Here is a 110,797-nt window from a genome sequence, read left to right on the forward strand (position 1 = left end):
GAACCATGCGTCCCGCCAGGCGTGCGTGCGGCGTCTGCCCCTGGGCGGTGGCCGATGCCGCGACGGCCACAAGGACCAGTCCCGCGGCTCCAAAAGCCGTGGACCACTTCGTTGCTCCCATGATTTCCTCTCCTCGCACCCGCCCGACAGGCGGTCTCCGGAAGCGGCGAACGTGCCGCCCAGCGGCACAACGTGGCGGAGGAGGACGGGTCACAGACAACCACCCGTTCGTGCGGACCTGTGCCGCGACTATGCGTGTGTAATGAATCTTCACGCGCGACCGATATGACAAGACGATAGACAACCGTTCGACCGGCCCCACGGGTGAGGACCGGTCGGGGTCGCCGATGCCGGGGTCCGCTCCCCGGGCTGCGGTGATCTTCCTTCCCAGGAGGACCTCCCGCATGTTTCGACGTATTGGCAGTGGAGTCGTCAGACATCCCGTCTGGACGATCGTGGCCTGGCTGATCGCGGCGGTGGCGATCGTCGCCACCGCTCCCGGCCTGCCCTCCAACAGTGACGAGAGCAGTTTCCTGCCCAAGAGTTACGAGTCCATCAAGGCCGCGGATCTGCAGGTGAAGGCGTTCCCCAGCGCCTTCACGCCGTCCGCGATCGCGCTGTACCAGCGCACCGACGGCGGCAAGCTCACCGCCGCCGACCAGAAGGACGTCGCCCGGATCACGACCGAGCTGGGCAAGAAGCACATCGACCAGGTGCAGAAGGTGGTCCCCGGCCAGCCGTCGAAGGACGGCAGGTACACCATGACGCTGGTTCAGATGGACAGCAAGAACGCCGGCCAGCCCGTCCAGGCGGATGCCGCGAAGGTGTTGCGCGACGACGTCAAGCAACTGGCCAAGGGCACGGACCTTGAGGTGAAGCTGGGCGGTTCCGCCGCGCAGGCCCTCGACCAGCAGGACTCCTCGAAGCGCGGCGAGGCGCTGATCGGCATCGGGACCTTCCTCATCATCCTGGTGACCCTGCTGATCATCTTCCGCGCGCCGATCCTCGCCGTGCTCCCGCTGGTCCTGATCGGCGTGGTGGCGTCCATCGCCAACGGGCTGATCGCGTACGCCACCAAGCTGTTCGGACTGCAGGCCAACAGTTCCGTGTCGTCGATCCTGATCGTCGTGCTGTTCGGCGTGGGCACGGACTACTTCCTGTTCCTGATGTTCCGTTACCGGGAACGGCTGCGGGCGGGTGACGAGCCGAAGCAGGCCATGGTCAACGCGGTCGCCCGGGTCGGCGAGGCCATCGCCTCGGCCGCCGGCGCGGTCATCATCGCGTTCCTCGCGCTGGTGCTGTCCACGCTGGGCTTCCTCAAGCAGATGGGTCCGGCGCTGGCCATCTCGGTCACCGTCACCCTGATCGCGGGCCTGACCCTCATCCCGGCCGTGGTGTCGCTGATCGGGCCGAAGGTCTTCTGGCCGTCGAAGTCGTGGCAACGGGAGCCGGAGAACGCCCGGTTCGCGGCCCTCGGGCGCGGTGTGCAGCGCCGGCCCGCGCTGACCGCCGCGCTCTCGGGCCTCGTTCTCATCGCCCTGTCGCTGGGCACCCTCGGCTACAAGGCCACCTTCGACCTGGCCTCGGGTTCCATGCCCAAGACCAAGGAGTCGATGGTCGTCCAGGACGAGATGCAGAAGGCGTACTCGGCGGGTGCCGCGGCCCCCACCGACGTCTACCTCTCCAGCAGCGACGGCAAGCCGCTCGACAAGAGCTCCTTCACCGCGTACGCCGAGAAGCTCGGGGCCGTCGACGGTGTCGCGAGCGCCCGGATGAGCCAGCTCAACCCGGGCGGTACGACGGCGGACTTCACGGTCACGCTGAAGTACGAGGCGTCCACGGAGAACGCGATCGACACCGTGGGCCGGGTGCGCGACGTCGCACACTCCGCCGCGCCCGACGGCACCGAGGCGCTGGTCGGCGGTATGTCCTCGATCTACAAGGACATCAACGCGGCGGTCAACCACGACTACCGGACCGTGTTCCCCGTCGCCGCCCTGCTGATCATGCTGATCCTGGGACTGCTCCTGCGCAGTGTGGTCGCGCCGTGGTACCTCATCGCCTCGGTGGGCCTCGGCTTCGGTGCCACGCTCGGCGCGACCGTCTGGATCTTCCAGGACGCGCAGGGACACCCGGGGCTGATGTTCATGCTCCCGGTGATCATGTATCTCTTCGTGGTCGCCATCGGCACCGACTACAACATCCTCATGATCGCCCGGCTCCGCGAGGAGGCCCGCGAGGGCCGCGATCCGCGCGAGGCAGCGGGCATGGCGCTACGGCACGCGGGACCGACCGTGGCCGCCGCCGGTTTCATCCTCGCGGCGACGTTCGCCACGATGATGCTGGCGGGCAACGCGCTGCTCACGGAGATGGGCTTCGCCGTCTCCTTCGGCATCGCCGTCGCCGCCTTCGTGATGGCGATGTTCTTCACGCCGAGCCTGACCGCCCTGATCGGCCACGCCGCCTGGTGGCCCGGCCACGCCGACCGCACCCAGGAGAGCCCGGCAGGCACGGATTCCGACACCCCCGGGCCGGCCTCCGGCACAGGGGACCAGGACTCGGTCAGCCAGGGTCCGGCGGGCCGTCGCAACTAGCAACTAGCAACTAGCAACTAGCAACAATGCGGGGCCTGTTCGCCGATCCGTACGACCGGCGGACAGGCCCCGCACCCGTGTCAGCGGTCGGCGTGCCCGCGCAGGCCGCTCTGAACGGCGGCGAGCAGCGCGAGGGCGAAGCGGTCGGGGTCGATGCGGTCGGGCAGTTCGCCGCGTGCCCGCATCGCGCGCAGGCCGTCGCGCAGCGCCCCCGCCCGACGGCTGAACCCGGCCAGCAGATCCGCCCGCGCCTCCGGGGTGGACCGGGACAGTTCGCTGCTCAACCTGCCTATGGGACAGCCCTGTTGGTTGCGTCCGTCCAGTTTCGAGCAACGCGCCGAAGACGACTGGCCGTTGGCACGCACCGAGTGGACGCGGTTCTCTCTGCACGCCGGTGACGGCTCGCTGTCCACCGAAGCCCCCGTCGATCGCCGTACGGCCGAATTCGCGGCCCTGGGCGAGGGGTTGACCTTCATCACCGGCCCGGCCGCGGCACGGCTCGTGGTGGCGTCCAGCACCGCCGAGGCGACCTGTTCCTCACCGTGCGCGTCCTCGACACCGAGCGGAGTCTGCCGCACCGCCCCTGGCATCCGCACGAGCGCCTCGACCCGCTGACCCCGGGGAGGGCCGTCCCGCTCGACATCGAGATCTGGTCGGCCTCGGTGCTCCTCCCGGCGGGCTACCGCCTCGCGGTGACCGTCCAGGAGCGTGACTTCGCGTTCCCCCGCGACGGTCCCTGGCCCCGGTCGTTCGGAGTGGAGGTGAAGGGGCACGCCATCTTTCTGCACGACGATCCCGAGGACCGTCCGGCCGACCTCTTCGGAGGTGTGACGACCCTGGTCTCGGGCGGCGACGAGCTCTCCTATCTGTTCCTTCCGGTGGCCCCGCCGAGCCCGCAACGCATCAAGGGCGTGCGGCGCGGGCGGGATCTGTTTCGGACCGGACGGACGGGGCACTAGCGAGCGCAGTCCAGTGCTTCGGTCAGCAGGCACGTGTTCTTCCCGTGCGAGGAGTGTCATCGTGCCCCTTCCCTCTGGTCGCGACCGCGTGTCGACGAGTCCTGGTTCCGTCGAGAACGGGGAGGCCTGACGTGATCGTGCCGAACCTCGCCGTACTGCGACAGGCGGTCGACCGTTATCTGGCGCTCGCGGCGGACGGGGACATGGCCGTCGACGTCCCCCTGCAGAACGCCGCCTACACGCTGTGCGTGCTGACCGGCACCCGCACCGTGGAGGAGGCCATGGCCGCCGTACGCCTGCTGACGGTGCCCGGCCCTTCGCACCGGCGGCAGACGTTCACCGCCTCTTCGGGTGAACGCGCGCCGGACGAGCGGGAGTTGGTGTCGTGACGGAGCGCACGGGCGGCGTTCCGCTGGAGGTCGGCACGACCGGTTTCGTGGCGTTGGCGGACGACGAAGGGGCCATCGTGGCCGCGGAGTTGGTGTACCGGCCGGACGACTGCCTGGCGGTGTGGCTGGTGTTGCACGGGCCCGACGGCGTGGACGTCACCTGGATCTTCGCCTGGGAACTGCTCGCGCTGGGCCTGATGTTCCCGGCCGGCGACGGAGACATCACCGTACGGCCCGCGCCGGGCCCGGTCACCGGTGTCGAGGTGGCCCTCGTCTCCCCGTCCGCCGCACGCGTATGGCTGCCCGCGAGGACCACCGCGGACTTCGTGCGCAAGGTACGGAAAAGAGCCGACCGTGACATTCACGGCATCGCTCCGGCGCTCGACCGGGAACTGGCCGCGATCACCAGCGGGACGTAGGAGGCGGCCCGACCGGGATACGGCCGTAGAGGACCAGGAAGAGCTCGGCGGCCGTGCCCCGGAAGGTGGCGCCGGCCGCGTCCGGGGCCTCGCCGGTGCCGGTGGCCCGTGCGTCGGCGGCGGAGAGCGAGAGGCGCCAGGAACGGCCCTCGGGCGCGTGGTGTTCGACGGTGGCGGGCTCGTGCGGCCAGGGGTCCGTGCCGGCGCAGCGGCTCGACAGGAACTCGTCGACACCGTCGAGCGCCGCCTCGTCCGGCAGCGGCTGCGGGGCGCCCACGGTGACCTCGGCGTCGTAGGTGTGCACCTTGGCCTCCTGGACCTGGTGCCGGGCCACGGCGCCGGAGGTCGGCACCTGTACGTCGAGACTCGGCGCGGAGGCGACCGCGGCCCGGAACGCGGCCGACCGTTCGCCGATCAGCCGCAGCAGGACGGGGAACTCCAAGATCTCAGTCACGCGGACTGTCCATCGCCCTGCTCCGACAACCCGACAGCAGATCTCCCCGCCGCCCCAACGGTCAGCTATCGAGGGCCTGTTGGACCGTCGGGTGGCAGACGATGAAGCCGTCGATGCCGACGAGCTGGATGATGCGCAGCACGGGCGGGGCGGCCCCGGCCAGGCGTAGCCAACCGCCCGCCTGCGCGAGAGCGGTGTGCACGGCGATGAGGATGTTGATGCCGCTGGAGTCCATGAAGGTGACGTGGCTCAGGTCGATGACGACGCGAGGCGCGGCGCCTTCCGGCGGGACCAGCGCCTTCCGCAGTGAGCCGCCCGTCTCCTGGTCGATCTCTCCGGCAACAGCCACGACCAAGGTGCCGTCGACGATGTCGGTCCTGACCGACAACCGCCCCGGCTGCCCCGCGTGTTCGGTGTCCACCATCTGTCCTCATACACAAGTCGGCGAGCGCTACGGATCAGGATTTTCATCCGAAGTGCTGCCCCGCATCGTACGGTTGATGCTTGTGTCCGGTGGAGCCGATGAAGATTGCCGGAGTGCGCGTTCCTTCACGGGGTATGCGCGGGGAACGCGGAAGGCGGTGAAACGATCCGGATGGAACCAGATTCATCGGAGGACGACGACGCAGCGCCGCAGGCCCGGGCCCTGCGGTCCACCGTGGCGCTGGACGGGGACGGCTCATGCATCGCCGAGGCCCGCCGGCTGGCCGCGACATTCCTCACCCGGGCCCAGACCGAGTACGGATTGCCGGTGTCGGCCCGCGCCATGGATCTCACGCAGCTGGTCGTCAGCGAGTTGGTCACCAATGCCCGTAAGTACGCGCCCGGTCCGGTGCTGATGGATCTGCGGATCGTCGATTCCCTGGTCGAGGTGGAGGTGTGGGACTCCGACCCGGTCCTGCCGGTCGCCCGCGCCGCCGACGCCCAACGGGTGGGACAGCACGGTCTGGAGATCGTCCGGGCCGTGGCGTGGGGCTTCGAGGCGCAGCGCGAGCCCGTCGGCAAACGCATCACCGCCCGCATCCCTTTGACGGACGCCCCGGACGGCGCCGTCGCCGGTGACGGCGCGCAGCAGGCATGAGCCGCAGCAGGACCCAAGTGTCGTAGGAAGTCGCCGAGTTGAGGCGGCTACGGCATCGTCGGGATCCGGTAGACGGAGACGTGATCGTGCGACTCGGCGGTGAATTCGGCGCCGGACCAGTCCGCGTGCCTGCTCTCCAGCTCGAACCCGGCCAGCTGGGCCATGAGGTCGAGCTCGGCCGGCCAGATGTACCGGTGAGGGCTGCGGTACAGGCGAGCCTGCTCGGTCTCGTCGATCCGGAAGTGGTGCGACACGGCGTGCTGGCGCAGGACGTCGTAGGTGTCCAGGCCGATGTAGTCGGCGTCGGTCCGCCAGACGGTCGCCGTCCGGCCCGGCGGAAGTCTGCGCAACTCCGGTACCCAGAGCTCGATCACGAACCGTCCGCCGGGCGCGAGATGCCGCGCGGCGTTGCGGAAGCACTCGACCTGCTCGGCCTGGGTGAGCAGGTTCGAGATCGTGTTGTAGACGAGGTAGACCAGACTGAACGTCCCGGGTGCGACGGTCGTCGCCATGTCACCGATGATCACGGGGATCGTCGCTTCGTCGGCCTTGGTGCGCAGTTGCTCCACCATCGGCTCCGACAACTCGATCCCGGTGACCGGCACTCCACGCCCGGCGAGCGGCACGGCGACCCGCCCGGTCCCGATGGCGAACTCCAACGCAGCCCCGTCGCCGGCGAGATGCGCGAGGCGGTCGACGGTCGGCCCCAGAGTGTCCGGCGCGAACATGCCGGTGCCGGGCGTGTCATAGCGCTGGGCGGCGTCGGCGTCCCAGATCTTCTCCTGTCCCATTCCGCCCACGCTCGCCGCCGGTCGCCGGGTTGTCCACCGAATTTCCCCACCGTGTGTCGCGGTCCGCCGCCGCAACTACGTTGTCTGGAGCGCCAGTTGAAGAGACATCCCGTCGGCGACCGTGATCATCCTCCGTTGCATACTGACGCCCATGCGGACGACGGAGCAGACCCTCAAACAGGCGTGGCACACCATAGCGGCGGGTTCCGACCTGCTGGACGACGCCATGTTCCCGCCCACCGGCGCCTCACCGGACCAGTACACGCAGCGGGTGAGCCACACCGGTGACCTCTTCCTTGTGCTGGACGAGGACGGCACCGTGCGCGGTTACCGCGGTTCCGGCTGGGAGGACTTCGCCACCCGGGACCACGACCAGGTGCTGTACTTCGTCGCGGAGCAGGCGGTCCATGATCTCGCCGAACACATCGTGGCCCACTCCCCCGGCCGCGGGCCCGCCGTCAATCTGGTCAGCGGGCAGGCCGAGTTGCTGGACCGGATCAACCCCGCATGGGGAAGCAGATACCGCGACGGCGGGATCAACGACATCGAGGGTGCGCGGACGGCGCGGCCGTGTGGACGTGACCCGTTGGAGCGCTTCGCCTGGGTCGCCCGTGAATGGCGCGACCAGGACCCCTACACCGTCCTCGCCTTCTTCCGCGGCGAGAACGTCAGTGCCGAACAGATCGCCCTGCTCCACGGAGCCGACCCTGATCAAGTCGCCACCGGGACCCGCCTGTTGGACCTGCGCGACAGGGACGACCACGGCCGCGAACACGGGGACACCGCCTGGGAGACCTTCTGCTTCGGGGAGGCGGGCGGTTGGGCGTTTCTGCTGTACAACGACACACCGGACGGCGTTCTGGCCGACAGTGCGGCTCTCGCCCGACTCGGAGTCACCGAGACCGTGCGGTTGACCGCCACCTCCGCGAAGGCCATCTACACCTTCGACTACGAACGCGACGGCCGCCGCGTCGACGACAACCGGGGCATGCTGGAGTTGATCTGGTACAAGCGGGGCCGGGCCCCCTACTACCGGGGTGGCCAACTCGACTTCCTCAACCGGGCGTTGCGCCGCGCCGAACTGGATCACCCCGAGCTGCTCCACGACTTCGAGCTGTACTTCCATGCGTTGGAGGTGTCACTCGGCCTGCAACTCCCCCGGCGGGACATCAAAGAGGGGACGGTCCGGGCCGCGCAGTGGGCACGCGGTGACGCGGACCGGATTTGACGGTCAGGCTGTCACGGTCTCGACGTGGTGGACGAACTCGCTGATGCGGTCGGTGAGTTCGGGCCACAGTTCCCGTGGAATGCTGTGGCCCATTCCGCCCAGGATCAGGAGTTCGGCGCCGGGGACGGCGGCGGCCGTGGCGCGACCGCCGCTGACGTCGCACACGATGTCGTCGGCGCCGTGCACCACCAGGGTGGGCACCCGCAGTGACCGCAGCCGTTCGGTACGGTCGCCGGTGGCCACCACCGCGAGGCCCTGGCGCTGGATGCCGAGGGGGTCGTAGCCCCGGTCGAAGACGCGTCCGGCTCGCTCGGCCGCGGCGGTCGCGTCGAACGGGAAGCCCGGGGACGCGGCGAGCCGCAGGGCGCGCACCTGCCACTCGACGAAGGGCTCCCTCTCCTGCGGCGGTGCGCCCAGTCCGGCGAACACGGAGAAGTCCGCCTCGCCGACGCCGGGCTCACCGGTCGTGGACATCATCGAGGTGAGCGAGCGGACCCGCTCCGGGTACTCGATCGCGGTCATCTGGGCGATCATCCCGCCCATCGAGGAGCCGACGAGGTGCACGCCCGTGAGTCCGAGTACGTCGAGCAGGCCCACGGTGTCGGCCGCCAGGTCGGAAAGCGTGTAAGACGCCGTGGAGAGGTCACCGGCCAGGGCCGCCGGAAAGTCCGGTACGGGTGCGTCGGGGAAATGGGTCGAGCGGCCGGTGTCGCGGGTGTCGAAGCGGATGACATGCAGGCCCCGGTCGACCAGTGCCTGGCAGAATTCCTCCGGCCAATTGATCATCTGGGCGCCCGCTCCCATGATCAGCAGAACCGGCGACGCCTCGGGGGCACCGAAACGTTCGTAGGCGATCTCGATTCCGGACGGGCCGACGTTCCGTGCTTTCAGCTCTGGCATGGCCGAAACGGTAGCCATCGCACGGGCGTGAGAGATCGAACTGCGGTCTGACGTTTTTCGCCCGCCTCCCGGGTTACGGTGGAAGCGGCCGGGGATTCGCTCGACACGCGGAAGTGCCTCGCCTCACCTAGAGTGTTGTGGTCGACGTGCTCATTCCGGTCGCCTCTCATCGCTGGCCCTTTGCCGTTGATTCTCCGTATGACGTACTCAAACAGTCCGATCATTTCGGGAGGAAAACACCATGCCCTTCGCCACCAGCACGGACGGCACGCAGATCTTCTACAAGGACTGGGGGTCGGGGCAGCCGGTCGTGTTCTCCCACGGCTGGCCGCTGACCGCCGACGCGTGGGATCCCCAGCTGAAGGTGATGGCCGACAACGGCTTCCGGGCCGTGGCCCACGACCGGCGCGGGGGCGGTCGTTCCGGCCAGCCCTGGGACGGCAACAACCTCGACACGTACGCCGACGATCTCGCGTCGGTCATCGAGGCCCTGGACCTCCACGACGTGATCCTGGTCGGGCACTCGACCGGCGGCGGCGAGGTCACCCGCTACCTCGGCCGGCACGGCTCCGCCCGGGTCGCCAAGGCCGTCCTGCTCGGCGCGATACCGCCGCTCATGCTCAAGACGGACGCGAACCCGGAGGGGCTGCCGATCGACGTCTTCGACGACATCCGCAAGGGCGTGGAGACGGACCGCTCGCAGTTCTACAAAGATCTCAGTGCCGCGTTCTACGGCGCCAACCGCGACGACTCGACCGTCACCCAGGGAACCCGGGACGAGTTCTGGCTGTGGAGCATGACCGTGGGAATCAAGGGCGCTTATGACTGCGTCAAGGCATTCTCCGAGACCGATCTCACCGAAGATCTCAAGCAGATCGACGTCCCCACATTGATCGTCCACGGCGACGACGACCAGATCGTTCCCATCGTGGCCTCCGGCGACAAATCGTCGAAGCTCGTCAAGGACGCGATCTACAAGGTCTATCCGGGAGCTCCGCACGGCTTGGCGATGGTGCCGAAATTCGCCGAGCGGTTCAACGCCGATCTCCTTGAATTCGCCCGGAGTTGATCGCACGGTCCCGGCCACGGGTCCACCCGGCGGAGTTTGAGTCCGTGCCCGGCGGGGACCCGAACGGTTGGCTCAAGGGACCGCACATTCCACACAGAGAGAGAAGTTGAAGCGCCGTGACCGCGCGCACCGCGAAGAAGGAAGACCTGCATCTGCCGCCCGAGACCGGTTGGGCGAAGGCCCGTCGCCGGAGTGGAAAGGCCGTACGCACCTGCATTCCGCCCGTCGACGACAACAGCGTGACACCGCCTCCGCAGACACTCACCGAGGGCAACATCGTCAGAGGTGACGACTGACGAGTCGGAGGGACAGGGGCCGGACAACGGGCCGGAGGCCGAGGCTTCCGGCCCTCGGCATGTCGCGGGGGCGACTTCCGGGGTACCCGAAGGTCCGTACCGGACGGACACCCCCCATCGGAAGGACCCCGCCCATGGCCACCAAGGTCTCCGACCACCTCCTCCAGCGCTTGCGCGAGTGGGACGTCACCCACGTCTTCGCCTACCCGGGCGACGGCATCAACGGACTGCTCGCCGCCTGGGGCCGCGCGGACGACAACCCCCGCTTCGTCCAGGCCCGGCACGAGGAGATGTCCGCGTTCGAGGCAGTCGGTTACGCCAAGTTCTCCGGCAAGGTCGGTGTCTGCGCGGCGACTTCGGGCCCCGGCGCGATCCATCTCCTCAACGGTCTCTACGACGCGAAGCTCGACCACGTGCCCGTCGTGGCGATCGTCGGGCAGACCAACCGCAGTGCCATGGGCGGGAGTTACCAGCATGAGGTCGATCTGCTGAGTCTCTACAAGGACGTGGCCTCCGACTTCTGCGAGATGGTCACCGTCCCGGAGCAGTTGCCGAACGTCATCGACCGCGCCATGCGCACCGCCATGGCGCGCCGCTCGGTGACCGCGGTGATCATCCCGTTGGACGTCCAGGAACTCGACTACACCCCGCCCGAGCACGCCTTCAAGATGGTGCCGTCCAGTCTGGGCATGCCGCACTACACGGCGGTACCGGACGACGACGATCTACGGCGGGCCGCCGATGTGCTCAACTCCGGTGGAAAGACCGCCATCCTGATCGGGCAGGGTGCGCGGGGTGCCCGTGCGGAGGTGACGGCGGTCGCCGACCGGCTCGGTGCCGGGGTCGCCAAAGCCCTGCTGGGCAAGGACGCGTTGGACGACGACCTGCCCTATGTCACCGGCTCCATCGGGCTGTTGGGCACGAAACCGTCGTACGAGATGATGCGGGAGTGCGACTCGCTGCTGGTAATCGGGTCGTCGTTCCCCTACTCGCAGTTCCTGCCGAAGTTCGGGAAGGCGCGGGGCGTGCAGATCGACATCGATCCGCACATGGTGGGGCTGCGCTATCCCTTCGAGGTGAATCTCGTCGGTGACGCCGCCGCGACGCTGCGCCGGCTGCTGCCGTTGCTGGAGCAGATGGACGACCCGTCGTGGCGGATCAAGATCGAGGCCAACGTGGCCCGTTGGTGGGAGGTCATGGAGCGGCGGGCCGCCGTCGAGGCCGATCCGGTCAACCCCGAGCACGTCGTGCACGCGCTCGGCGGGCTGCTCCCGGACAACGTGATCCTCTCCGCCGACTCCGGTTCGGCCGCCAACTGGTATGCCCGGCACCTGAAGTTGAGGGGTGCGATGCGCGGCTCGCTGTCGGGGACGCTCGCCACGATGGGTGCCGGGGTGCCGTATGCCATCGGTGCGAAGTTCGCGCACGGTGACCGGCCGGCCATCGCGCTGGTCGGGGACGGGGCGATGCAGATGAACGGCATGGCCGAGCTGATCACGGTCGCCAAGTACTGGCAGGAATGGGCGGATCCGCGGCTGATCGTCGCCGTGCTCAACAACCGGGATCTGAATCAGGTGACGTGGGAGATGCGGGCCATGGAGGGCGCCCCGCAGTTTCTGCCCTCGCAGTCGATCCCGGACGTCGCCTACGCCGACTTCGCGCGCTCCCTGGGGCTGACCGGCATCCGGGTGGAGAAGCCGGACGAGGTGACCGGCGCTTGGGAGAGCGCGCTCGCGGCCGACCGGCCGTGCGTGCTGGACTTCGTGACCGACCCCGCCGTACCGCCCATCCCGCCGCACTCCTCCCTGGAGCAGATCGAGGCCGCCGCGTCCTCCGCCCTCAAGGGCGACAGCGATCGCGCCGCCATGGTCAGGCAGGGGTTCAAGGCGAAGATCCAGGATCTGCTGCCCGGCGGGCGGCACTCGGGCCATTCGTGACGTATCGCTCACGGACGGGATGTCTGAGCTCGCCGGACAGGGGCACCCGTGAGCAGGTAAGGAACCGCACGCTCCACCCAATGACCAGAGGTGAACCATGACCAAGGAGATCAAGGACCTGACCCCGAAGTACACCGTTCCCGGGATCCAGCGCGAGGCCGCGGGCCGGCTGATCGGTGTGCTGCGGCAGCGGCTCCACTCGCTGAACGATCTCCACCTGACGTTGAAGCACGTGCACTGGAACGTCGTCGGGCCGCACTTCATCGCCGTGCACGAGATGATCGACCCGCAGGTCGACCAGGTGCGCGAGATGGCCGACGACGTGGCCGAGCGCATCGCCGCACTCGGCGGCATCGCGCCGGGCACGCCGGGCACGCTGGTGGCCGAGCGCACCTGGGACGACTACTCCATCGGCCGGGCCGACGCCATCGCCCACCTCGGCGCGCTCAACCTCGTCTACACGGGGCTGATCGAGGACGTCCGGGCCGCGGTCAAGGAGGCGGGCGACATCGATCCCGCGACCGAGGACCTGCTGATCGGGCAGCTGCGCGACCTGGAGCAGTTCCAGTGGTTCGTGCGGGCGCACTTGGAGAGCGCGGGCGGCACGCTCGCCACCGGTGACGCGCACTCCGAGTCGGAGGCGGCCGCGAAGGGCGCCGAACTCGGCTGACCGGCCCGCAACCTGCACCGAACTTCCCCCGCTCGACCACATGTCGGCACCGACACCCGTGAAACTTGCCGTTTGACAACTATGGCCATGAGGCAAGAAAGTAGCGGGTGTTGTCACAGCAGGGGGAAGGATCTGGGATGTCCCGGTCGGCGGGGGCCACTCCGTGCACCGGCCACGAACAGCAGACAGCCGCCGCGTGGGCGGCTGTCGGGCGGCTCGGTCAGGCAGTACGGCTGCCGGACGAGTCGTCGTGGTCGTGTATCTGCGCCGCGGCCACCGCACAGAACGCCTCAAGACCGGTGAGAAGCGCGCTGCGCCCGGCGGCCGGCATCTGCTCCAGCACCGCCCCGAGCGCCTCCTCGCGCCGGGCCCGCAGGTCCGACAGGAAGGACCGCCCCAGGCTGCTGAGGTACAGGCGCACCTCGCGCCGGTCCGTGGGGCTCACCTCGCGGTCGACGAATCCGGCGGCCTGCAGACGGTCGCACAGCCGGCTGGTCGACGGGGGTGTCGAGGCGAGGTGGTCGGCGAGGGTGCGCAGGTTGATGCCCTCGTGGTGCTCCAGGATGAACAGGACCCGCAGCTGGGAGGCGGACGCGGGCGCCGTCGAGGCGCGTCCCCACAGGACTTCCAGGAGTTCCGCGGCCGTGGACGTGACGCGCGCGACCTCGTCGGGTTCGGGGCGGGGGTGGAAGGACGTCACAGTCACACTCTCGCAGGCACAGGGACGAGCCCCAGCCTACTAGGCACGCGCAACAGACACGGATGGACGAGACGACACGCGTCGCCGGGGCCGTACGGCCCACCGCAGAGCGGGCGACGCGTGCCTCGGGTGAGAGATTGGCATACCTACGATCGTGAACAGATTCCTGGCTGTCGAGCGCGCCCTGCGCACGGCGGCCCCCCATGAGCTGCCCGACGTCGTCGGCCGCGAACTGGGCAGGCTGTACGAAGCGGACTCCGTGGACCTGCTCATGGCCGACTACGGCCTGACCGTGCTCCAGCCGGTGACCGACCTGCCGCACACCCTGCCACCGGTCTCCGTGCACAACACCCCGGCAGGCCGGGCCTTCGGCGCCCAAGAAGCCTTCGTGGAGGGCAACTTGGGCGACGGCAGCGTGCGCGTGCACCTGCCGATCAGCGTGCGCGGGGACCGTCTCGGCGTGCTCTCGGTGACACTGCCCGGCGGCGACCACGCACGCGAATGCCTGCCCGAACTGACCGAGCTGGCCGAGGTGTTGGGCCACGAGGTGCTGGTCGCCGAGCGCGACACGGACCTGTATCTGCGGGCCCGGCGCAAGGACCGGCTCACACTGGCGGCGGAGATGCAGTGGCAGCTGCTGCCCGGCCGCTCGTGCTCGCGCTCCGAGTTCGACCTCGGCGCGCAACTGGAGCCGGCGTACGCGATCCACGGCGACAACTTCGACTGGTCCGCCACGGCCGACCACCTCACGCTCTACGCCTCCAACGGCATGGGCGAGGGCATAGAGGCATCCCTCCTGACGAACCTGACGGTCAACGCCCTGCGCAACGCGCGCCGGGCGGGCATCCCGCTCGCCGACCAGGCGGCCCTCGCGGACCAGGCCGTGTACGCCCACTACCAGGGCCGTAGCCACATGTCGGTGTTGATGTTCGACTTCGACCTCACCACCGGGCGGGCGCGGGTGGTGGACGCCGGCTCGCCGCAGACGATGCGGCTGCGGGACGGCGTGGTGGAGCGGATCGAGTTCGACGCGCAGCTGCCGCTGGGCATGTTCGAGGAAACCGACTACATCGAGCAGGACTTCCTGATCGAGCCCGGGGACCGGCTCCTCTTCGTCAGCGACGGGGTCTACGCGGTCGCCTCGCCGAAGGGTGAGGCCTACGGCGACGCGGCGCTGGCACGGGCGATCCAGCACACGCGGCTGCTGCCCGCCGCCGAGGTGCCGAGAGCCGTACTGCGCGAGCTGACCGGCCACCGCGGCACACCGACTCCGGACGACGACGCCTTGGTGGTGTGCCTGGACTGGCGGGGGCGGTGAGGTGCGCCCAGTCGTAACCCGCACCCACCGGCGTGGCGCTAGTGTGAAGACACTGAGCCGGAAGGGTGAACACCGTGAGCACCTCTGAGTCGCTCCCGTCCATGGAGAGCGAGTTGCGATCGGCCCCGCCCAACGCTCTCGTGGAGACGGCCCGCCGCCTGCTGGGCGACCGGGCCGGAGCCCGTGACGTCACCCTCCTCCTCGCCGACTACGGCCTGCGCGTGCTGCGCCCGGTCGCCCCGCCGCCGGACACCGCCGAACCGCTGTCCGCCTACGACGGTCCGGCGGGCCGGGCGTTCACCCTGCAGACGCCCGCCGTCGAACCGGGCGAGGACGCGACGGCCACCGTGTACGTCCCCGTCACCGTGCGCGGCGACCGGCTCGGCGTCCTCGCCGCCCGGCTGCCCGCCGCCGGTGCCAACACCGCCGGAGTGCGCGGGCTCGCCGAGTTCGCGACCGCACTGGGCCACGAGATCGCCACGGCGGAGCGCGACACCGACCTGTACCTCCTGGCCCGCCGTACGCGACGCCTCACGCTCGCCGCCGAGATGCAGTGGCAGCTTCTTCCGGGGCGCGGCTGCGGTCGCCCGGAGTTCGTGATCGGCGCCCATCTGGAGCCCGCGTACACCGTCGGCGGCGACAACTTCGACTGGAGCACCGACGGCAGCCGGCTCACCGTGACGGTCACCGACGGCATGGGCCGCGGCATCGACGCCTCGCTGCTGACCAGCGTCACGGTGGGCGCCCTGCGCAACGCCCGCCGGGCCGGCGTGAGCCTCTCCGACCAGGCCCGCCTGGCCGACCAGGCGGTCTACGCCCAGTTCGGCGGCAAGGTCTACGCCTCGACCCTGCTGCTCCGCTTCGACCTCGCGACGGGCACGGTCCAGGCCGTGGACGCGGGCTCGCCCCGGCTCTACCGCCGACGCGGCGACACGGTGACGCAGATCGAACTGGAGGCCCAGCTCCCCCTCGGCATGTTCGAGGAGACCGCCTACGAGGAGCAGATCTTCACCGTACGACCCGGGGACCGGCTGGTGGCGGTGAGCACCGGCGTCCACGGAGCCCGTTCCCCGGAGGGCGCTTTGTTCGGCGAGGACTCCCTGCGCCGGGCCCTGGACTCGGCACCGACGCAGGCCCCACAGGAAGTCGCGCGCTCCGTGGTGGCGAGCCTGGCCGAGCACTTCGGCAGCACGGAACTGACCGCCGACGCGGCCGTGGTCTGCCTGGACTGGAACGGACGCGGCACCGACGCACCGTGAGGCGTGGGTTCACCCGTCCTCCGTGGGCGGCGGCTCGCGGAGCGTCGCGACGAACGCCCGCAGGCCCTGCTCCAGGGCCGCCCGGTCGTCCGGTTCCATGCCGCGTACGACCTCGGACAGCGCCCGGGACCTGAGCTCGGCCACCTCGGCGAGCACCTCACGGCCGTGCGCGGTGAGCCACAGCTGTATCTCCCTGCGGTTGTGCGCCGCGGCCTCCCTGAGCAGCAGCCCGGCCGCCTCCAGCCGGTCGCAGAGTCTGCTCACCGTGGGCAGCCCGGCGTCGAGCCGGTCCGCCAGCATGGTCAGGTTCGCGCCCGGTGTGGCCTCCAGGGCGTGCAGGGCGCGCAGTTGATGCGGGGAGAGCCGTACCGACGCCTCCGTCGCCGCCGTGGTCCACAGCTCGGCCAGGCCGTCCACGGCATCGGCGACCCGGCCCGCGACGGCGTCCGTGACGTCCGCCCGCATCGATGTCCGGTCCGCTTCCCCGTGCGCTGCCAAGAGCTCGACACCTCAGGGAAGTCGGCAGTGTGGTGATTCGCCGCTCATGGGGTTGGCCTACCCGAGATTCCCACCCCCAAGCGGCCCCGTTCCCGGGAGCTGCGACGCCCGCTCAGTCGCGGTCGGGATACAGCACGGACGAGATCCGCTGGTGCAGGTCGTGCTGGGGGCGGCCGGGTGCGGTGGGCGCGGCCTCGCGCACGGACTGCGCCAGTGCGCGGAGTTTGACGTTGGCGTACTGGGAGTGGCGGCGCAGGACGCGCATCGCGACGTCCGCGTCGATGCCGTAGAGGGCCATGAGGACGCCGCGCGCGAGGTCGATGTCCTCCTGCGAGACGCGGGCCCGCTCGATGTCGGAGTCGGCGGTGCGCCGGGCCTCCTGCCGTACCGATGTCGTCACGTCGACGGCGAATCCGCGCAGCACGACCACCTCGCCGTCGTCGCCGGTGCGGCCGTCGCCGACCAGGACGACGCTGCGTTCCTCGTCCGGCGTGCCTACCACGCGGAGGTAGCAGCTGAAGGGCAGTCCGGTGGTCCTGCCGTGTTCCAGGGCGCTGTCGAGGCGGGCCTGGTCCTCGCTGTGGACGTGGCCGCGCAGCAGCTTGGCGGTGGGCGTGACGGCGTCGGCCTCGTAGCCGAGCAGCCGAAACATCTCGTCCGACCACCACCAGGTGTCCTCCGGCAGCCGATGCAGGAACACCCCGGTGACGTCGTCGGCACGGTCGTCCTCCGACACCATGGCCCTCACCAACTCGACGCCCGGTCCATCACCTCGTACGAAAACCCTAGCGCCTCAGCCGAAGCGGTGGGGCAGCCGGACGACCTGCACGAAGAAGTCGTCGATCTGCCGGACCGCCGCGATGAACTGGTCGAGGTCCACCGGCTTGGTGACATAGGCGTTGGCATGCAGTTTGTAGCTCCGCAGGATGTCCTCCTCGGCCGAGGAGGTGGTCAGGACGACGACGGGAATGTGCGCCAGTTCCGGGTCGGACTTGATCTTCTCCAGGACCTGACGGCCGTCGTACTTGGGGAGATTGAGGTCCAGGAGGATGAGGTCGGGCTGCGGGGCGTCGGTGTGCTCGCCGCGCTTGTAGAGGAAGTCGAGGGCCTCCTCGCCGTCCCGGACGACGTGGAGGGTGTTGCCGATCTTGTTGTCCTCGAAGGCTTCGCGGGTCATCAGTTCGTCGCCGGGGTCGTCCTCGACGAGGAGGACGTCGATCGGGGTCGCGCCAGGGAGGGTCATGTCAGGGCCTTCTCGTCCGTGGTGGTGTCGGCGGTGGCATCGGGGCTGCCGGTGGCTTCACCGGTCTCCTCGCCGTTGGGGAGCGTGAAGCAGAAGCTGGTGCCCTCGCCGACGCGGGATTCGATCCAGATACGGCCGCCGTGGTGTTCGACGATCTTCTTGCACAGGGCGAGTCCGATGCCCGTGCCGCCGTACGCGTCGCGGCTGTGCAGCCGCTGGAAGATGACGAAGACCTTGTCGGCGAACTCCTCGGGGATACCGATTCCGTTGTCGGTGACGCACAGGCGCCACATGCCGGGGTTCTCGGGGTCGGGGTCGCAGGTGACGGTCACGTGCGGGGCGCGGTCCGGGGCGCGGAACTTCAGGGCGTTGCCCACGAGGTTCTGCCAGAGCATGGTCAGCAGGGTCGGGTCGCCGACGATCTCCGGCATGGTCTCGGGCCGGTCGATCCGGGCGTCCGCCTCCTCGACGGCCGTCGCGAGGTTCCTGAGCGCCTTGTCCAGGGCCGGACCGAGGCCGACCTCCTCCCGGGTGTCGTCGAGGCGCCCGACGCGGGAGAAGGTGAGGAGGTCGTTGATGAGGACCTGCATGCGTTTGGCGCCGTCGACGGCGAAGTCGATGTACTGCAGCCCGCGTTCGTCGAGCTTGTCCCCGTACCGTTTCTCCAGCAGCTGGCAGAACGAGGCGACCTTGCGCAGCGGCTCCTGCAGATCGTGCGAGGCGACGTAGGCAAACTGCTCCAACTCGGCGTTGGACCGGCGCAGTTCGACGGCCTGGGCGTCCAGTTCCGCGGCCTGTCGGCTGAGGATCTCCTCCTGGCCCCGGGAGGCGTCGAGTTCGGCGACGATCCGTCTGCGCATGCCCTCGACGGCTCCGGCCACCGTGGTGAGGTCGACCGGGCCGTCCCCGGTGATGTGGTGCGCGAAGTCGCCGCCCGCGACCTGTTCCGTCGCTCTGCTGAGCGCCTCCAGGGGGCGGGTCACCAGGAGGCGCACGAGGACGGCGAGGACGACGCCGGTCAGCAGGAAGGCGGCGACCATGGCGCTGAGGACGGAGTTGCGCACCGTCCGCTGGTGGGCGAGGTGGGCGCGGCCCTCCTTCACGGCCTGCGCGAGGTCGGCGTTCTGCTTGGCCCAGAGGGTGCGCAGGTGGTCGAACTCGTGCTTGCCGCTGTCCACGGTGGTCTGGTCGACGGCTCCCGGCCTGCCGGGGGTGACTGCGGCGGCGAGGGGCTCGGCGTAGTCCTGCCGCCAGGCGGCCGCCCCGCTCTCCACGGCCCGCAGATCGGCGAGCAGTGCGGGCCGGTCATGGAGTTGTGCGCGCAGCCGCGCGGCCGAGCGGGCCTCGTCCTGCTTGCCGTTGGTGTACGGGGTGAGGAACCGCTTGTCGGCGGCGATCGCGTAGCCGCGGATTCCGGTCTCCTGGTTGACCAGGGCGGCCTGGAGTCGGTACGCCTCGGTCTGGGCGGGCTGGACCCGCAGCAGCAGATCGTCGGTGACCCGGGCGGTCTGGCTCAGGAGGTTGGCGCCGATCGCGGTGCCGATCACCACCAGCAGCACCATGAGCGACAGCGCCAGGAAGAACCACCCCTGTACCGTCAGCCGGCGCCCGATCCCTGTTCCGCCCGTCATGTCCCTCACCGTTCGTCTCGTGCCGACTCCCTCTCGTCCCACCTGCTCACTTCCGGCGCAGTGAATCACGTCCGGAGCAGGAGCTTCATGTCCAGTGCAGGTGCATCACGGCCACGTCGTCCGCCAGACCGCCCTGTGCCTCGGCCAAGGTCTCGGCGCAGGCGATGAGTTCGTCGACGAAGGGTTCCGGTGCCAGTCCGGCCCGTTCCCGTGCGAGCCGGAGCAGCCCGTCCTCCCCCAGCCGTTCCGAGCCGCGCCCGACGTGCCCCTCGAAGAGGCCGTCGGTGAAGAGCACCACGGAGGCGTCCGTCGGTACGGCGAGTTCCTCGACCGGCCAGTCCGCGTGGCCGGGGACCACGCCCAGCGCCGGGCCGCCGGGCACCTCGACCCACTCCACGCGGCCGCCGTCCCGCATCAGCAGTCCGTGGTGCCCGGCGCGCACGACGCGGGCCGTGCGGGCGCCGGGGGCGACAACGAGACTGACGAGGGTGGCGAAGACCTCGCTGCGGGCGCGCTCGGCGACCAGGAGTTCCTCCAGGCGGGCCACCTGTTCGGCGCCCGTGACCCCGCTGAGGACCAGCGTGCGCCAGGCGATCCGCAGGGCCACCCCGAGGGCGGCCTCGTCGGGCCCGTGCCCGGAGACGTCACCGACGACCGCGTGGACGGTGCCGTCGACGCTCTGCACGATGTCGTAGAAGTCGCCGCCGAGCAGCGCCTGCGCGCGGCCGGGGCGGTAGCGGGCCACCGCTTCGACGCCCTCGCCGCGCAGCAGGGGCCGGGGCAGCAGGCCCCGTTCCAGGCGGGCGTTCTCCTGTGCCTGCATGCGGCTGGCCTGCAGCGCGACGGCCGCGCGCTCGGCCTGTTTGCGCTGGATCGCGTAGCGCACGGCCCGTCCGAACAGTCCCGGCTCGACCCGGCCCTTGACCAGGTAGTCCTGCGCGCCGGCGGCGACGGCGGCCAGTCCGGTCTCCTCCTCGGCGAGGCCGGTGAGGACGACGACAGCCGCCCGCTCGGCATTCGCCCGGACCCTGGACAGTGCCTCAAGGCCCTGCGCGTCCGGCAGATGCAGGTCGAGCAGCACACAGTCCGGCACATCGGCCGCGAGCGCCTCGGCGGCCTCGGCCATCGACCGCACCCATTGCAGCCGTATCTTCAGCGCGCTGTCGGCGACCAGTTCCTCCACCAGCAGCGCGTCACCGGCGTCGTCCTCGACCAGCAGGACGGCGGGCTCCCAGGACACCCAGGCTTCCGGGCCGATCCCTTCGCTCCCCACCGACAGCAGGTCGTCGGCCCGCGGCTGTGGCACCACCATCGACCTGCCCTCCCCACCGCACGATGTCCCGCGACCATAGTTGCCGTCAGACAACAGTCGAGAGCATACCGGTCCGCCGGGACGTCCCGTACGCACCCGACCCGACTACGGCCGGAACTGCCCAACACGCCCTGCGTTCCGCGCTGTTGAGGGTACGACGGTCGCCTGGAGGACGGCGAGGAACCCTCATTCTCACCACCCTGTGACCGCGTGAACACAGCGGGCGGGGAGCGGCCGCCGATCCGTGCGACGGGTCACCCAGTGGGCCGGTTGTTGTTTGAACCGGCCCCAGCCCGGTAGTCCGAAGAGGGCGACAAGCTGCCCAACCGCTCCCGGGAGGGTTCGGCAGTGAGCCCGCCACCGGCCGCCCCAGGAGCGACATCGCGGGGCGGCCGGCCTCCCCTTCCCAACAGGGCTAGGCGGCGTCGGCCAGGACGCGTTCGCGCACCGTGGCGCAGGAGTGGGTGATCAGCCGGGAGATGTGCATCTGGGAGACGCCGAGCTGTTCGGCTATGCGGCTCTGGGTCATCCCCCGGAAGAAACGGAGGTACAGGATGGTGCGCTCGCGATCAGAGAGCGTCCGCAGGGCGGGCTTGACCGCCTCGCGGTCGACGACCAGGTCGAATCCGGCGTCCCACTCCCCCAGCAGACCGACGAGCGTCATACCGGAGTCCTCCCCCGGCGTCTCGGCGTCCAGCGACAGCGCGGTGAAGCTGTCCAGCGCCTCCAGACCGGCCTGCACGTCCTCCTCGCTCAGCTGCGCGTACTCGGCGATCTCGGCGACGCTCGGGCGCCGGTCCGACCCCGTCGCGGACAGGTCCCGCAGGGCGACGCGCACCCTGTTGCGGAGTTCCTGGATGCGCCGGGGCACGTGCAGGGCCCACATGTGGTCGCGGAAGTGCCGCTTGATCTCACCGGTGACGGTCGGGACGGCGTAGCTCTCGAAGGCGTGGCCGCGCTCGGGGTCGTAGCCGTCGACGGCCTTGACGAGGCCCAGGGCCGCGACCTGACGCAGATCCTCGTAGGGCTCGCCCTTTCCCCGATAGCGGCCGGCGATGCGCTCGGACATGGGGAGCCAGACGCGGACGAGTTCGTCGCGCAGGGCGGCCCGCTCCGGCCCGGCGGGCAGGTGCGAGAGGCGAGAGAAGGCGGCGGCGGTGCGCGGGGCATCGTCGTGCGGGTGGCGCTTCCGGGTGGTGACTGTGTCCATGGCGGTGCTCACAACTCCCTCAAGGGGTTGTCGAAGGACGGTCCCCATGGGAGCGGGCACGGACCGAGCAGGCAGAACACACCCGTAATCCGGCATACGCCGTCTCCCACGGACGTGCCTCCTGTCCGAAGCACTCACCCTGCGCCTTCCCGCGCCAAGAGCCCTGAAACAATTGTCCGAAGACAATGACTCCCGGCCGTCAGAGCGTGACGAAAGGTGATGAATCAGACGAGCGGGCAAGGGGACGCGTCGGCCCCTCACCGCACCCGGGCGGGTCACTCGGCGGGTTCGGAGTCCCGCCCGTCGCCCGGCGCCGTGGACGAGTGCTCGCGCCGGTCGTCGTGCTGGGCAAGGGTGGACAACAGCGCCTCGACGGTCATCCCGGCCTCGGCCGGATGCCGGAGGATGGTTCCCGGCTGGATGCGGTACGCGTTGGTCCGGCCCTCCCGTGTGTGCGTGAGATAGCCGTCCTGCTCCAGATCGGAAATGATCTTCTGAACCGCTCTCTCGGTGAGCCTGCACCGCAGGGCGATGTCACGGATACGGGTGCGGTGGTCCTCGGCGATCGCGGCCAGCACTCGGGCGTGGCTGGTGAGGAACGTCCATCCTGTGTGCGTCTCGGCTACTCCGTCCATGCCCCCAGCATAGGGCCCGGCATTCACGTATCCCGAGACACGAAACAAATTTCGTGTATATCTTGACGCACTAAATGCGGCGGGCAAGACTTGACCGGGCAGAAAACAGGGTGGATGCCTCGGGAGCGGCTGCCATGCAAGAACACGAACGTAGCGCTCCTCTCAGGAGCGGGGTCCGGACGATCTGTGCCGTGTCACCCGTCCCTGCAGTGGAACCCTTGTCGGTTTCCGCCTCCTTGAAGATCGTGACGCGGCCGGCCGGTGTCCGGACGGTCGTCGTGGTCTCCGGGGAGATCGACATCGACACGGAACAGACGGTGCGGCACGCCCTGCGGCAGGCACTCGCCCGGTCGCCGGGAGGGCTGGACCTCGACCTGGCCGGAGTCGGTTTCTGTGACTGCGCCGGGCTCAACGTCCTGCTGTCCGTCCGCCGGCTGGCCCTGGCGGACGGCAAGACCGTCGGCGTCCGGGCCGTCAGCGCCGAGGTCGAGCGGCTGTTCGCGCTCACCGACACGTCGTCACTGTTTTGTCCCGTGCCGGAGTCCGCGCCCGCCGACGGGGTGGTCAACGCCTGGCACGAACCGTCCCCCACGACGCACGACCTGATGGAGGAGAACGGCGTGTCCGACGAGGCCGAGGAGCTGCGCGTCGAAGTCGTGCAGCTCAAGCGCGCGATGCTGACCCGGCCGGTCATCGACCTGGCCCGCGGAGTCCTGATGGCCTCCTTCAGCCTCAGCCCCGAGGACGCCTGGAGCGTTCTGGTCGACGTCTCCCAGCACACGAACACCAAACTCCATCAACTGGCCGAGGACCTCGTCGGCTCGGTCAACGGAGCGCCCCTGCCCGAGCCCCTGCAACAGCGGATCTCGACGGCGGTCGCCGAGATCCGCCGCCCGGCGTAGGCCGGTGCGGCACGGACCTCCACTAGCCGCCGACGGGCGTCTGCTCCGGCACCGGCGCGATGCGGAGGGGGGCCACGGCCCCCGCGGTCTCCTGGTCGTCGCTGCGCCGCGTCATCTCCGTCCACCAGGACCCGCCGTCCTCGATGTAGCGCAGCAGCACTCCTTCACGGATGCCCCAGGGGCAGACGGTGACGGTCTTGATGCCGGTGAGCTTCATGGCCGTGTGTCCGACGACGGCTCCGGCCAGGCTCTGCGCGGAGCGCGGTGCCGAGACACCGGGGAGCAGGGCCCGGTCGGGGGCGGGGAGACCGGCCAGCCGGTCGAGGCCCACGCGCAGGTCCGCCCGCGCCAACCGCCGTTCCACAAAGGGACCTTGACGTCCGGGGGCGGCGCCGCAGAGCCGGGCCAGCTGCTGGAAGGTGCGGGACGTCACGACGGTGGTGCGCGGCCCTTCCCAGCGGATCCGGGCGGCCACGTCCCGCAGTTGGTGCCGTACCTCGCGCCGCAGCGCCTTCACCGCGTGCTCGGGCGGCGGGTCCTGGCCGGAGAGGAAGTCCCGGGTCAGCCGGCCCGCGCCGAGTGGCAGGGAGGCGACGAAGTCGGGCAGCCGGCCGCGCCCGAAGGCGACTTCGAAGGATCCGCCGCCGATGTCGAACAGGGCGAGCGGTCCGGCACGCCAGCCCATCCAGCGCCGGGCGCCGAGGAACGTCAGCTCGCCCTCGACCTCTCCCGGCAGCGTGCACAGTCGTACGCCGGTCTCGGTGCGCACCGCGCGGAGGACGTCGTGCCGGTTCGGCGCGCCGCGGACCACCGCTGTGGCGAAGGCGAGCGGCCCCGCCGCGCCCCAGCTCCGGGCGGTCTCGGCGGCGGCCGACACCGCCTTCACGAGGTGGCGTACGGAGTCCTCGGGGATCTCACCGTACGGTTGCCCGACGCGCTCGGAGAGCCGTAGCTTCCACTTGGCCGTGTGCACGGGCAGGGGTACGCCGTCCTGCAAGTCCGCCACCACGAGCCGTACCGTGTTCGATCCCACGTCCACCACGCTCATTCGCATGAACCGGTGAGTACCCAGAGGCCGATCCCTCAGTCGTCCAGGTTGATCTTCGTTTCGAGGCGTTGGTCACTCAGCCGCGCAGGGCGTCGAGCCGTCGACCGGGCGGAGTGAGCGAACGTCCCCGACTCGCCAGTCCCGCCCAGGGGTTGGTGCCGGCCTGGTGCACGGCGTCGGCCATGGTCCAGCGGCGCGCGTCGAGATCCGGGTCGTCGAGTTGGTCCCAGCTGACGGGGACGGCGACCGGGGCACCGGGCAGGGCACGGACGGCGTAGGGGGCGACGGCGGTCTGCGCGTAGCCGTTGCGCTGGACGTCGAGGTAGAGACGCTCCCCGCGGTCCTTCTTCCGTGCGGCCGTGGTGAGTCGATCGGGGTGCGCCTCGGCGAGATGGTCGGCGACGTCCTTGGCGAAGGCGCGGACCGCGTCGAAGTCCTGCTGTCCGTCGAGCGGCACGACCAGGTGCAGTCCGCGCGAGCCGGTGGTCATCGGCGCGGACGGCAGCCGCAGTTCGTCGAGCAACTCCCGCAGCAGCAGGGCGGCTTGGCGTACGGCGGCGAAGTCGTCCCCGGTCGACGGGTCGAGGTCGAAGACCAGGCGGTCGGGCCGGTGCGGCCGGTCGGCGCGGGACAGCCAGCGGTGCGGGGTGAGGCAGGCCTGATCGGCGAGGTACACGAGGGTGGCGGTGTCGTCGCACACGAGGTGCGTGACCGTGCCGCCCTCCTTGGCCACCTCGACGCGTTTGATCCAGTCCGGATAGTGCTCAGGGACGTTCTTCTGCATGAACCGGGGGCCGTCGATGCCGTCCGGGTGCCGTTCGAGCATCAACGGGCGTCCGCGCAGGTGCGGCAGCATGGAGGGGGCGACGGCCGCGTAGTAGGCGACGAGGTCGCCCTTCGTGTACTCCTTGGCGTTCCCGTCGGCGGGGAACAGCACCTTGTCGGGCCGATGGACGTCGAGGCTGCGCCGACCGGCCCGCACGGCCTGTGTCCCGGCCATCAGGAACCGCCGGACCCCGTGTCCCAGCGCGGACGCTCCTGGTTGTCGCTGCGCCTGCTTCCGGAGCCGTGGAGGTCGTGCGGCCGCAACCGCTCGCCACCGTCGCCGGTGCGCGGCACCTCGTCCGACTCCCGCTGCTCCCGGACCTCCCCGACGGCGCCGGACTCCGGCAGCCGGGGCTGCTCGTCGGGCCGCGGCGGCGCCGATTCCCGCTGCCGGACATTGATACCCAGCCGGACGGCCCACACGAGCAGCGCGACGATGACGAGACCACCCGCCGCGGCCACCACCATGCCCATGGCGGCACCGGACGCGGCAAGCTCTACGTGTTCTTTCTGGGCGATCATCATGTCGGCCGGGTACCCCCGCGCGGGGTGACCAATCGGACTCCCGCACGCAGTGCCCGGCCCCGGTGTCACATCCCCGGGCCGGCCGGTGTCTTCATGTCGAACCGCCGACCAGGCACACGTACAAGGAGGACACCGTGACGCTTCGCGTTCCGAGGGCCGAGCTTCCCGCCGAGCTCCGCGAGACCATGATCAAGCAGCTCGGGGCCGTGCCCGAGCCCGTCGAAGTGCTGTGGAACCAGCCCCAACTCGCCGCCGCCAACCAGGAGTTCGCGGCCAAGGTGGGCACATGGGACGCGGCCGACGCGGGGCTCAAGACGTTCGCGCACATGGCCGTCGCCGCCCAGGTCGGCTGCGGCTGGTGCCTCGACGTCAACTACTTCCAGGCCCTGAACCAGAACCTGGACCTGGCCAAGGCGAGCCAGGTGCCGCGCTGGCGGCAGTCGGAGGTGTTCACCCCGCTGGAGCGGGACGTGCTCGCGTACGCGGAGGCCATGACCAACACACCACCGACCGTCACCGACGAGCTGTCCAAGAGCCTCCTCGACCGCCTCGGCCCGGCCGCCCTCGTCGAACTCACCGTGTTCATCGGCTTCGCCAACTTCGCGGCCCGCTGCAACACCGCGCACGGGATCACCTCGCAGGGCTACTCGGACGCGTGCGGGATTCCGCTGGCCTCGCGGGCGGGCAACGCCGGCGCCGACGTAGCGTCGACGGCATGACCCAGGACCCCTTCGTCGTCCACCGCAGCCTCCTGTTCACGGTCGCCTACGAGATGCTCGGGTCGGCGGCCGACGCGGAGGACGTGCTCCAGGAGTCCTGGCTGCGGTGGGCCGACGTCGACCGGTCACAGGTGCGGGACCCGCGGTCCTACCTCGTCCGGCTCGTCACCCGGCAGGCGCTCAACCGGCTGCGCACGGTGTCGCGCCGCCGTGAGGAGTACGTCGGCGAATGGCTGCCGGAGCCACTGCTGACCAGTCCTGATGTCGCCGAGGACGTCGAGCTCGCGGAGAGCGTCTCGATCGCGATGCTGACCGTGCTGGAGACGCTCGGGCCCACCGAGCGGGCGGTGTTCGTGCTGCGCGAGGTCTTCGAGCTGCCGTACGGGGAGATCGCCGAGGCGATCGGGAAGTCCGGGGCCACGGTACGGCAGGTCGCGCGACGGGCCCGGGAACATGTGGCGGCCCGGCGGCCGCGGGTACGGGTGAGCCGCTCGGAGCAACAGGCCGTGGTGGAACGGTTCTTGAGCGCCCTGCGCACCGGTCAGTTGCAGGACCTGATGGAGGTGATGGCACCGGACGTGGTGCTCGTGACCGACGGCGGCGGAGTGGTCCCCGCCGCACTCGCCCCCATCCACGGCGTCGAGCTGGTGGCGCCGATCCTCGCCCGCGCGCACACGCTGGTGGCCGCGTTCGACACCACGCCCGTGTGGCTCAACGGCGAACCGGCGGGCCGGATCGAGATCGACGGCGAACCGTCCGCGGTGAGTATCGTCGTGGAGGACGGCCGGGTCACCCTGATCCATGTGGTGCGCAATCCCCGGAAGTTGACGCGCTTGGACGAGCCCGCGGAGCTGGCCAGGTGAGTCCATCGCCGTACCGACTCCTCTAACTTCCGTATGTGCAGCGGAAGTTGAAGCGATCACCTCTACGATCGTCTCGACTGTGCGCATCCTGTGCGGCGCCGGAAATCGAAGCGGAAGCCGGGGAACCGTCCCGTGCCCGAGCGCATCGCTATGGGCATGGGGTGGCCGCATGGCAGGCCGTAGAGGGGGCGACGTCGTGGCGTATGCGAGAGCACTGCGTGTCAGCGCGGTGGTGGCGGCCTGCGGGGCCCTGGTGCTGGGGTGCACGGGGGGTGGTGGCGGTTCCGCGTCGCCGCCGACGACGTCGTCCGGGACGGCTCGGAGCGCTACGACCGACTCGCAGCCGTCGGCATCGGCGACCCCCGAGACGAATGCGGGCAAGGAACCGAAGACGACGACGCAGGCTCGGTCGCTGATCCAACGGGTCATCTCTGGCCCGGAGTTGTTCGGGACGGGGGTGGTCCGGGCGACACCGTACGAGAGTGACCCGGCGCAGTGGGCGGTGCTGGGCGACGACTGTCTGTGGCGGCTGCGCCCGTTACCGGCCGACGCGCTGGCCACGCTGACCCGGCACTTCGAGGTGCCCGCGTCCGGTGCGAAGGGAGCGGTGCGGCTGTCGGCCACGGTCACCGTGCACCGCACGGCGTTGGACGCGTCGTGGGAACAGGCCAGGATGCTGGAGGAGGACCTCGACTGCACGCAGCAGACCCAGCGGCCGGGTGAACGCCTCACGGGGCTGCAGTCGTTGTCGTTCGCCCGGGGCGAGGGCGGCAACACCAGCGGCGACGATCTGCTGCTGGAGACCGGGCAGTGCGTCAGCGACACGCGTGGCAGACCGTACCCGTACTGGTGGCAACAGGCCGTGCTGGGTTCGGTGGTGGCCGGTACATCCGTGTGCGGCGGGCGCGGCCGGAGCGAGCAGGAGCTCAACTCCCTTGTGGCGGAGGTGCTTCCGAGGATGCTGCTGCGGGTGCAGCAGGAGATCGGCGGCACTTCCGGGACCGGGTCCAGCGGGGCGACCGCCTCCGCGTCGGGCACGAAGGGCGGTTCGTGATGGAGCGGTTGCTTCCCTCCGATCCGTCGCGGCTCGGCGGATACCGGCTGTTGGGGCGGCTGGGCGCGGGCGGCATGGGGGTGGTCTACCTGGCGCGCGGTGCGGGCGGGGAGCTCGCCGCGGTGAAGGTGATCCAGCCCGAGTTCGCCCAACAGGCGGAATTCCGGGCGCGGTTCCGGCGGGAGGCGGAGTCCGCGCGCGGGGTGGAAAGCCCGTGGGTGGTGCCGGTGCTGGGCGCGGACACGGAGGGACCGGCGCCCTGGCTGGCGACCGCGTTCGTGCCGGGCCCGTCGCTGGCCGAGGCGGTGGCGGAGTGCGGGCCGTTGCCCGCGCGGGTGGTGCGGGTGCTGGGCAAGGTGTTGGCGCGGGCGCTGGACGCCGTGCACCGGGCGGGACTTGTGCACCGGGACGTCAAACCGGGCAATGTGCTGCTCGCGCTGGACGGGCCCCGGCTGATCGACTTCGGGATCGCCCGGCCCACGGCGGCCGAGGAGACGGAGCTGACCTCGGACAGCATGGTCGTGGGCACCCCCGGGTTCCTCTCGCCGGAGCAGGCGCGGGCACTGCCGGTGGGTCCGGCGAGCGATGTGTTCTCGCTGGGCTGTGTGCTGGCGTACACGGCGACCGGGCGGCTGCCGTTCGGGAGCGGCGCGGCGGACGCGCTGTTGTACCGGACCGTGCACGACACGCCGGATCTGGACGGGGTCGAGGACGTCGAGCTGCGGGCGCTGCTGGAGCGGTGCCTCGCCAAGGAGCCCGAGGACCGGCCCCAAGTCGCCGAGGTGGACGCTGAGTTGGTGGAGGACGCACCGGCCGGCTCGATCGGCTGGCTGCCGGACGCGGTGGTCCGGATGGTCGCCGACCGGTCGGCGGAGATGCTGGCCCTGCCCGGTGTCGAGCCGACCGAGATCTCCGGCGAGCCGGAACCCCGAGGCCCGAGCAGGCGCCGGGTGTTGGCCCTCGCCGCGGGCGGTACGGCGCTGTTCGCGGGCGGTGGCGGCGTGGCGCTGTGGGCGGTCCTGCGGAACAACGACGAGAAGAAACCGGCGAGTTCGGCCGCCGGACGCGCCTGGACCATCGGTGTCCAGGCCGATCTGAGCGGCCCGCTGAAGGCGGCGGGGACGGCGCAGGAGCGGGCCGCACGGCTGGCCGTGGAGCAGTTCAACGCGCGCGAGGACAAGCCGTTCCCGCTCACCCTGCGGGTGCTGGACGACCGGGGCGAGCCGACCCGGGCCCAAGCGGTGGCCCGTCAACTCACCCGGGACCGCGCTGTGTTCGCCGTGCTCGGCCCCACCGGTTACGCCTCGGCGCAGAGTGCCGTGGAGGTGTACGAGAGCGCCGGGCTGCCCTTGGTGACGGTGTCCGAACTCTCGGTCTCCGCCGTCCAGTCGACCCTTCTCGCCAAGCCGCGAAGATACTTCCGGGCCGCTCCGCTGGCCGCGTACTCGGCGTTCGCCACCGTCTCCGCGCTGACCGTGCAGGGGTCGCGCCGTCCGGGGCTGCTCGTCGATCGCGCGGGCGGGATCACCGGCATGGAGTCCGTCAACGTCGTTCACAGCGCGACCGGCGCGAGCAGTCTGGCCCTGTACGCCCGGGTCGTCCCCGCCCTCGCGCCCGACGTGTCGACGGTCGTCGCCGACATGCTCGCCCACGGCGTCGACAGCTTCTACTACACCGGCACCGCCGGACGTGCCGCCCCGCTCGCCCGCGCCCTGGCCGCACGGAACTTCACCGGCCCACGCTTCCTGGACATTCCGTCGGCCACCCCCGCGTTCGTCGCGGCGGCGGGCCCGGCGAGCGAGGGCTGGCAGGTCCTGGCCCCGTACATCGACCCGGCCGCCGCGGCCGTACGACCGTTCGCGACCGCCTATCGCAAGCGGTACGGCAGTGCGCCGGGCGACTGGGCGGCCGAGGCGTACGACCTCACGCGTCTGCTGGCCGACCGGCTCACCGCGCTCGCCGGGAGCGCCAAGAAGCGCCCCTCGCGCACGCAGGTCGCCGACGCGCTGGCCAAGGCCCGGTTCAAGGGGCTGGTCACCACGTACGCGTTCGACGCCGACCATCAGCTCATCACCCGGCAGGTGCAGCACTACCAGGTCAAGGGTGGTCGCTTCGTGTACAGCGGCCCGGTCGGCCTGTCCGCGTCCTGACACACGGCACGGGAGCAGCGGGATGCAGGCATTGCGGGCCGAGGACCCGGAGGAACTGGGCGGGCACCGGTTGCTCGCCCGGCTCGGCGCGGGCGGCATGGGCGTGGTCTATCTGGCCCGTACCGCCGACGGTTCGCTGGTCGCGCTGAAGGTGATCCGCGCCGAGTACGCGGCCGACCCCGGTTTCCGTGCCCGATTCCGGCGCGAGGTGCGACTGGCCGGCGGGCTCACCGGCCGTTGGGTCGTCGCGGTGACGGCCTCGGACACGGAGGCGCGTGAGCCGTGGCTGGCCACCGCGTTCGTGCCCGGTCCGTCGCTGGCCGAGGCGGTGGACGGACTCGGACCGTTGCCGGCGGACACGGTCGTCACGCTCGGCGCCCAACTGGCCGAGGCGCTCGGCGAGTTGCACGCGGTGGGCCTGGTACACCGGGACGTCAAACCCGGCAACATCCTGCTGGTCCCCGACGGCCCCCGGCTCATCGACTTCGGCATCGCCAAGGGCGTCGGCACGACCGCGCTCACCGCTCCGGACGCGGTCGTCGGCACCCCCGGCTACCTCTCCCCCGAGCAGACCCGCAGTCGCGGCGGCGAAGTCGGCCCGGCGAGCGACCTGTTCTCCCTCGGCTGCGTGCTGGCGTACGCGGCGACGGGCCGGCGTCCGTTCGGCACCGGCGAGGCGCCCGCCGTCCTGTACCGCACCGTCCACGAACCCCACGACCCCACCGGCCTCGCCCAACTGCCGCCGCCTCTGCGCTCGGTGATCGACGGCTGCCTCGCCAAGGATCCCGCGCTACGGCCGACCGCCGCACAGGTCCACTCCGCGCTGACGGAGAACGGCCCGTCCGCGGCGCCCGACTGGCTGCCGCCCGCTGTCCTGCGCCTGGTCGCCGAACGCTCGGCCGGCGCCCTCGACCCGCCACCCCGCACGACGGGACCGCGCGTACCCGATCCGCTCAACGCACCTGTGGCGCAAGGCGTTTCACGCCGCCGCATCCTGGCCATCGGCGGCTCGGCAGCCGCCGCACTCGCCGCGTCCGGCACGGGCGCGGCCGTCCTGCTCGCCAGGGGGCACGCAGCGACGAGCGGTTCGCACCACGACGTACCCACTCACACCATCGCCCTCCACGCCGACCTGACAGGCACTCAGAAAGCCGTGGGAAAAGCGCAGATGCGGGGAGCACTCCTCGCGGTCGCCGCCCACAACGCCCGCAAGAACGTCGGCTACCGCCTCGCCCTCACTTCCTACGACGACGGGGGCAACGCGACCCGAGCGCGCGAGACGGCCCGCCGTGTGCTCGCCCAACCGTCCGTCAGCGCGGTGATCGGCCCCAGCACGACAGCGGGTGCCCGCGCCGCCGCCCCGCTCTACGCCGCCGCGTCCATGCCAGTGGTCCTGGTGTCGGCCGCCGACGACGCGGCCGGGCTGTCCACCACGACCCTGCGCACCCTGTGCGTGACCAGGGCGTCCGACAGCTCGCGCACGCTGCCGATCCTCTTCTACCTGACCAGGACCCGCCCGAGCCGTCGCACGGCGGTCATCGAGGACGGCGCGGGAGGCGAGACGGCCGTCGACATCACCCGGAACCTGGTCGAGACACCACCCAGCGGCGGCACCGTCACCGTCCACCAAGTGGCCGCCGGAACAAGCGACTTCGGCCCGGCCGTCGCCCGGGCACTGGCCACCCGTCCGCAGGCGGTCGTCTACGGCGGCACGTCCCCGCGCCGGGCGGCGGCCTGCGCCCGCGCTCTGGCCGCGGCACGGTTCACGGGGTCGGTGACCGGCTTCGACCCCGTCCTGAACGCCGACTTCCTGAGCGCGGCGGGGCAGGCGGCCGAGGGCTGGGTCCTCCAAGCGCCGTACACCGAGGCGCAGTCGGCCGGCACCCCGGCCGCGAAGGCGTTCACGGCGGCCTACCGGGCGCGGTACGGCGAACCGCCCGGCCGCTGGTCCGTCGAGGCGTACGACGCCGTCGGTCTGATCGCCCGCGCGATCGACGCGCTGGGGACCACCACCACGATCGAGCCCGCGCAGGTCGCCGAGCGCATCTTCCACACCGCGTACGACGGGGTGGCCAAGCCGATCCGTTTCGTACAGGGCACCACCCACACGCTGGAACCGGAGAACACCGGCTTCCTGTACCAGGTCAGGGACGGCGCGTTCCGCTTCATGGGCCGTTACGACCAAGTGCGCGCGGTTCAGCCGTAGGCCGCCGGGGAACGTGTCGTGGCCAACCCCCTTGACTCTCAGGTCACTTGAGATCCCATAGTGACGGGTGTGAACGAACCGGAGCTCTATTCCATCGGAGACGTCGCCCGCCGCACGGGCCTGAGCGTGAGCGCGATCAGGTTCTACGCCGACGAGGGTGTCGTCACCCCCACCGGTGTCACCGGGGGCGGCTTCCGGCGGTACGACGTGCATGCCATCGCCCGGCTCGAACTCGTGCGCACGCTGCGGGACTTGGGGGCCGGGCTGGACGACATCCGCCGGGTGCTGGGCGCGGAGACGACCCTGCACGACCTGGCGGTCACGCATCTGCGGCTGGTCGAGGACCAGTTGCGGCAGTTCCGGGCCCGCCGTGCGGTGCTGCGGACCATCACGCGGCAGCACAGCACGGCGGAACAGGTGAGCCTGATGCACAAGCTCGTGTCGATGTCCGACGACGACCGTGACCAACTCGTCGACGAGTTCTGGGACTTCGTGACCGACGGACTGGACGTCGACCCCGGCTATGTCGAGCGGTTGTACCGTCTGCGGCCGCAGCTGCCCGAGGAGGCGTCCACCGAGCAGGTGGAGGCCTGGATCGAACTCGCCGAGATCGTGCGCGACGAGGAGTTCCGCTCGGCGCTCCGGGACTTCTTCCACCGCACATTCGCCACCCCGCAGGGCAAGTTGATGGCCTCACCGGAGATGATGGCCCGCGTCGAGAGACACCGGAAGCTCGTCCTGGAGGCACGGACCGCCCAGGAGTCCGGACTCCCGGCGGATTCGCCACGCGCCCGGGAGCTCGCCGAGCGGGTGGCCGCCGGCAACGCCGAGATGGTCGCCGCCATGACCGGGGAGCACGACGTCGACAAGGCCCGGCGCGGCATCGTCGAGTTCGACCCCAACGGCAAGGCGGCACAGCGGCTGTCCAAGGCGCCCGGCCTGCAACTGCTCACCAGGTACCACTCCCTGGTGGCGACGATCAACGGCACGCCCAAGCCGGCCCCCGACTCGGACCGCGACCGGGCGACGGCCGTCCGGGAGTGGATGGCCGCCGCCCTGCGCCAGTTGCCCTGACCCGCGCCCTAGTTGGTCTCCTTCGCCGCCGCCACCGTCCGCAGATACGCGCCGAGACGGGCGATGGCCGACGGGTTGCGGGGGCTCTCCACGAGGTCGACGTAGTCGAGGACGAAGATCCGCCGGTGCTTGACGGCGGAGACGTTGCGCAGCGGAGCGTAGGAGAGGAGGAACTTCTTCTTCTGTTCGGCGCTCACGTCGCCGTAGTCGCAGATCACGATGACGTCCGGGTCGCGCTGCACGACGCTCTCCCAACCGACCGTGGTCCACGAGTCGTTGACGTCGTGCATGACGTTCGTGCCGCCGGCCTCGCTGATGATCTGGTCGGGGGCGGCGTAACGGCCGGAGGTGAACGGGGAGTCCTGGCCGCTGTCGTAGAGGAAGACCTTGGGACTCTTCGCCGGGGCCTTGGCGTGCACGGCGGCGATCTGCTGCTTGAAGTCGGCGATCAGGGTGGCCGCGCGCTTCTCGACACCGAAGAGCTTTCCGAGGTTGGTGAGGTCGGCGTACAGGGCGCTCAGGGGCGCCATGATGCCGCGCGAGGTGTCCGTGCGGCCGTTGCGGCAGGATTCGGTGAGGATGTACGAGGGGATGCCGAGCTTCTTCAGGGCGTCGGGGGTGAAGCCGCTGTCGTCGCGGAAGCCGTAGTTCCAGCCCGCGAAGACGAGGTCGGCGCGGGCGTCGAGGACGTTCTCCTTGGTGAGTTGGTCCTTGGACAGCCACTTGACCTTCTGGTAGCCGTCCTTCCAGGGCACGTCGGTGAGGTCGCCCTTGTCGTCGGGCATGGCGAACCCGGCCATGCGGTCCTCCAGGCCGAGGGCGAACATCAGCTCGGTGATGCCGACGTCGTTGGTGACGACCCGCTTGGGGACCGTCTTGTACGTCACCTTCTGGCCGCAGTTGGTGAGGGTGACGGCGGAGGATATGGCGTTCTGCGGCGTGGGCTCGACCGTGGCACCGCAACCGGCGGTGGCTGTCGCGGCGAGACAGAGTGCGGCGGCAAGCAACTTGCGCATGCGAGGAGTTGTCCTTCAGGAGGTGGGCGGGAGCAGGTCGAACAGGAGCTGGACGGCACCGGTCTCCGGGTGCCGCACGGGATGTGCGCGGACCCCGAACACCTCGGCCAGCAGGGCGGGTTGGAGGACCTCGTGCGGCGTGCCGGAGGCGACAATCCGGCCGTTCGCGATCACGTACAGCAGGTCGCAGTGGGCGGCGGCGAGGTTGAGGTCGTGCAGGGCCGCCAGTACGGTCAGGCCACTACCGCGGACCAGGGACAGCACGTCCAACTGGTGGGCGATGTCGAGGTGGTTGGTGGGTTCGTCGAGGACCAGGACGCGGGGCCGCTGGGCGAGCGCGCGGGCGATCAGGACGCGTTGCTTCTCGCCGCCGGACAGGGCGAGGAAGCCGCGGTCGGCGAGGTGGGCGACGCCGGTGCGTTCCATGGCTCCGGCGCAGATCTCCCGGTCCGACGCGGCCGTCCGCTCCTGGTGCGGCATCCGTCCCATGGCGACCACTTCGGCGACGGTGAAGTCGAACTCCGCCGACGACTCCTGCGGCAGCGCGGCCAACTTCCGGGCTACGGCGCGCGGTTCCATGGCGTGGACGTCGTCGCCGTCGAGCCGGATCGCGCCGTCGGCCGGTCGCAGCGCCCGGTACACGCACCTCAACAGGGTTGATTTTCCACTGCCGTTGGGGCCGACGAGCCCGACGAAGGCCCCGCTGTCCACGCCGAGCCGAATGTCGTCGACCAGCCGTACCGCGCCCGCGTCGACTGACAGCCCCTCGATGTCGAGCCTCATCAACGCCCCCCGAACGCATAGCCACCACGCCGCATGAGCAGTAGGAAGGCGGGCACTCCGACGACCGCGGTGATCACGCCGACCGGCAGTTCGGTGGGCGCCAGCAGCAGCCGGGACAGCACGTCCGCCCAGACCAGCAGCACGGCTCCGGCCAGGGGCGCGACCGCGAGGACCTTGCGGTGATCGGCGCCGACGAGCATCCGCACGAGATGCGGCACCATGAGCCCGACAAAGCCGATGGCCCCGCTGACCGCGACCACGGTCCCGGTGACGGCGGCGGTCACGAGGAACAACTCCCGGCGCAGTCGGCCCGGTTGGACGCCGAGCGCGGCGGAGGTCTCGTCCCCCATCGCGAGGGCGTTCAGCGACTCGGCCCGGCGACGCAGCCACGCCCAGCCTGCCGCCACGGTCACGGCGGCCAGGGGCACCTGCGCCCAGGTCGCCCCGCCCAGGCTCCCCAGCAGCCACATCATCGCCGAGCGGGCCGCCTCGCCCCGGGCCGCGCCGAACACCATCACGGTGGTGACGGCTTCGAAGCCGTACGCCAGCGCGGTGCCCGTCAGGATCAGCCGCAGCGGGGTGAGGCCGTGCGGTGAGCGGGCCACGGCGTAGACCAGGACCATGGCCGCGAGGGCCGAGGCGAACGCCGAGACCGACAGCGCCCACACCCCGAGGCCCGCGAACGCGCCCAGCAGGATGACGGCGTTGGCGCCGACCGCCGCGCCCGAGGAGATGCCCAGCACGAACGGATCGGCGAGCGCGTTGCGGACCATGGCCTGCACTGCCAGACCGACGGCCGAGAGCCCGGCGCCGACGACGGCCGCAAGGACGACCCGGGGCAGCCGGATCTCCCAGACGATGGTGTACGCGGCGGCGTCGGAGGCGTGCACGGTCCCGCCGGTGATCCCCGCCCACAGGAACCGGAACATGTCCGCCGTACCGATTCCGGCCGCGCCGAGCCCGACCCCGCAGACGAGGGAAACGAAGAGGAGGACCAACAACCCGAACAGCAGCAGGTGTTGGGGCATTCGGCGAGGATCTCGCCCTGGACTCTGGCCACGGCCGGAGCCGGTCTTCGGTCGACGGAACACGAGCGGCGGTCCTTCACCTGGGGCCGCCTGGTGAGCCTTGAGCGAGGAGACAGCCCCGTACGACCCTGCCGGCCGCTCGGTCCCCTCTCGCAGTCCACGGCGAGCAGTCAACGGGTCGCACCACCCACGGGCGATCGGACTCGCGCGACGACCAGGGGTCGCCACGCACACCGTTGCGGGTCAGCGCCGGACTCTCACCGGACTTCCCCCGCGGGAGGCCTGGGGAGCGTAACAAACGGGATCGACCGGGCCGACGGCGCCCGAGCCGACCTTGGGCACGGCGAAGAGGCTCATGGTTCGCTTCAGCGCCGGAGAACACCGGAGAGTGCCCAACGAACGGACCAGCCAATGGCAGAGTCACCCACGCCCGCCGAAGGCGGCGAAGTCCCCCTGCCCGGAGGCCGTATCACCCCGGGCGTCGTACGGGTCGGCGACACGGTCCGCCGCCCCACGACACAAGCCTCGCCCTTCGTCGCGCGCCTCCTCGGCCACCTCGCACAACGCGGCTTCACCGGGGCGCCCCGCCATCTCGGGCTCGACGAGACGGGACGGGACACGTTCAGCTACCTGCCCGGCCACGTACCCGCACGCTTCCGACACTGGACCGACGAGCAGATCACCGCGGCCGGCGCGCTGCTCCGCTCGTTCCACGACGCCACGCGAGGCAGCGCCCTCGCCGAGCCGTGCGCCGTCGTCTGCCACCACGACCCCGGGCCGAACAACACCGTGTTCCGCGACGAACTGCCCGTCGCCTTCATCGACTTCGACACCGCCGCGCCCGGCGACCCCCTGGAGGACGTCGGCTACGCGGCCTGGACCTGGTGCGTCTCCTCCCGCCCGACCGCTCCGCCCGTGTCGGTACAGGCAGCCCAGGTACGACTCCTCGCCGATGCCTACGGACTCGTCGCGTCCGACCGCGGCAAGCTCGTCGACGCGATGCTCAACCGACAGACACGCAATGCAAGTTGGTGGCTAGCACGGCTCGGCGGACCCGAACACACCGTCGGCGAGGACGAGTTGATCGGCGCCCGCATCGCCTGGTCCGAGCGGGAACACGCCCACACCTCCGCCCATCGATCCGCGTTCGACAGCGCGCTGCACGAGTCCTCCCCGGCCCACCGGAGGAATCCGGACTCCGCCACCACCTCATCGCCGTAAACCCGATAAACCCCCGCCCCGACCGCACCCGCCATCTACCGTACGAACACGCGGAGTTACCCACCGCAGCCACCCGAGGAGGATTCCCGTGTCATCGCCCTGCGATCCCGCGCACGCTCCCGTCGGTGATGTCGGTGCGGCGATCATGATGATCGACTCCCGCCTGATCACCGACGCCCTGTCCGTCGCGGACGGGGACCAGGAGGACTGACGGGCCGCGGCCCTCGTCCTCAACTCGGGCCGCCGGGGCCCGACATGGCGTGGGCCGGGCCCCGGTCCGGCTCCGGACAGGTGGTGCGCAGGGCGTCCAGTTTCTCCGCGTCGGTCGTCCCGACCGGCGCCGTGTACGTGACGATCCTGAGGTCGGTGCCCGCGGCCATCACGATGTCGAGGTCGAGGTGGATGTCTCCCACCCGGGGGTGCTCGACGGTCTTGCGGTCGCCGACGTTGGTGCGGGCGGTGCCGTTGGACCAGAGGCGGGCGAAGCGCGGGCTGTCGTGCAGCATGCGGTCGACGAAGGCGGCGAGCCGCGCGTCGTGGGGATGGGCGGCGGCCGTCACGCGCAGGTCGGCGACGAGGTCCTCCTCCTCGACCTCGTCGCCCGCCCAGGACCGCACCGGCCAGGCCGCGATCGGTTCCCGCCGCCCACCGTTGGACCGGAACATGCCGGCCACGAGGTTGAGTTCGCTCCAGCCGTACGTCCGGGGGTCGCCGACGACCTCGTTCCACATCCCGTTCCAGCTGATGAGGGTCCAGTCGGCGGCGAACACCGCGGTGGGGTTGTCCGCCAGCTGCCCGACCAGCCGGTGCACCCTCGCGGGGACGTGCCGGGACACGTTCCCGGTCGAGGGCGGTGCGAGGTGGGCGCAGCGGAACAGATGCTCACGCTCGGACGGTTCGAGCCGCAGCGCCCTGGCCAGCGCGGTGACCACCTGGACCGAGGGGTTGCGGGCGCGTCCCTGCTCCAGCCGGACCACGTAGTCGACGGACAGGCCCGCCAGCCGCGCCAGTTCCTCCCGGCGCAGCCCGGGGATGCGCCGGTCCCCGCCCGCCTCCAGCCCGCTGTCCTGCGGTGACACCCTCTCGCGCCACCCCCGTAGAGCGATGCCGAAGTGGTTCGTCGTAGCCATGCGGAACATTCTTGTTCAACTGGCTTGCCGCACACGGATGTTCGACCCCCGCACGGCGGAGTCTTTACTCGCCGCGGGTCCGTGCCGTCGTCCCTCGTCCGCCTACGACGATGCCCCGGCCGACAGCGTCTCGTCCGGCTTGTCGGCGTCGGCGCCGTCGGCCCACCGGGCCCGGATGAACGCTCCGGCGGCGTCGAGCGCGGCGGCACCCTCGTCGAGCATGGCGGCGAACGCCTGGAAGACGTGCGGGACTTCGGGCCAGACCTGCAGTTCGACGTGGACGTCGTGCGCGGCGGCGCGCGCGGCCAGCCGTACGGCGTCGTCCAGGAGGATCTCGTACGAACCGACCTGGATGAACAGCGGCGCCAGGCCGGTCAGATCGGCGAAGACGGGGCTGACGTGCGGGGTGGTCGGGTCCGTGGTGCCGAGGTAGTCGCGGGCGCGGGTGCGCAGGCCTTCCGGGGTGAGTGAGGCGTCGACCGCGGCCTTGGTCACCGCGCTGTCGCCGGACACGGTCAGGTCGGCCCACGGGGAGAAGACCGCGGCCGAGGAGGGCTGGGGCAGCCCGGCGTCCTTGACGGCGACCAGCGTCGCGGCGACGAGACCGCCGCCCGCGGACTCGCCGACGAAGGCGATGGCGGAACTGGGGATTCCGTCGTCGAGCAGCGCCCGGTACACGGCCAGGGCGTCGTCGACGGCCGCGGGGAAGGGGTGCTCGGGGGCCAGCCGGTAGTCGACGCAGACGGCGCGGGCACCGGTGCGCCGGGAGACCTCGGCGGCCAGGCCCGCGGCGTCGGCCGCCGAGCCGATGACGTACGCGCCGCCGTGCAGATACAGCAGGACGCTCGCCGGGTCGTTCGCCGGTGTCCCGACGGTGACGACCGGGACGCCGCCCAGTTCGCCCTCGGTGGTGGAGACGTCGGGCGGCAACGGGATGGACGTCATCATCTCGTGGAAGAGGGCGCGCTGTTGGGCGACGTCCCCTCCGAGGTCGAGCGGGCCGTGCCGCAGCATCTCGTCGAGAGCCTGGCGCTGTTGCCGGGACATGGCTGTGCCTTTCGTGGTTCCGGTCGGTGCGGTGGTGCGGTGGAACTGTGCGGGTCAGCGCGGCGGGCCGACGATGATCTGGCCGTACATGTCGGCGGCCTCGGCCATGATGTCCCGCGAGATCTCGAAGCCCTCGGGGCGCGGGGTCGTGAGGTCACGTCCCGCGTGCCGGAACATGCCCTCGATGCCGCCGGGCGTGCAGATCATCAGCAGGTCGGCCGTGTCCGAGGTGATCCGGTAGCCGTGCGGGACATTGCGCGGCAGGAAGACGATCCCGCCCTCCGACAGCTCCATCTCCTCGTCGTCGCACCACAGCAGCGCACTCCCCTTGATGAGCATGAAGACCTCGTCCTCACGGGTGTGCTTGTGGTACGGCGGCGCCTCGCCCTTGGCGACGGAGAACCGTCCCACGGTCAGCTGTCCGCCGGTGGCCGCGGCGTCCAGGAGGACGGCGAACTCACCGCCGTCGAGCCATTCGAGCCTCTGCTGCTGCTCGGGCTGTGCGAGGTAGGCCATGGTCATGTGGCTGTCCGTTCTGCGCGATCAGCCGGCTCCGGTCGGGGCCGTGCCCTGCCCGTCCGATGATCCTCTTCCGCACGCGCCGGCCGCCAGCCGTCCGGGTAGGACCAGCAGTACCACTCCCCCGGCCCGGCCCCCGGTGCCGGGCGCGTCCGGAGCGTCCTTCGGCTTGTGGCATTCTCTGCTGCCATGGACGTCTCGACTGATCAAGAACTGCCGCCCGGGGACGAGGACATGGAGGCCCGCGCGGTCTCCGGCGACCGCCTCACCTTCTTCGGGGACGCGGTGGTCGCCATCGCGCTCACCCTGCTCGCTCTGGAACTGCCGGTGCCGGAGGGAACGACCAACTCCGAGCTGTGGCACTCGGCCACGTCACACCGTGAGAGCTACCTGGCGTTCATGATCAGTTTCGTCGTGATCGCCGCGCACTGGCGCTCCCACCACCGGGTGTTCCGCTATGTCACGGCGACCAACAGCCGGCTGACGGCCCTCACCATGTACTGGCTGCTCATGCTGGTGGTCACCCCGTTCGCGACCGACGTGATCGGCGGCGAGGGAGCGTTCCAGGCGCGGTTCGTCTTCTACGCCACCGTGCAGTTCCTGGCCTGTCTCCTGTTCATACTGATGGTCCGCGAGGTCCCCCGCGACGGCCTCCAGCGCCCCGGCACCCCGCCCGAGCTCTTCGCCCGCGCCATCCGCCGTCTCGGCATGGTGGCCGTGGGCTTCCTGGTCTCGATCCCGGTCTCGCTCTTCACCCACTGGGCCTACCTCTGCTGGATCGTGGTCCCGCTCGTCGACTCGGTCGTCGACAAGCGCAGGGACCGTACCGGCCAGCAGGCCCTGGAGGATTGAGCCGGACCCCGTCAACACCCTTGGCGTGCAAGGGTGTTCGGGCGTCACCGCGCCGGCGTCGTCACCGCCGCGCGAGCCGTGCGGACAGGAACGCACCGGCCCGGTCCAGCGCCACGGCCGCTTCGTCGAGGAGCGGGAGATAGGCCTGGAAGACGTGCGGGACCCGGGGCGTGATCTCCAGCGTCACCTCGACCTCCGCGGTGCCGGCCCGCTGGGCGAGGCGTACGGCATCGTCGAGGAGGACCTCGTGGCTGCCGACCTGGATGAGCAGGGGCGGCAGCCCGGACAGGTCGGCGAAGATCGGACTGATCAGACCGAGTGCGGGGTCCTGTCCCGCCGTGTAGTCGGTGACCCGGGGTTCGAGGAGTTCCCGGCTGAGCAGCGGGTCGGCGTCCCGCTTGGTCTCGATGCTCGCCCCGGCCAGGGTGAGGTCGGTGTACGGCGACATGACGTAGGCCGCGGCAGGCAGGGGCAGTCCGCGGTCGCGGGCGCCGACCAGGGTGGCGACGACAAGGCCGCCGCCCGCGGACTCACCCGCGAGGACGATGTCCGAGGGGGCGGTGCCGTCCTTCAGGAGGGCTTCGTAGGTCGCCAGCGCGTCGTCCACGGCGGCCGGGTACGGGTGCTCGGGGGCGAGCCGGTAGTCGACGGAGTAGACCTTGGCGCCGGTGCGCCGGCCGACCTGTGAGGCCAGACCGGCGGCGCTCTCGGCGTCCCCCAGGACGTAGACGCCGCCGTGAAAGTACAGGACGACGTGCCGGGGTGCGACTCCGTCGACCGTGATCGCGGCGACGGGGACACCGCCCAGCGTGGTCGACGTCATGGTCACCTCGGGGGGCAGCGGCTGCCGTGACGTCAACTCATGGAGCAGGCGCCGTTGTTCGGCGACGTCACTGCCGACGGGAAGGGCCGACTGACGCAGGATCGCGTCGAGAGTGTCCTGCTGCTCGGTGCTCACGGAACGTTCTCCCTTCGGTGGGGGCTGGTCCGGTCGCACGATCGGCCGGACCGGGAGGTCGTGCGGGGGCCGGACTTTGCGTACTTCGAGGAGGTCGAGGCCGAGTGCCTCCACCTCGGCGAGGACGCCGTAGAGCGCCGCGGTGTCCGGCAGCAGCCCGGTGAGCACGGTTTCGGTGCCCTGCTGCTCGGGCGCGAACGCCGGGAACGCCATCAGCAGGGTGGGACCGAGATGGCCGTAGACCCGGATCTGGTACAGGACGGGGTCATCACCCATGGCCCCATCGTCGTGGGCGGACGGGTGAGCGCGCGTCGCCGGAATCCGGTGATCGTACGGTCCTCAGCCGCGGCCGTTCGACAGGAGCCGCAGCTCACGGCCGCGCTGCACCGCCGAGGAGCGGTCGCCGGCGCCGAGCTTGGCGTAGATCCGGCGGATGTGGGTGTTGACGGTGTTGAGCGAGACCGAGAGTTCGGTGGCGATCTCGGGGCGGGTGAGGTTCGTCGGCAGGTAGCGCAGGACGCGCAGTTCGCTGGGGCTGAGGTGCTCGGCCGGTCCCGAGGAGTGCCGGTCCGGTCCGGCCGGAGTGTTGTCGCGGACGACGTCGAGGATGTCGGAGACCAACGCGGCGTGCGATGTCCTCAGTTGGAGGGTCTCCAGCAGCGTCCAGGCACCGGTCATCGCGAAGGGCAGGATCATCCGGTCCGGTTCGGCGAGGTGCAGCGCCTGTTCTACGGCGGCACCCGCCTCCTGCTCGTCGCCGAGGTCGCGGCACGCGAGCGCATCCAGCAGGTGGGCCTCGATCGGGGTGAGGAAGGAGGTGACGGGAGCGGTGCCGTCGAGGACCGGCCGGAGTTCGCGCCGGGCACCCGCGGGGTCCTGCTCGGCGAGGCGGATCACCGCCGCAGCGGTACGGATCTCGCCGGTGGCGGCCCGCCGGTCGTCGAGGGCGGCGAGGGTGGCCCGCGCCTGGTCGACCCTGCCGAGGCGGGCCTGGGTGGCGACCGTCCAGGCGGTCACCCGGGTCCAGAGTCCGTGCTCGCCCCGCATGTGGGCCTGCACCCGCTGGGCGGCGCTCAACTCGGCCAGAGTCTCGTGGAGTTGGCCGCGCGCCGCCGGAAGCATCGCGGAGATCAGATGCACCAGCAGCCGCACACCGGGCTCGCCCTCGGACCGCGTGGCGCGCCGGGCCCGGTCCAGCCACTGCTGCCCGCGATCGAACTCGCCCGTGCAGATCAGCGTCCCGGCGAAGGACACCTGCGCGGGGGCGATGACCGGCTCGGCGCCCCAGCCGTAGCGGTCGGCCAGCGCCAGGGCCTGCTCGCAGCGGCGTCTGACCAGGGTGAGGGAACGGTTGCCGGAGGCGAATCCCAGATGGGCGAGGCAGGCCACCTCCAGATAGGGGCGGCCGATGTCGTGGGCGAGCGCGGCGCCCTCCAGAAGGTGCCGTTCGCTGTCGTCGAGCCGTAGCGACCAGGCCTCGGTGACGCCCAGGTTGAGGAGGGCGAGGGTTCGCAGGTCGCCGGCGAGCGCGATCTCGGTGGTGGACTGGCCGGTGGTGGGCGACGGCAGTGCGTCGGCCTGCTCGAAGACGGCGTCGAAGTGCCCGCGCAGCCGGGCCAGTAACAGGTCCAGGGAGGCGATCGCCACCCCCAGCCGATGCCGGCGGTCGGGTGCAGTCGTGGCGGCGTACGACCTGGCGATCTCCAGGTGCGCCTCAGCCTCGTCGAGGCGGTGCTGGTGCAGGTCGGCGTTGGCGTGCACGAGGGCCAACTCCGGGCGTTCTTCGCCGGTGCGGGCCGGGAAGCCGCCGAGCAGCGCCACCACGGTCCCGCCCTGTCCGTCGAGGGTGAGGCTGACCGTGTGGTCGGTGAGCAGACGCGCCGCCTCGTCCCAGTCGCCGGCGGCCTGCAGGTGCCGGACGGCATCGGCGGCCTGGCCGTGTTCGGCGAACCAGCGCGCGGCCGGCCGGTGCAGTTCCGGGATCTCCTCGGGGAGCGTGCGGCGCAGTTCGAGCCGCAGCAGACCGCCGAACATGTGGTGGTAGCGGAACCAGGTCCGGCCGGGATCGAGCGCCACGACGAACGCGTTGGCGTCCTCCAGATCCAGCAGGATGCGCTCCGACCCGGTCGCGCCCGTGAGCAGATCCGCCAGCTCGCCGTTGACCCGGTCGAGCAGCGAGGTGCGCAGCAACAGCCGCTGTACGTCCGGCGGTTGGCGCTCCAGCATCTCGGCCAACAGATACTCGGCGACCGTACGGTGACTGCCCGAGAACTCGGCGACGAACCTCTCGGGATCCGGGTGCCCGGCCAGGGACAGCACGGCGAGCCGCAGCCCGGCCGCCCAGCCCTCGGTGCGCTGGTGCAGCAGTCCGGCCACGTGGTCGGGCAGCACGATGTGGGTGGCGGCCAGGAGCTCGCGGGTCTCGGCCTCGGTGAAGCGGAGCTGCGCGGCACGGATCTCGGCGAGTTCGCCGGCCAGGCGCAGTTTGTGCAGGCGCAGCGAGGGGTCACGGCGGGTGGCCACGATCGCGTGGACGCCCTCGGGAAGGCTCGTCAGCAGCGTGCCCAACTGCTCGGCCGCGGCCACGGAACCGAGCTCGTGCAGGTCGTCGATGACCAGGTAGAAGGGCTTCCGGGACGCCGTGATCTCGGACAGGACCTTGTCCATGATGATGCCGCCGTCGACGCCGGGCGTCACGGCCGGCGGCTCCGCGACCCCCTCGGTGCCGGCCGCGGTACGGACCGCGTCCAGCAGGGCGAGCCAGAAGTGCTGCGCATCCTGCTGGCCCGGTTGTACGGACAGGAAGGCGATACGGCGGTCCGGGCCCGGCCGGTCGGCCCACGTGCGCAGCAGCGACGTCTTCCCGCTGCCGGCGGGAGCGGAGACCAGCGTCACCTGTTTCTCGGCCGCACGGTCCAGGGCGGCGACCAGGTCGCGGCGGCCGATGAGCCCGGGGCGTCCGCGGCCCGCCGCACGGCCCGGACCCGCCGCGGCCCGCAGGTCGGGGGTCGCGCGATGTCCTTCAGCCACGCGGTCAGCGTAGTCGATACGTGTCAGGGCATCCCGGCGATGATCAGTCTTCTCGGGCTGTCCCTCGCGGTCAGCGGGCCGGTCGCATCCGGATCACCGGAATCCGGTGACGACCGCTCACCTGCCCGGCCGGGAGCCTGGCGGTAAGCATCAGAGGCCGTAGGAGGAACCGCCATGGACAACGAACAGATCGTCCGGAAGGCATACCAGACAGCCGAGGACAAGGACATCGAGGGCTGGCTCGCCGCGTTCACCGAGGAAGGGACCTTCACCGACGAGTCGATCGGCGTCACCTACCGAGGCCGGGACCGCGCCTTCCCCGTGGAGAACTACGGGCGCGCCTTCCCCGACATGCACCGCGAGCTGTACCAGCTCTACGTGAGCGGCGACATCGTCGTCGTACAACTGGCGCTGCAGGGCACCCACAACGGCCCCCTGAGCCTGGGGGACGGAACGCTCGAACCGACGGGCAAACGGATGGACGCGCCCTGCTGCGACGTCTTCGAGCTGGCGGACGGAAAGATCAAACGCTTCGACTGCTACCCGTCCGGGAGCGTGATCCTCGCCCAACTCGGCGTCCTCGGCGCACTCGACGCCGCGCTGCACCCGGACAACTGACCGCAGAGATCGACCACTTGAGCACTCGGTCTCTCGGTCTCTCGGTCTCTCGGTCTCTCGGTCTCTCGGTCTCTCGGTCTCTCGGTCTCTCAGGGAATCGGGAACATGCGGCCGACCTTCGGCACCGGTGACGGCGCACAAAGTCGTTCACATAGCCTCGCGGACATGTCAGATGAATTCGCGGGCGTCCGTCTGCTCGGCCCGCCGGAGACCGACGGCGAGTACATCGCGCTGAGTGAGCACGAACTGGTGCACCTGCACGAGTACACGCGGATCTACGCCGTGCCCGGCCTCTACGAGCATGTCGTCCAGGACCAGCTTCAGTGCACATCGCCGCAGGTCGCGGCGGCGGGTTTCCTTCGCGCCGCCGCGCGTCTCGGATCGGACCCGGACTCGCTGACCGTCCTCGACGTCGGCGCCGGAACCGGATCGGTCGGCGAACTCGTCCGTCGTGGTGGCGTGGCCCGGGTGATCGGGGTCGACTCGCTGCCGGCGGCGCGCGCGGCGAGTCTGCGCGACCGTCCGGGGGTCTACGCCGACTACGTGGTCGGCGACTTCCTGCGCCCCGACACACTCCGTGAGGCGCTACGCCCGTACGCGCTCGGGGGATTGGTGTCGGCAGGCGCGTTCGGCGGCACGCACGCCACACCGCAGGCGCTCGACAACGCGCTCGCGCTCCTGCCACCCGGCGCGCCCGTGGCCTTCACGATCCATGAGCAGTGGATGGACGAGACGGATCCGGACGGCTTCGGCGCCGCGATCGAGCGGCTGGTGGCCGACGGACGCCTCACGGTGCTGGAACGAACCCGGTTCCAGCACCGGGTGACGACGACCGGCGAACCGATCTTCTACCAGCTTCTCGTGGGCGAGACCGGGTGAGGTGAACGACCGTGCGGGATGGGCGAGTTGGCGGTGCGGCGGCGCCTCGGTACCTATGACGGGATTCCGGTGAGCTGCGTGGGCTGATTGATCTGGGTGGGCTGAGTGATCTGATGGAGTGCGCACTCTCTTTCATTTGAATGCGCACTCGCTCATGTCACGTTCGGCTTCACTTCATGCTCGGCGCAGGCCGCCCCCGGGTGGCCGCCAACAGCTTCCTGGCCCCCACCAGGCACTTCGCCGGGTCCACCGGCGCCGCCTGAAACCCCGGCAGCAGCATCATCCACAGGTCGCTCACCGCATCCTCGATGTTGCGGCGGTCGTCCAGCGCGTCGGAGACGGTGTGCACGCCGAAGAAGCTGGAGACGAGGACCCGTGCGGCGCGGTCCACATCGACGCCGGGGGCGAGTTCGCCGGCTTGGGTGGCGGCGGTCAGCATGCGGGCGGTCGCGTCGATCCACCCCACGAAGGGCCGGGGCAGGGAAACGGGGATGGTTCTGCGCTCGCTCCAAAGCCTGTTGCCGGCACGGACGATCACGTTGTCCCGGAATTCCCGGGCCACGGCGAGGCTCAAGCCCACCAACCGGTCGAGAACCGGGGCGTCTTGAGACTCCCAGTGTTCGACATAGCGCGGCCATTCGGCGAAATGGGCTTCCAGAACACCCCGGGCCAGCCCTTCCTTGCTGCCGAAATGGAAATAGATCGCCCCGCTGGTGTACCCGCTCGTACGCGCCACGTCGCTGATGCTCGTACCGACGTACCCATGCTGTTCGAACAGCACCGCGGCCGTCGCCAGAACAGCCCTTCGGGTGACTTCCGCACGTTCCTGCATATTCTCGGTCGCCCCTGTCCTGCGTGCCGGATCGTCTTTTCCGGTGAATCTAGCCGACAGGCCGCCGTTCGCCGTACGCATGCCGGAGAACCATAGCTTCTATTATTTTATGACTGAATCACGCTCGCTCGCGTCACCCGAAGCGGACCCGGAAGACCCGGAACAACTCACGCTGAGCTGGGACAGTTGCGTGTCCCGCGCCCTCGTCCACCGGAATGCGGTCGCCGAGGTCCTGCTCACCGACGCCCGAGCGCTACCCGACGGCCGTTTCCTCCTCGCGGCACAGTGGCCGCGCTCGTATGCCACGTCCGCCACGTCCATTTCCGGCCCTGGCACTGCTCTCGGTGCTGGTTCTGATCCCGGTGCTGGTTCTGCTTCCGCCGAGCGGCACGATCCGATGCTGGCCGCCGAGACCATCCGCCAGGTCGGCCTGTACATCTGCCAGCGCTTCCTCGGCGCACCGAGCACGAGCAAGCCCATCATCAGAAGCGTCGGCTTCCAACTCGACAACAGCGCGGAGCCGGTGGTCGGTTACGGCGCCACGGATGTGCTGTGCCGGGCAGAGGTGCACGACGTACGTCACGTCGACGACGTTCCGTGGCCGGTCGCGCTGAGCGTACGGATCCAATTCTCCGCCGCCGGGCGGGAGTTCGGCTCGGCCCTCGGACGCGTCCGCGTCCTCTCCGAGGAGGAGTACGAGACCTTCCGCGGCCCGAACGCCGCCGCCGACCCCGTACCGGACACGGTGCACGGGCGCCCCTCACCCACCGAGGTCTCGGTCCCCTCCCCCGGCGACGTGATGCTGGTCCGCGACCCGGCAGGGGCTCTGATGGTGGCACCCGCCGACCTCCGCCACCCACGCTTCTTCGACCATCCCAGCGACCACGTACCCGGCATGGTCCTCCTGGAGGCGGCCCGACAGGCAGCCTGCCTCGCGGGCGCCACCCCCGGCCGCCTGAACGGCTGCCACATGCAAGCCCTGCGCTTCACCGAATGGAACGCCCCGGTCCACGTCGAATGCGCGCCGGCCGAGGACGGCTGGACCTTCCAGGTAACCCAGAGCGGCGATACGACCGCCTCCGGCACCCTGTCGTTCGCGAGGAACAGGTAACTCCCCTCGCACGTCCGGGACTTGACATCCACCCCCTTTGAACGGACCCGCACTCCCCCACCCGTTGCCGACCCGCGATGGACGCCTGCCCGCTCGACAGGCCGGGCGCCCATCGCGCCAGGCACCACGCGATCCAGGCCTACCGCTTCCACATGGACAACCTGCATCTGAACGTCACAGGTCCGGACCGAAGGGGGAAGCGGACCGTGGAGATCGCCCATGGTCGCCCCGGAGCCCCGGGCGCCAGTCTCACCTGGCACCTCACGGCCGCGGAATGGGAACAGTCCCCCGACCTGGTCGCACTGCTCGAAGCGGTACAGGCGAGCATCGACGCCACCACGGGGCCTCGCCCGGCGTGACAAGCGTCAACTCTCCGGCTCCGTACGGCGGTCACACTCGCGCACCGCGCCGGAATCAAGACGAACGCACCCACGACGATTCCGCTGGGTGCCCGACACGGGCCGCGCACCCAGCACCCTACGAATGCGCTCGCGATCAGACCAGAACCGTCTGCACATTCGACGGAATCGCACTCAACGCCTTGCTGACGGGACAGCGTTGCTCGGCGGTCGCGGCGGCGCGGCGGAGTTCCTCCTCGGTGATTCCAGGTACGGCGGCCTGGACCCTGATGGTGATGAGTGTGAATCCGGTGCCAACTTTCAGGGTCGCGTCGCATTCCGTGGTCACGCTGCTCGGCGGGGTCCCGGCCTCTGTGAGGACGTGGGACAGCATCATCGTGAAGGCGGACGAACAAAGGCAGTTGCGGGATTTTCCCGCGCCCATCGTGAACATAACGATCGTTTCGGTCAAGTCCCCGAATTGATTACTTTAAGCAGCCGAGGACCGGGGAATTCAGGGTGTGAGAATCCAAGAAGGGATCATCGTGAGTGAACGGACCGTCGACGACGGCACCCAGCCCACCGCCCCGACCGCCACCAGCCTCGGGACCCGCGCCGCCCGCTCCATCGCGACCACCACCAAGACCCCGGCGCAGCTCGCGCTCACCACACCGCGCTGGCTGCTCAGGCTGCTCCCCTGGGTCGAAGTGGAAGCCGGTACCTACCGGGTCAACCGCTGTGTCGCCTACGCCGTGGGCAACGGGAGGATCACGCTGCTTCCGGGCGCCGACGGCAGCCGGATCATGGCCGAGGAGGAAGTTCTTCGACGAGGAGGCGGCACTCCGCGGCGGCGACTGGCCGTACACGGTTATGTACAGCCGCTACGGCGGACCGGACGTCCTCGAACTCACCGAGCTGCCCGAGCCGAAGACTCACGTGGACTCGATGCTGATCCGAGTCAGGGCCGCCGGGCTGAACCGCGCCGACGCCGCCATCCAAGCCGGGGCGCTGGACAGCGCCGTAGAGACGTATTTCCCGGTGGTGCCCGGCTGGGACGTCGCTGGTGTGGTGGAGCGGGCCGGGCCCGGGGCGCCGGAGTTCGCGCCGGGCGACGAGGTGATCGCGTATGTGCGCGGTGACGTGCAGCGGGCGCACGGCGGGTTCGCCGAACTGGTCTCCGCGGATGTGCGGGGCGTGGTGCGCAAGCCGAGCACCTCTCTTTCACCGAGGCTGCGGGACTGCCGTTGGCGGGGCTCACCGCCTACCAGGGCGTGGTGCACGCGCTCGCGGTACGGCAGGGCGAGAGCCTCCGCGTGCACGGGGCCGCCGGGGGCGTGGGTTCCGTCGCCGTGCAGGTCGCCCTGGCCGGGGGCGCCCGCGTCATCGGCGTGGGATCGCTGGAGATCGGCTGAGTCATCGGTCCCGTTCCTGTGCCGATCGCGAGGCTCGCCGCGATGTGTGGAGGGAGGCTCGCCGGCGTTGACGTCCTCCGCCGCGCTGTCGTATTCGACGGCGTCCGACCTGCCTCCGTCGGAAGGTCGGTTCGGATTCCGCTGAACGATCTTGGAATTGCGTCTGCCGCGTGGTCACGGCGTCGGCCGGACCCGGCCTGGCGTCCTCGTCGGCCGTACAGGGCTTGCTGCGCAAGGGAGTTGGACGCGGGCTAGGCGGAATCAGTGTGGGGTGGCGGGCGGCGGCAAATAGCCCAAAGCCTCCTCGCCAGGTCGGAGAGACGGGTGGTTCGGGCAGTGCGGAGACCGTATCGGCCCTGCCGCCCCGTACTCTTCGTGGTGTCCACGGCGTCACATAGCGGGCGCCAAACCACTGGAGGCAACACCGCATGCTGATCGCTCAGCGCCCCTCGTTGACCGAAGAGGTCGTCGACGAGTTCCGTTCCCGGTTCGTGATCGAGCCGCTGGAGCCGGGCTTCGGCTACACCCTCGGCAACTCCCTGCGTCGTACGCTCCTCTCCTCGATCCCGGGTGCGGCGGTCACGTCCATCCGGATCGACGGTGTGCTGCACGAGTTCACCACCGTGCCGGGCGTCAAGGAGGACGTCACCGACCTGATCCTCAACATCAAGCAGCTCGTCGTCAGCAGCGAGCAGGACGAGCCGGTCGTGATGTACCTGCGCAAGCAGGGCCCGGGTCTGGTCACCGCCGCCGACATCGCGCCCCCGGCCGGTGTCGAGGTGCACAACCCCGATCTCGTCCTCGCCACGCTCAACGGCAAGGGCAAGCTGGAGATGGAGCTGACCGTCGAGCGCGGTCGCGGCTACGTCTCCGCCGTGCAGAACAAGCAGGTGGGCCAGGAGATCGGCCGTATCCCGGTCGACTCCATCTACTCGCCCGTTCTCAAGGTCACGTACAAGGTCGAGGCGACCCGTGTCGAGCAGCGCACCGACTTCGACAAGCTCATCGTCGACGTCGAGACGAAGCAGGCCATGCGTCCCCGTGACGCCATGGCTTCTGCCGGTAAGACCCTGGTCGAGCTGTTCGGTCTCGCCCGCGAGCTGAACATCGACGCCGAGGGCATCGACATGGGCCCGTCCCCCACGGACGCCGCCCTTGCCGCTGATCTCGCCCTGCCGATCGAGGAGTTGGAGCTCACGGTCCGCTCCTACAACTGCCTCAAGCGCGAGGGTGTTCACTCGGTGGGTGAGCTCCTGGCGCGTTCCGAGGCCGACCTGATGGACATCCGCAACTTCGGTGCGAAGTCCATCGACGAGGTCAAGGAGAAGCTGGCCGGTATGGGCCTCGGCCTCAAGGACAGCCCTCCCGGAATGAACCTCACGGCCGCTGCCGAGACCTACGGCGTCGACGACGACGTGGACGCCGGTTTCGTGGAGACCGAGCAGTACTGAGTTCTGCGCCGCACCGGCCTTGGTGACACTCCGCGGACGGGGACAGGGAAACCTCCACACTGTTCCCCGCCCGGAGGGAAACCTCGGCCGGGCTCGCGGCCTAGCACAATTCCCGGCGCGGGCAGCAACGGGCACCTACGGCTTTTGACGTACGCCCTGCTGCTCCGCCGGCCGGGGCCGCCCGTCTCGGGCGCCGCTTCCGACGTCCCGCTCAGAGTTCGGTCCGTCCGTCGTGGTACGTCACCGTCCAACTATTTCCGAGCTCTTGAGCGAGCTGAACAGCCAGCTCCTCGCCCACCCGATAAAAGGTCAGCTCCACTTCACGCGACGAGAATCCAGACGATTTCGGATCGTCCGCGCAGAGAGTTCCGTCGTATTCATCGGCCCAGTCGCTCAAGCGCTGTGCCAATGTCGACGACAGTGCGAGGCGTGGATCGTCGGGCGCGATGTCACCGGCTTGTGGGCCGCTCAGCCAGAGAGGGTGGCATTCGTAGTCCGCCATGAGGCGTATCGTGCGCGACTCGGGCCGGCTGTTCATGAAGTACCTCGCAGGTTCGCCTCGCCTCCACGTTATGCCTTGCCCGCGGCGCGGGCGGAGTCGCATGCCCGGTCGGCGACGTCCGCCCCGGGCTCTCGGATCGCCGAGAGCCTCCAGCCGCCGCAGATCAGGCGGTTGGGCACCCGTCGCCGGAGCGCAGCGCGCCCCAGGTGCGTGGGTCGACGGTTCCGTTGGCCTTGAGGGGGACGGCGCAGCCTCGGAGGGTGTCCCAGGACTGGAACTCGCGTACGGCCAGATAGACGCTGTATCCGTAGCGGTCGTTCGTGAATACGCCGGCCCAGCCCCGGTACGCCAGAAGGCACTGCACCTCACGCACGCGAGCCCCCGAGTCGCCCCTCCGGGTGAGCGCCGTACCGCTGTAGTCGCCGCACGACACCGTCACGTTCGGCCCGGCGGACGCGGCGGCGGGGGCCGAGCCGGTCGTGGTCGAGTCGGCGCCGTTGACGTGAAGTCCCGCGACGATGAACGCGGCTGTGACGCTTGCCGCCACTTGCGTCCTGAAAGACATCCTTCATCCCCCTGTTCAACAGTCCGTTTAAGACTGATGACGCAACCGTGCCATCGACACGCATTCGGAGCTACACTTTTAAGCGGTGCCTTAACAGGATGCCAATCAGGGGAAATTAAGTGGGGGGGTGAATGCCGTGCTCCGCATTCATTTCACAGATGCCGATCTGGTCCGGACCAAGATGGCCACAGTGTCCGATCCACTGTGGGAGATCGCACTCAGCCTGCACCGTTTCCAGGCGCAGGAAGGGCGCTGGGCGTACGCCGGTTGGTTCCGTGACACACAAAAACGGCTGATCGACAAAGACCTGGACCGAGTGGTCACGGAACTTCTGCTGCCCCTTTTCCCGAAGGGAATCTACTACCCCGACTTCTTGAATCCAGCCGAGGCACAGGGCGGGTTGACCGCTGGAATTGACACAATCGTCGGGACACCACCCGAGCGGATACGGGAAGAGGTCCGGCGTTTCGCGACGCAGGCGGCCGCCCCGGCGTGGGCACCGCGCCTCGTCGAACGCGGGATGCGCGAGAACGTGGCGGACGGTCTGCGCCAGTACTACGACACCGCCGTCGCGCCGTACAACGACTACTCCCGCGCCTGCCTGGACAACGAGCGCGCCACCCTGGGCCGGGCCATGCTGCACGGCGGCCCGGACGGGCTGTTGGCCAACCTCGGGCCGCACATGCGGTGGGTGCCGCCCGTTCTGCACGTGACGTATCCGGCCGAGGACCGGGACCTGCGGTTGGACGGGCGAGGGCTGCTGCTGGTGCCGTCCTACTTCTGCTGGGGTGCGCCGGTGGCCCAGGGCGACCCGACGCTCCCGCAGGTTCTGGTCTACTCGCCGCACCGGGAAACGCTCGACTCCCCCGGCCTGTTCTCCTCCACCGCCCCGCTCAGTGCCCTGTTGGGCCGCACCCGGGCGCTGATCCTGCGGGTCACCGGGGGCGGGGCCACCACAGGCGAACTGGCCCGCGCCGCCGGTGTTTCCGACGCGGCGGCGAGCCAGCACACCGTGGCGCTGCGGAACGCGGGACTGATCCTGAGCCACCGCCGCGGCCCTCGGGTCGTGCACACCATCACCCCCCTGGGATCAGCGCTGCTGCACGGCCCGCACCAGGCCGGGTGACACCGTGCGGTTCAGGTCGAAGTCGCCGGTGTGGCCCATGAAGTGGGCCCAGATCCGCGGCGGAAAGCTGTTGCCGCGTAGGGAATCCGCACCGCCGACGCCCGTGAGCGGGAGGAGTTGGGCCTGGCCGGGCTTGTTGCGGAACAGGGTGATCGCGGTGGACCGGTCCTTCGTGTAGCCCACGAACCAGGCCGACTTCGTCAGGTCGTCGGCACCGGTGGCGACGGACGCGGAGTCGGGGACGATCGCCTGCGTACCGTTCTGGAAGGCCACAGAGCGCAGCACCCTGTCGATGGTCACGGCCACCCCCGCGCTGAACGCGGCGTGTGCGTGCGGGTGTTGGAGACCGCCGACCGGCTTGCCGTGCCGGAGCATCCCGGTCACCGAGTAAGGGTCGTTCTGCCGGCCCTCGTTGGCGAAGGTCGCGTAGGCGTCGGCGGTGCGGATGGCGCTGGGCGTCGACGTGCCGATCGGGAAGGTCTGCTCCAGCGGGGCCATGCTGCTGCGCAGCAGCCCGGCGTCGACGGCCGTGTTCCGGATGGCAACCCACCCTATGGACTTGCCCAGTTGGACGAAGGGCGCGTGGGCCGAGGTCACCAGCGCGCTCTGCATGTCCGCGATCGACGGCGGGGGCGAGGACACCGACCAGCGGATGGGCCGCTCGCGCCGCTCGCCGTCGATGAGGGCGGCGAGCGCGAAGGGCTTGAACACCGACCCGGCCGGCACGCCGGAGGTGTCCGCGTTGTCGGTGAAGTGCCGGGTGGCGTCCGAGCCGCCGTAGAGAGCGAGTACGGCACCGTCCCGGGGCCGGATGGTGGCGGCGCCGATCTGGACGTCGCGGTCGGTGGAGCGGTGCTTCGGGTCGAGGCCCTTGGCGGTGACGTCGTTGACGGCCTGCTCCAGCCGCCGCACCGTGTCCTTCTCGAAGGTGGTGTGGATCCGGTAGCCGCCGCGCGCGAGATCCTTGTCGGCCAGCCCGGTGCGCTTGGTGATGTACGCGTCGGCGACATGCACGAGATAGCCGATCTGCCCGGCCATGCTCGTCGCCACCGACTCCTTCTTCGGCTCCGGGAACGTCCGGTACGTGTTCCGCTCGGCCGACGTCATCAGTCCGCTCGCGACCTCGCGGTCCAGGATCCAGCTCCAACGCGCCACCGCACGGGCGTGGTTGGCGGCGCCGAGCGAGGGGTCGTAGTCCTCCGCGCCCTTCAGTGTCGACGCCAGCAGCGCGGCCTGGCTCGGGTCGAGGTCCTTGGCCGGGATGCCGTAGTACGCGTAGGCCGCGGCCTGGATGCCGTATGCCTGCCGGCCGAACCAGCCGCTGTTCAGATAGCCCTGGAGGATCAGGTCCTTGCTCTTCGTCCGGCTCAGCTTGAGGGAGATGAAGAACTCCTTGACCTTGCGGGTGTAGGTCTGATCCTGCGACAGATAGGTGTTCTTCACATACTGCTGGGTGATGGTCGAACCGCCCTGGACGTCTTCGCCCTTGGCCATGTTGACGATCGCGCGTAACTCGCCCGTGAAGGAGACGCCGGGGTCGCTGTAGAAACTCGCGTTCTCCGCCGCCACCACCGCGCTCCGCATCGAGGCGGGGATCTGGGAGAGCGGCACGATCTGCCGGTTCACCGCTCCCACGGCGGTCATCTGGCTGCCGTCGGCCCAGTAGTAGACGTTGGCCTCCTGCCGTGCCGCCGCGTTCTCGTCCGGTATGGAGACCTGCGCGTACGCGTAGGCGAAGAGCCCGCACAGGCTGCCGACGAACAGCAGGAAACCCCCGAGCAGCAGCCGCCACGACGGCAGCCAGCGACGAACGCCCTTTCTGCCACGGCGCGGATAGTCGATCGGACGCCTGCGGCCGGAGCCGGCGGCACGGTGCGTCCGCACCGGGAGCGAGGACGGTTCCTGCGACGAGGGCCTGCGCATCGTAGGGGGAACTCCTTGTTCGGCGGGAACGCGAATGGCCGGCTCGGCTCGGCTGGGCTCGACTCGTTTTCCTTGTCCGGTGGGCCCGTTGGGGCGGGGCAAGGTCCGGCGTGATGTCCGTAGACGCTGGACGCGCCATGTGATCGAACCTGGTTCGCCATGTCACGGGACCGCAACGGCCCCTCGGCCGCGAGGGCGCCGTTACGGAACCGAGACGATACGAACCAGGGGCCGTCTTGAGCTGTTGGTCGCATGAACGCCGTACGGGACGGACCGGGACGGCACAGAGCCGCCGGACCGGCAGAGCGAAGGAGACACCCTGTGGGTAGGCATGCGCTTCCGCGTGGCAGGAACGGGCAACACGCCAAGAACGGCCGGCGTGTGGCCGCGATCGCGGTTCCGGTGGTGGCCGCGATGGCCGTGACCGCCACGTCCGCATCGGCGACGAGCGCACTGACGACGGCCGACAAGACGATGGCCGGGAAGCTCGACCAGCGGGTGGGCACCGCCCACTTGGGCACCAATGTGGCGGGTGAGGTCCGGGACGTCGCCTCGGGGCAGAAGGTGTGGTCCAAGAACCCCGCAAAGGCATTGATGCCCGCGTCCACCAACAAGGTGGCGACCGCGGTCGCCGCACTCACCGTGCTGGGTCCCGACCACACCGTGCAGACCAAGGCCGTCTACCGTTCCGGCACGGTGTACCTGGTCGGCGGCGGCGACCAGCAGCTCAGCTCCGCGGACCTGAAGAGCCTCGCCACCGCCACCGCCAAGGCCCTGAAGTCCAAGAGCCTGCAATCGGTACAGCTGAAGTTCGACGACCACCTCTTCGCCGTCCCCAGCCTCGCCACCGGCTGGAACAGCGGCTACTACTCCGACACCGTCGCGCCCGTCCGGGCCCTGCGGATCGAGGGGAACAACACCCTGGACACCGCGCTCACCGCCACGAAGTACTTCGCCCAGCAACTCACCGCCGCAGGCATCACGGTGGGCACACCGGCGCGCGCCACGACACCGTCGGGCACCACGGCCCTGGCCACCCACACGTCCAAGCCGCTGTCGACGACCGTGGAATACATGCTCAAACACAGCGACAACGACATCGCCGAGGGCCTCCTACGGCTCACCGCGCTCGGCCAGGGCCGCGCCGCCACCTTCGCCGGCGGCACCGCCGCGGTACACGCCGTCCTCGTCCAGTACGGCATCCCGCTCACCGGCGTGAAGGAGTACGACGGCAGCGGCCTGTCCCGCAGCGACCGGATGACCGCCGACGCGCTCTCCGCCATCGCCGGACTGGCCGTCGACACCCACCACCAGACCAAACTCTGGCCCATCCTCAAGGGCCTGCCGATCGCGGGAGTCGACGGCACCCTTGCCACGTCCTACGGCCGTTTCACCACCGCACCCGCCTCCTGCGCCGCAGGAAAGGTCGATGCCAAGACCGGCTCCCTGAACGATGTGTCCGCCCTCGCCGGGGTCACCAAGGGCAAGGACGGCCGCTGGAAGAGCTTCGCGTTCGTGGAGAACGGCACGGCCCCCACCGCCACCGTCACCCACGGCCTGGACGGCCTCGCCGCCACGGTCGAGGGGTGCTGGTAGCGCTGACCGTCGTATCGCTGGCGTAGGGGGCAGGTCTGGTCGGTGCGCGTTCGTCCTGATGGACCTGATGTGTGAACAGATCCGTCGGGATGCGCCTCAGAGATGGCGCTTCGATGCTTTCACCAGTCGGCTGACGTCGTCGCGGGTGGCGACTCTGCGTCGGTCGAGTTCGGCTCTGGTGTCCGACTTGGACAGGGCCGTAATGTCCGTGAGTACGGTCTCCGCTGTCTGCGCCAGCGTTTCGTCATCCGTCAGCATCTGCACCCGGAACAGCGCCTCTTGAGCGTTGGAACGCAGATCGTAGGCACGAATCCGCACCGGGTCGGGGTTCTCCGGCGGTGGCTGTTCGTGCTCGCAGAACCAGAGGTGCACCAGGCAGCGCCGGTAGTTGATGAGCGTGCCGGCGTAGGCGGAGTAGGCGTCCAGTCGCTCCTGTCGGAGTTTCTCCCGACGGGTGAACTCGTGCCCCTTGTCGGTGGTGCGCTGCTGAAACGCCAGGGTGAGCCCCGAACCGAGCAGAGTTCCGAGAACGGCTATGGCACTGGCGATGATGGTCTCCACGTCTCCAGCTGATCATGTGTCGTGGATCCGGGTGGGACGCATGGCCAACTCACGCCTCAATGAGACAGGTCAGCGGGTGAGCCCAGGGTCCAGGACGGGCACGCTCGTCGCTGGCACGGGCGCCCAGGCGCACGGGGGAGGGGCCGCGCGGAATCACGTACGGCGCGGGGCCGTCAGCTCCTGACGATGGGATCCGCTCGGCAGTCGTCCCAATCCGGCACGCGCACAGGCGTCGCGAAGCGCACCGGCGCCCGGAAGCGGGCCTCGCGGGCGGCGCGGCGGAAGGTGGTCAGAACCGCTGGGTCGGCCAGCAGGATGCAGACGAAGTTGGTGATCGCGCGGCCGGTGTCCCGGCCCAGAGACGTGGCGAGGTCGAAGTCGAGATAGCGGTGCCACTGCTCGGTGAACGGGAGGCCGGGCAGGTAGGCGATGGAACTGTTCGGGTCGAGGGAGAACGGCCAGAAGGAGAGGTTGAGCAGAAAGCCGAAGAGATAGCCGGCCACCGATCCGTAGCCGGCCAACATCAGCACCTCGTACCGGCACCGCGTCCGGGGCAGGAACCGGGCGAGCATCCCGACGAAGGCACACCCGAACATCTGGTACGGCATCCAGGGCCCGACCCCACCCGTGATCAGCACGGAGGCGAACAGCGAGGTGCAGCCGAGGACGAAGAAGACCGTCCCGAAGAGGACGACGCACAGGACGAGCACCAGGAGCACGCCGAAGATGAGCAGGGCCGCGTAGTTGGAGCCGAACGTGCCCGGTACGACGACGAACGACCAGAAGAACGCAACCAGTCCGAGGAACGCGGAGAGCGCCATCACGATGCCGACGCGTGGGGTGAGCCGGATAGCCGGGGCGGTCATGAGCGGGAGTCCTCGTCCAACAGCGACCGTACCTGATTGTCCGTCAAGAAAGGTTGTGGCACGAGGATCTTCGCCGTCTGCGGGGCGAACACCGGTGACGCGACTATGACTTCGGCGCTCGGGCCGTCGGTGACTATGCCTCCCTCGGCCATGACGACAGCCCGGCCCTCGGCGACCAGCACGTCGACGATTGCGACGAGTTCCGTCTTGGCGCGGTAGTCGAGACCGCAGTTCGGTTCACCGAGGAGCAACACCCTTGATGCAGCTCCGAGTTGGATGGCCAGGACGAGCGCCAGTTTCTGTCTCTCGGACAGGTCGCGCGGGTGGGCGTCGTTGGGGATGCCGGGCACTGGGTTCCCGTACAGATCACGTAGGCCGGAGGCGAGCGGCTCCTGGCCGCAACCGGCGAGCACACCCAATCCCATGACATGGGAGGCCGTGCGAGAGGCTCGACCGGATGCCGTCCTCGTCCTGCCGTGCGGCTTTCCGCCCGAACGGACCTTGCGGGAAGGGGAGTTGCTCACCCGCTTGCCGGGCTGGGCGGAGCTGCCCGCCGTGCCTGCGGGGCGGGTGTGGGCGATCACCTCAGGTGAGGCGCGTCCGTTGCGGGGCTTCGGCGAGTAGGGAAGAGCAGGCGGCATGACCAACTGCGCGCCCACCAACACTGCTTACCCAGGCCGGCCACTCAGGGTTCGATGACGAGGCGTTCGATGAAGCCGTCGCCGAGCGTGAACTGGTACCGCAGGTCGACGGTTCCGCCGGGGAAGTTGCCTTCGAGGTGGTTGGTGGCGGTGTAGTGGGTCGCGTCGGTCTGCTCGGCGGCGGTGAGGGTGACGGTGTAGGTGTATTCGCCGGCCGCACGGTCGAGCCAGTCCCTGATCGCGTCGGTGCCTTCGTAGGTCTTGCCGTCGTCGATCACCGCGGCTTCGCGGGTGAACGCGGCGATCGCGGTCGCGGTGTCGTGGGCGCGGTGCGCGGTCAGGTAGCGGGTGATCACCTCGGGCAGGGTGTCCGGGGTGATGGTTCGGGGCTCGTTGTCGGGCATGACGCTCCCTGGGGCAGTTACTGCTAAAATAGAAGCTATTAACTTCGACTTTAGCAGTAACCGAGGGGATGGCCGCCATGGCAAGCCGGATCAGGCTGGAAGACCGGGAGTGCCCGCTGTCCACGACGGTGCAGCACGTGGGCGAGTGGTGGACGCTGCTGCTCCTGCACGACGCCTTTGACGGCTACACGCGGTTCGACCAGTTCCAGGAGAGCCTGGGCATCTCCTCCAGCATGCTCACCACCCGGCTGAAGACGCTCGTCGCCGACGGGTTGCTGGAGCGCCGGCCCTACCAGACCTCCCCCGTGCGTCACGAGTACGTCCTCACCGACCTCGGGCGCTCGCTCCGCCCGGTGGTCGTCGCGCTGGCCGCATGGGGCAACTCCCGCCTCGCACCGGCCGAACGCAGCATGATCCTCATCGACGCGCAGAGCGGCGAGGAGGTCGATCCCGTCGTCGTCGACGCCGGGACCGGCCGTCGACTCGACGACAGTGACGCCTACGTCTTCGCCGCGGGTCCTGCGGCCGGCGACGCGATGCGCGCGCGGTACGCGAATCGGACGACCGCCCCTTCGGAGGCGTAGGGCTGCTCCGAACCAGGTCAGGTCGGAGAGGTCGGAGCCGCCGGCTTAGCTCTAGAAGGCCGTCCAGGTTAAGGCCACTTTGTCGCCGGCGGGGTTCAGCTTGAACTGGCAGCCGCCGACCGGGGTCGCGGTGCCGTTGACAGAGATGTTCCAGTATGCGATCCCGCAGCCGGAGACGTTCTTGACGGTGTCGACCGAGTAGTCGTCGGACGAGGCGTACCAGGCGCCGTCCCACGTGAAGTGCCCGGTGCGGGCCGCGTCGTCGAGGGCGGCGGTCGGGGTCGGGACGGCGCCGGGGTTGGCGCCGGCGTTCGTGCCGTCGCACGGGTGGGTACCGCCGGTCGCGGTCGTCACCTCGTGGCCCCGGGTCCTGACCTTCCCCTTGAAGAGGAGCCCGTCCGGCCCCCGCACGGGCAGGGTCACTCGGATCGGGGTGTTCGTGCCGGGCGCCCCCTGGGTCGCGGCGACGGCCGGTGCGGAGGTGAGGGCGAGGCCGAGGACGGTGGTGGCGAGCAGTTCACGGCGTGCGGACGTCCGGCGCAAGGGGGTGCCTTCCTGGCGTGGGCGGCCTGCAGGACGGCACCGAGCGACCCGCGCGAACACCATGACGACCGTGCCGGCGGACCAGGACTCTCGGCTTCGCGCTGCGGACCATGACAGTGGGAAGCGGTACGGATCGCCACGCACGCCGGGTTCCTCGCCTCACGGCCCTGCCGGGCCGCACACGGTTGCAGGTCAGCGCCGGATTCCCACCGGCTTCCCCCGGTCGTACGCCCATGTGGTGCTGTGCGGTGCTGAGCTGTTGGTGCCTTGCTGCGCTCAAACCCCGGCCGCTTAGGGGCAGTTGGGGTGCGGAGGCCAGCGCTCCGCGACCTCGTGGGCGTCGAACGCGGCTTCCCCGGGCGCGCCGTCGGCTGAACCTCCGGAGCTGTCCCTGCGTATGAATTCCGCAGAGACAGCCCTGGTCTCCGCCACGGGACGGAAGGAGAGCACCGTGCCCACACCGCCCGCCTCCGACGCACCGGACGACCGAGCCGCGCTGGAGCCCATCCGCGTGCTGCGCCCGCGCCGCACCGACGCGCTGGCCCAACTGCTCGACGACATACGCCAGGACAAGGACTACCGCGGCCGGACCACTGTGACCGCACCCGTCGGCCCACACACCCCGACCGATGGCGAGACCGAGGAGCTCCCGCCCGTCCACGGCGGCGCGACGGAGAAACTCCCCGTACCCGACGGCAACGCCCGCGCGCCGCGTTCCGTGAGGCGCCCGCGCCTGGGGCCCGGGCAGCGCAGGGCGGCCGTGGTGATCGCCCTCGCCGCGGCGGCCGTCGCCGGCTTCGGCTGCTCGCTCCTGATCCCCAATCCCACCGCGGCCACCCCGGCCACGCCCGCCGCACCCCCGGCAAGCGCGTCGGCCGCCCCGACGTCGGCGGCCCCGAGCGCGGCCGGGGACGCCGGTGTCCTGGCCAACCCCGGCTTCGAGTCGGGCAGCATCTCGCCGTGGAGCTGCGCCGGCAACCCGGGGTCGATCGTCTCCTCGCCCGTCCACGCGGGCTCCAAAGCCCTTCAGGGGACGGTGAGTTCGAGCGACACCGCGCAATGCGACCAGACCGTCGCGGTACGGCCGAACACCACCTACGCACTCAGCGGCTGGGTCCGCGGCTCCTACGTCTACCTGGGCGTGGACGGCGGAACCTCCACCTGGACCACGTCCCCCTCCGGCTACAGCCATCTGACCGTCTCCTTCACCACCAGTGCATCCCAGACCACCGCGACCATCTACGTGCACGGCTGGTACGCACAGGGCACGTACTACGCCGACGACATCACCCTGAACTGAGGCGCCGGGTCAGGGCGTCGCGGAGACCGGTGACTGCTGTGCGGCCCTTGGGTGTCATCGCGAGCAGGGTGGCTCGGCGGTCGGAGGGGTCGGGACTGCGCTCGATCAGACCCGCGGCTTCGAGCCGGTCGGCATGGCGGCTCACGCCCGCGGAGCGCCTGCCCGCCGACAAGATCCGGCTGCTTGACCAGACCGACGGCGACGACCTCTCGTCGTAGAAAAACCTGGTCAGAGCCCCATCCCCAGCAAGTTCCGCCCTACAGAAAGTAATGCCCAGTATGTACAAGGGAAAATCCAGTTCATCAGTCCGCAAATCGATCACTGGATCGGTGTAATCGGCACATACGCCGCGCCGCTCGGCGATCTAGCGTCGGAGTGCACGGGGCCGCACGGACCAGAAAGGCATCCAGACACTCATGCCCATCCCGCATACCGACGTCATGCCCGAAGCCGAGTTCGACACCCTGACCGTTGCTCGCGGTGGCGGTCTCCCGCCGGCCGCCGACCTCCTCCAACCCGTCGACGAGCTGCCCGAGTTCGCGTCGGAGCCCGACCTGGTCTGCCGTCGCGTACGCGACGAGTTGATGCTCGACGGCAACGCCCGCTTGAACCTCGCCACCTTCGTGACGACCTGGATGGAGCCGCAGGCAAGGGAGTTGATGGCGGAGACCGCCGAGAAGAACCTCGCCGACCGCGCCGAGTACCCGCAGATCACGGCCATGGAAGAACGCTGCGTACGGATGCTCGCCCGGCTCTGGCACGCGCCGCAGCCGGAGCAGGTGCGCGGCTGCTCGACCACCGGCTCCAGCGAGGCCGCGATGCTCGGCGGGCTCGCGCTCAAGCGCCGCTGGCAGGAACGGCGCCGCGCCCAGGGCAAGGACACCGCGCGCCCGAACATCGTGATGGGCGCGAACGTCCAGGTGTGCTGGAAGAAGTTCGCCAACTACTTCGAGGTGGAGCCGCGTTACGTCCCGATGGAACCGGGCCGCTACCACCTCACGCCCGACACCCTCACCGCCTACTGCGACGACAACACCATCGGCGTCGTGACGATCCTCGGGTCCACGTTCGACGGTTCCTACGAGCCCGTCGCGGACATCTGCATGGCTCTGGACGGCTATCAGGCCGCCACCGGTACCGACATCCCCGTGCATGTCGACGGCGCGTCCGGCGCGATGGTCGCCCCGTTCCTCGACCCGGGCCTGATGTGGGACTTCCAACTCGAACGCGTCGCCTCCATCAACACCTCGGGCCACAAGTACGGGCACGTCTTCCCCGGCCTGGGCTGGGCGCTGTGGCGCGACGCCGAAGCCCTCCCGGACGACCTGGTGTTCGAGGTCGACTACCTCGGCGGCAGCTCCCCCAGCTTCACCCTCAACTTCTCCCGCCCGGGCGCGCATGTCGTCGCGCAGTACTACAGCTTCCTGCGCTACGGCGTCGAAGGGCTGCGCAATCTCGCGGCCCAGAGCCGGACCACGGCCCGCGCTCTCGCCGCGCGCATCCGCACCATCGCCCCCTACGAGTTGATCACGGACGGCTCCGAACTCCCGGCGTTCGCCTTCCGGTTGACGCCCGGCACTCAGGGCTTCACGGTGTTCGACGTCTCCCACGCGATGCGGGCCCGCGGCTGGCACCTGCCCGCGTACGACTTCCCCGCCCCCTGCCAGGACGTCTCCGTCCTGCGCCTGGTGGTGCGCACCGGGTTCACCGCCGAACTCGCGGGCATGTTCATCGCCGACCTGACCGAGGTCACCAGGAACCTCCACGTCACCCGGCCGACGCTCGCGCCGCCGCACCAGCCGCTCGTCACCGCCTGACGACGACGTCCGGCGACACTCCCCCGCCTTCCCGCGCATCTTAGTGGACGCCAAGTCCCCTTCCTCGGCGCCTCGTTGAGCGGGGGCCCGGACGCGGTCCGCAGCGACACCCGTCAGTGGGTGTGGCGGCGGACCGCGTCCAGCAGTTGGTCGATGTCGTCGGCACTGTGCGAGAACGCGGTGACGAAGCGGACGATGCCCGGCTCCCACCGGTCGTGGTAGAAGGCGTAGCCCTCGGCGAGAAGTCCTTCGGTGGCCGGCTGGGGCAGGCGGCAGAAGAGGATGTTGGCCTGGGGAGTCGCCAACAGGCCTGCCCCGCCGATGGACTTGAGGCCGTCGCCTAGGCGGGTGGCCATCGCGTTGGCCTGGCGGGCGTTGCGCAGCCACAGGTCGTCGGTGAGGTAGGCGTCGATCTGGGCCGTGTTGAAGCGCATCTTGGAGGCGAGTTGACCGGCGCGCTTGGCGCGGAAGGCGAGTTCGCCGGCGAGCGCCGGGTCGAAGCAGACGATCGCGTCGGCGGTCATCGCCCCGTTCTTGGTGGCGCCGAAGGACAGCACGTCGACGCCCGCCTTCCACGTCATCTCGGCTGCGGTGGCGCCGAGTTGGACCAGCGCGTTGGCGAACCGCGCCCCGTCCATGTGGACGCGCAGCCCGGCGTCCTTGGCGATGGCGGACAGTTCGCGGATCTCCGCCAGGGTGTAGACGCTGCCGCTCTCGGTGGCCTGGCTGATGCTCACCGCGGACGGCTGCACGCTGTGCACGTCACCGGCCCGCCGCCGCACCGCCGCCCGCAGCGCGTCGGGGTCGATCTTGCTGTCGGCGCCCGGAACACCGACGAGCTTGGCCCCGTTGGTGAAGAACTCCGGCGCGCCGCACTCGTCGGTGTTGATGTGGCTGCCGGGGTGGGACAGCACGCTCCCCCACGGCGGGGTGAGGGCTGCCAGGCTCAGACCGTTGGCCGCGGACCCGGTGGAGACGGGGAAGACATCGACGTCCCGCTCGAAGATCTCGCCGAGCCTGCGGCGGGCGCTGTCGGTGAAGGGGTCGTTGCCGTACGGCAGGACCTGCCCGGCGGCCGCGTCGGCGACGGCACGGGCTATCTCCGGGGACGCTCCGGCCATGTTGTCGCTGATGAAGGCGCGGCCGGAGGGCGTGGTGGCGAGGGTGGGGGTGCTCATGAGCGGGGTTCCTCGGTCTCAAGTACTGGCGAACTCTTGGCTGTTGATCGGGCTCCAACTGTCAAGGGAGCCCTGGGTATTGACGGTGCCTCAGGTGCTGATGGGTGAGGCGAAGACGACGGTGATGTCGACCTCCTCGGACCCGGTCCGGTAGAAGTGCGGGGCGTCTCCGGCGAAGGCGAGCATGTCGCCGGGGCCCAGGTCCTGCGGGGCGTCGACGGGGCCGGCGGTGACGTGCCCGGTGGCGATCAGCAGGTGCTCGATCGTGCCGGTGGCGTGCGGGACGCCGGCCAGTTCCGTCTCCGGCGGAATGCGCAGCCGCCAGATCTCCAGGCTGTTGCCGCTGCTGATCCGGCGCAGCAACTCCCGTGATACTTCGCCGGGTTCGATGTCCGTGCCCGGGCGGAAGACCGGTCCGGTGTCGGCGTCGCGGGCCAGCAGGTCGGCGATCGGGATGCGCAGGGCGATCGCGATCGCGTCCAGGGTGTCGATCGTGGGGTTGCCGTTCCCGGCCTCCAACTGCGACAGGGTGGCCTTGCTCAGCCCGGCGCGCCGGGCCATCTCGGCGGCGCTCATCCCGCGCTGCTGACGGCGCAGCCGGATCTTCGCGCCGACGGCGGCCGCGGTACTGCTCACCGGCCGGCGGCCGGACGGCGGGGGCGTCATCAACGGCTCCGGTGGGTCGCGGAGTAGGACACGCGGATACGGCCCTTCTTGACCTTCAGCGTCGGCAGCACCACGTCGGCCAGGTCCCCGAGGCTGCGCACATGCGTGCCGCCGCACGGCGCGGAGTGCAGCGCGTCGAGATGCACCACCCGCCGCCCGTCGTCCAAGTACCGCGCGGAGACCGGCAGTTCATCGGCGACGGCGGCCGCCACCGCAGCCCTCAGTACGGCGGTCACTTCCTCCCGCCCGTCCGGATCGGCCAGCCGCGCGTCCGCGTCCGGCGCCCGGAACTCGATCCGCGCCTGACCGGGAAAGTGGATGCTCCCGGCCATCTCCCACCCCTGCGCCCGCCCGACCGCCTCCACGAGATGCCCGGCCGTGTGCAGCGCGGCATGCAACATCCGGACCTGCAGATCGATCCGGGCCCGCACCGACTCCCCCACGGCGAGATCCGGAAGCCCCCCGCCTCCGGCCGCCGTAGCCACCACAAGCCCCGACTCCCGCTGCCGGACCGGAACGACCTCCGCATCCTCCAACCACCCCCGGTCGGCGGGCTGTCCCCCGCCCTGCGGATGAAACAGACAGTGCTCTACGGCCGCCCAGGGCGCCCCGTCCGTCTCGCCGACCGCGATCACGCGCGTGTCGACCTGCTCCAGGTACGTGTCGTCGAGGTAGGCGCCGATCTGTGCGCCGACCCGAGAATCCGCGATCAAATGAACCATGCGTTCACTATACCGAACCATGGCAAGAATGGTGAACACATCGTTCATTTTAATCAACGCTCCCGCCCGCCGGGCCAGAAATCGTCGAATGCCCGAGAACACCCGCACCACAAGGTCCGTCCTGGCATCCGACGCATCAGGAATCACGCCAATGTCGGCGTCCGCCGCCGCACATCGGGCAGGCGCGCCACCGCCCCCGCGAGCCCCGCGCACCCGCCCGATGCCGTGCACGTATGCGCCGCGAGCGTTCACTTCACACACCCGCCGCACTGCTGTCACACAAGAAACACATCCAGCCGATCCGCGATCCCGGCCCTCTTCGAGGGGCAGACGGCTCACGCGCGGCCCGCCTAGCCTCCCGGCCCATGCGATCACCACGTATGAGACGCCTGGGTCTCGCCACCGTCCTCGGTTTCCTTCTCGCCGTCTTCGGCCTGAGCACGAGTGCGAGCGCGGCGGACGCCGACCTGACCTTCGCCACCGACTCCGCCACCACGACGCCCGGCGGCACGGTGAAGCTCTCGATGACGCTGACCAACAACAAGACCTACGACATCCTCTTCGTCTACCAGACGCTTGAGCCCACCTGGCTGACCACCCAGCGGCCCGACCTCAAGTACAGCTTCACCGACTGCGCCCTGACCACCGACACCGGCAGCACCCCCTGCACCGGCGTCGGCCCCACCGACCTCGGCCCGGACTACGGCGCCACCATCCCGCCCGGCCAGAGCCGCACCGTGACGCTGACCCTCCAGGTCGCCGCCGACTCCGGCTGCAACGGCAACATCGGCTTCTACTCGTACTACTACTCCGAGTTCAGCGACACGACGAACGTCAGCGCCGGCCCGGTCTACACCCCGGAGACCCGCGTCCTCTGCGCCACCTGACCCCGTCGGTCCACCGAGAACCGAGTCCACAGCCCCTCGCCCCGCCGGTCGCCCGACCGGCGGGGCGACAGCATGTTCCGGAACGCAATCGAACGGCTCGATCGGCACGAAAGGCGCGAACGGCAGGCGGGTTACGCTCGATTCGTACGTAGGCACTCTCGGGTGCGTTGCACTCCTGGCAGGAGAACCGGATGGCCACGAAGGCGAAGAATGCACAGGCGCGCGGGATCGAGCCCGGCACTTACGAGGCGTACATGCACGACTGCCCCGCCGTGGCCCTGCTCTCCACGATCAGCAACCGGTGGGTCAGCCTCACGATGTGCACCCTCGGGTCCTACGGCGACCCGATGCGCTACAGCCACATCAGCCGCGAGATCCCGGGCGTCAGCCAGAAGATGCTCACCCAGACACTGCGCATGCTCGAACGCGACGGCATGGTCATCCGGACGGTCACACCGACCGTGCCGGTACGTGTCGACTACGAGTTGACCCCGCTCGGACAGGGTCTCTACGGCCTGCTGTCCCAAGTGCGCGACTGGGCCGCCGAGAAGACCGACGAGGTCGACGAGGCGCGGGAACGCTACGACGCCCGGCAGGCCGACCAGTGACGACAGGGAGCAGTCCCCGCCCCTTCCCGGCCTTCCCGGCCGCCCAACGGACCGTAACGCACTTAAAAGTGCCTACTTACTAATCGATCGTTACCCGCCTAGCGTTTGTGGTGTTCCACTCCGCAAACGGAAGGGCGGACGTCATGCGCGCCGCAGTCGTCAGGAAGATCGGTGGACCCGAGGCCGTCGAGGTCCTGGAGGTCCCTCTCCCGGAACCGGGCCCCTTCGAGATCCGCGTCAAGGTCGCGGCCGCCGCACTCAATCCCGCCGACGCCGCGGTGTGGGGCGGATTCTTCGGGCCGTTGGACGAGCTTGAACACACGGGTCTCGGTCTGGACGCCGCCGGGACGATCGACGCGGTCGGCACGGGGGTTCTCCTCGATGTCGGAACGCCGGTCATCGTGTTCCACTCCCCCGTACTGCGGCCCACCAAGGCCCAGGCCGAGTACCTGGTGACCGACCTCAACTCCATCGCCCCCGCCCCCGAGGGCATGGACCTGACGCTCGCGGCGACGATCCCTCTCAACGCGATGACCGCCTCGATGGCACTGGACCACCTCCCGCTGCGCCCTCGCGACACCTTGCTCGTCACGGGCGCCGCCGGTGCCGTGGGCGCCTACGCCGTCGAATTGGCGCGGATCCGCGGCGTGCGGATCATTGCGCAGGGGCGGCCCGAGGACGAGGAGTTCCTCCGTGACCGCGGCGCCACCTGGTTCGTGTCGCGCGACGAGCAACTGAGCGACGCGGTACGGCGGTTCGTGCCGGACGGTGCGGACGGCGTCCTCGACGCGGCGGCCCTGGGCGCACCCGCGCTGGCGGCCGTCCGCGACGGCGGCACCTTCGTGAGTGTGCGCCTCGACGTACTGCCGACACCGGAGCGGGGCGTGACCGTACACAACACCACCGCCGGCCCCGAACCCACCCGCCTCGCCCACCTCTCCGCCCTCGCCGAGGTAGGCGTCCTGACGCCACGCGTGGCTCAGACCTGCCCCCTCTCTCGGGCGTCCGAAGCCCACGCCCAGCTCGCCCGGGGCGGACAGCGCGGCCGGATCGTGCTGGTGCCGTAGCCCTCGGGACCGCCCTGCGGCAACGGAAAGAGCCGATCACATTCGGTGCGGCGACGGCTTCCTCCGCAGAAGTGGAGGAAGCTCCTCCGTGTCCATTGACGTTTTTTTACGACGGTGACAGGATCGCTATATGGAACCTGAGATCCCGTTCGTTCCCAAGCTCCCTGTGCCCACCGCGCGCACCATCGCCCCGCCCGACCTCGCCGACAGCACCCTGCTGAAGGTCGGCCCGAATCCGCAGATGACCCTTGGCGACGTCGAGATCGAAAGCCGTCCCGACGTCGCCTTCAGCACTGTGAAGCTGCCGAACGGGGAGTCCCGCGATCTGAAGGCCGACATTCTGCGGCCCGCGACGGAAGACCGGCTTCCGCTGGTCCTCTTCCTCCCCGGTGGTGCGTTCCTTCGCTGCAACAAGGCGATGGCGTTCGACCTGCGCCGGCATGTCGCCGAGTCGGGCTTTGTCGTCGCCAGCGTCGAATACCGCGTCACACCCGACGGTGGCACCTACGTGGATTCCGTCCACGATGCGCGAGCCGCCCTCGTCCATCTGCGGCAGCATGCGGACGACTTCGGCATCGACCCGCGTGCGGTCGCCCTCTGGGGAGAGTCGGCCGGCGGTCATGTGGCGGCGCTGACGGGTGTCACGCATGAACTGCCAGAATTTTCCGGCGACTTGGGCACCCTGCCCCTGGGGACCGTGCAAGCCGTGGTGGACGCCTTCGGCACCTCCCTGCTCTCGGCGATCGCCGACGACTTCGACGAGGAGGCACGGCTCCATTACGAGCGCACAGCCACACATTTCTCGGCCTATGTCGGCAAGCCGGGCGCACTGTTCTCGGAGATTCCCGAAGCGGTCGGTGCCGCGGATCCGGCGACCCATGTGACGGCTTCGGCGCCGCCGTTCCTGCTCCTCCACGGCAGCGACGACATGCTCGTCTCCCCTTCCCAGACGCAGCACGTGCACCAGGCTCTCCGCGCCGCCGGCGTGGACAGCACGCGCTATGTCGTGGCCGGGGCGAATCACGGTGATTTCGGAGTCCTCGCGGATTCGGATGCCGCACTCGCCTGGTCTTCCGCGACCGTCACGAACGTCATCACCGAGTTCCTGCACCGCCATCTGGACAGCGCCGACCTGCCGAAGTGAGTGAGCCTCTTCCCTGGCCAACAGGTGGCCCCACGAAGCGAGTTGTTCAGTGGGGCTGCTCGCTTCCGGTGAACATGTCGAGCAAACTGCCCGGCGTATCGTCCCCGAACAACGCCTCGTTGAGGTCGGCGCCATCGGCCGCGGCTGCGGCGCTGCGGGCGAAGAGGGGCTCCTCGTATACGGCGAGGGCGGCTTCGGGGTCGTCGGGGTGGGCGGCGAGGGCCTTGCCGAGTTCGGTGCCGTCGTACATGGCCAGGTTGGCGCCTTCGCCGTTCGGGGCCGAGAGGTGGGCGGCGTCGCCGAGCAGGGTGACGCCGGGCACGCGGTCCCAACGGTGCTCAACAGGCAGTGCGTTGAGGGTTCTCAGGACCAGCGGGGTGTCGCTGTCGGTGATCAGGGTGGTGAGTTCGGGGGCCCAGCCGTCGAACTCCCCCGCGATCCTCTTGGCCGCCGTAGCGGAATCGGTGAAGTCGATGTCGGCGAACCAGTCCTGCGGCCTGGACAGCGCCACGTAGGTGTGGAGGATGCCGCCGTTCTCGCGGTGTGCCTGGATGCCCTTGCCCGGGGCGAGCGCGAAGAGGGATCCGCCGCCGACTGCTTTCGCGGTGGCGGGGTGGCGGGTGTCGGCGTCGTAGAGGTAGGTCTCGACGTATGACGTGCCGGTGTATTCGGGTGTCGCGGCGGACAGCAGCGGTCGGACCCGTGACCATGCGCCGTCCGCGCCGACCAGGAGGTTCGTGGTGACGATGGTGGCGTCGGCGAAGGTCACCTCGTGGCGGGACTTGCCGAGGGCGCGGACGCCGGTGACCTTGTGTCCCCATCGGACGGTGTCGGCCGGGAGCGAGTCGAGCAGGATGCGTCGCAGTTCGCCGCGCAGGACCTCGGGGCGTCCACGCGTGCTGTCGTCGTCGAACAGGACGGTCCCGTCGGGGGCGAGAACCCGTGTCGCCTCGCGGCCCTCCAGGACGAGACCCCGGAATTCCTCGGTCAGGCCTGCCGCATCGAGGGCCGGTTGGCCGTTGTCCTCGTGGATGTCGAGCATCCCGCCCTGGGCACGTGCGGTCGGGGCGGGCTCCGCTTCGTAGACGGTGGCGGGGATGCCGTGGACGTGCAGGACGCGGGCGAGGGTGAGGCCGCCGAGTCCGGCGCCGATGATCGTGACGTGCGTGTACATGGCGGTCTCCTTCAGGATCCGGGCCGCCGGGTGAGTTCCGGCCGACCTCTCTGGAATGCCGTTCCATTGTTGGAACGCCGCTCCAGTTATGTCAAGATGGCCGCATGGCAACACGGACGGGCCGGTCACAGCGGCGTACGGGGGCGCTCTCCCGCGAGCGCATCGTCGAGGCCGCCGTGGCGCTGCTCGACGAGGTCGGCGAGAGCGGGCTGACGTTCCGGGCACTCACCGAGCGCCTGGCCACCGGGCCCGGGGCGATCTACTGGCATGTGGCGAACAAGGACGAGCTGCTCGGCGCCGCCACCGACGCCGTCGTCGCCGCGGCCCTGGCCGTCGAGCCCGCCGGCACTGTCGAGCCCGCCGGCGCTCCGGACTCGCCGCAGGACGGGATCCGTGCCGTCGCACTCGGCCTGTTCGACGCGATCGGGGGACACCCGTGGCTGGCCACACAGCTCGCGACGCAGATCTCCCACAGCCCCTGGGGGCCGGTGGCACCGAGGATCTTCGAGCACATCGGCCGGCAGATCCGCGCGCTGGGCGTACCCGAGGGCAGCTGGTTCACCGCGACCTCGGCATTGATGCACTACGTCCTCGGCGCCGCCGGCCAGAACGCGGCGAACACTGTGAGCACCGGCATGCTCGGGCCCGACGTGGACCGCGCCCAGTTCCTCGACGCCGTATCGACGGCGTGGGAGGAACTCGACCCCGACGACTACCCGTTCACCCGCGCCGTCGCGAACCAGGTACGCGGGCACGACGACCGCGAGCAGTTCCTCGCCGGGCTCGACCTCGTCCTCGCGGGCGTCACCGCTCTCCACCCGATGAACGGTTAGATCTACCGACAGCCTCGGCCATCACCGCCCAGGACGGGATCGTCATGTCGCCTACCTGAGGGCTCCTACTCCACCGCAGCGACCGCGCCCCGCCCGAGCACCGCCCGCCGAACTGTCGCCCTGAAAAAAGTCCCCGTTCATCCGGTTGTTCCCGAACTCCACCGGCACCCCTGCCTATCGTGCGCCGGAACAAAGCGTTCCGCCCCCGAACCAGAATGCCCGGAGCAACCACCATGCCCAGCCGGACCTTTGGCCGTTCCCCCGCCGCCTCGCCCCCGTCCACGCGACTTCCCAGGTCCACCCGGAGCGCCGCCGCGCTGCTGTGTGCCGCCACCCTCACCATGGCCGCCTCCGCCTGCTCCTCGTCGTCCTCCTCGTCCACCTCCGTGAGCGGAGCCGCGGCCCATCACCTCACCGCCTACGTCAGCGGTGACACGAACATCCAGAAGTTGTGGGACGACATCGTTGTCCCGGCCTTCGAGAAGGCCAACCCCGGTTACCAGGTCAAGGTCGTCTTCTCCGCGCACGGCACCGCCGACGCGACCACGCTCGCCAAGCTCCAGGCCGCCGCGAAGACCGGCCGCGACCCCGGCTACGACCTCATGGAGTCGTCCGTCACCCTGAACGCGGCCACCGCCGGTCTGCTCACCAAGGTGTCGACGAAGAACGTGCCGGGCCTCACGGACGTCGACCCCGCGCTGCTCGGCCCGGTGGCCAACTCGGCGGTGCCGTACCGAGGTTCGTCGGTGGTGCTGGCGTACGACGCGACGAAGGTGAAGACGCCGCCGAAGACGTACGACAGCCTGATCTCCTGGATCAAGGCCAACCCGGGCAAGTTCGCCTACAACAGCCCGGCCAGCGGCGGCTCCGGCGGCTCGTTCGTCGAGACGACGCTCGACCGGCACCTCGACGCGAAGACGCTGAAGACCTTCCAGAGCGGCTACGACGCCTCCCTCGAATCCAAGTGGGACCCGGGCTTCAAGGAGCTGAAGGCCCTGAACAAGGACGTCTACGGCAAGGGCGTCTACCCGAACGGCAACCAGGCTGTGCTCGACCTGCTCGCCAAGGGCCAGATCGAGGTGGCCCCGGTCTGGTCGGACCAGTACCTGTCGGGCATCCAGAACCACACCCTGAACTCCGACATCAAGTTCACCCAGATATCGGACCCGACGTTCACCGGCGGCGCCTCCTACCTCGGCATCCTCAAGGCGAGCAAGAAGCAGCAAGCCGCCCTGAAACTCGCCGACTTCTTCCTTCAGGCGCAGCAACAGGACGCGATCGTGAAGCAGTTGGGCGCCTACCCGGTGATCCCGGCGAGCAAGCTGCCCGCGGCAACAGCCGCCCGCTTCAACGGTGTCGACGTCGGCAACCTGCGGGCCGGTTACTCCGGCCAGACCAACAGCGACATGAACAACCTGTGGCAGCAGAAGGTGCCCGGTCAGTGAGCGTGACGAGTACTACGGGTACTACGGGCGTCTCGGGTACTACGGGTACTACGGCGGGGGCGACCAGAACCGGAGCCGTCGGCACCCTCATGGTGCTGCCGCCCCTCCTGGTCGTCACCCTCTTCGTCGGCATCCCGGTGATCTCCGGAGTCCTGTACACCCTCGGCCACTTCGGCGGCCTGAACTCCGTCATCGCCTCGATCGGCCTGCACCAGCACCCCGCCGACCACTGGTGGGGCACCCTGGCCGCCTACCGCGAGGTCCTCACCAGCGACACCTTCCTGCGCAGCCTGACCGTCACGGTCGAGGTGACGCTGGTGAGCGTGGTCGTCGTCTTCGCTCTCGGGCTGGCGGTGGCGCTGTACGCCCGGCTGTCCGGCGGCCGAACTGCCCGCTTGGTCACCGCACTTGCGGTGACTCCGCTCTTCTTGCCGGCAGTCATCGGCTCGTACGCGATCCTGACCTTCTACGCCGGTGACGGCGCCCTCACCACCCTGGCGCACGCGCTGGGCTGGTCCTCCGCGCCCCGGCTGAGTTACACGACCTGGGGCGTGATCGTCGGCCAGGTGTGGACCAACCTCCCTTTCGCCGTACTGGTGTTGACCTCGGGTCTGGCCGCCGTGCCGGACGCGCTGATCGAGGCAGCCCGTGACGCCGGGGCCCGCCCCGCGCAGGTCGTGCTGCGTGTCCTGCTCCCGATGACGAGCGTGCCCGCGGTCATCACGGCCACGTTCACCACCATCGCGGTGCTCGGCAGTCTCACCGTCCCGTATCTGGTCGGGCCGACCGCGCCGACCATGCTCGGGGTCCAACTCGCCAACGCCTTCCAGTCGTTCAACCAACCGCAGCAGTCCCTGGTGACGGCCGTCGTCGTCTTCGCCCTCGCCTCGCTGGTGGGCGTGGCGTACGTCCGGTCCAACGTCCGCGAGGCCCGGCGTGCCGCGTCGGTGACCCGGTGAAGGGGCAGCGCATGAGCATCGCGACCCTCACACGTCGCGCGGGCGGTGCCGTACTGGCCGCGCTGCTCGCCCTGTTCATCCTGGGCCCGCTGCTGTGGCTGCTCCCCCACGCCTTCGCGGACACCTGGCGCTATCCCGACCTGCTCCCACAGGGCTGGACCCTGCGCTGGTGGTCGACGGTCGCGGACAATCCGGACCTGGTGGCGGCGGTGCGCTGGAGTTTCGTGTTCGCGCCGGTGGTGACGCTGCTCTCGGCGGTGATCTGTCTGCCCGCCGCGTACGCGTTCGCCCGTCGCGACTTCCCCGGGCGCCGCTTCTTCCTGGTGGCGCTGTTCTCCGTCAACGCGTTCCCGAAGATCGGTCTCTACGCGGCGATGGCCTCCCTCTTCTACACGCTGAACCTGATGACGACGTTCTGGGGCGTGGTCATCGTGCAGTTGCTCGGCACGGTCGTCTTCATGACCTGGCTGCCGGCGGCGGCGTTCGCCGCGGTACCGCGCAGCCTGGAGGAGGCCGCCCGGGACGCGGGCGCCGGTCCGCTGACCGTCTTCTGGCGGGTCACCCTGCCGCTCGCCCGCCCCGGCATCCTGGTGGCGCTGATCATGTCGTTCCTGGCCGCGTTCGACGAGGCCCAGGGCACCCTGCTGGTCGGCGCGCCCACCTACACCACCATGCCCACCGCGATGTACAGCATGGTCACCAACTACCCCGAGGGCGTCGCCGCGGTCTTCTCCCTCCTGCTGTCCGTGCCGTCCGTCCTGCTGATGCTCGGCGTACGGCGGCACATCATGGGCGGCCATCTCGCGGAAGGGTTCCAACTGCGGTGACCAGTACCACTGTTCACACGGCCACCGCCGGACTCGTGCTGTCCGGCCTCACCAAGACACTCGGGGGCAGGACGGTCGTGTCCAGCCTGGACCTGCGGGTCGAACCCGGCGAGATGGTCTGCCTGTTGGGCCCCTCGGGCTGCGGCAAGACCACCACCCTGCGGATGGCCGCCGGGTTCCTGACCCCGGACTCCGGCCGGGTCGAGATCGGCGGCACGGACTACGCCGCCGTTCCGCCCGAGCGCCGCCCCACCGCGATGGTGTTCCAGAACTACGCCCTGTGGCCGCACATGACGGTGCGTCAGAACATCGGCTTCGGCCTGAAGATGCACAAGGTCCCGCGCGCCGAGGCCGATCGCCGGGTCGCGGAAGCGCTGGAACTGGTCGGCCTCACCCACCACGCCGACAGCCGCCCCGCCCACGTCTCGGGCGGCGAACAGCAACGCACCGCGCTGGCACGGGCGTTGGCCCTGCGCCCCCAACTCCTTCTCCTGGACGAGCCGTTGTCCAACCTGGACGCCAAGCTCCGCGAACGGGTCCGCGAGGAGATCCGGGACATCCAGCAACGCCTGGGCATTACCACCCTGTTCGTCACCCACGACCAGGACGAGGCCCTCAGCGTCGCCGACCGCATCGCCGTCATGAACGGCGGCCGCATCGAGCAGTACGCGTCCCCGGACGAGCTGTACCGCAGGCCGGCCACGCTGTTCACCGCCGAGTTCGTCGGCAGCCTCAACCGTCTCGACGACGCGTTCGCCGCGCCGGGCACGGTACGGCTCGGCCATGTCATCCTGCCGTGCGCGGAGTTGACCGGCCCGGCGGGATCGGGCCTGACGGTCGGCATCCGCCCGGAGGAGGTACGCCTCGACAGCACCTCGGAAGGCGCCTCCGCCCGGGTCGAGAAGGTCCTCCCGCGCGGCCACTTCACCGAGGTGGTCGTGGAGTTGGAGGGCGGCCCACGTCTGCGGTCGTACGTCTCCGGCGCCACGGCACCCGCGCGCGGCGAGGTCGTACGGGTGAGAGTCGGCCAGGCCCTGTCGTACGCGACCGACCCAGTCGTAGCAGCAGAAGCGGAGGCAGCATGAGGGCGGGACGTCCGCTGGCCGTGGCGCACCGGGGTGACCCCCGGGCCGCTGTGGAGAACACCCTGGAGGCCGTACGGCTGGCGGCGGGCGCGGGTGCGTCCGCGATCGAGGTGGATCTGCGGTGCACGGCGGACGGTGTCGTCGTACTGCATCACGACGACGACCTGCGGCGCGTGTGGGGCCGTCCGGAGTCGGTCGCGGCCCTGACGCGGGCCGAGTTGAGGGAACTCGCTCCGGCCGTCCCGACCTTGCGGGAGGCGCTGGAAGCCGCCGCCGGGGTGCCGCTCCTGCTGGACACCGGGGACCCGATCGTCGCGACGGCGGCGCACGCGGAACTCGAAGGCCTCGGAGCGGTCGCCATGTTCTGCGGTGCGGCGGAGGCGATGGCGGCGGTTCGGGCGCGCGACGAGCGGATCACGCTGTTCCTCAGTTGGTACGGCGAACTTCCGCCTTCCGAGGGCGTGTTGGCGGCCGTACGCCCGCAGTATTTCAATCCCGAGCACCGGTTCCTGGACGAGGAGTCGGTGGCTCACTGGCATGCGCGGGACGTGCTGGTGAGTTGCTGGACGGTGGACGACGCGGACCGGCGCGGCGAACTGCTCGGCTGGGGCGTGGACGCGATCATTAGCAACGACGTGAACGGGGTGGTGAAGAGCTGTGACGGTCAACCATGACCTGGACGGTGCTCTGCGGGTGGCCGTGGAGTTGGCCGAGTGGGCGACGGAGGCGATCCGCAACGGGAACCGGGGAGGTGCGGGGCCGGTCCGGGAGAAGGCGAGCCCGGCCGACATCGTCACGGATACCGACGAGGCGGTGGAGCGGCACGTACGGGCGGTGCTGCGGCGGGAGTTCCCCGACTGGGGCATCGACGGCGAGGAGTACGGCGCCGAGCAGGGCTCGTCGGACGGCGCACCGCACTGGGTGATCGACCCGGTGGACGGAACGACCAACTACGCCCACGGGCTTGGCTGGTGCTCCTTCTCCCTGGGCCTCGCGGAACCGGACGGCAGTCCGCTGCTCGGCCTGGTGGCGGACCCTTGGCGGAGCGAGGTCTTCACGGCGGTGCGGGGCAAGGGCGCACACCTGAACGGCACCCCGATCCACGCGGCGGACCACACCACGCTCACCGGCCACGCGTTCTTGACGGAGTGGGCGGCCCACGCGCACTGGCCCGGCCTGGACGCGCTCCTCGCGAAACTGGCCGAACGGCACTGCACCGCACGGGTCATGGGCTCGACCGCGCTGTCGTTGGTCCAGGTCGCGGCGGGCCGGGCGACAGCCGCGGCGATCGGCGAGTTCCACCCGGTGGACGGCCTGCCCGCGCTCCTCATCGCGACCGAGGCGGGTGCGGTGGCCATGCCTCAACTCCCGTCATACGGCGAGCCGTTGCTGCTCATGGCGCCGCAAGCGGCGGCGGAGACCGGGGAGTTGTGGCGTACGACGGTAGGCGCCGCGTAGCGAGTCGGACGGCGGCCGTGGGTGTCCCTACGACAGGGGCATCACCTTGCGGTAGGTGACCACGGCGGCCGCCGCGACCGTCACGTGCATCAGGAGCAGCGCGCCGACACCGGTCGCGCCGCCGTCGCCGTAGAGCAGGAAGTCGGGGACGAAGGACACCACGACGAGGGTCGGTACCAGCCAACGGACCAGCACCTGGGGGGACTTCGAGACCTTGCGCAGGATGGTCCAGCCGATGGCGCCGGCGACTATGCCGACCGTCGTCAGGAAGATGTACGACGGTGCCTTGAGGGGCTGGAAGTCGTCGGGGGCGCCTGCGGCCAGGGCGAGTTGGGCGATGACGGTGTCCGCCGCGGAGGCCAGCACGATCGCCGCGAGGACACCTCCCGCGACGACGAGCGGACCACGGCGGACGGCGACGGCATCAGAGGCAAGTGACATGACAACTCCAGGGAGGGAGATTCCGGGCAGAGCCCAAGCCGCCCCGAGACGGTTCGTTTGAACTCTAAAACGAGAGTCTGACCGACTCCGTTTGAAACTTCAAGCTCGCTTGCCCGGTGGTGCCCGTCACGGCACTCCCGGTGTTCAGGTCGATCATGTCCACGGGTGAACGCCCGCCGCCCGGCTCGCGGGGCCGGGCCGGGATCCGTCATCGTTCAGTGAAGCGAACCGCAGTGGCACAGGGACGGAGTGACCGGCATGTACAACCTGCGCCGCCTGGAGGTGCTGCGGGAGTTGAAGTACCGCGGCACGCTGGCCGCCGTCGCGACGGCGATGTCGTACAGCCCCTCGGCCGTCTCCCAGCAGCTGACGCTCCTGGAGTCGGAGGTCGGCGCGCCCCTGCTGGAGCGGGAGGGGCGTGGGGTCCGGCTGACACCGCAGGCCGAGATCCTCGTCGCCCGTACGGAGAAGGCCCTACGGGAACTGGAGCGCGCCGAGACGGAGATCGCGGCCTCGCTCCGGGAGGTGTCGGGGACGCTCAGGGTCGCGGCCTTCCAGACGGCGATGCTCGCGCTGCTGCCCGCCGCGCTGACCTGGCTGCGCGAGCACCATCCCCGGGTGCGGGTGGAGGCCACGCAGGCGGAGCCCGACACCTCGTTGCCCGGTCTGCTCACCCGGGACTTCGACCTCGTGATCGACGAAACGTTCCCCGGTCACCCGCGACCGGCCCGCGCTGCGGAGGTCGAGCATCATCACCTGTACGAGGACGCCATGCGGCTCGCCACCCCTACGCCCGTGGCGGCCGTGGTCGAACTGGCCAAGCACCCCTGGGTGATGGAGCCCGCCGGCACGCCCGCCCGCGCATGGGCGACCTCCGTGTGCCACGCGGCGGGCTTCGAGCCGGACGTCGCCTACGTCTCCGCGGACATGCTGGCCCACGCACGGCTGGTCGAGCAGGGCCATGCGGTGGCCTTCCTGCCCGACATGCTGTGGTTCGACCGCACCCCCCGACTGGCGCTCGACACCTCCGCCGTCCACGTCCGCACCGTGCTCGCGACCGTGCGCGCCGGTGCCGGGGAGCATCCCCTGATCCGGGCGTTCCTCGCCGCGCTCGGACACGCGGTCGGCAGGCTGCCCGCGCGCACGGGGTGACCGCTCCGGACGCTGCCGGACGGCTCCATCCATCAGATTTCTTGGCCTTTCACATCCAGAAACATTCACTTTACTGAATGGGCACGAGTTGAGAACGTGAAGGAACGGGTTCTTCGGACAGATGGGAAGCAGAGGACATGGACATCGACGCGCTCCGCCAGGACACCCCGGGCACCGCGAACCGGGTGCACCTCAACAACGCGGGAGCCGGTCTGCTGTCCCGTCGGACGCTCAAGACCATGACCTCCCACCTGGAGCTGGAGGCGGCGATCGGCGGTTACGAAGCCGCCAACCAGGAGCGCGACCGTATCGACGCCACCCACGCGAACATCGCCCGGCTGGTGGGCGGGCAGCCGGACGAGATCGCGCTGTTCGACAACTCCACCCACGCGTGGAACGCGGCCTTCTACTCCATGACGTTCAAGCCCGGCGACCGCATCCTCACCGGCCGGGACGAGTACGGCAGCAGCGTGCTCGCCTATCTGCAGACCGCCCGGCGCCACGGAGCCGAGGTCGTCGTCGTACCCGACGACGAGCACGGGCAGCTCGACACCGCGGCCCTGGCCGATCTGATCGACGAGCGCACCAAGCTCGTCGGCGTCACCCACATCCCCACCAGTGGCGGCCTGGTCAACCCGGCGGCGGAGATCGGCAGGATCACCCGCGCGGCCGGCGTTCCCTTCCTGCTGGACGCCACCCAGTCCGTGGGCCAGTTCCCGGTCGACGTCGCCGAGATCGGCTGCGACCTGCTCACCGCGACCGGCCGCAAGTTCCTGCGGGGCCCGCGCGGCACGGGCTTTCTGTGGGTGCGTCCCGAGGCCCTGGAATACCTGGACCCGAACGTCGTCGAGATCGAGGCCGCGACCTGGGACGGCAAGCGGGGCTTCACCTGGCACGACGGCGCGCGGCGCTTCGCGACGTGGGAGATGAGCTACTCCAACGTCCTCGGTCTGAGCGAGGCCGTCCAACAGGCCCTGGAACTCGGCATGGACGCGATCGGCCGACGCTCCATCGCCCTCGGCGCACACCTGCGTGACCACCTCGACGCGCTGCCCGGTGTCACCACCTACGACCTCGGCCGCGACCGGTGCGCCATCGTCACCGCGAAGATCGACGCCCTCCCCACGGCCGATGTCGCCGCGGCGCTCGCGAAGCAGGGGATCAACGTCAGCACGACCTTCGCCGAGCACACCCAGTTCGACACCGAGAACCGAGGCGTCCACCCCTTGGTGCGGCTGTCCCCGCACTACTACAACACCGAGGCCGAACTCGACCAGGCCGTCGAAGCCGTAGCCGAACTGGCCCGCACCGCGGGCTGAGGCGCCGAGACCGCCCGAGGTTCACCTCACGGCAACCGGATCGCGACCGGCGGCCAGCCCGGGGCGGCGTAGGGACGCCGGAACGTATGGCGTCCCGAGCCGACCTCGAACGCGGCGCTGCCGTCCGGCAGTTGGACCTCGGCCCGGGCGTTCGGTGGCACCAGCGTCTCGACGACGAGGACGTCCCTCATACGGCCGCCCTTCACACGCTCGATGCGCCAGCCCGCCTCGGCCCTGCCGTACGGGGTGTCGTGGGCCGCCTTCGCCCACGTCAGGTCGCCGCCCGGGACCGGGGCGATGCGCAGTCGCCGCCAGCCGGGTTCGGCGGTGGCGAGACCCGCGACCGTACGGTGCAGCCAGTCGGCTACGGCGCCGAGCGCGTAGTGGTTGAAGGAGGTCATCTCCCCGGGGTTGACCGTGCCGTCGGGCAGCATCGAGTCCCAGCGCTCCCAGACGGTGGTGGCCCCCATGGTCACCGGGTAGAGCCACGACGGGCACTCCCTCTCCAGGAGCATGCGGTAGGCGAGTTGAGGCTCGCCCGCCGCGCAGAGGGCGTCGCAGATCAGTGGCGTGCCCGTGAAACCGGTGGCGATACGGAAGGACGCGCGGCGCACGACGCGTGCCAACTGCTGAGCCGCGCCCCGCCGTTGGCGTTCCGACGGCAGGAGCGAGAAGGCGAGCGCCAGGGCGTACGCGGTCTGCGTGTCCGAGGCGAGTCGGCCGTCCGGCGTGACGAACTGGTCGGCGAACCGCTCGCGTACGGCCTGTGCGTGCGCACGGAACCGGGCTGCGTCCTCCTTGCCGTCGTCCAACTGACCGGCCCCGTCCAGGAGTTCGGCGACCTCGGCGAGGACCTCGGCGGAGCGGATGACGTACGCGTTGGCGACGAGGTCGCCGTCGGTCCGCGCCTCCCCCGGACGGTCCGGCGGGGCCTGCGGGTCGAGCCAGTCCCCGAGTTGGAAGTCCTGGCGCCACAGCCCGTCCCCCTCGGCGGTAAGCCGGATCGTGGCCTCGCCCCACGCCCGCATGCTCGGGTACTGGGCGCGCAGCACCTCCAGGTCCCCGAACCGCCGGTACAGAGTCCACGGCAGAAGCACCGCGACATCCGCCCACACCGCCTGAGCCCCTACGCCCTCGAAGGCATCCGGCAGCACATCGGGGACCACGAGGGGCGGTACGCCGTCCGGCCGCGCCAGTTGCTCCGCCGCCAGGTCACGCAACCAGCCGGTCAGCATGCCGGAGCAGTCGTACAGGAAGGAGGCGGTGGGCGCGAAGACCTGGATGTCACCGGTCCAGCCCATGCGTTCGTCGCGCTGCGGGCAGTCCGTGGGGACGTCCAGGAAGTTACCGCGCATGCCCTGCACGACGTTCTCGTGCAACCGGTTCACCAGCGGGTCGGAGCACTCGAACCAGCCGGTGCGGGCCATGTCCGTGTGGAGTACGACCGCTTGGATGTCGGCGGGGTCGAGCGGGCCGGGCCAGTTCCCTATCTCGGCGTATCTGAAGCCGTGGAAGGTGAAGTGTGGTTCGTAGGTCTCCACGCCCTCGTCGGCCTCCGCACTTTCGCCTGCCTCCATCTCCTCGCCGCGCAGGATGTAGGTGTCCGTGGCTGCGGCGAACCGCAGTGGCCGGATGCACAGTTCGCCGTGCTCCAGCACCTCCGCGTGGCGCAGGGTGACCTCGTGGCCGGCGGGGCCCTTGACGCGGATGCGTAGTCGGCCGACCAGGTTCTGCCCGAAATCCAGGACGGTCTTCCCGGACGGCGTCGTGATGACGTCGACCGGGGCGACGGTCTGGGTGCGTCGCACGGGCGGACCCGTCGGGGCCACCAACTCAACACGAGGGAGCGGCAGTTCACGCACCGGGGTCCAGTCGGACAACTCATGTCCCGGCGCGGACCACCCCGGCCGTTCCCGCCGCGCGTCGTAGGCCTCGCCGTCGTAGATCTCCGAACGCAGCACGGGACCGGTCGTCGTACGCCAGTATTCGTCGGTGCGGACGATCTGCGTCGTGCCGTCGGCGTACGCGATCTCCAACTGGGCGAGGAGGGCGCGGCGTTCGCCGTAGATGTTGCGTTTGCCGCCGTGGAAGCCGAGGCGTCCGGTGTACCAACCCTCGCCCAGCAGGGCTCCGATGGTGTTCTCGCCGGTTCGCAGCAGTGGTGTCACGTCGAACGTCTGGTAGCGCAGGCGGTGTTGGTAGGAGGTCCAGCCGGGGGCCAGGACGTGGTCGCCGACGGGCTCGCCGTTGATCTCGGCCGCGTAGACGCCGTACGCGGTGATGTACAGCCGGGCGGAGGCGACGGGAGCGGCGAGGGTGAAGTCGCGGCGGAGCAGTGCCGCGGGCAGTGACTCCTCGACAGGGGCGCTGTCCGGAGTGATGGGGCGGGCCGTCCAGTCGGCCGGTTCCAGGAGTCCCGTCTCGGCGTACGCGGGATCCGACCAGGGCGACGGCTCGTCCTCGTCCTCACCCCAGACGCGTACGCGTACGCCGACGCGTTCCCGGGAGCCGAGGCGTGGGCCGGGCCAGGGGACGAGGACGGACTCGGCGGACTCCACGCGCCCGGTGTCGGCGAGGACCGTGCCGTCGGCGGCGGTGATCGATACCTGGTGCGCGGCCTGTCGCCAGTCCCCGGTGTCGGTGATCGTGCGCCAGCTGAGGCGGGGAACGGACTCGCCGATGCCGAAGGGTTCGCGGTGGTGCTCGAAGGTGGGTGGTGTTACGTGCACGGAGCTCAACTCCCCCTCGGGTCATGGCAGATGTACACCCTCGGCGCACCACCCTCGTCGGGTACAGGTTCCCCGGCGGTCGCGCGTACGCCCTCGCGGACGGTCTCGCCGGACCGGGGGTCGACCACGCGGTACGGGAGCGGGACGATCTCCGGGTCGGTGATGATCAGCGGGCCACCCTCCTCCGCGTAGCAGAGGTACAGCACGCCGGGGACGGACAGGCCCCGGGGCGCCAGGGCCGATCGCCAGTCGGGCCGCATGTCCGTGAGGGGAAGGCCGTCGAGGATGCGGGAGATCAGCCCTACGGCGCGCGAGCCCTCGAAGTCCAGTGCCTCGCGCCAGCCGGCGCCCTCGGCCAGGAAGAACTCCTCGTGGCCCGGTTCGCCGGCGTGCAGCCGCCACTGCCACAGGCTCGCCGCCCCGTAGACCACGCCCATCGTGCCGCCAGCGCAGAGGTTGCTCCAGGCCTCGTGCCCCTGCCACCAGCCCGCGGCGCGGCCGGGTCGGCCGGTGTTCTCGTACGTCGGCTCGGCGTTGGCGACCGCCTTGACGGGGGTGTTGCGCCACATGTCGGCGACCCGTTCCTGGACGTGCCCGCCCATGTGCCCGGTCTGGCACCACTGGAAGTGCAGCCAACTCTCGCTCTGGTGGGCGAAGTTGTCGGTGTGGGGCCGGTAGTGGATGCCGCAGGGCTGGCCGTAGGCGTCCCAACGGCCCACCTCCGCGCCGCCCGCCGCGATCTGCGGTTCGTGACCCTCGCCGTCGGCGCCGACCAGGTAGACGACCGGGCCGGCGCCGTACCGAGCCACGAGATAACGGCAGTAGCGCGCGTACTCCTGCGGCGGGACCACCGGACCCGCCACCCGCAGGCCCTTCCATCCGAACCCGTGGAAGATCGGCTGGAGCACGGGGACGATTCCGTGCTCGCGCAGAATCCCGATCAGCCGGTCCAAGTACTGGAAATACGCCGGGTTCAGCACATTGACGTGCCCGGTGGGCAGGTCCTCGAAGCCGACGTCGAAGCCCTCGTCGGCGGTGCGGTCACGAGGTCCGCGCGCGTCCATGTCCGGCTGGACGCTCATCAACAGGGCCGCGTTGAAACCCTTGGCCCGCCGATCGGCGGCGTACTCCGTGACCTGCTCCTCGGTGGCCCGCCAGGGCAGGGCCCAGGCGGTGTCGCCGACCAGCAGCGCGGGCGTCCCGTCGGCGTGCACCAGGCTGCGTCCGCCGGGCGACATCCGCCAAAAGCCGTGCTGATGAAAGGAGTTGGCGTCGTCGGTGGCGGGGCGGACGATGAGCGATCCACCCCGCCCGGACAGACCTTCGTCCGCTACGGAACTGCCGCTGCGCCAGGTCCAACGGCCGTCCGCGTGCGGGGAGGCGAACCGGATCCTCCAACTCCGGCCGCCGTCCCAGAAAGCGGGGCGGCGCAGGACGGTCCCGGACTCGTGCGTGAACTCCGCCCATACGTCGATGTCGGTGTAAGGGTTCGCGTAGTCACGAGTCCCGGTCAGGAGGATCTCGATCTGCCGCCAAGGGCCGACTGCCGTCTGCGTGCCGGTCGTCACTGGCCTACGGCGATGTCGGCGGCCAGCGGCAGGGTCGTCGACGACGGTCCCGCTTCCAGCCTGAACGTGCCCGACTCGACTGCCCAGCCGCCCACTTCGGCGTCCCAGTGCTCGAACGCCCGGGCGTCCACGGTGACCGTCGCGACGACCTCCTCGCCCGGCGCCGCCTCGACCGCGGCGAACCCGGCGAGCCAGCGGAGAGGGCGCACCACGGCACCGCCGGGGCGGCCGGCGTAGATCTGCACGACCTCCTTGCCGTGCCGGGTGCCGCTGTTGCGGATCCGTACTTCCACGGTCAGTTCGGCGCCGGGGGCCACCTCGCTCGGGGTGTCGAGCGAGACGAACTCCCAGGTGGTGTAGCCGAGTCCGTGGCCGAAGGCGTAGCGGGGCTGTTGCCATCCGGTGCGGCCGTCGCCCCGGTAGCCGATGAACAGCCCCTCGTCGTAGGCGAGTACGCCGTCGACCGGTTCGGTGGCGGGCAGTCCCTCCTCGGACACGGGCCAGCCGGTCGGCAGTCGGCCGCCCGGTTCCGCGACGCCCAGCAGTACGTCGGCGAGGGCGTTGCCGAACTCCTGCCCGGGGAACCAGGCGAGCAGCACCGCCGCCACCTCCTCGGACCACGGAAGCAGCACCGGGGCTCCGGAGTTGACCACCACGACGGTACGGGGGTTGGCCTCGGCGACCCGGCGGACGAGTTCGTCCTGTCGGCCGGGCAGGGCCAGGCTGTCGCGGTCAAAGCCCTCGCTCTCGACCTCTTCGGTGGTGCCGACCACGACCACGGCGACATCGGCTTCGCGGGCGAGCGCCACGGCCCGCTCGATCTCCTCGTCGTCGTTGCCGTGCGGCGGCTGGAGGTTGAGCTGGAACATGGTGACGGCGTCGCCGAGGGCGTCGTCCGTCGAGACGTCGTCGTCGTGAGTGGCCACCTCCTGGGCGGCGGCGATGTCATGGATGAGGACGACCTCGGTCTCCTCGCCCTCCGCCAGCTCGACGGTGTGCAGACGTTGCGGCGGAGTCATCAGACCCTCCACCAGGTCGGCGCCCGGCGGGAGTTGGAGGCGTACGTCGAACACCTCGCTCCCTGCGACGGACAACCGGAAGCGTCCGATGCCCGAGCCGCCGATGGCGTACCGGCCGGCGTCGGTCGCACGGATCAGGGTGCGCACCTCCACCCGGGCGACCTGGCCGATGGGGACGTCGGGGCCGTAGGAGCCCATCCAGGTGTAGGCGCTCCCGGCGCGGCGCTCGGTGCCGAGCAGGGTTCCGTCCTCGGCGCGGAAGCTCACCTCGACGCCCTCGCCGGAGCCGTCGGGGTGGCGGAGGTACGTCAGGGCCGCCGCCGGAGTGCGCGTCTGCGGGGTCACGCCGACGCCGTGGGTGACCTCGACGTCGTCGCCCAGGGCGGCGCGGATGCCGTCGAGCGGGGAGACGGTGTAGGGCGGGAAGACGGTGGCGCTGCCGCCGCCGAGGGTGCGGGCCACGGCGGCGTTGGGGCCGAGGACGGCGACCCGGGTCAATGACGCCCCGTCCAGGGGAAGTTGGGCATTCTCGTTGCGGGCCAGTACGAATCCGGCGGCGGCGGTCTCGCGCAGTCGGACCGCCACGGACTCGGCGTCGTGGTGGGGCGGAAGGGCGGGGGCGGGCACATCGCTCAGCGCGCCGACCCGGGCGGCGAGGCGCAGGAGGCGTAGCACCTTGTCGTCGACGCGGGCCTCGTCGACCTTGCCCTTGCGTACGGCGGCGACCAGGGCGTCGCCCCATGGGCCGATCGGGCCGGGCATCACCAGGTCGAGGGCGGCGCGTGCAGAGGGTTCGGTGGTGCGGGCGGCGAACCAGTCCGACATCACGAGTCCGTCGAAGTCCCAGTCGTCGTGCAGCACTTGGCGCAGCAGCGGGCTCTCGGTCATCGGGTGTCCGTTGACCCCGTTGTAGGCGGCCATGACGGCCCAGACCCCGCCCTCGCCGACGATCCGCTCGAACGGCACCAAGTACAGCTCCCGCAGGGCGCGTTCACCGATCCGCGCGTCGAGCGTCATGCGCTGGGTCTCGGAGTCGTTGCCGACGAAGTGCTTGACGGTGGCCGCGACTCCGCCGCCCTGGACGCCCTGGACATAGGCGATGCCGATGCGGGCGGTGAGCAGCGGGTCCTCGCTGAAGCACTCGAAGTGCCGTCCGCCGTAAGGGGTTCGGTGCAGGTTCACGGTGGGGGCGAGGAGGACGTCGACGCCCTTGGCGCGTGCCTCGTGGGCGAGCAGGCCGCCGAGTCGTTCGACGAGGGGTTCGTCCCAGGTGGCGGCCAGTGCGGTGGGCGAGGGGACGTTGGCGGAGGGGCTGCGTTCGTCCCAGAGCTCGCCGCGGACTCCGGCGGGTCCGTCCGAGACGACCAACCGCCGTAGCCCAACGGCGGGTTCGGGGTGGAGGGACCAGAAGTCGGCGCCGGTCAGCAGCCTCACCTTCTGCTCCAGGGTGAGCGCGCCGAGACGCCTGGCGAGCTCGACTTCATCGGTGGCGGAGGGGGTGGAGGGGGCGTCGGTGGTGGGCTGCCGGGTCACGGCGTCCTCCTCGGTGAGGGTGAAGTGGGGGTGACGGGAGTGGCGCGGGCCGGGTCTGTGTGGATCCCGCCTGGGGTCTCGACGCCGTGCTCGACGAGCAACCGGACGTCCCAGGGACCGAGTTCGAGCGCGGTGCCGGCGGCGAGGGACTCACCGGTGAACAGGTCGCGGACGTCACCGGGCAGGCGGTAATCGACCGGATCCCAGGCCCAGTTGTGGACGAAGCGCAGGACGGCGCCGTCGGCGGCGGTGGCCGAGGTGCAGGTGACGGTCGGCGGCCGGTCCTCGCGCCAGGCGTCGGCGGGGAGCGAGACCCCGGCGAGCCAGTCCGCGAGGCTGTGCGAGAGTTCGCGGTCCGGGACGGTCCCGATGTAGGTCACGCGGCCGTCGCCGTACTCGTGGGTGGTGATGGCGGCGAACTGACCCAGGTGCGGATGGTCGTACCCGGCGAGGACGGTGGCACCCTCCGCGATCAGGCCATCGGCCCACGCGGTGGCGTGTCCGTGCGGGGCGGGGCCGTTCGCGTCCCCCTGGGTGATCACGACCGGGGTCAGCGCATTGGTGAACTCCTGATAGCGCGCGCCCACGGCAGCGCGCAGCACACCAGGCATGACCGTGTGCCGGGCGACGGCCTCCTCGTCGGCGTAGCCGGTGCGCGGAGTGAGGACGAGATGGCCGCCGGCTTCGGCGTACCGGCGCAGCAGATCCAGTGTCGCGTCGTCCGCGATGTACAGCGCCGGGACGACGAGCACCGGCCAGCGGTCCGCCAACTCCTCCGGACTGAAGGGCAGTTGCTCCGGGGAAACGATGTCGACGGACAGCCCGGCGTCGAACAGCCCCCGGTAGAAGGCGGCGACGATGCGCTCGTAGGACTGCGGATCGCCGAACCAGGCAGGGGAGTTCCCCCGGAGCGGCCCCATGAACTCCATCGCCCAACGGCTGTCGGCGGACAGCAGCATCGCTACGTCACTGCGGGGTCGTAGCCCCTCGATCGCGTCGCCCGCTTGCTTGAACTCCCCAGCAATCGCGGCGAGTTCGTCGTACGTCCGGCCGGGTTCCAGGCTGTGGCCGAGGATGCCGCCCCAGTAGGTCTCGGCGCCGTAGTGGAGGGAGTGCCAGTGCCAGTACTCGATCATCCGGGCGCCGCGCGCGACCATGCTCCACACGGCCTGGCGGGCCTGGCCCTTGTAGAGGGGGAAGTTGTCGGCGGAGCCGCCGATCGAGGTGGCGTTGGTCTCCATGACGAGGAAGGGTTCCTGGCGGATGCCGCGTGCCATGTCGTTCTGGAGGTAGAGCCAGGCGGGCCCTGACCAGGAGACGAAGAACGGGTACAGCCCGCCGTCCGGCTCGTCGGAGCCGGGCAGGGCCAGCCCGTCCTGGGTCGCGTAGTAGATGTTCGCCCCGGCGACGTCGAGGGGGCGGCCGATGGCCGAGATGTCGAGGCCCTGTTGGCCGAGGGCGACGCAGGTGGTGACGAACTGGTCCTCCGGCACCAGGCCGCGCACCAACTCGGCGTGCCACGTGATGTATTCCTGGGTCAGCCACGACTGGTAGCGGCGCCAGGCCAGGTCGTAGGACGGGGTGGTGTTGCCGTCGGGGGTCCAGAGGTCCGCCCAGTCCTGCAACCGGTGGGACCAATAGGTCAGCCCCCAGCGGCGGTTGAGGGTCTCGACGTCGCCGTAGCGGTCGCGGAGGTGGTCGAGGAAACCCTGGAACACCGAGTCGTTGTGGAAGATCCGCAGCCCGGGTTCGTTGTCGACCTGCCAGCCGATGACCGCCGGGTGGTCGGCGTAGCGCGCCACGATGTTGCGGACGAGTCGCTCGGCGAGATGCCGGAAGGCGGGGTGCGAGTAGTCCGCGTCCTGCCGCATGCCGTACGGGATGGGCTGTCCGGTGCCCGAACGGGCCGCCGTTTCCGGGTACTTGCGGCGCAGCCACGGCGGGACGGCGTAGGTCGGCGTGCCCACAATGGCCTTGATGCCTCGGGCGTGGGCGGCGTCGAGCACCGGTTGCAGCCAGTCGAGTTCGAAGTGGCCCTCGCGGGGTTCCCAGGTCGACCAGACCGACTCGCCGACCCGGATGACGCTGAACCCGGCCTCGGCCATGAGATCCAGGTCCTGCGCGAGCCGCTCGTACGGCTGGTACTCGGTGTAGTACGCGGCTCCGAAGAGCATGCGTGAGGAGGAAGTGCCCATACGGTGCTGGTGACTTTCTCTCAGGTATCAGTCGGCTGTCGTGGACGGGGCGGAGGCGTCAGTCCTCGCCCCGGTACCTGAACTGACCGAAGGCGACGGCCCCTTCAGCGGCGTACATGCCGACGACTCGGCCGGTGAAGGACGCGGCGGTCTCCGCGGAGACGTAGCGCCCGTCCACGACGGCGAGTTCGATCGACCCGGTGTCGGCGCCGGTCTCGACGGACAGCCTCACCATGTCCGGGCCGAGGGCATCGAGCCCCATGCCCCTGACCGGCTCGGTCTCGATCCGCACGGTCGCCGGTCCCTGTGGAATCGCCTGCTCCCAGGTCTGGCAGAGTCCGCCCACCCGGGCACGGGCACGGGCGACACCGGCGCCCACTTCGATGTCGTAGTGATGGCGTTCGTCGATCCGCAGGCTGAGGCCGCCGACTCCCCCACCAGCATCCACGCGGACCGAGAAGACGGCCGCCTGGTGCTCCTGCCGGCGGCCGACGAAGCGTGGCCGCGGGTCGTCCATGGTGGAGCCGTCTCCCTGCACGACGAGGTGGCCCGGACGTTCGGTGAGTGAGGACCAGTCGGCGGCCGGGGTCCGTATGGAGAGCCATTCCAGGCCGAGTTGGGTGCCCGTGAAGTCGTCGTGGTGCTCAACTGGTGCGGTGGGTGGCGTCAGTTGGACCGGCTGCACGATCGGCCAGCCGTCGACCCAGTCCAGCGAGGTGCTGAACGTCTCCCGGCCCATGGGGGAAAAGGCCCTCGTCAGACCGCCGGGTCGCATGCCCAGCAGGAACAGCGCCCAGCCGTCGTCGGGAGTGCGTACGAGGTCGGCGTGGCCGGTGTTCTGGATCGGGCGGTCGGTGCTGCGGGCGCTGAGCACCGGGTTGGCCGGGCAGCCCTCGAAGGGGCCGTCGGGACGGGTGCCGCGGGCGATGCTCACGGAGTGCCCGCGCTCGGTGCCGCCCTCGGCGATCAGGAGGTACCAGGTGCCGTCGATCTCGTAGAGGTGCGGCGCCTCGGGGAACATCAGGCCGGTGCCGGACCACAACGAGCGGGGTTCTTCGAGGGCTTGGCCGGTGTCGAGGTCCATGCGGACCTGCTGGATGCCGAGGTGTTCGCCGGCGTGGTCTCCGTCGAGTTGGAGACCCGAGTAGGTGACGAAGCAGGTGCCCTCGCTGTCCCAGGCGAGGTCCGGGTCGATGCCGTTCATGCCCTGCATGACGATGCCGTCGGACCACGGTCCCTCGGCCCGTTCGGCGCTGAAGATCAGACTCCCGCGCCCCATCGCGTCGGTGACGACCAGCCAGAAACGGCCGTCGTGGAACCGGATGGTGGGCGCCCAGGCACCGCCGAGCGTGGGGACCTTCTCCACCGCCAACTGCCCCGGCCGGGTTACCACGTTGCCGATCTGCTCCCAGTGCACCAGGTCGCGGCTGTGGAACAGCGGTACGCCGGGGAGGTACTCGAAGCTGGAACACGCGAGGTAGTAGTCGTCGCCGACGCGGGTGATGCTGGGGTCCGGGTGGAAGCCGGGGAGGGTGGGGTTGGGCAGGGTCATGCTCGGTCTCCCGACGTGGAGGCGGTCGTGGATACGGCGGTGGTGGCGCCCGGGGACGCGGCGGTGGCCTCGGCCAACCGGCGCCGCTCGGCCCGGCGTTCCGCCTGCCGCTGTGGGTCCGGCACGGGCGCGGCGAGCAACAGGCGTTGGGTGTACGGGTGTTGGGGTGCGGTGGTGACGGTCGCCGCGTCCCCGGTCTCGACGATTTCTCCGCCCTGCATGACCGCCACCCGGTGGCTGATGTGCCGGACCACGGACAGGTCGTGGGTGACGAAGAGGTAGGCGACGCCGGTGCGTTCCTGGATCTCGACGAACAGGTCCAGTACCCGGGCCTGGGTCGAGAGGTCCAGTGCGCTGACCGGCTCGTCGCAGACGATGACCCTCGGGTCCCGGGACAACGCCCTTGCGATGGCGATGCGTTGGCGCTGTCCGCCGGAGAACTCGCGTGGCAGCCGCTCCCCCGCGTCGGCGGGCAGCCGTACGTGGTCGAGCAGGTCCCGCACCCGCTTCTCGGCCTTCGTCCGAGGGGTTCCCGCGACGCGCAGCGGTTCGCTGAGGATGTCGTTCACGGTCATCGCCGGGTTGAGGGAGGTGTACGGGTCCTGGAACACCACCTGGATGTCGCTGCTCAGCGCCCGGCGTTCCTTCGCGGCCAGGCCGGAGATGACCTTGCCGTCGTAGCGGACGGTCCCGGAGGTGACCGGGGCCAGTCCGAGGACGGCTCGGCCCAGGGTGGTCTTGCCCGATCCGGACTCGCCGACCAGCCCGAGGGTCTCGCCCGCGCCGATGCCGATCGACACGCCCTTCAGCACCCGGAACGGCGGCTTGCGCCAGCCCTTCGTCGGGTACTCCACGACCAACTCGTCCACGACCAACAGGGGTTCGGCCGGGAGCTTCTCGTTCGGTGTCCCGTTCATGGTCGCGGTCATGCCGGACCCTCCTGACGTCCGGTGTGCGTGATGCCTTCGCTGTTCGTGACACCCGCGCCGCTCACCGCTCCCGCCACGCTCGCCGGCACCGTGCGGCTCAGGCTCAGCGCGGTCCGCGGCTCGGCGTCCTCCAACGTGGACGCCAGGAGCATGCGCGTGTACGGGTGTTGGGGATCCGCGAACAGCTGCGCCACGGGTGCGGATTCGACGACGGTGCCGGTCTGCATCACCGTCACGCGGTCGCAGATGTCGGCGACCACACCGAAGTCGTGGGTCACCAGGATCATGCCCATGTTCCGTTCGCGCTGAAGGGACCGCATCAGGTCGAGGACCTCGGCCTGCACGGTCACGTCGAGGGCGGTGGTCGGTTCGTCGGCGATCAGCAGGTCCGGTTCGCAGGAGACGGCGCCGGCGATGAGGACGCGTTGTGCCATGCCGCCGGAGATCTGGTGCGGGTAGGCCCGGAAGACCCGTTCGGGGTCGGAGATGCCGACCCGCTCCAGCAGTCCGAGCGTTTTCGCCTTCGCGTCGGCCGCCGACAGTCCGAGGTGTCGGCGTACCGGTTCGACGAGTTGGGCGCCGATGCGGAAGGAGGGGTCGAGGTTGGACATGGGTTCCTGCGGGACGTAGGCGATCCGGTGGCCGCGGTAGCGGTTCATCGCCGCGCGGCCGAGTCGTCCCAGTTCCGTGCCGTCGAACAGAAGGCGGGCGGTGGTGACTTGGGCCTCGCGGGGCAGCAACCCGAGGACGGCGAAGGCGGTTTGGCTCTTGCCCGAGCCCGACTCCCCGACCAGTCCGAGGACTTCGCCCCGGCGGACGGTCAGGGAGACGCCGTCGACGACGGTCTTCTCGCCCTGGGCCGTCGGATAGGAGACCGTCAGGCCGTCGAGGACGAGCAGGGCGTCGTCCGACTCCCCCGCCTCGGGCGTGACGGGCGGTGCCTTCTTGTCGGCGACCGGCCTACGGGCCGTAGCGCCGCGCGACGACCTTCGACCGGCGGTCGCGCTCCCGTCCAGCGCGTCCCGCAGGGCGTTGCCCAGCAGGCCGAACGAGGCGACGGTCACCGCGAGTGCCACGCCAGGCCAGAGCATCAACTCCGGCTTGGTGTAGATGTTCCCGAAGGCGTCGTTGAGCATGGAGCCCCAGCTCGCCTGGGTCGCCGAGCCCAGGCCGAGGAATTCGAGCCCGGACTGGATGACGATGCCGAGGCCGAGCATCTGGGCGGCCTGGATGATGGTCGGCGCCTGCACGACGGGCAGGATGTGCCGGCGGATGATCCGGGCATCCGTCAGGCCTGACACCCGTGCCGCGTCGACGTACAGCTCCTCGCGTACGGAGATCACAGAGGCGCGGATCAGCCGGAAGACGCCCGGTGACATCAGCACGCCGAAGACGGCCATGGCGAGGTAGGTGTTCTGGCCCACCGCGGACATCACGACGAGGAGCACGATGATCGCCGGTACGGCCATCAGCAGGTTGGACACCCAACTGCTCACGGCGTCGAACCACTTGCGGTAGTAGCCGGCCACCAGACCGGCCGGAACGCCGATCACCAGCGCGACGGCGACGGCGAGCAGGGCGCCGAGCAGACTGGTGCGGCCGCCGTAGAGGAGTCGGGCCAGGACGTCACGGCCGACGCCGTCGCCGCCCAGGGGGTGTGTGCCGCTGGGTGGGGCGAGGCTGTCGGTCAGTGAGGTGTGGGCCGGGTCCTGGCTGGTGAGAAGCGGTGCGAAGAGGCTGGCCAGGGAGATGAGGGCGAGGAGTACCAGGCAGGTCACGGCCACCGGGTCGCGCAGCAGTCGGCGCAGGAGTCCGGCGCGTCCCTGCGCGGCGACGGCCGTGGCGACCGTGCCCGCCGGCTCTTCGGACTGGGGAAGCGTCATCCGACACGCACCTTCGGGTTGAGCCAGCCGTATGCCAGGTCCATGAGGATGTTGACCACCACGACGAGGGCGACCATGACCACGACGACGCCCATGACCACGGGGGTGTCACCCTGGGAACCGGCGGTGGTCGCCTGGCTGCCGATGCCGTTGAGGCCGAAGACCTTCTCGACGACCACCGCGCCACCGACCAGGCCGATGAACTGCAGGGCCAGCACGGTCAGCGCGGCCGGGGCGGCGTTGCGCAGGGCGTGCCGGAACAGCAGGCTCCGCTCGCTGATGCCTCGGCTGCGGAGGGTGCGTACGTAGTCGGCGCGCAGGACGTCGACCATGGAGCCGCGCACCTGTTGGGCGGTGGCGGCGATCGCTCCGACGGAGAGCGACAGCGCGGGGAGGGTGATCGACCGGAGCCAGCCGCCCGCCGAGTCCGCCAGTGGCACGTAACCGGTCGCGGGCAGCCAGCCCAGGTCGACGCCGATCACGACGGCGAACACCAGCGCCACCAGGAAGCTGGGTACGGCGAAGCCCAACACCGCGAGCAGTTGCACCAGTTGGTCCAGGGCGCCCCGGCGGACCGCGGCGGCCACGCCCAGCACCGTGCTCAGTACGGCCGACACCAGGAGCGCGGCCAGCACGATGGACAGGGTGACCGGGAGTTTGTTCTCCAGCGAACTCGTCACGGACTCGTCGCTGAACCACGAGCTGCCGAGGTTGCCGTGCGCCGCGTCGGCGAGCCAGTGGCCGTAGCGGACCACGAAGGGCTGGTCGAGGCCGAGTTCGGCGGACTTGGCGGACACCTGCTGCTGGGTGGCGGTCTGCCCGACGATCTGGCGGACCGGGTCGGAGCCGGTGAGGCCCATCAGCGCGAAGGTCGTGGTCGCGATGACCAGGACCAGGACCAGCCCGGCGACGACGCGCCGGACCAAGAAAACGATCATCTGTCTCTCCACCTTGCCTCTCCCTGACCGGAGTTCATCGGCGGACAGGCGGGGCGGTGCCATCTCTCGATGTCACCGCACCCGTCCGGTCCGACGCCCGGTCAGCCAGCGGGCTTGAAGTTGTAGATCGGCGGGACGGCGGCGAACGCCTGCGGGGTGAAGGTGACGCCCTTGGTCGTCGCGTAGGTGGCCTCCACGGAGTCCCAGGGCGCGTTCCACGCCTGGTCGACGAGGTAGGTGTTGAGCTGCTTGAACAGGGCGTCCTGGGTGGCACCGGTCGCGGACTGCGCCTTGGTGATGAGGTCGGTGACCTTCGGGTCCGAACTGTGCAGCGGGTTCCACAGCGCGCTCTTCGCGACCTCGATCTGGATGGTGTCCCAGGGCCGGAAGGACGCCAACGTCATGTACGACAGCGGGTACTTGCCCGCGAGCAGGGCGCTGATGAACTGGGTGACGGGGATCTTGTCGACCTTGACCTTGATCCCGATGTCCTCCAACTGCTGGACCATGGCGGCCTGTTGGTCGGGGAAGACCGACGACACATCCGGGACGGTGACCGAGAAGCCGTGCGGATAGCCGGCCTCGGCGAGCAACTGCTTGGCCTTCGCGGGGTCGTAGGAGTACTTCGAGTTCAGCGAGCTGTCGAAGGCCGAACCCGCCGGGTTGAAGATCTGGGTGGTCGCCCTGCCCAGTCCCTGCTTCGCCGTCTTGACGATGGTGGAGCGGTCGAAGGCGTAGTTGAGTGCCTGGCGGACCCGGACGTCGCCGAGCGCCTTGACGATCTTTCCTTCGCGGTCCCAGATGTAGACGCCCTCGACGTCACCGGAGGTGTACTTGGTGACGTTCAGCCCGCTGCTCTTGGCCGGCGCGACGTTCTTGGCGCTGGCCAGCAGCGCGCCGTTGACCTGCCCCGAGCGCAGCGCGTTGAGGACGGCGGTCGGGTCGGTCAGCGGCTTGAGGACGATCTTGTCGAAGGGGAAGGCGGCCTTGTTCCAGTAGTCCGGGTTGCGCACGAAGGTGTACGTACTGCCCGCCGTGGTCGCGGACTTGTCCAGCGTGTACGGCCCTGAGCCCACCGGCGTGGTCTTGATCGTCCCCGCGGCGATGGCCTTCGGGCTGGCCAGCATGCCGGCCACGTTGCCGAGGTTCGGGACGAGGGAGGGGTCGGGCGCCGAGAGCTTGATCGCGACCGTGGTGGAGTTGACGACGTCGACGCCGGTGATGCCCTTGAGCTGGCCCGCGGCCTCGCTGGTGCCCTTCTCCGTGTGCAGCAGGTTGGTCTTGACCGCCGTGGCGTCCAGCGCGGTGCCGTCGGTGAACTTCACGCCGGTACGCAGGGTCATCGTGAGGATCGTGCGGGCCGCGTTGTACGACCACTTGGTCGCCAGGTTGGGCTCGACCTCGGCCGTCGGGGAGAGCCGAAGCAGCGAGTCGTATACGGGCTGGTAGTACTGCGCGTTGTTGCCGAGACCGGCGTCGGCCAGATCCCACGGCTGGGCCGCGACCAGGGGGGCCAGGGTGAGGGTGCCGCCGGTGGCCGCCTTGCCCGAACCGGATCCCGATCCCGAGCCGCACGCGGCCGCGGACAACATCAGGACAGCCGATACGGCGGTCAGCGCGATTCTTCGCATGGGTGCTCCGCTGGTGAGTGGATGACCGGACGGCATCGCGCGGCGAGCCGCCCTCAAAGGGCCTCGGAGGGAGTGGGACACCAGGTCCTGACGCGGCCTGGACCGTTCTTGGCGGTCAGCCGTTCCTGGCGGAAGGGGCTATATGTCCACCGTTTTTCGGTGGGTCCGAAATCAGCCACTGATACGTACAAGTGAAACGTATGCGTAACGTAGCCCCGCACTTGGTGGACCACAAGGGCCGTGCAACAGCTTTTTGGGAAGCGGCAATCCGGACGAACGGCGGCGGACGGCGACGTCATGGCGCGCGGGCAGCCGGACTCCCCCGGAGTCGGGTGAAGACGCCCTGGTCAGACGGGATTTGACTCTATGGGCCCGGCTCGCGTCGGACCGGCTCGGCCCGCGTCAAAACCGGCCCGGCTTGCGCCGGAGCGGCCCGGTTTACGCCGGACCGGGTTCCGTCAGGCGGACTCGCGGACGATCAGTGTCAGGGGGGTCACCTGGGGCACCGGTGGCTCGGATTGACCGGTGACGCCATTGACGATCATGCGGGCGAGGCGGCCCACGGCGACATCGAGGTTGTTGTCGATCGTCGTCAGCGGCGGAACCGCGAACGGCGCCAACTTGTCGTTGTCGACGCCGATCACGGCCAGGTCGTAGGGCGCGGCGAGACCTACCCGGCGCATCCCCGCGAGGAGGGCGAAGGCCGTCTCGTCGTTGTAGGCGCACACGCCCGTGACGGCGGGGACGGCCGCGTGCCACTGCTCGGCCGCCGCGGCGGCGGCCGAGATGTCGAGCGGCACTTCGAGCACGAAGGGCGGCTCAAGTCCGCGCTCCGCACAGGCGCTACGGGCGCCGTCGAGCCGCAGGTCCAGGAAGTCCCGGAGCCGGGGGTCGCCGGGGGCGGCGTAGCCGATGCGTGTGTGTCCCGTCGCCGCCAGCCGCTCGACCTGCATCGTGCCGATCAGGGTCTGCGGGACGGTCAGGACACCGGGGGCGACCGCGGGGCCCATCCCGGCGCTGACCACGTGGATACCGGCCGCGCGCATGCTGGCCACGTCCTCGGCGGAGACGTCGAAGGCCGTCATCACGGCCGCCGGCATGAGCTCACGCCACAGCGACTTGAGGGGCGCGTGGTGTTCGCGCCGGGTGACGAGGTTCAGGCCGTGGCGTTCCAGTTCGTCGCCGAGCAGTTCGACCAGGGCGGTCAGTGTGCCGCCGACCGGAACGTCCGGGAGGAACATCAGCACGAGATCACTGCGGCCCAGGCGCAGGGCGCGCGCGGCGGCGGACGGTTCGTAACCCAGCTTCTCCACCGCGTCCAGCACCTTGCGCCGGGTCTGGTCGGAGATCTTCTGGTGCGACACGTCGTTCAGCACATAGCTGACCGTGGTCTGCGAGACTCCCGCCTCCTTGGCCACGTCGGTCGCCGTCACGCGGCCGGTCCTGCGCGCCATGAGAGTCTCCCGGGGAAGGTCTTGAAGGGTGTTGGACGGTCCTGGTCACGGGGAAATACGGGGCATCCGGCTGAGCAGCGAACTCTACTGAATCGTAACAGTGGGCATGCGGGGTGTCCGATACTCCGGACACCCCGAACCGTGAAAATCCGCTGCGCACGGCTTGTCGACCCGATGTCGGTGTCGGGCCGCCGTCGACCTCAGTTGCCGTTGTCGATGCTCCAGGCCCAGAGTTTCCCCTTGGCGATGCGCTTGAGGAGGGTCGTGAAGTCGGCCTTGACCGCTTCCGGGGTCTTCTCCGGCGGGAACAGGGGCCGGATGGTCTGCCGCTCCAGTGGCATGTCCGTGGAGAGGCGGGCCCGGTAGGCGTTGTACACCGCGGCGATGTCCTTGCGGATCGTCTCGCCCTCGTTGTTGCGCGGGAGCGGCATGCCGCGCATACGGTTGTCGTTCGTCGCGGCGATCGACGCCACGTCCATGAGGAAGCAGTCGATCAGGTCGGTGACGTCCTGTTCCCGGGCGCCGTCCTCCTCGTTGTGCACGTCCCGCAGCAACTGGTCCGCCATCTCCAGGGTGACGTCGCGGTAGACGGTGTACCGCGGGCTTCCGGGAATGACGCCGAGCACGTGATCGGCCTGCTGGGCGGTGTCGGAGTTCATCGACGCGAACCCCTCGGGCACGTCCTTCCCTTCGAGACCCGGCACCGGGTACGGCATGCCCCGGAAGTTCCCTTCTTCCTCCTGCATGTTGGGAGCGGCCTGCGCCATCGGGTGCATCCCGAACTCGTGGCACAGCATGCCCACGATGTAGCCGATGTCGTAGTTCTCCAGGTAGTAGGAGGCCAGCGTGACGAAGACGCCCTCGGCCCCCTTGTCGACCACGTTCGCCGGCGTCTCCGTCGTCCGCTTCTCCAGCGTGATTCGGCAACTCCGGTCAGCGAGAAAGGACTTGACCTGCGTGTTGCCTGCCAGGAGCTCCAGCACCCGGGTGGCCTTGCCCTGCGATTCCGGGTACTTGAGCGACACGTTGGTGAACGAGATGTTCCCGTGCGACAACTTGCTCCGCTGCACCACCGCCCGCTGCCCGCCCGAAGCGGGATCAGCCGTCCGCCCGGCCCAGGAGTGACCCCCTTCGCCGAGCATCTGCACGACCCCGGCATTGCCCGCCTTGCCCTGGAGCGACAGCAACTCGCGCGAGGGCGTAACGGTGTTGACGGGATGGACTGCCGGACCGCTCACCGAGGTTCGCCGGGCTGGGGCATCCTTCGGGCGGACTTCGTCTCGGGCGTGCACGTGCTCACTTCCTGGCCTGAAATCGCGATCATCGCTGTCTAACCGCAGACCGGATACCCCCGCCAGGTCCTTTGGGGCAACGATCTCCACAGAGGACCCACCCCAACTGCCCATAGGGGCAGGGTGGTTCAAGGATTGGATCGGTCGGCCCCGCCCCGGGGAACGCTGTGCTCACCTCGCCGCGCGAACCTGACCCGAGCGTCATAGTGAGCGCCGCGCAACAACTCCACCACCAACTCCCCTGTCCGCTCACCGGGGTTGACGACGCAGATCCAGCCGAGTGCTCCGTATACCGGGTGCGGCAACACATGGTCGGTGGCCGCGTAGTCGTAGGACCGGTCGAGACGGCGCGACTCCCCCGTGAGTTCGCCGAACGCCGTACGGCCGACGTGGATGTTCACGCGCCAACGCCCCGGAGGATCAAGGTCGGACGCGATGTCGTCGGGATAGTTCTTGGTGACGACGGTCCCGTACGGCTGCACGTTCTGCGGCGGTCGACCGTCGGGGGCGTAGTAGAAGAAGGCGTCCCCCCAGGCGAGTTCGGGGAAGGCGCCGCCCGGTTCCGGTACGACCACGAGTGCGCCGGTGAAGTCTCGTACGGTCGCGATGATCTGTTCCATACTCATGGTTCAAGCGTGACCTTCAAGTGCTTATGTGGGGTTGGCCGATGGGTGAGCCGGTGAGCGGTCGGCGACAGGGCACGCTCAGGACCGCCGATGTGGCGCGCGAGTCGGGGTACTCGGTGCAACAGGTGCGCGATCTGGAGCGGCTGGGTGTCATTCCGCCGGCCGCTCGGTCGAGCAATGGCTACCGTTCCTACGCGCCGCTGCACGTCCAAGCCCTGCGTGCCTACCGAGGACTCGCAGGCGCTGTCGGGCCCGTAGTCGCAAGGCAGTTGCTCGCTGAACTGCGCACAGAGACGATCGCTGAGGCGGCCTCGGCGATCAACGACGTTCATGTGCGGCTCGCGCGGGAACGCGAGGAGGCCCTGCGCGCTCAGCAGGCCTTGCGCGCGATCCAAGCCGAGGCGGACACACCGGAGTTCGAGCAGGACGTCGAACGGGACAGCGACGCGATGACGATCACCGAACTCTCCAGAGCACTCGGCGTACGGGCCTCGACCCTGCGCTTCTGGGAGCAGGAGGGACTCGTCACCCCCGAGCGGGTGACCTCCCTCCAGGCCCGCCGCTACGACCTCTCCGCCATCAGGACGGCCCGTATCGTCACGGCCCTCCGCAGCGCCGGGTACGGCATTCCCGCGGTGCGCGAGATCGTGGGGTCCCTGCATCGACTCGACGGCACGGAAGAGGCCGAGCGTGTCCTGCGTGAACGTCTCGACGGGATCGCGCTACGGACCGTAGGGCTGCTGCGGGCGGGAGCGGACTTGGCGACCGTCGTTACGGCCGCCGCCAAGGAATCGGGGGCTGTCTGATTGGTTCCGGCACCGTTGCTCAAGGCCGGGCTGTCGGTTGCCCCTGTCGCCGCGTCAACGGTCCTCGCTGCGGCCGAATCCCGTGGCTTCACGCCGACGGCACGGAAAAGCCGGTTGCCGACCCTCTTCCGGTCATGAACGATCCCGGATCATGACGACGAACCCCACTCACACCCCTGCCCGCCCCCTCGCCCTGATCACCGGAGTAGGACGGACCATCGGCATCGGTGCGGGTATCGCCCGCCAGCTGGCGGCCTCGGGGTGGGACATCGCCTTCACCTACTGGTCCCCCTACGACGAACGCATGGCGTGGGGCCCCGAGGCCGGCGCGACCACGACCATCACCGAGGTCCTCACCCAACTCGGCGCAGCCAGCACGGCAGTTGAGGCGGATCTCGCCGACCCGGACGCCCCGGCCCGCGTCTTCGACGAAGTCGAACGCGACCTGGGCAGCGTCACCGCCCTGGTGATGTGCCACTGCGAGTCGGTCGACTCCGGGCTGCTCGACACCACGGTGGAGAGCTTCGACCGGCACTTCGCCGTGAACGCCCGTGCCACCTGGCTGCTGATCCGCGAGTACGGCCGCCGGTTCGCAGCACCTCAAGGCAGCGGCCGGATCATCGCCCTCACCAGCGACCACACCGTGAACAACCTCCCCTACGGCGCCAGCAAGGGCGCTCTCGACCGCATCACCCTGGCCGCCGCCCACGAACTCGCCCACCTCGGCATCACCGCCAATGTCGTCAACCCGGGCCCGGTGGACACCGGTTGGATGACTGACGAGGGCCGCGCACAGGTGCTCCGCCAGACGCCGCTCAACCGTCTCGGCACGCCGCAGGACACCGCCCACCTCGTGGACTTCCTGTGCTCACCGGAAGGCCAGTGGATCAACGGCCAACTCCTCATGAGCAACGGCGGGTTCGAGTAGCACCGACAGCCCGATCGCCCGCCTCAAACGACACGCACGCATTCCTCGGCCAGCCGCAGGCTCTCCGCGACGGCATGCGGTATGTCGTCGACGGGGAACAGCGCGTGCCGGACGGTCCGTTCGGCGTCGACGACCAGGATCAGGCGCTTGAGGCGCAGGCGGCCGGCGCCGCGGAAGGTCGGCAGGCGTAGGGCCGCGCCCAGTTGGTGGTGGGCGTCGGACAGGAGGACGTGCGGTATCTCCTCGGTGCGGGCGAACTCCGCCTGTTCGTGCGGCAGTTGGGTGCTGATGCCGCGTACGTCCGCGCCCGACCGTTGGAAGTCGGGCCACGCCTCGCGGAAGAGCCGGTTCTCCAGGGTGCAGCCCGCGACTCCGGGGATCTCCTCGTTCCAGTCGACGCCCGTGCCGGGGTAGGTGAACAGCACGGTCGCGGGGGCGTCCGGCGAGACCACGGGCAGGTCGGCGCCCTGGATGCCGGGGAGTTGGAGGTCTTGGGGCAGGCGGGTGCCGGCCAGGGCGTGCACGCGGGCGTGTTCGGCACTGTCTGTGTCGGCCGTGGCGGTGACACTTCCGTCGCCGAGCGCCCAGCGGTCGCCCCAGTCCTGCATGGCGACGAGGAGGGGCAGCAGCGCGCGTCCGGCATCGGTGAGGACGTACTCGTAGCGCACCGGACGTCGTTGGTAGAGGCTGCGGCGCAGGACGCCGTGGGCGACGAGGCGGCCGAGGCGCTCGGTCAGGACGTTGCGCGACAGGCCGATCTCGGCGGCCAGCGCGTCGAAGCGAACGTGTCCGCGGGCGATCTCCCGCAGGACCAGCACGTTCCACCAGTCCCCCAGAACCACGGCGGCCGCAGCGATTCCGCAGGTCGCGTCTGCGTTGTGCTTCCTCATGGACCCATAGTAAGTTCTTTTTCAGGACTCACTTTGTTTCCGAATGGAACTTACCGCCCGCCGATGCCAGAGACGCGGGCCCAGCGTGAGGAGCTGCACCGTGACCGCCATCAACCGGGTAGTCGCACGGGAGATCATCGACAGTCGGGGCAATCCGACGGTCGAGGTGGACGTGGAACTCAAGGACGGCTCGCTCGGCCGAGCCGCCGTACCGTCGGGCGCCTCCACCGGCGCCCGGGAAGCCGTCGAACTCCGCGACGGAGACCCAACCCGCTTTCACGGCAAGGGAGTTCGCCGCGCCGTCGACGCCGTCAACGAGAGCATCGCGGACGCCGTGATCGGACTCGATGCCGAGAACCAGGCCGCCGTGGACCGCACGATGATCGAACTGGACGGCACGGAGAGCAAGTCGCGGCTCGGCGCCAACGCCCTGCTCGGTGTCTCCCTGGCCACCGCCAAGGCGGCAGCGGCCGCCCACCGCCTGCCGCTGTACCGCTACATCGGCGGCGTCGACGCCCGCCTGCTGCCGGTGCCGATGATGAACATCGTCAACGGCGGCGCCCACGCCGACAACCCGCTGGACTTCCAGGAGTTCATGATCGCCCCGATCGGCGCGGCCACCTTCGCCGAGGCCGTCCGCATGGGCTCCGAGGTCTTCCACACCCTGCGCCGCGACCTGGTCGCCGCCGGCCACAGCGTGAACGTCGGCGACGAGGGCGGCTTCGCCCCGGACCTGCGCACCGCAGACGAGGCCCTCGACTTCGTCGTCCACGCCATCGAGAAGACCGGCTACAAGCCCGGCACCGACATCACCCTCGTCATGGACCCGGCCACCTCCGAGTTCTTCCACGACGGCGTCTACGACTACACGGGCGAGGGCGTCCGCCGTACACCCGCCGAACACGCCGACTACTTGGCGGAGTTGGTCGACCGCTACCCCGTCGCGTCGATCGAGGACCCGATGGCCGAGGACGACCACGACGGCTGGCAGGCGCTCACCGCCCGGCTCGGCGAACGCTGCCAGCTCACCGGCGACGACGTGTTCTGCACCAACGAGACGCTGTTGAGCGCCGGCATCCGGGACGGGATCGCCAACTCGATCCTGGTGAAGGTCAATCAGATCGGCACCCTCACCGAGACCCTGGCCACCGTCGCGACGGCCCACCGCGCCGGCTACACCGTCGTGATGTCCCACCGCTCGGGCGAGACCGAGGACACCACCATCGCCGACCTCGCCGTCGCGACCGGCTGCGGCCAGATCAAGACCGGTTCGCTGTCCCGCTCCGACCGCACCGCCAAGTACAACCAACTCACCCGTATCGAGGAGGACTTGGGCGACCAGGCCCGGTACGCGGGGCGCGACGCGCTGGGGCTGCGCCGCTGACAGGTCCGGTCAGGAGACCTTGACCCCCAGCAGGTCGACCGGGGCGATCACCGGCGGCGCGCTGAGCTTCGTCTGCGCGGCCTCCCCGAGGGCGGCGGCGATCCGTCCCGCCAGGTGGGCCTGACGTCCCTGCTCGTCCTCGAAGGTGTCGAACACCCCGAAGGTGGTGGCGTTCTCACGGAACGCGAACCACGTCACCGTGCCCTGCTCCCGCTCGGCCAACTCCTGGGCGCCGCGCAGCATGGCCTCCACCTCGTCGGCGTACTCCGGCTTGGCCTCGATGCGTACCAACAGACCGACCTTCACTGTGACCACTCCTTGCGTTCGTACCGCCGGGCTTCCGGCGCACGACGAACGTATGGCGGCGCGTGGTGATCACATCAGCGGCAGAAACGACACGGTTGATACCGTTCCCGCCATGCAGGTAGCGGTCGTCGTCTACGACGGGGTGTTCGACTCGGGCCTCTCGGCCATCCTCGATGTGCTGAGCAACGCCAACGCGCTGGGCGGGCAGATCCACGAGTCGGCGCCCACCTGGAACGTGACCCTGGTCGGCCCGACTCCGCAGGTACGGACGGGTGCCGGCCTCCTCGTGGCGCCCGAGCCGCTCGAAGTCGCCGACGCCGCAGACCTCTTGGTCGTACCGGCACTCGGGGAGAGCGATGCTTCGGCACTGCTCGACCATGTCGGCGGCGACGCGTCCCGGCCCGTCCGCGAGCTGATCACGCGAACTCGTTATCGTGGTACGCCGATTGCCTCGGCCTGCGCGGGCACCTTCCTGCTGGCCGAGGCGGGCGTACTGGACGGGCTGCGGGCCACAACGACCTGGTGGCTGTCGCCCGCCTTCCGGAACCGCTATCCCAAGGTCGAGTTGGACCACAGCCGGATGGTCATCTCCAGCGAGGGCATCACCACCGCCGGCGCGGCCTTCGGCCATGTCGACCTCGCGCTGTCGATCGTCCGGGACGGCAGCCCCGCGCTCGCCGACCTGGTCGCCCGCTATCTCGTGGTCGACGAACGCCCGTCGCAGGCGGCGTACACGATTCCCAGCGCGCTGGCCCAGAGCGATCCCACGGTCGCGGCCTTCGAGGTCTGGACCCGCGAGCACCTGGCGGAGCCCATCAGCATCCCCGAGGCGGCCAGGGCCATCGGCGTCAGCGAACGCACCCTGCAGCGTTCCGTGCAGCGCACGATGGGGACGTCACCCATCCGCTTCGTCCAGGACCTGCGGATCGAGCGCGCCTCCCATCTCCTGCGCACCACCGGCCTGTCCCTGGAGACCATCGCCAGGAAGGTCGGCTACGAGCACCCCAACACCCTGCGGGTACTCCTCCGCGAACGCACCGGGAAGACGACGTCGGCGCTGCGCGGCAGCAAGTGACGCGCAGCCCACGCCGACACCGTCGTACGCCTCAGTCCTTTCCGTGTCCCCCAACTCAGGGAATCAGCACGATCTTTCCGCGCGTGTGACGCTTCTCCAGTTCGGCGAACGCGTCGCGGACGTCGTCGAGCGGGTACGTGGCGGCGATGGGGATCTCGATACGGCCGGAGGCGACGAGGTCGGCCATCTCGATGAGGACCTCGCGGGTGGAGGCCTCGGCGCTGCCCGCGCTCTTGGTGCCGAGTTCCTGGGCCTTCTGGAACGAGATGATCGTCTCGATCCGGTCCCTCGCAATGCCGAGATCCACGGCGAGTTGGACGTACTCGGGGCCGAAGAGGTCGATGAAGGCGTCGATCCCGTCGGGCGCCGCCGCGGTGAGGGCCTCGGCGAGCCGGTCGCCGTACGGCACCGGAGTCGCGCCGTGCGCGGTGAGCCACTCGGCGTTGGCGGGTGAGGCGATGCCGAGGACGTGTGCGCCCCGTACGGCGAGGAGTTGGACGACGACGGTACCGACACCCCCGGCTGCGGCCGAGACGGCGACGGTCTCACCGGGCTTGGGGGCCACCGCCTCGACGGCGGACCACGCGGTGCAGCCGACGACGTAGAGGGAACCGGCCACCTCCCAACTCAGCGCCTCCGGCTTGAGGATGAGCTGCGACACCGGTACGACGACGTGGGTCGCCTGGCTGGAGCGCTGCCAGGAGAAGCCGAGGACCTCATCGCCGAGACCGAAGTCCGTTACGCCTTCGCCGAGTTCGGTGACGACGCCTGCGAGGTCGCTGCCCTGGCCCGACGGGAAGGTCGCGGGGAACAGCTCGTGCATCGCCCCCGAACGGATGGCCGCCTCACCGGGGTTGATGCCGGCCGCCCGGACCTCCACGAGGACTTCCCCTGCGGCGGGTCGGGGCATCGGCACCTCGGTGACATGGAGGACGTCACGGTCGCCGTACGAGTCGAAGCGCACTGCGCGTGCTTGGGTGGTGCTCATCAGGTCTCCTTCGTCAGGGGTGTTGGGCCGGGTGGAGTGGAGGCACGGAGTACGGCGAGCGCATGGGCCAGGTGACCGAGCACCGTGTCGGGGAGCGGGCCGGCCAGCCGGGTCGCGAGTTCACGGTCGAACACGGGACCGGCCTGCGCCACCAACTCCCGCCCGGCCGCCGTCAGTTCGACGATCGAGGAGCGGCGGTCGGCGGGGTGGGGGCGCCGGGTGCAGTGCCCGAGTTTCTCCAGTCGGTCGACGGCCTGACTCGCGCCGCCGACCGTGATCGAGAGGGCGGCGGCTATGTCGTTCACCCGGCAGGAACCCGCACGTTCGACGACGAGCATCACGTTCAGACCACCCAGCGTCACATCGCAGTCCTGCCGGAGCCGGGCGTCGATTCCGTTCCACAGGTCGGTCTCGAAGCGCACCAGGTCGTCGAACACTTGCCGCAGGTCCACGGGCGGGCCTCTCCTAGATACATTAGCTCTAATCATATTAGCTCTAATGCACTGTGGACGCATCCCTCTCGACCAGCCCGGGCTCCGACGTGGGACCGCCCTCGCTCAGACCGAACCGTGCGTGGAACGTCCGCAGGAAGCCGGGCGCGTACCAGGCCGAGCGGCCGAGCACGCGCATCGCGGCGGGGACGAGGATGCCCCGGACGGCGACGGCGTCGATGAGGATGGCCAACCCGCTGCCCAGGCCGAAGAGTTGCATGAAGCCGAGCTTGGCCGTGCCGAAGGCGAAGAAGCTGACCGCGAGCAGGCAGGCGGCCGCCGTGACGATGCGTCCGGTGTGCCCGAGGCCGTTGGTCACGGCGGACTCGTTGTCCTCGCCCAGGTCGTGGAGCTCCTTGATGCGGCTGGTGACGAAGACCTCGTAGTCCATCGAGAGGCCGAAGGCGATGCAGAACATCAGCACGGTCATCGACACGTCCATCGGCTGTGCCGTGAAGCCGAGCACGGAGGACAGGTGGCCGTCCTGGAAGATCCAGGTCATGACGCCGAGGGTCGCGCCCAGGCTGACCATGTTCAGGAGCAGCGCGCGCAGCGGCTGGACGACGCTGCCGGTGAACAGGAAGAGCAGGAGGAAGGTGGTGAGGGCGACCAGGCCCACGGCGAGCGGGAGCCGGCTGCCGACGGAGTGCTTGGAGTCGACCAGGACGGCGTCAACTCCGCCTACCAGAGGGTGAGTTCCGGTGGGTGGGGTGACCGCCCGCACGTCCCGGACCAAGCTCTCGGCCGCGTCGGACTTCGGTGTCAGAGTGCTCACGACGTTGAGCTGCTGTGCGTCGGGGCGGCCGAGGGCAGTGGTGCCGGGGCCGGTCGCCGCGGGCTGTCCGTCGGCGTAGGTTCCCGTGCTGGTCTCGACGCGGAGGACGCCCTTGAGCCCGGAGAGTTCGGTCGCGTACGACGCCAGTGGGGCCTTGCTCAGGGCCTTGTCGATGGCGATGTGGAGGGCGGAGTCGTCGTTGCCGTTGAACTTCTCGCGCAGGACCGAGGAGACCTGGCGGCTGGTGGCGTCCTCGGGCAGGACGCGTTCGTCCGGGGTGCCGAAGGTGATGCCGAGGAGCGGGCTCGCCGCGACGAGCAGGATCGCGAGGACGGGCAGCGCGGTGAGCGCGGGCCGCCGCATGACGATGGCGGCGAGCCGTCCCCACAGGGGTGCGCGGGTGGCGATACGCACTCGCTTCGCCCAGGGCAGCCGGCCGCCGTTGACCCGGTGGCCCAGGACGACGAACAGCGCCGGCATGACGAACAGGGTGCTGACGGCCGCGATGACGACGACCCCGACACCGGCGTAGCCGAACGAGCGCAGGAAGTACTGCGGGAACACCAGGAGTGCGGCGAGCGCGGCCGCCACGGTCGCGGCGGAGAACGCGACCGTACGACCCGCGGTGCTCACCGTGCGCCGTACGGCGTCCTCCACGCTTGCCCCGGACGCGAGTTGCTCCCTGAACCGGCTGACCATCAGCAGGGCGTAGTCGATGCCGAGGCCGAGGCCCAGCGCGGTGGTCAGGTTGATCGCGAAGACGGAGACGTCGGTGACGCTGCCGAGGACGTACAGCTCCGCGAAGGTGCCCGCGATGGCGATGGTGCCGATGGCCAGCGGCAGCAGGGCCGCGACCATGCTGCCGAAGACGAGCACAAGCAGGAGCAGGGTGAGCGGCACGGCGATGGACTCGGCCAGGACGAGATCCTCGCCCGACTGGGTGCCCATCTCGCTGGTCACGGCCGCGCCCCCGCCCGCCCGGACCGTGAGTGTCTTCTCGTACGTCCCGGCGTAGGCGTCGATCACGCTCTTGGCGTTCTCGTCCCGCTCGGTGTCATTGCCCTTCACATGGGCGAGCACCATGGCGTCGCGACCGTCCTTGGAGCGGAGGTCCGAACTCCCCGTGTCCCAGTACGAGATGACGTTCTCAAGGTGCCGATCCTTCTTGAGGTCGGCCACCAGATCCCGGCCGCTGCGCTGTGCGGCAGGGGCGTCGACGCGCCCTTCGGAAGCGCCGACCAGCAGGACCAGGTTCGTCTCCCCGCCGAACTTCCGGTCGATGACCTGCGCGGCCCGGGAGGACGGGGAGGCCGGGTCGTCGTAACCGCCGCCCAGCAACTTGGCGAACGCGCCGGCGCCCAGGACGCCCATGAGGGCCACGACCATGACGGCGACGACGAGGACCAGCCGGGAGCGGCGGATCGCCAGTTCGGCTATGCGTTCAAACACGGCTGTTCTCCTTGGATATCCATACGTTTGCCGTCCATACGGTGAAAGAGGCGCGAAACACCCGGAGTTGATCAACGGGGCACTCTTCGTCGCCGCGCACGACGTTAGTGAGGAGCAAGAAGATTTGGCAGTGTTAGATTTTCCTCACACCTTGGAACTTCGGGGCGCACGAGCGGAGTTGGCGTCGTACGGTCGCCGCATGGCCGTCGACGAACGCACCACCGCCCCGCCCTCGCTGCGCGAACGGCGCCGGGCCGCCGCCACCCAGGAGATCGTGGACGCGGCCGAGCGCCACCTCGCCGAACACGGGCCCGCCGCCCTGTCGTTGAGAGCGGTGGCCCGCAGCCTCGGCATGACCGTGCAGGCGCTCTACCACTACTTCCCGAGCCGGGACGCGCTGGTCACCGCGCTCGTCACCAAGGGGTACGAGGACCTGGCCGACGCCGTGCAGACCGCCGTCGACGCCCCTTCGGACGATCCGGATCTGCCCCGCCTGGTGATGGCCGCCGAGGGCTACCGCCGCTGGGCCATCGCCCATCCCGAGAGCTTCCAACTCCTCTACGGCACACCGTTGCGGGGCTATGCAGCACCCGCCGAGGGCCCGACCACCCAGGCGACGCGCCGGATGAGCGAGATCTTCGAGCGCGAGCTGTTCGACGGGTTCAGCGCGGAGCAACTCGCCGCGGCCGACGTCCCCGCGCTCTCCCCCGCACTCCGCGCCTATCTGGAACAGCTGCCGCACTACGGCCACGGACATCTGCCCTCACCCGCGACCGCCC

General features: G+C 70.0%; 109 protein-coding genes, 3 pseudogenes and 2 riboswitches (2 of these 114 cut by a window edge). Of the genes and pseudogenes, 54 read left to right on the plus strand and 58 right to left on the minus strand.

The annotated features are described in order from the left end of the window. Nucleotides 1–121 carry the start of a hypothetical protein gene (locus ACIBK4_RS36690; RefSeq protein WP_399001964.1) on the minus strand. 302 nt of this gene lie to the left of the window's left edge, so the window shows 121 of its 423 coding nt (coding positions 1–121); it begins with the start codon at nt 119–121; its stop codon lies off the left edge, out of view. Nucleotides 122–404: 283 nt separating this feature from the next. On the opposite strand from ACIBK4_RS36690, the gene ACIBK4_RS36695 reads away from it, so the two are divergent. Then, nucleotides 405–2,594 (plus strand): MMPL family transporter, encoded by a 2,190-nt coding sequence (locus ACIBK4_RS36695; protein WP_399001966.1) that lies wholly within the window; start codon nt 405–407, stop codon nt 2,592–2,594. A gap of 80 nt (nt 2,595–2,674) precedes the next feature. Here the strand turns inward: ACIBK4_RS36695 and ACIBK4_RS36700 are convergent, their stop codons facing one another. Further along, entirely contained in the window at nt 2,675–3,007 is a 333-nt protein-coding gene (locus tag ACIBK4_RS36700) for a TetR family transcriptional regulator C-terminal domain-containing protein (protein ID WP_399002200.1), read from the minus strand. On the opposite strand from ACIBK4_RS36700, the gene ACIBK4_RS36705 reads away from it, so the two are divergent. From ACIBK4_RS36705 to ACIBK4_RS36720, 4 genes are all read left to right on the plus strand, one after another. Then, nucleotides 2,904–3,209 carry a hypothetical protein gene (locus ACIBK4_RS36705; RefSeq protein ID WP_399002212.1) on the plus strand — a complete coding sequence of 102 codons (306 nt, stop codon included), beginning with the start codon at nt 2,904–2,906 and terminating at the stop codon, nt 3,207–3,209. The genes ACIBK4_RS36700 and ACIBK4_RS36705 overlap by 104 nt on opposite strands. Next, nucleotides 3,137–3,553, plus strand: coding sequence for a CocE/NonD family hydrolase C-terminal non-catalytic domain-containing protein (locus ACIBK4_RS36710; RefSeq protein WP_399001968.1), 417 nt, complete (start codon nt 3,137–3,139; stop codon nt 3,551–3,553). Before ACIBK4_RS36705 ends, ACIBK4_RS36710 begins: the two co-directional genes overlap by 73 nt. Before the next feature lie 131 nt (nt 3,554–3,684). After that, nucleotides 3,685–3,942 carry a DUF5133 domain-containing protein gene (locus ACIBK4_RS36715; RefSeq protein WP_399001970.1) on the plus strand — a complete coding sequence of 86 codons (258 nt, stop codon included), beginning with the start codon at nt 3,685–3,687 and terminating at the stop codon, nt 3,940–3,942. Continuing rightward, nucleotides 3,939–4,361 carry an SsgA family sporulation/cell division regulator gene (locus tag ACIBK4_RS36720; RefSeq protein ID WP_399001972.1) on the plus strand — a complete coding sequence of 141 codons (423 nt, stop codon included), beginning with the start codon at nt 3,939–3,941 and terminating at the stop codon, nt 4,359–4,361. Before ACIBK4_RS36715 ends, ACIBK4_RS36720 begins: the two co-directional genes overlap by 4 nt. Here the strand turns inward: ACIBK4_RS36720 and ACIBK4_RS36725 are convergent. Together ACIBK4_RS36725 and ACIBK4_RS36730 are read right to left on the minus strand one after the other, a co-directional pair. Continuing rightward, nucleotides 4,345–4,815: a hypothetical protein gene (locus ACIBK4_RS36725; protein WP_399001974.1), complete on the minus strand. Its 471-nt coding sequence runs from the start codon at nt 4,813–4,815 to the stop codon at nt 4,345–4,347. The two genes, ACIBK4_RS36720 and ACIBK4_RS36725, sit on opposite strands and share 17 nt — an antisense overlap. A 61-nt stretch (nt 4,816–4,876) precedes the next feature. After that, nucleotides 4,877–5,239 (minus strand): STAS domain-containing protein, encoded by a 363-nt coding sequence (locus tag ACIBK4_RS36730; protein ID WP_399001977.1) that lies wholly within the window; start codon nt 5,237–5,239, stop codon nt 4,877–4,879. A 171-nt stretch (nt 5,240–5,410) separates the two neighbouring features. Here ACIBK4_RS36730 and ACIBK4_RS36735 point away from each other — a divergent pair, with 171 nt between their 5' ends. Next, nucleotides 5,411–5,896, plus strand: a complete 486-nt coding sequence (locus ACIBK4_RS36735) for an ATP-binding protein (protein ID WP_399001979.1) — start codon at nt 5,411–5,413, stop codon at nt 5,894–5,896. Between the two features lie 47 nt (nt 5,897–5,943). Here the strand turns inward: ACIBK4_RS36735 and ACIBK4_RS36740 are convergent, their stop codons facing one another. Continuing rightward, nucleotides 5,944–6,687, minus strand: coding sequence for a class I SAM-dependent methyltransferase (locus ACIBK4_RS36740; protein ID WP_399001981.1), 744 nt, complete (start codon nt 6,685–6,687; stop codon nt 5,944–5,946). Between the two features lie 151 nt (nt 6,688–6,838). Here ACIBK4_RS36740 and ACIBK4_RS36745 point away from each other — a divergent pair, with 151 nt between their 5' ends. Then, entirely contained in the window at nt 6,839–7,915 is a 1,077-nt protein-coding gene (locus ACIBK4_RS36745; RefSeq protein ID WP_399001983.1) for a hypothetical protein, read from the plus strand. Nucleotides 7,916–7,918: 3 nt separating this feature from the next. Here the strand turns inward: ACIBK4_RS36745 and ACIBK4_RS36750 are convergent, their stop codons facing one another. Next, nucleotides 7,919–8,815, minus strand: a complete 897-nt coding sequence (locus tag ACIBK4_RS36750; RefSeq protein WP_399001986.1) for an alpha/beta fold hydrolase — start codon at nt 8,813–8,815, stop codon at nt 7,919–7,921. A gap of 241 nt (nt 8,816–9,056) precedes the next feature. Here ACIBK4_RS36750 and ACIBK4_RS36755 point away from each other — a divergent pair, with 241 nt between their 5' ends. The 4 genes from ACIBK4_RS36755 (at nt 9,057) to ACIBK4_RS36770 (ending at nt 12,787) form a co-directional block, all read left to right on the plus strand. Next, entirely contained in the window at nt 9,057–9,884 is an 828-nt protein-coding gene (locus tag ACIBK4_RS36755) for an alpha/beta hydrolase (protein WP_366431857.1), read from the plus strand. A gap of 116 nt (nt 9,885–10,000) precedes the next feature. Next, nucleotides 10,001–10,180, plus strand: coding sequence for a hypothetical protein (locus tag ACIBK4_RS36760; RefSeq protein ID WP_399001988.1), 180 nt, complete (start codon nt 10,001–10,003; stop codon nt 10,178–10,180). Nucleotides 10,181–10,314: 134 nt separating this feature from the next. Continuing rightward, nucleotides 10,315–12,117: a thiamine pyrophosphate-requiring protein gene (locus tag ACIBK4_RS36765; protein WP_399001990.1), complete on the plus strand. Its 1,803-nt coding sequence runs from the start codon at nt 10,315–10,317 to the stop codon at nt 12,115–12,117. A gap of 97 nt (nt 12,118–12,214) precedes the next feature. After that, nucleotides 12,215–12,787, plus strand: a complete 573-nt coding sequence (locus ACIBK4_RS36770; RefSeq protein WP_318022395.1) for a DNA starvation/stationary phase protection protein — start codon at nt 12,215–12,217, stop codon at nt 12,785–12,787. Between the two features lie 220 nt (nt 12,788–13,007). Here ACIBK4_RS36770 and ACIBK4_RS36775 read toward each other — a convergent pair whose 3' ends face one another. Next, nucleotides 13,008–13,493, minus strand: coding sequence for a MarR family transcriptional regulator (locus ACIBK4_RS36775; protein ID WP_033280983.1), 486 nt, complete (start codon nt 13,491–13,493; stop codon nt 13,008–13,010). Nucleotides 13,494–13,641: 148 nt separating this feature from the next. Here ACIBK4_RS36775 and ACIBK4_RS36780 point away from each other — a divergent pair, with 148 nt between their 5' ends. Both ACIBK4_RS36780 and ACIBK4_RS36785 read left to right on the plus strand, forming a co-directional pair. After that, nucleotides 13,642–14,805 (plus strand): PP2C family protein-serine/threonine phosphatase, encoded by a 1,164-nt coding sequence (locus tag ACIBK4_RS36780; protein WP_399001993.1) that lies wholly within the window; start codon nt 13,642–13,644, stop codon nt 14,803–14,805. Between the two features lie 65 nt (nt 14,806–14,870). Then, the gene (locus tag ACIBK4_RS36785; RefSeq protein WP_399001995.1) at nt 14,871–16,064 is read left to right on the plus strand and encodes a PP2C family protein-serine/threonine phosphatase; all 1,194 of its coding nucleotides are present in this window, start codon (nt 14,871–14,873) and stop codon (nt 16,062–16,064) included. A gap of 9 nt (nt 16,065–16,073) precedes the next feature. Here ACIBK4_RS36785 and ACIBK4_RS36790 read toward each other — a convergent pair whose 3' ends face one another. The 7 genes from ACIBK4_RS36790 to ACIBK4_RS36820 form a co-directional block, all read right to left on the minus strand. Beyond that, the gene (locus tag ACIBK4_RS36790) at nt 16,074–16,562 is read right to left on the minus strand and encodes a MarR family winged helix-turn-helix transcriptional regulator (protein ID WP_399001997.1); all 489 of its coding nucleotides are present in this window, start codon (nt 16,560–16,562) and stop codon (nt 16,074–16,076) included. 112 nt (nt 16,563–16,674) lie between these two features. Continuing rightward, a complete protein-coding gene (locus tag ACIBK4_RS36795) occupies nt 16,675–17,301 on the minus strand; it encodes a PAS and ANTAR domain-containing protein (protein WP_399001999.1) in 627 nt (208 codons plus the stop codon). 54 nt (nt 17,302–17,355) lie between these two features. Continuing rightward, nucleotides 17,356–17,805, minus strand: coding sequence for a response regulator (locus ACIBK4_RS36800; protein WP_366431850.1), 450 nt, complete (start codon nt 17,803–17,805; stop codon nt 17,356–17,358). Then, entirely contained in the window at nt 17,802–19,436 is a 1,635-nt protein-coding gene (locus ACIBK4_RS36805) for an ATP-binding protein (protein ID WP_399002001.1), read from the minus strand. The genes ACIBK4_RS36800 and ACIBK4_RS36805 overlap by 4 nt, the downstream gene beginning before the upstream one ends. An 85-nt stretch (nt 19,437–19,521) precedes the next feature. Next, nucleotides 19,522–20,748, minus strand: a complete 1,227-nt coding sequence (locus ACIBK4_RS36810; protein WP_399002003.1) for a PP2C family protein-serine/threonine phosphatase — start codon at nt 20,746–20,748, stop codon at nt 19,522–19,524. Between the two features lie 415 nt (nt 20,749–21,163). Beyond that, complete coding sequence (locus ACIBK4_RS36815; protein ID WP_399002005.1) at nt 21,164–21,958, minus strand: SigB/SigF/SigG family RNA polymerase sigma factor; 795 nt, start codon at nt 21,956–21,958, stop codon at nt 21,164–21,166. Nucleotides 21,959–22,233: 275 nt separating this feature from the next. Continuing rightward, nucleotides 22,234–22,593, minus strand: a complete 360-nt coding sequence (locus tag ACIBK4_RS36820; RefSeq protein WP_399002007.1) for a helix-turn-helix transcriptional regulator — start codon at nt 22,591–22,593, stop codon at nt 22,234–22,236. A gap of 209 nt (nt 22,594–22,802) precedes the next feature. Between ACIBK4_RS36820 and ACIBK4_RS36825 the strand changes: the two genes are divergently transcribed. After that, nucleotides 22,803–23,495: an ANTAR domain-containing protein gene (locus tag ACIBK4_RS36825; protein WP_399002202.1), complete on the plus strand. Its 693-nt coding sequence runs from the start codon at nt 22,803–22,805 to the stop codon at nt 23,493–23,495. A gap of 22 nt (nt 23,496–23,517) precedes the next feature. Here ACIBK4_RS36825 and ACIBK4_RS36830 read toward each other — a convergent pair whose 3' ends face one another. From ACIBK4_RS36830 to ACIBK4_RS36840, 3 genes are all read right to left on the minus strand, one after another. Then, the gene (locus ACIBK4_RS36830) at nt 23,518–24,549 is read right to left on the minus strand and encodes a Ppx/GppA family phosphatase (protein WP_399002009.1); all 1,032 of its coding nucleotides are present in this window, start codon (nt 24,547–24,549) and stop codon (nt 23,518–23,520) included. A gap of 70 nt (nt 24,550–24,619) precedes the next feature. After that, nucleotides 24,620–25,543: a non-homologous end-joining DNA ligase gene (ligD, locus tag ACIBK4_RS36835; RefSeq protein ID WP_399002011.1), complete on the minus strand. Its 924-nt coding sequence runs from the start codon at nt 25,541–25,543 to the stop codon at nt 24,620–24,622. Continuing rightward, complete coding sequence (locus ACIBK4_RS36840) at nt 25,543–25,893, minus strand: DUF6479 family protein (protein ID WP_399002013.1); 351 nt, start codon at nt 25,891–25,893, stop codon at nt 25,543–25,545. The genes ligD and ACIBK4_RS36840 overlap by 1 nt, the downstream gene beginning before the upstream one ends. Before the next feature lie 134 nt (nt 25,894–26,027). On the opposite strand from ACIBK4_RS36840, the gene ACIBK4_RS36845 reads away from it, so the two are divergent. From ACIBK4_RS36845 to ACIBK4_RS36870, 6 genes are all read left to right on the plus strand, one after another. Beyond that, nucleotides 26,028–26,612, plus strand: coding sequence for a carboxymuconolactone decarboxylase family protein (locus tag ACIBK4_RS36845; protein ID WP_399002015.1), 585 nt, complete (start codon nt 26,028–26,030; stop codon nt 26,610–26,612). Further along, nucleotides 26,609–27,475: an RNA polymerase sigma-70 factor gene (locus ACIBK4_RS36850; RefSeq protein ID WP_399002017.1), complete on the plus strand. Its 867-nt coding sequence runs from the start codon at nt 26,609–26,611 to the stop codon at nt 27,473–27,475. Before ACIBK4_RS36845 ends, ACIBK4_RS36850 begins: the two co-directional genes overlap by 4 nt. A gap of 169 nt (nt 27,476–27,644) precedes the next feature. Then, nucleotides 27,645–28,529, plus strand: a complete 885-nt coding sequence (locus tag ACIBK4_RS36855; protein ID WP_399002019.1) for a hypothetical protein — start codon at nt 27,645–27,647, stop codon at nt 28,527–28,529. After that, on the plus strand, nt 28,529–30,679 hold the full coding sequence (locus ACIBK4_RS36860; protein ID WP_399002021.1) for a bifunctional serine/threonine-protein kinase/ABC transporter substrate-binding protein: 2,151 nt from the start codon (nt 28,529–28,531) through the stop codon (nt 30,677–30,679). The genes ACIBK4_RS36855 and ACIBK4_RS36860 overlap by 1 nt, the downstream gene beginning before the upstream one ends. A 22-nt stretch (nt 30,680–30,701) precedes the next feature. Continuing rightward, on the plus strand, nt 30,702–32,885 hold the full coding sequence (locus ACIBK4_RS36865) for a bifunctional serine/threonine-protein kinase/ABC transporter substrate-binding protein (protein ID WP_399002023.1): 2,184 nt from the start codon (nt 30,702–30,704) through the stop codon (nt 32,883–32,885). 69 nt (nt 32,886–32,954) lie between these two features. Then, nucleotides 32,955–33,959 carry a MerR family transcriptional regulator gene (locus ACIBK4_RS36870; RefSeq protein WP_399002025.1) on the plus strand — a complete coding sequence of 335 codons (1,005 nt, stop codon included), beginning with the start codon at nt 32,955–32,957 and terminating at the stop codon, nt 33,957–33,959. An 8-nt stretch (nt 33,960–33,967) separates the two neighbouring features. On the opposite strand, the gene ACIBK4_RS36875 is transcribed toward ACIBK4_RS36870, so the two are convergent. The 3 genes from ACIBK4_RS36875 to ACIBK4_RS36885 are packed head-to-tail and all read right to left on the minus strand — an operon-like array spanning nt 33,968 to nt 36,786. Beyond that, a complete protein-coding gene (locus ACIBK4_RS36875) occupies nt 33,968–34,975 on the minus strand; it encodes an ABC transporter substrate-binding protein (protein ID WP_399002027.1) in 1,008 nt (335 codons plus the stop codon). Nucleotides 34,976–34,990: 15 nt separating this feature from the next. Beyond that, nucleotides 34,991–35,758 carry an ABC transporter ATP-binding protein gene (locus tag ACIBK4_RS36880; protein WP_399002029.1) on the minus strand — a complete coding sequence of 256 codons (768 nt, stop codon included), beginning with the start codon at nt 35,756–35,758 and terminating at the stop codon, nt 34,991–34,993. After that, nucleotides 35,758–36,786, minus strand: a complete 1,029-nt coding sequence (locus tag ACIBK4_RS36885) for a FecCD family ABC transporter permease (RefSeq protein WP_399002032.1) — start codon at nt 36,784–36,786, stop codon at nt 35,758–35,760. The genes ACIBK4_RS36880 and ACIBK4_RS36885 overlap by 1 nt, the downstream gene beginning before the upstream one ends. Before the next feature lie 191 nt (nt 36,787–36,977). Continuing rightward, a riboswitch (cobalamin riboswitch) is annotated at nt 36,978–37,058 on the minus strand. A 139-nt stretch (nt 37,059–37,197) separates the two neighbouring features. Here ACIBK4_RS36885 and ACIBK4_RS36890 point away from each other — a divergent pair. Beyond that, on the plus strand, nt 37,198–38,007 hold the full coding sequence (locus tag ACIBK4_RS36890) for an aminoglycoside phosphotransferase family protein (RefSeq protein WP_399002034.1): 810 nt from the start codon (nt 37,198–37,200) through the stop codon (nt 38,005–38,007). Between the two features lie 88 nt (nt 38,008–38,095). Next, entirely contained in the window at nt 38,096–38,218 is a 123-nt protein-coding gene (locus ACIBK4_RS36895; RefSeq protein ID WP_399002036.1) for a hypothetical protein, read from the plus strand. A gap of 19 nt (nt 38,219–38,237) precedes the next feature. Here the strand turns inward: ACIBK4_RS36895 and ACIBK4_RS36900 are convergent, their stop codons facing one another. The 3 genes from ACIBK4_RS36900 to ACIBK4_RS36910 all read right to left on the minus strand — a co-directional run bounded on the left by ACIBK4_RS36900 (nt 38,238) and on the right by ACIBK4_RS36910 (nt 40,706). Continuing rightward, a complete protein-coding gene (locus tag ACIBK4_RS36900; protein WP_399002038.1) occupies nt 38,238–39,137 on the minus strand; it encodes a helix-turn-helix transcriptional regulator in 900 nt (299 codons plus the stop codon). Nucleotides 39,138–39,239: 102 nt separating this feature from the next. Continuing rightward, nucleotides 39,240–40,184 carry an alpha/beta hydrolase gene (locus ACIBK4_RS36905; protein ID WP_399002040.1) on the minus strand — a complete coding sequence of 315 codons (945 nt, stop codon included), beginning with the start codon at nt 40,182–40,184 and terminating at the stop codon, nt 39,240–39,242. A 54-nt stretch (nt 40,185–40,238) separates the two neighbouring features. Continuing rightward, a complete protein-coding gene (locus tag ACIBK4_RS36910; RefSeq protein ID WP_366492747.1) occupies nt 40,239–40,706 on the minus strand; it encodes a cupin domain-containing protein in 468 nt (155 codons plus the stop codon). Nucleotides 40,707–40,892: 186 nt separating this feature from the next. Between ACIBK4_RS36910 and ACIBK4_RS36915 the strand changes: the two genes are divergently transcribed. Continuing rightward, on the plus strand, nt 40,893–41,555 hold the full coding sequence (locus ACIBK4_RS36915) for a TMEM175 family protein (RefSeq protein WP_399002042.1): 663 nt from the start codon (nt 40,893–40,895) through the stop codon (nt 41,553–41,555). A gap of 61 nt (nt 41,556–41,616) precedes the next feature. Here ACIBK4_RS36915 and ACIBK4_RS36920 read toward each other — a convergent pair whose 3' ends face one another. Together ACIBK4_RS36920 and ACIBK4_RS36925 are read right to left on the minus strand one after the other, a co-directional pair. Then, nucleotides 41,617–42,789: an alpha/beta hydrolase gene (locus ACIBK4_RS36920; protein WP_399002044.1), complete on the minus strand. Its 1,173-nt coding sequence runs from the start codon at nt 42,787–42,789 to the stop codon at nt 41,617–41,619. Nucleotides 42,790–42,852: 63 nt separating this feature from the next. Further along, nucleotides 42,853–45,543, minus strand: a complete 2,691-nt coding sequence (locus ACIBK4_RS36925) for a LuxR C-terminal-related transcriptional regulator (RefSeq protein ID WP_399002047.1) — start codon at nt 45,541–45,543, stop codon at nt 42,853–42,855. A gap of 174 nt (nt 45,544–45,717) precedes the next feature. Here ACIBK4_RS36925 and ACIBK4_RS36930 point away from each other — a divergent pair, with 174 nt between their 5' ends. Both ACIBK4_RS36930 and ACIBK4_RS36935 read left to right on the plus strand, forming a co-directional pair. Next, entirely contained in the window at nt 45,718–46,161 is a 444-nt protein-coding gene (locus ACIBK4_RS36930) for a nuclear transport factor 2 family protein (protein ID WP_399002049.1), read from the plus strand. Between the two features lie 165 nt (nt 46,162–46,326). Then, nucleotides 46,327–47,040: a hypothetical protein gene (locus tag ACIBK4_RS36935; protein ID WP_399002051.1), complete on the plus strand. Its 714-nt coding sequence runs from the start codon at nt 46,327–46,329 to the stop codon at nt 47,038–47,040. A 169-nt stretch (nt 47,041–47,209) separates the two neighbouring features. On the opposite strand, the gene ACIBK4_RS36940 is transcribed toward ACIBK4_RS36935, so the two are convergent. Then, nucleotides 47,210–47,872: a ScbR family autoregulator-binding transcription factor gene (locus ACIBK4_RS36940; protein ID WP_399002204.1), complete on the minus strand. Its 663-nt coding sequence runs from the start codon at nt 47,870–47,872 to the stop codon at nt 47,210–47,212. 109 nt (nt 47,873–47,981) lie between these two features. On the opposite strand from ACIBK4_RS36940, the gene ACIBK4_RS36945 reads away from it, so the two are divergent. Together ACIBK4_RS36945 and ACIBK4_RS36950 are read left to right on the plus strand one after the other, a co-directional pair. Continuing rightward, on the plus strand, nt 47,982–48,983 hold the full coding sequence (locus tag ACIBK4_RS36945) for an AfsA-related hotdog domain-containing protein (RefSeq protein ID WP_399002053.1): 1,002 nt from the start codon (nt 47,982–47,984) through the stop codon (nt 48,981–48,983). Nucleotides 48,984–49,060: 77 nt separating this feature from the next. Next, a complete protein-coding gene (locus tag ACIBK4_RS36950; RefSeq protein WP_399002055.1) occupies nt 49,061–49,342 on the plus strand; it encodes a hypothetical protein in 282 nt (93 codons plus the stop codon). Nucleotides 49,343–49,478: 136 nt separating this feature from the next. Here the strand turns inward: ACIBK4_RS36950 and ACIBK4_RS36955 are convergent, their stop codons facing one another. Continuing rightward, entirely contained in the window at nt 49,479–49,793 is a 315-nt protein-coding gene (locus tag ACIBK4_RS36955; RefSeq protein WP_399002057.1) for an OsmC family protein, read from the minus strand. 473 nt (nt 49,794–50,266) lie between these two features. Here ACIBK4_RS36955 and ACIBK4_RS36960 point away from each other — a divergent pair. The 3 genes and pseudogenes from ACIBK4_RS36960 to ACIBK4_RS36970 all read left to right on the plus strand — a co-directional run. Further along, nucleotides 50,267–50,470: pseudogene (locus ACIBK4_RS36960) on the plus strand (alcohol dehydrogenase catalytic domain-containing protein); the annotation flags it as partial. Between the two features lie 95 nt (nt 50,471–50,565). Then, nucleotides 50,566–50,733 (plus strand): hypothetical protein, encoded by a 168-nt coding sequence (locus ACIBK4_RS36965; RefSeq protein WP_399002214.1) that lies wholly within the window; start codon nt 50,566–50,568, stop codon nt 50,731–50,733. Nucleotides 50,734–51,161: 428 nt separating this feature from the next. After that, entirely contained in the window at nt 51,162–52,184 is a 1,023-nt protein-coding gene (locus tag ACIBK4_RS36970; RefSeq protein ID WP_366431816.1) for a DNA-directed RNA polymerase subunit alpha, read from the plus strand. Between the two features lie 211 nt (nt 52,185–52,395). Here the strand turns inward: ACIBK4_RS36970 and ACIBK4_RS36975 are convergent, their stop codons facing one another. Then, a complete protein-coding gene (locus tag ACIBK4_RS36975; RefSeq protein ID WP_399002059.1) occupies nt 52,396–52,686 on the minus strand; it encodes a hypothetical protein in 291 nt (96 codons plus the stop codon). A 163-nt stretch (nt 52,687–52,849) separates the two neighbouring features. Next, a complete protein-coding gene (locus tag ACIBK4_RS36980) occupies nt 52,850–53,251 on the minus strand; it encodes a peptidoglycan-binding protein (RefSeq protein WP_399002061.1) in 402 nt (133 codons plus the stop codon). A gap of 181 nt (nt 53,252–53,432) precedes the next feature. On the opposite strand from ACIBK4_RS36980, the gene ACIBK4_RS36985 reads away from it, so the two are divergent. Next, nucleotides 53,433–54,377 carry an ArsR/SmtB family transcription factor gene (locus ACIBK4_RS36985; protein ID WP_399002063.1) on the plus strand — a complete coding sequence of 315 codons (945 nt, stop codon included), beginning with the start codon at nt 53,433–53,435 and terminating at the stop codon, nt 54,375–54,377. Here the strand turns inward: ACIBK4_RS36985 and ACIBK4_RS36990 are convergent. After that, nucleotides 54,342–56,300: a transglycosylase domain-containing protein gene (locus ACIBK4_RS36990; protein ID WP_399002065.1), complete on the minus strand. Its 1,959-nt coding sequence runs from the start codon at nt 56,298–56,300 to the stop codon at nt 54,342–54,344. The genes ACIBK4_RS36985 and ACIBK4_RS36990 overlap by 36 nt on opposite strands. Before the next feature lie 381 nt (nt 56,301–56,681). Here ACIBK4_RS36990 and dacB point away from each other — a divergent pair, with 381 nt between their 5' ends. Then, nucleotides 56,682–57,896: a D-alanyl-D-alanine carboxypeptidase/D-alanyl-D-alanine-endopeptidase gene (gene dacB, locus ACIBK4_RS36995; protein WP_399002067.1), complete on the plus strand. Its 1,215-nt coding sequence runs from the start codon at nt 56,682–56,684 to the stop codon at nt 57,894–57,896. 96 nt (nt 57,897–57,992) lie between these two features. Here dacB and ACIBK4_RS37000 read toward each other — a convergent pair whose 3' ends face one another. The 3 genes and pseudogenes from ACIBK4_RS37000 to ACIBK4_RS37010 form a co-directional block, all read right to left on the minus strand. Continuing rightward, nucleotides 57,993–58,457, minus strand: a complete 465-nt coding sequence (locus tag ACIBK4_RS37000; RefSeq protein WP_399002069.1) for a hypothetical protein — start codon at nt 58,455–58,457, stop codon at nt 57,993–57,995. 173 nt (nt 58,458–58,630) lie between these two features. Further along, the gene (locus ACIBK4_RS37005; RefSeq protein ID WP_399002071.1) at nt 58,631–59,323 is read right to left on the minus strand and encodes an ECF transporter S component; all 693 of its coding nucleotides are present in this window, start codon (nt 59,321–59,323) and stop codon (nt 58,631–58,633) included. Next, nucleotides 59,320–59,694: pseudogene (locus ACIBK4_RS37010) on the minus strand (cobalt ABC transporter ATP-binding protein); the annotation flags it as partial. The gene ACIBK4_RS37005 and the pseudogene ACIBK4_RS37010, both read right to left, overlap by 4 nt. 52 nt (nt 59,695–59,746) lie before the next feature. Between ACIBK4_RS37010 and ACIBK4_RS37015 the strand changes: the two are divergent. Continuing rightward, on the plus strand, nt 59,747–59,947 hold the full coding sequence (locus ACIBK4_RS37015) for a hypothetical protein (RefSeq protein ID WP_399002073.1): 201 nt from the start codon (nt 59,747–59,749) through the stop codon (nt 59,945–59,947). Between the two features lie 61 nt (nt 59,948–60,008). Here the strand turns inward: ACIBK4_RS37015 and ACIBK4_RS37020 are convergent, their stop codons facing one another. Next, nucleotides 60,009–60,368, minus strand: coding sequence for a nuclear transport factor 2 family protein (locus tag ACIBK4_RS37020; RefSeq protein WP_399002075.1), 360 nt, complete (start codon nt 60,366–60,368; stop codon nt 60,009–60,011). Nucleotides 60,369–60,445: 77 nt separating this feature from the next. Here ACIBK4_RS37020 and ACIBK4_RS37025 point away from each other — a divergent pair, with 77 nt between their 5' ends. After that, on the plus strand, nt 60,446–60,952 hold the full coding sequence (locus ACIBK4_RS37025) for a winged helix-turn-helix transcriptional regulator (protein WP_399002077.1): 507 nt from the start codon (nt 60,446–60,448) through the stop codon (nt 60,950–60,952). 51 nt (nt 60,953–61,003) lie between these two features. Here the strand turns inward: ACIBK4_RS37025 and ACIBK4_RS37030 are convergent, their stop codons facing one another. Continuing rightward, on the minus strand, nt 61,004–61,495 hold the full coding sequence (locus ACIBK4_RS37030) for a DUF4430 domain-containing protein (protein ID WP_399002079.1): 492 nt from the start codon (nt 61,493–61,495) through the stop codon (nt 61,004–61,006). 147 nt (nt 61,496–61,642) lie between these two features. Further along, a riboswitch (cobalamin riboswitch) is annotated at nt 61,643–61,715 on the minus strand. 594 nt (nt 61,716–62,309) lie between these two features. On the opposite strand from ACIBK4_RS37030, the pseudogene ACIBK4_RS37035 reads away from it, so the two are divergent. After that, a pseudogene (locus ACIBK4_RS37035) lies at nt 62,310–62,792 on the plus strand (carbohydrate binding domain-containing protein); the annotation flags it as partial. On the opposite strand, the gene ACIBK4_RS37040 reads toward ACIBK4_RS37035, so the two are convergent. Next, nucleotides 62,782–63,117 (minus strand): MarR family winged helix-turn-helix transcriptional regulator, encoded by a 336-nt coding sequence (locus tag ACIBK4_RS37040; protein ID WP_399002081.1) that lies wholly within the window; start codon nt 63,115–63,117, stop codon nt 62,782–62,784. The pseudogene ACIBK4_RS37035 and the gene ACIBK4_RS37040 sit on opposite strands and share 11 nt — an antisense overlap. Before the next feature lie 94 nt (nt 63,118–63,211). Between ACIBK4_RS37040 and ACIBK4_RS37045 the strand changes: the two genes are divergently transcribed. Continuing rightward, a complete protein-coding gene (locus ACIBK4_RS37045; RefSeq protein WP_399002083.1) occupies nt 63,212–64,612 on the plus strand; it encodes a glutamate decarboxylase in 1,401 nt (466 codons plus the stop codon). 113 nt (nt 64,613–64,725) lie between these two features. On the opposite strand, the gene ACIBK4_RS37050 is transcribed toward ACIBK4_RS37045, so the two are convergent. The 3 genes from ACIBK4_RS37050 to ACIBK4_RS37060 form a co-directional block, all read right to left on the minus strand. After that, nucleotides 64,726–65,790 (minus strand): threonine aldolase family protein, encoded by a 1,065-nt coding sequence (locus ACIBK4_RS37050; protein WP_399002085.1) that lies wholly within the window; start codon nt 65,788–65,790, stop codon nt 64,726–64,728. A gap of 90 nt (nt 65,791–65,880) precedes the next feature. After that, on the minus strand, nt 65,881–66,456 hold the full coding sequence (locus tag ACIBK4_RS37055; RefSeq protein ID WP_399002087.1) for a helix-turn-helix domain-containing protein: 576 nt from the start codon (nt 66,454–66,456) through the stop codon (nt 65,881–65,883). Then, complete coding sequence (locus ACIBK4_RS37060; RefSeq protein WP_399002089.1) at nt 66,456–67,178, minus strand: metal-dependent hydrolase; 723 nt, start codon at nt 67,176–67,178, stop codon at nt 66,456–66,458. Before ACIBK4_RS37060 ends, ACIBK4_RS37055 begins: the two co-directional genes overlap by 1 nt. Before the next feature lie 380 nt (nt 67,179–67,558). On the opposite strand from ACIBK4_RS37060, the gene ACIBK4_RS37065 reads away from it, so the two are divergent. From ACIBK4_RS37065 to ACIBK4_RS37080, 4 genes are all read left to right on the plus strand, one after another. Next, entirely contained in the window at nt 67,559–68,065 is a 507-nt protein-coding gene (locus ACIBK4_RS37065; protein WP_399002091.1) for a hypothetical protein, read from the plus strand. A 191-nt stretch (nt 68,066–68,256) separates the two neighbouring features. Then, nucleotides 68,257–68,673 (plus strand): winged helix-turn-helix transcriptional regulator, encoded by a 417-nt coding sequence (locus ACIBK4_RS37070; RefSeq protein WP_399002093.1) that lies wholly within the window; start codon nt 68,257–68,259, stop codon nt 68,671–68,673. Nucleotides 68,674–68,816: 143 nt separating this feature from the next. After that, nucleotides 68,817–69,740, plus strand: a complete 924-nt coding sequence (locus tag ACIBK4_RS37075; protein WP_399002095.1) for a zinc-binding dehydrogenase — start codon at nt 68,817–68,819, stop codon at nt 69,738–69,740. 130 nt (nt 69,741–69,870) lie between these two features. Then, the gene (locus ACIBK4_RS37080; protein ID WP_399002097.1) at nt 69,871–70,884 is read left to right on the plus strand and encodes an alpha/beta hydrolase fold domain-containing protein; all 1,014 of its coding nucleotides are present in this window, start codon (nt 69,871–69,873) and stop codon (nt 70,882–70,884) included. A 46-nt stretch (nt 70,885–70,930) separates the two neighbouring features. Here ACIBK4_RS37080 and ACIBK4_RS37085 read toward each other — a convergent pair whose 3' ends face one another. Then, a complete protein-coding gene (locus ACIBK4_RS37085; protein WP_399002099.1) occupies nt 70,931–72,058 on the minus strand; it encodes an FAD-dependent oxidoreductase in 1,128 nt (375 codons plus the stop codon). Nucleotides 72,059–72,162: 104 nt separating this feature from the next. On the opposite strand from ACIBK4_RS37085, the gene ACIBK4_RS37090 reads away from it, so the two are divergent. The 7 genes from ACIBK4_RS37090 to ACIBK4_RS37120 all read left to right on the plus strand — a co-directional run bounded on the left by ACIBK4_RS37090 (nt 72,163) and on the right by ACIBK4_RS37120 (nt 78,665). Then, the gene (locus tag ACIBK4_RS37090; RefSeq protein ID WP_399002101.1) at nt 72,163–72,891 is read left to right on the plus strand and encodes a TetR/AcrR family transcriptional regulator; all 729 of its coding nucleotides are present in this window, start codon (nt 72,163–72,165) and stop codon (nt 72,889–72,891) included. A gap of 233 nt (nt 72,892–73,124) precedes the next feature. Continuing rightward, complete coding sequence (locus ACIBK4_RS37095; protein ID WP_399002103.1) at nt 73,125–74,336, plus strand: extracellular solute-binding protein; 1,212 nt, start codon at nt 73,125–73,127, stop codon at nt 74,334–74,336. A gap of 2 nt (nt 74,337–74,338) precedes the next feature. After that, complete coding sequence (locus tag ACIBK4_RS37100) at nt 74,339–75,295, plus strand: ABC transporter permease (RefSeq protein WP_399002105.1); 957 nt, start codon at nt 74,339–74,341, stop codon at nt 75,293–75,295. Between the two features lie 11 nt (nt 75,296–75,306). Further along, nucleotides 75,307–76,122: an ABC transporter permease gene (locus ACIBK4_RS37105; protein ID WP_399002107.1), complete on the plus strand. Its 816-nt coding sequence runs from the start codon at nt 75,307–75,309 to the stop codon at nt 76,120–76,122. Further along, the gene (locus ACIBK4_RS37110) at nt 76,119–77,207 is read left to right on the plus strand and encodes an ABC transporter ATP-binding protein (RefSeq protein ID WP_399002109.1); all 1,089 of its coding nucleotides are present in this window, start codon (nt 76,119–76,121) and stop codon (nt 77,205–77,207) included. The genes ACIBK4_RS37105 and ACIBK4_RS37110 overlap by 4 nt, the downstream gene beginning before the upstream one ends. After that, nucleotides 77,204–77,881 (plus strand): glycerophosphodiester phosphodiesterase, encoded by a 678-nt coding sequence (locus tag ACIBK4_RS37115; protein WP_399002111.1) that lies wholly within the window; start codon nt 77,204–77,206, stop codon nt 77,879–77,881. Before ACIBK4_RS37110 ends, ACIBK4_RS37115 begins: the two co-directional genes overlap by 4 nt. Then, nucleotides 77,865–78,665 carry an inositol monophosphatase family protein gene (locus tag ACIBK4_RS37120; RefSeq protein ID WP_399002113.1) on the plus strand — a complete coding sequence of 267 codons (801 nt, stop codon included), beginning with the start codon at nt 77,865–77,867 and terminating at the stop codon, nt 78,663–78,665. The genes ACIBK4_RS37115 and ACIBK4_RS37120 overlap by 17 nt, the downstream gene beginning before the upstream one ends. 27 nt (nt 78,666–78,692) lie before the next feature. Here ACIBK4_RS37120 and ACIBK4_RS37125 read toward each other — a convergent pair whose 3' ends face one another. Beyond that, complete coding sequence (locus ACIBK4_RS37125; RefSeq protein ID WP_399002115.1) at nt 78,693–79,106, minus strand: DUF6069 family protein; 414 nt, start codon at nt 79,104–79,106, stop codon at nt 78,693–78,695. A gap of 258 nt (nt 79,107–79,364) precedes the next feature. Here ACIBK4_RS37125 and ACIBK4_RS37130 point away from each other — a divergent pair, with 258 nt between their 5' ends. Together ACIBK4_RS37130 and ACIBK4_RS37135 are read left to right on the plus strand one after the other, a co-directional pair. After that, entirely contained in the window at nt 79,365–80,258 is an 894-nt protein-coding gene (locus tag ACIBK4_RS37130) for a LysR family transcriptional regulator (RefSeq protein WP_399002117.1), read from the plus strand. 137 nt (nt 80,259–80,395) lie between these two features. After that, nucleotides 80,396–81,577 carry an aminotransferase class V-fold PLP-dependent enzyme gene (locus tag ACIBK4_RS37135; RefSeq protein WP_399002119.1) on the plus strand — a complete coding sequence of 394 codons (1,182 nt, stop codon included), beginning with the start codon at nt 80,396–80,398 and terminating at the stop codon, nt 81,575–81,577. A 26-nt stretch (nt 81,578–81,603) separates the two neighbouring features. On the opposite strand, the gene ACIBK4_RS37140 is transcribed toward ACIBK4_RS37135, so the two are convergent. From ACIBK4_RS37140 to ACIBK4_RS37195, 12 genes are all read right to left on the minus strand, one after another. Beyond that, nucleotides 81,604–84,306, minus strand: coding sequence for a family 78 glycoside hydrolase catalytic domain (locus ACIBK4_RS37140; RefSeq protein ID WP_399002121.1), 2,703 nt, complete (start codon nt 84,304–84,306; stop codon nt 81,604–81,606). 5 nt (nt 84,307–84,311) lie between these two features. Next, nucleotides 84,312–85,874, minus strand: a complete 1,563-nt coding sequence (locus ACIBK4_RS37145) for a DUF4038 domain-containing protein (protein ID WP_399002123.1) — start codon at nt 85,872–85,874, stop codon at nt 84,312–84,314. After that, the gene (locus ACIBK4_RS37150) at nt 85,871–88,426 is read right to left on the minus strand and encodes a beta-glucosidase (protein ID WP_399002125.1); all 2,556 of its coding nucleotides are present in this window, start codon (nt 88,424–88,426) and stop codon (nt 85,871–85,873) included. The genes ACIBK4_RS37145 and ACIBK4_RS37150 overlap by 4 nt, the downstream gene beginning before the upstream one ends. Further along, nucleotides 88,423–90,621: a beta-galactosidase gene (locus ACIBK4_RS37155; protein WP_399002127.1), complete on the minus strand. Its 2,199-nt coding sequence runs from the start codon at nt 90,619–90,621 to the stop codon at nt 88,423–88,425. The genes ACIBK4_RS37150 and ACIBK4_RS37155 overlap by 4 nt, the downstream gene beginning before the upstream one ends. A gap of 58 nt (nt 90,622–90,679) precedes the next feature. Then, nucleotides 90,680–92,173, minus strand: a complete 1,494-nt coding sequence (locus tag ACIBK4_RS37160) for a glycoside hydrolase family 43 protein (protein ID WP_399002129.1) — start codon at nt 92,171–92,173, stop codon at nt 90,680–90,682. Beyond that, nucleotides 92,170–93,102 (minus strand): ATP-binding cassette domain-containing protein, encoded by a 933-nt coding sequence (locus ACIBK4_RS37165; protein WP_399002131.1) that lies wholly within the window; start codon nt 93,100–93,102, stop codon nt 92,170–92,172. Before ACIBK4_RS37165 ends, ACIBK4_RS37160 begins: the two co-directional genes overlap by 4 nt. Beyond that, a complete protein-coding gene (locus tag ACIBK4_RS37170) occupies nt 93,099–94,985 on the minus strand; it encodes a dipeptide/oligopeptide/nickel ABC transporter permease/ATP-binding protein (protein ID WP_399002133.1) in 1,887 nt (628 codons plus the stop codon). The genes ACIBK4_RS37165 and ACIBK4_RS37170 overlap by 4 nt, the downstream gene beginning before the upstream one ends. Beyond that, nucleotides 94,982–95,923 carry an ABC transporter permease gene (locus ACIBK4_RS37175; protein ID WP_399002135.1) on the minus strand — a complete coding sequence of 314 codons (942 nt, stop codon included), beginning with the start codon at nt 95,921–95,923 and terminating at the stop codon, nt 94,982–94,984. The genes ACIBK4_RS37170 and ACIBK4_RS37175 overlap by 4 nt, the downstream gene beginning before the upstream one ends. Before the next feature lie 101 nt (nt 95,924–96,024). Beyond that, the gene (locus ACIBK4_RS37180; protein ID WP_399002137.1) at nt 96,025–97,554 is read right to left on the minus strand and encodes an ABC transporter substrate-binding protein; all 1,530 of its coding nucleotides are present in this window, start codon (nt 97,552–97,554) and stop codon (nt 96,025–96,027) included. A 458-nt stretch (nt 97,555–98,012) separates the two neighbouring features. Then, nucleotides 98,013–99,008, minus strand: a complete 996-nt coding sequence (locus tag ACIBK4_RS37185) for a LacI family DNA-binding transcriptional regulator (protein ID WP_399002139.1) — start codon at nt 99,006–99,008, stop codon at nt 98,013–98,015. Nucleotides 99,009–99,208: 200 nt separating this feature from the next. Then, nucleotides 99,209–100,246 (minus strand): hypothetical protein, encoded by a 1,038-nt coding sequence (locus ACIBK4_RS37190; RefSeq protein WP_399002141.1) that lies wholly within the window; start codon nt 100,244–100,246, stop codon nt 99,209–99,211. Nucleotides 100,247–100,428: 182 nt separating this feature from the next. After that, nucleotides 100,429–100,920 (minus strand): DUF6194 family protein, encoded by a 492-nt coding sequence (locus ACIBK4_RS37195; RefSeq protein WP_399002206.1) that lies wholly within the window; start codon nt 100,918–100,920, stop codon nt 100,429–100,431. Between the two features lie 47 nt (nt 100,921–100,967). Here ACIBK4_RS37195 and ACIBK4_RS37200 point away from each other — a divergent pair, with 47 nt between their 5' ends. Both ACIBK4_RS37200 and ACIBK4_RS37205 read left to right on the plus strand, forming a co-directional pair. Further along, the gene (locus ACIBK4_RS37200) at nt 100,968–101,732 is read left to right on the plus strand and encodes a MerR family transcriptional regulator (RefSeq protein ID WP_399002143.1); all 765 of its coding nucleotides are present in this window, start codon (nt 100,968–100,970) and stop codon (nt 101,730–101,732) included. A 151-nt stretch (nt 101,733–101,883) separates the two neighbouring features. Beyond that, the gene (locus tag ACIBK4_RS37205; protein ID WP_399002145.1) at nt 101,884–102,660 is read left to right on the plus strand and encodes an SDR family oxidoreductase; all 777 of its coding nucleotides are present in this window, start codon (nt 101,884–101,886) and stop codon (nt 102,658–102,660) included. Between the two features lie 23 nt (nt 102,661–102,683). Here the strand turns inward: ACIBK4_RS37205 and ACIBK4_RS37210 are convergent, their stop codons facing one another. Next, entirely contained in the window at nt 102,684–103,550 is an 867-nt protein-coding gene (locus ACIBK4_RS37210; protein WP_399002147.1) for a winged helix-turn-helix transcriptional regulator, read from the minus strand. A gap of 100 nt (nt 103,551–103,650) precedes the next feature. On the opposite strand from ACIBK4_RS37210, the gene eno reads away from it, so the two are divergent. Further along, entirely contained in the window at nt 103,651–104,934 is a 1,284-nt protein-coding gene (gene eno, locus ACIBK4_RS37215) for a phosphopyruvate hydratase (protein ID WP_399002149.1), read from the plus strand. Nucleotides 104,935–104,943: 9 nt separating this feature from the next. On the opposite strand, the gene ACIBK4_RS37220 is transcribed toward eno, so the two are convergent. Further along, nucleotides 104,944–105,240 carry a putative quinol monooxygenase gene (locus ACIBK4_RS37220; RefSeq protein WP_399002151.1) on the minus strand — a complete coding sequence of 99 codons (297 nt, stop codon included), beginning with the start codon at nt 105,238–105,240 and terminating at the stop codon, nt 104,944–104,946. Nucleotides 105,241–105,352: 112 nt separating this feature from the next. Between ACIBK4_RS37220 and ACIBK4_RS37225 the strand changes: the two genes are divergently transcribed. Next, entirely contained in the window at nt 105,353–106,315 is a 963-nt protein-coding gene (locus ACIBK4_RS37225) for a GlxA family transcriptional regulator (RefSeq protein WP_399002153.1), read from the plus strand. A 55-nt stretch (nt 106,316–106,370) separates the two neighbouring features. Here the strand turns inward: ACIBK4_RS37225 and ACIBK4_RS37230 are convergent, their stop codons facing one another. The 3 genes from ACIBK4_RS37230 to ACIBK4_RS37240 are packed head-to-tail and all read right to left on the minus strand — an operon-like array spanning nt 106,371 to nt 110,018. Next, nucleotides 106,371–107,303 (minus strand): NADP-dependent oxidoreductase, encoded by a 933-nt coding sequence (locus ACIBK4_RS37230; RefSeq protein ID WP_399002155.1) that lies wholly within the window; start codon nt 107,301–107,303, stop codon nt 106,371–106,373. Next, nucleotides 107,303–107,755 (minus strand): MarR family winged helix-turn-helix transcriptional regulator, encoded by a 453-nt coding sequence (locus tag ACIBK4_RS37235; RefSeq protein WP_399002157.1) that lies wholly within the window; start codon nt 107,753–107,755, stop codon nt 107,303–107,305. Before ACIBK4_RS37235 ends, ACIBK4_RS37230 begins: the two co-directional genes overlap by 1 nt. A 43-nt stretch (nt 107,756–107,798) precedes the next feature. After that, entirely contained in the window at nt 107,799–110,018 is a 2,220-nt protein-coding gene (locus ACIBK4_RS37240; protein ID WP_399002159.1) for an MMPL family transporter, read from the minus strand. Nucleotides 110,019–110,217: 199 nt separating this feature from the next. Here ACIBK4_RS37240 and ACIBK4_RS37245 point away from each other — a divergent pair, with 199 nt between their 5' ends. Then, on the plus strand, nt 110,218–110,797 hold the 5' portion of the coding sequence (locus tag ACIBK4_RS37245; protein WP_399002161.1) for a TetR/AcrR family transcriptional regulator. It continues 146 nt past the right edge of the window; the window shows 580 of its 726 coding nt (coding positions 1–580); it begins with the start codon at nt 110,218–110,220; its stop codon lies off the right edge, out of view.

The organism is Streptomyces sp. NPDC050528 (assembly GCF_044457795.1).
Lineage (GTDB): Bacteria > Actinomycetota > Actinomycetes > Streptomycetales > Streptomycetaceae > Streptomyces.

Bases quoted from the DNA above. Each gene is read 5' to 3' on its own strand.
- ACIBK4_RS36695 (WP_399001966.1), top strand. From the start codon at position 405: ATGTTTCGACGTATTGGCAGTGGAGTCGTCAGACATCCCGTCTGGACG.
- ACIBK4_RS36730 (WP_399001977.1), bottom strand. From the start codon at position 5,239: ATGGTGGACACCGAACACGCGGGGCAGCCGGGGCGGTTGTCGGTCAGG.
- ACIBK4_RS36735 (WP_399001979.1), top strand. From the start codon at position 5,411: ATGGAACCAGATTCATCGGAGGACGACGACGCAGCGCCGCAGGCCCGG.
- ACIBK4_RS36740 (WP_399001981.1), bottom strand. From the start codon at position 6,687: ATGGGACAGGAGAAGATCTGGGACGCCGACGCCGCCCAGCGCTATGAC.
- ACIBK4_RS36745 (WP_399001983.1), top strand. From the start codon at position 6,839: ATGCGGACGACGGAGCAGACCCTCAAACAGGCGTGGCACACCATAGCG.
- ACIBK4_RS36750 (WP_399001986.1), bottom strand. From the start codon at position 8,815: ATGCCAGAGCTGAAAGCACGGAACGTCGGCCCGTCCGGAATCGAGATC.
- ACIBK4_RS36755 (WP_366431857.1), top strand. From the start codon at position 9,057: ATGCCCTTCGCCACCAGCACGGACGGCACGCAGATCTTCTACAAGGAC.
- ACIBK4_RS36765 (WP_399001990.1), top strand. From the start codon at position 10,315: ATGGCCACCAAGGTCTCCGACCACCTCCTCCAGCGCTTGCGCGAGTGG.
- ACIBK4_RS36770 (WP_318022395.1), top strand. From the start codon at position 12,215: ATGACCAAGGAGATCAAGGACCTGACCCCGAAGTACACCGTTCCCGGG.
- ACIBK4_RS36795 (WP_399001999.1), bottom strand. From the start codon at position 17,301: ATGGTGTCGGAGGACGACCGTGCCGACGACGTCACCGGGGTGTTCCTG.
- ACIBK4_RS36800 (WP_366431850.1), bottom strand. From the start codon at position 17,805: ATGACCCTCCCTGGCGCGACCCCGATCGACGTCCTCCTCGTCGAGGAC.
- ACIBK4_RS36805 (WP_399002001.1), bottom strand. From the start codon at position 19,436: ATGACGGGCGGAACAGGGATCGGGCGCCGGCTGACGGTACAGGGGTGG.
- ACIBK4_RS36810 (WP_399002003.1), bottom strand. From the start codon at position 20,748: ATGGTGGTGCCACAGCCGCGGGCCGACGACCTGCTGTCGGTGGGGAGC.
- ACIBK4_RS36815 (WP_399002005.1), bottom strand. From the start codon at position 21,958: ATGGACACAGTCACCACCCGGAAGCGCCACCCGCACGACGATGCCCCG.
- ACIBK4_RS36820 (WP_399002007.1), bottom strand. From the start codon at position 22,593: ATGGACGGAGTAGCCGAGACGCACACAGGATGGACGTTCCTCACCAGC.
- ACIBK4_RS36830 (WP_399002009.1), bottom strand. From the start codon at position 24,549: ATGCGAATGAGCGTGGTGGACGTGGGATCGAACACGGTACGGCTCGTG.
- ligD (WP_399002011.1), bottom strand. From the start codon at position 25,543: ATGGCCGGGACACAGGCCGTGCGGGCCGGTCGGCGCAGCCTCGACGTC.
- ACIBK4_RS36840 (WP_399002013.1), bottom strand. From the start codon at position 25,893: ATGATGATCGCCCAGAAAGAACACGTAGAGCTTGCCGCGTCCGGTGCC.
- ACIBK4_RS36850 (WP_399002017.1), top strand. From the start codon at position 26,609: ATGACCCAGGACCCCTTCGTCGTCCACCGCAGCCTCCTGTTCACGGTC.
- ACIBK4_RS36855 (WP_399002019.1), top strand. From the start codon at position 27,645: ATGGCAGGCCGTAGAGGGGGCGACGTCGTGGCGTATGCGAGAGCACTG.
- ACIBK4_RS36860 (WP_399002021.1), top strand. From the start codon at position 28,529: ATGGAGCGGTTGCTTCCCTCCGATCCGTCGCGGCTCGGCGGATACCGG.
- ACIBK4_RS36865 (WP_399002023.1), top strand. From the start codon at position 30,702: ATGCAGGCATTGCGGGCCGAGGACCCGGAGGAACTGGGCGGGCACCGG.
- ACIBK4_RS36875 (WP_399002027.1), bottom strand. From the start codon at position 34,975: ATGCGCAAGTTGCTTGCCGCCGCACTCTGTCTCGCCGCGACAGCCACC.
- ACIBK4_RS36880 (WP_399002029.1), bottom strand. From the start codon at position 35,758: ATGAGGCTCGACATCGAGGGGCTGTCAGTCGACGCGGGCGCGGTACGG.
- ACIBK4_RS36885 (WP_399002032.1), bottom strand. From the start codon at position 36,786: ATGCCCCAACACCTGCTGCTGTTCGGGTTGTTGGTCCTCCTCTTCGTT.
- ACIBK4_RS36890 (WP_399002034.1), top strand. From the start codon at position 37,198: ATGGCAGAGTCACCCACGCCCGCCGAAGGCGGCGAAGTCCCCCTGCCC.
- ACIBK4_RS36900 (WP_399002038.1), bottom strand. From the start codon at position 39,137: ATGGCTACGACGAACCACTTCGGCATCGCTCTACGGGGGTGGCGCGAG.
- ACIBK4_RS36905 (WP_399002040.1), bottom strand. From the start codon at position 40,184: ATGTCCCGGCAACAGCGCCAGGCTCTCGACGAGATGCTGCGGCACGGC.
- ACIBK4_RS36910 (WP_366492747.1), bottom strand. From the start codon at position 40,706: ATGACCATGGCCTACCTCGCACAGCCCGAGCAGCAGCAGAGGCTCGAA.
- ACIBK4_RS36915 (WP_399002042.1), top strand. From the start codon at position 40,893: ATGGACGTCTCGACTGATCAAGAACTGCCGCCCGGGGACGAGGACATG.
- ACIBK4_RS36920 (WP_399002044.1), bottom strand. From the start codon at position 42,789: ATGGGTGATGACCCCGTCCTGTACCAGATCCGGGTCTACGGCCATCTC.
- ACIBK4_RS36930 (WP_399002049.1), top strand. From the start codon at position 45,718: ATGGACAACGAACAGATCGTCCGGAAGGCATACCAGACAGCCGAGGAC.
- ACIBK4_RS36935 (WP_399002051.1), top strand. From the start codon at position 46,327: ATGTCAGATGAATTCGCGGGCGTCCGTCTGCTCGGCCCGCCGGAGACC.
- ACIBK4_RS36940 (WP_399002204.1), bottom strand. From the start codon at position 47,872: ATGCAGGAACGTGCGGAAGTCACCCGAAGGGCTGTTCTGGCGACGGCC.
- ACIBK4_RS36945 (WP_399002053.1), top strand. From the start codon at position 47,982: ATGACTGAATCACGCTCGCTCGCGTCACCCGAAGCGGACCCGGAAGAC.
- ACIBK4_RS36950 (WP_399002055.1), top strand. From the start codon at position 49,061: ATGGACGCCTGCCCGCTCGACAGGCCGGGCGCCCATCGCGCCAGGCAC.
- ACIBK4_RS36970 (WP_366431816.1), top strand. From the start codon at position 51,162: ATGCTGATCGCTCAGCGCCCCTCGTTGACCGAAGAGGTCGTCGACGAG.
- ACIBK4_RS36975 (WP_399002059.1), bottom strand. From the start codon at position 52,686: ATGGCGGACTACGAATGCCACCCTCTCTGGCTGAGCGGCCCACAAGCC.
- ACIBK4_RS36980 (WP_399002061.1), bottom strand. From the start codon at position 53,251: ATGTCTTTCAGGACGCAAGTGGCGGCAAGCGTCACAGCCGCGTTCATC.
- ACIBK4_RS36985 (WP_399002063.1), top strand. From the start codon at position 53,433: ATGGCCACAGTGTCCGATCCACTGTGGGAGATCGCACTCAGCCTGCAC.
- ACIBK4_RS36990 (WP_399002065.1), bottom strand. From the start codon at position 56,300: ATGCGCAGGCCCTCGTCGCAGGAACCGTCCTCGCTCCCGGTGCGGACG.
- ACIBK4_RS37005 (WP_399002071.1), bottom strand. From the start codon at position 59,323: ATGACCGCCCCGGCTATCCGGCTCACCCCACGCGTCGGCATCGTGATG.
- ACIBK4_RS37015 (WP_399002073.1), top strand. From the start codon at position 59,747: ATGACATGGGAGGCCGTGCGAGAGGCTCGACCGGATGCCGTCCTCGTC.
- ACIBK4_RS37020 (WP_399002075.1), bottom strand. From the start codon at position 60,368: ATGCCCGACAACGAGCCCCGAACCATCACCCCGGACACCCTGCCCGAG.
- ACIBK4_RS37025 (WP_399002077.1), top strand. From the start codon at position 60,446: ATGGCAAGCCGGATCAGGCTGGAAGACCGGGAGTGCCCGCTGTCCACG.
- ACIBK4_RS37045 (WP_399002083.1), top strand. From the start codon at position 63,212: ATGCCCATCCCGCATACCGACGTCATGCCCGAAGCCGAGTTCGACACC.
- ACIBK4_RS37050 (WP_399002085.1), bottom strand. From the start codon at position 65,790: ATGAGCACCCCCACCCTCGCCACCACGCCCTCCGGCCGCGCCTTCATC.
- ACIBK4_RS37055 (WP_399002087.1), bottom strand. From the start codon at position 66,456: ATGACGCCCCCGCCGTCCGGCCGCCGGCCGGTGAGCAGTACCGCGGCC.
- ACIBK4_RS37060 (WP_399002089.1), bottom strand. From the start codon at position 67,178: ATGGTTCATTTGATCGCGGATTCTCGGGTCGGCGCACAGATCGGCGCC.
- ACIBK4_RS37065 (WP_399002091.1), top strand. From the start codon at position 67,559: ATGAGACGCCTGGGTCTCGCCACCGTCCTCGGTTTCCTTCTCGCCGTC.
- ACIBK4_RS37070 (WP_399002093.1), top strand. From the start codon at position 68,257: ATGGCCACGAAGGCGAAGAATGCACAGGCGCGCGGGATCGAGCCCGGC.
- ACIBK4_RS37075 (WP_399002095.1), top strand. From the start codon at position 68,817: ATGCGCGCCGCAGTCGTCAGGAAGATCGGTGGACCCGAGGCCGTCGAG.
- ACIBK4_RS37080 (WP_399002097.1), top strand. From the start codon at position 69,871: ATGGAACCTGAGATCCCGTTCGTTCCCAAGCTCCCTGTGCCCACCGCG.
- ACIBK4_RS37085 (WP_399002099.1), bottom strand. From the start codon at position 72,058: ATGTACACGCACGTCACGATCATCGGCGCCGGACTCGGCGGCCTCACC.
- ACIBK4_RS37090 (WP_399002101.1), top strand. From the start codon at position 72,163: ATGGCAACACGGACGGGCCGGTCACAGCGGCGTACGGGGGCGCTCTCC.
- ACIBK4_RS37095 (WP_399002103.1), top strand. From the start codon at position 73,125: ATGCCCAGCCGGACCTTTGGCCGTTCCCCCGCCGCCTCGCCCCCGTCC.
- ACIBK4_RS37105 (WP_399002107.1), top strand. From the start codon at position 75,307: ATGAGCATCGCGACCCTCACACGTCGCGCGGGCGGTGCCGTACTGGCC.
- ACIBK4_RS37115 (WP_399002111.1), top strand. From the start codon at position 77,204: ATGAGGGCGGGACGTCCGCTGGCCGTGGCGCACCGGGGTGACCCCCGG.
- ACIBK4_RS37125 (WP_399002115.1), bottom strand. From the start codon at position 79,106: ATGTCACTTGCCTCTGATGCCGTCGCCGTCCGCCGTGGTCCGCTCGTC.
- ACIBK4_RS37130 (WP_399002117.1), top strand. From the start codon at position 79,365: ATGTACAACCTGCGCCGCCTGGAGGTGCTGCGGGAGTTGAAGTACCGC.
- ACIBK4_RS37135 (WP_399002119.1), top strand. From the start codon at position 80,396: ATGGACATCGACGCGCTCCGCCAGGACACCCCGGGCACCGCGAACCGG.
- ACIBK4_RS37155 (WP_399002127.1), bottom strand. From the start codon at position 90,621: ATGGGCACTTCCTCCTCACGCATGCTCTTCGGAGCCGCGTACTACACC.
- ACIBK4_RS37160 (WP_399002129.1), bottom strand. From the start codon at position 92,173: ATGACCCTGCCCAACCCCACCCTCCCCGGCTTCCACCCGGACCCCAGC.
- ACIBK4_RS37165 (WP_399002131.1), bottom strand. From the start codon at position 93,102: ATGACCGCGACCATGAACGGGACACCGAACGAGAAGCTCCCGGCCGAA.
- ACIBK4_RS37170 (WP_399002133.1), bottom strand. From the start codon at position 94,985: ATGACGCTTCCCCAGTCCGAAGAGCCGGCGGGCACGGTCGCCACGGCC.
- ACIBK4_RS37175 (WP_399002135.1), bottom strand. From the start codon at position 95,923: ATGATCGTTTTCTTGGTCCGGCGCGTCGTCGCCGGGCTGGTCCTGGTC.
- ACIBK4_RS37180 (WP_399002137.1), bottom strand. From the start codon at position 97,554: ATGCGAAGAATCGCGCTGACCGCCGTATCGGCTGTCCTGATGTTGTCC.
- ACIBK4_RS37185 (WP_399002139.1), bottom strand. From the start codon at position 99,008: ATGGCGCGCAGGACCGGCCGCGTGACGGCGACCGACGTGGCCAAGGAG.
- ACIBK4_RS37195 (WP_399002206.1), bottom strand. From the start codon at position 100,920: ATGGAACAGATCATCGCGACCGTACGAGACTTCACCGGCGCACTCGTG.
- ACIBK4_RS37200 (WP_399002143.1), top strand. From the start codon at position 100,968: ATGGGTGAGCCGGTGAGCGGTCGGCGACAGGGCACGCTCAGGACCGCC.
- ACIBK4_RS37205 (WP_399002145.1), top strand. From the start codon at position 101,884: ATGACGACGAACCCCACTCACACCCCTGCCCGCCCCCTCGCCCTGATC.
- ACIBK4_RS37210 (WP_399002147.1), bottom strand. From the start codon at position 103,550: ATGAGGAAGCACAACGCAGACGCGACCTGCGGAATCGCTGCGGCCGCC.
- ACIBK4_RS37225 (WP_399002153.1), top strand. From the start codon at position 105,353: ATGCAGGTAGCGGTCGTCGTCTACGACGGGGTGTTCGACTCGGGCCTC.
- ACIBK4_RS37230 (WP_399002155.1), bottom strand. From the start codon at position 107,303: ATGAGCACCACCCAAGCACGCGCAGTGCGCTTCGACTCGTACGGCGAC.